This is a genomic window from Thalassospira tepidiphila MCCC 1A03514 (assembly GCF_001662875.1).
Lineage (GTDB): Bacteria > Pseudomonadota > Alphaproteobacteria > Rhodospirillales > Thalassospiraceae > Thalassospira > Thalassospira tepidiphila.
In genome coordinates this window covers 1-115,343 of the sequence record NZ_JPVZ01000008.1, presented here as the reverse complement: position 1 = coordinate 115,343, position 115,343 = coordinate 1, and the positions used below count along the sequence as shown (strand labels likewise).

The 115,343-nt window shown below is 55.0% G+C and carries 106 protein-coding genes and 1 other RNA gene (1 of these 107 running past the window's edge); 57 read left to right on the top strand and 50 right to left on the bottom strand.

Annotated features, from left to right (window positions below; genetic code table 11):
* Positions 1-457: the 5' portion of a GntR family transcriptional regulator gene (locus tag TH4_RS16345; protein WP_083997147.1), read on the bottom strand. 254 nt of this gene lie to the left of the window's left edge; only the first 457 of its 711 coding nucleotides appear in the window; its start codon is at positions 455-457; the stop codon falls past the left edge of the window.
* A 227-nt stretch (positions 458-684) separates the two neighbouring features.
* Here TH4_RS16345 and araD point away from each other — a divergent pair, with 227 nt between their 5' ends.
* The 3 genes from araD to TH4_RS16330 all read left to right on the top strand — a co-directional run bounded on the left by araD (position 685) and on the right by TH4_RS16330 (position 4,733).
* Positions 685-2,418 carry an L-arabinonate dehydratase gene (gene araD / locus TH4_RS16340; protein ID WP_064781954.1) on the top strand — a complete coding sequence of 578 codons (1,734 nt, stop codon included), beginning with the start codon at positions 685-687 and terminating at the stop codon, positions 2,416-2,418.
* 11 nt (positions 2,419-2,429) lie between these two features.
* Entirely contained in the window at positions 2,430-3,149 is a 720-nt protein-coding gene (locus tag TH4_RS16335; protein WP_064781953.1) for a ribonuclease activity regulator RraA, read from the top strand.
* A gap of 69 nt (positions 3,150-3,218) precedes the next feature.
* Positions 3,219-4,733: an aldehyde dehydrogenase (NADP(+)) gene (locus TH4_RS16330; protein ID WP_063090389.1), complete on the top strand. Its 1,515-nt coding sequence runs from the start codon at positions 3,219-3,221 to the stop codon at positions 4,731-4,733.
* A 78-nt stretch (positions 4,734-4,811) separates the two neighbouring features.
* Here TH4_RS16330 and TH4_RS16325 read toward each other — a convergent pair whose 3' ends face one another.
* From TH4_RS16325 to xylF, 5 genes are all read right to left on the bottom strand, one after another.
* Positions 4,812-6,071 (bottom strand): ROK family transcriptional regulator, encoded by a 1,260-nt coding sequence (locus tag TH4_RS16325; protein WP_064781952.1) that lies wholly within the window; start codon positions 6,069-6,071, stop codon positions 4,812-4,814.
* A gap of 58 nt (positions 6,072-6,129) precedes the next feature.
* Positions 6,130-7,311: a fumarylacetoacetate hydrolase family protein gene (locus tag TH4_RS16320; protein ID WP_008892003.1), complete on the bottom strand. Its 1,182-nt coding sequence runs from the start codon at positions 7,309-7,311 to the stop codon at positions 6,130-6,132.
* 17 nt (positions 7,312-7,328) lie between these two features.
* Positions 7,329-8,156, bottom strand: a complete 828-nt coding sequence (locus TH4_RS16315) for an ATP-binding cassette domain-containing protein (RefSeq protein WP_008892004.1) — start codon at positions 8,154-8,156, stop codon at positions 7,329-7,331.
* Positions 8,157-8,167: 11 nt separating this feature from the next.
* Positions 8,168-9,433 (bottom strand): sugar ABC transporter permease, encoded by a 1,266-nt coding sequence (locus tag TH4_RS16310; RefSeq protein WP_083997146.1) that lies wholly within the window; start codon positions 9,431-9,433, stop codon positions 8,168-8,170.
* Between the two features lie 101 nt (positions 9,434-9,534).
* A complete protein-coding gene (gene xylF, locus TH4_RS16305) occupies positions 9,535-10,566 on the bottom strand; it encodes a D-xylose ABC transporter substrate-binding protein (protein ID WP_064781950.1) in 1,032 nt (343 codons plus the stop codon).
* 241 nt (positions 10,567-10,807) lie between these two features.
* Here xylF and TH4_RS16300 point away from each other — a divergent pair, with 241 nt between their 5' ends.
* A complete protein-coding gene (locus tag TH4_RS16300) occupies positions 10,808-11,569 on the top strand; it encodes an SDR family NAD(P)-dependent oxidoreductase (RefSeq protein ID WP_064781949.1) in 762 nt (253 codons plus the stop codon).
* 72 nt (positions 11,570-11,641) lie between these two features.
* The gene (locus tag TH4_RS16295; protein ID WP_064781948.1) at positions 11,642-13,804 is read left to right on the top strand and encodes a dihydroxy-acid dehydratase domain-containing protein; all 2,163 of its coding nucleotides are present in this window, start codon (positions 11,642-11,644) and stop codon (positions 13,802-13,804) included.
* Positions 13,805-13,888: 84 nt separating this feature from the next.
* On the opposite strand, the gene purU is transcribed toward TH4_RS16295, so the two are convergent.
* From purU to TH4_RS16265, 6 genes are all read right to left on the bottom strand, one after another.
* A complete protein-coding gene (purU, locus tag TH4_RS16290) occupies positions 13,889-14,773 on the bottom strand; it encodes a formyltetrahydrofolate deformylase (RefSeq protein ID WP_008892009.1) in 885 nt (294 codons plus the stop codon).
* A gap of 82 nt (positions 14,774-14,855) precedes the next feature.
* The gene (glnT, locus tag TH4_RS16285) at positions 14,856-16,160 is read right to left on the bottom strand and encodes a type III glutamate--ammonia ligase (protein ID WP_064781947.1); all 1,305 of its coding nucleotides are present in this window, start codon (positions 16,158-16,160) and stop codon (positions 14,856-14,858) included.
* Between the two features lie 87 nt (positions 16,161-16,247).
* Entirely contained in the window at positions 16,248-17,576 is a 1,329-nt protein-coding gene (locus TH4_RS16280) for an FMN-binding glutamate synthase family protein (RefSeq protein WP_064781946.1), read from the bottom strand.
* 66 nt (positions 17,577-17,642) lie between these two features.
* Positions 17,643-18,329: a GltB/FmdC/FwdC-like GXGXG domain-containing protein gene (locus tag TH4_RS16275; protein WP_063090378.1), complete on the bottom strand. Its 687-nt coding sequence runs from the start codon at positions 18,327-18,329 to the stop codon at positions 17,643-17,645.
* An 83-nt stretch (positions 18,330-18,412) separates the two neighbouring features.
* Positions 18,413-19,309: a class II glutamine amidotransferase gene (locus TH4_RS16270; RefSeq protein ID WP_064781945.1), complete on the bottom strand. Its 897-nt coding sequence runs from the start codon at positions 19,307-19,309 to the stop codon at positions 18,413-18,415.
* A gap of 118 nt (positions 19,310-19,427) precedes the next feature.
* Positions 19,428-20,132 (bottom strand): helix-turn-helix domain-containing protein, encoded by a 705-nt coding sequence (locus tag TH4_RS16265; RefSeq protein WP_174713875.1) that lies wholly within the window; start codon positions 20,130-20,132, stop codon positions 19,428-19,430.
* A 394-nt stretch (positions 20,133-20,526) separates the two neighbouring features.
* Here TH4_RS16265 and TH4_RS16260 point away from each other — a divergent pair, with 394 nt between their 5' ends.
* The 5 genes from TH4_RS16260 to TH4_RS16240 all read left to right on the top strand — a co-directional run bounded on the left by TH4_RS16260 (position 20,527) and on the right by TH4_RS16240 (position 25,807).
* Positions 20,527-21,660, top strand: coding sequence for an aminomethyl transferase family protein (locus TH4_RS16260; RefSeq protein WP_063090375.1), 1,134 nt, complete (start codon positions 20,527-20,529; stop codon positions 21,658-21,660).
* Between the two features lie 81 nt (positions 21,661-21,741).
* Positions 21,742-22,353, top strand: coding sequence for a dimethylamine monooxygenase subunit DmmA family protein (locus TH4_RS16255; RefSeq protein WP_064781944.1), 612 nt, complete (start codon positions 21,742-21,744; stop codon positions 22,351-22,353).
* Positions 22,350-23,315: a PDR/VanB family oxidoreductase gene (locus tag TH4_RS16250; protein WP_064781943.1), complete on the top strand. Its 966-nt coding sequence runs from the start codon at positions 22,350-22,352 to the stop codon at positions 23,313-23,315. The genes TH4_RS16255 and TH4_RS16250 overlap by 4 nt, the downstream gene beginning before the upstream one ends.
* Before the next feature lie 14 nt (positions 23,316-23,329).
* Positions 23,330-24,370 carry a heme-dependent oxidative N-demethylase family protein gene (locus TH4_RS16245; protein WP_064781942.1) on the top strand — a complete coding sequence of 347 codons (1,041 nt, stop codon included), beginning with the start codon at positions 23,330-23,332 and terminating at the stop codon, positions 24,368-24,370.
* Positions 24,371-24,445: 75 nt separating this feature from the next.
* On the top strand, positions 24,446-25,807 hold the full coding sequence (locus tag TH4_RS16240; protein WP_064781941.1) for an NAD(P)-binding domain-containing protein: 1,362 nt from the start codon (positions 24,446-24,448) through the stop codon (positions 25,805-25,807).
* A gap of 129 nt (positions 25,808-25,936) precedes the next feature.
* On the opposite strand, the gene TH4_RS16235 is transcribed toward TH4_RS16240, so the two are convergent.
* From TH4_RS16235 to TH4_RS16225, 4 genes are all read right to left on the bottom strand, one after another.
* A complete protein-coding gene (locus TH4_RS16235) occupies positions 25,937-28,321 on the bottom strand; it encodes a trimethylamine N-oxide demethylase (RefSeq protein WP_064781940.1) in 2,385 nt (794 codons plus the stop codon).
* A 179-nt stretch (positions 28,322-28,500) separates the two neighbouring features.
* The gene (locus tag TH4_RS20790) at positions 28,501-28,665 is read right to left on the bottom strand and encodes a hypothetical protein (RefSeq protein ID WP_167351229.1); all 165 of its coding nucleotides are present in this window, start codon (positions 28,663-28,665) and stop codon (positions 28,501-28,503) included.
* Between the two features lie 36 nt (positions 28,666-28,701).
* The gene (locus TH4_RS16230) at positions 28,702-30,048 is read right to left on the bottom strand and encodes an ammonium transporter (protein ID WP_064781939.1); all 1,347 of its coding nucleotides are present in this window, start codon (positions 30,046-30,048) and stop codon (positions 28,702-28,704) included.
* A 293-nt stretch (positions 30,049-30,341) separates the two neighbouring features.
* Positions 30,342-31,352 carry a GlxA family transcriptional regulator gene (locus tag TH4_RS16225; protein ID WP_209272166.1) on the bottom strand — a complete coding sequence of 337 codons (1,011 nt, stop codon included), beginning with the start codon at positions 31,350-31,352 and terminating at the stop codon, positions 30,342-30,344.
* A 138-nt stretch (positions 31,353-31,490) separates the two neighbouring features.
* On the opposite strand from TH4_RS16225, the gene TH4_RS16220 reads away from it, so the two are divergent.
* Genes TH4_RS16220 through TH4_RS16205 form a run of 4 tightly spaced genes read left to right on the top strand, consistent with a single transcriptional unit; the run spans position 31,491 to position 36,542 of the window.
* Entirely contained in the window at positions 31,491-32,744 is a 1,254-nt protein-coding gene (locus TH4_RS16220) for a sarcosine oxidase subunit beta family protein (protein ID WP_425337460.1), read from the top strand.
* A gap of 12 nt (positions 32,745-32,756) precedes the next feature.
* Positions 32,757-33,035 carry a sarcosine oxidase subunit delta gene (locus tag TH4_RS16215; protein ID WP_064781938.1) on the top strand — a complete coding sequence of 93 codons (279 nt, stop codon included), beginning with the start codon at positions 32,757-32,759 and terminating at the stop codon, positions 33,033-33,035.
* A complete protein-coding gene (locus TH4_RS16210; RefSeq protein ID WP_064781937.1) occupies positions 33,032-36,007 on the top strand; it encodes a sarcosine oxidase subunit alpha family protein in 2,976 nt (991 codons plus the stop codon). Before TH4_RS16215 ends, TH4_RS16210 begins: the two co-directional genes overlap by 4 nt.
* Positions 36,000-36,542, top strand: a complete 543-nt coding sequence (locus TH4_RS16205) for a sarcosine oxidase subunit gamma (protein ID WP_064781936.1) — start codon at positions 36,000-36,002, stop codon at positions 36,540-36,542. The genes TH4_RS16210 and TH4_RS16205 overlap by 8 nt, the downstream gene beginning before the upstream one ends.
* 5 nt (positions 36,543-36,547) lie before the next feature.
* Here the strand turns inward: TH4_RS16205 and argE are convergent, their stop codons facing one another.
* Both argE and TH4_RS16195 read right to left on the bottom strand, forming a co-directional pair.
* Positions 36,548-37,726, bottom strand: a complete 1,179-nt coding sequence (argE, locus tag TH4_RS16200) for an acetylornithine deacetylase (RefSeq protein WP_064781935.1) — start codon at positions 37,724-37,726, stop codon at positions 36,548-36,550.
* Positions 37,723-38,490 carry an NAD kinase gene (locus tag TH4_RS16195; protein WP_064781995.1) on the bottom strand — a complete coding sequence of 256 codons (768 nt, stop codon included), beginning with the start codon at positions 38,488-38,490 and terminating at the stop codon, positions 37,723-37,725. Before TH4_RS16195 ends, argE begins: the two co-directional genes overlap by 4 nt.
* 213 nt (positions 38,491-38,703) lie before the next feature.
* Here TH4_RS16195 and TH4_RS16190 point away from each other — a divergent pair, with 213 nt between their 5' ends.
* The 5 genes from TH4_RS16190 to TH4_RS16170 all read left to right on the top strand — a co-directional run bounded on the left by TH4_RS16190 (position 38,704) and on the right by TH4_RS16170 (position 44,892).
* Positions 38,704-39,438: a TetR/AcrR family transcriptional regulator gene (locus TH4_RS16190; protein ID WP_064781994.1), complete on the top strand. Its 735-nt coding sequence runs from the start codon at positions 38,704-38,706 to the stop codon at positions 39,436-39,438.
* A 171-nt stretch (positions 39,439-39,609) separates the two neighbouring features.
* Positions 39,610-40,533 (top strand): sulfurtransferase, encoded by a 924-nt coding sequence (locus tag TH4_RS16185; protein ID WP_064781934.1) that lies wholly within the window; start codon positions 39,610-39,612, stop codon positions 40,531-40,533.
* Between the two features lie 106 nt (positions 40,534-40,639).
* On the top strand, positions 40,640-41,851 hold the full coding sequence (locus TH4_RS16180; protein WP_064781933.1) for a YeeE/YedE family protein: 1,212 nt from the start codon (positions 40,640-40,642) through the stop codon (positions 41,849-41,851).
* Positions 41,852-42,786: 935 nt separating this feature from the next.
* Positions 42,787-44,604 carry a DEAD/DEAH box helicase gene (locus TH4_RS20995; RefSeq protein ID WP_064781932.1) on the top strand — a complete coding sequence of 606 codons (1,818 nt, stop codon included), beginning with the start codon at positions 42,787-42,789 and terminating at the stop codon, positions 44,602-44,604.
* A 78-nt stretch (positions 44,605-44,682) separates the two neighbouring features.
* Positions 44,683-44,892 (top strand): cold-shock protein, encoded by a 210-nt coding sequence (locus TH4_RS16170; RefSeq protein ID WP_008892034.1) that lies wholly within the window; start codon positions 44,683-44,685, stop codon positions 44,890-44,892.
* 86 nt (positions 44,893-44,978) lie between these two features.
* On the opposite strand, the gene TH4_RS16165 is transcribed toward TH4_RS16170, so the two are convergent.
* A complete protein-coding gene (locus tag TH4_RS16165) occupies positions 44,979-45,656 on the bottom strand; it encodes a FadR/GntR family transcriptional regulator (protein ID WP_064781931.1) in 678 nt (225 codons plus the stop codon).
* Between the two features lie 209 nt (positions 45,657-45,865).
* Between TH4_RS16165 and TH4_RS16160 the strand changes: the two genes are divergently transcribed.
* From TH4_RS16160 to TH4_RS16135, 6 genes are all read left to right on the top strand, one after another.
* A complete protein-coding gene (locus tag TH4_RS16160; protein WP_064781930.1) occupies positions 45,866-46,648 on the top strand; it encodes a transporter substrate-binding domain-containing protein in 783 nt (260 codons plus the stop codon).
* Positions 46,649-46,683: 35 nt separating this feature from the next.
* The gene (locus TH4_RS16155; protein ID WP_008892037.1) at positions 46,684-47,355 is read left to right on the top strand and encodes an amino acid ABC transporter permease; all 672 of its coding nucleotides are present in this window, start codon (positions 46,684-46,686) and stop codon (positions 47,353-47,355) included.
* Complete coding sequence (locus TH4_RS16150; protein ID WP_064781929.1) at positions 47,348-48,001, top strand: amino acid ABC transporter permease; 654 nt, start codon at positions 47,348-47,350, stop codon at positions 47,999-48,001. Before TH4_RS16155 ends, TH4_RS16150 begins: the two co-directional genes overlap by 8 nt.
* Positions 47,988-48,716 (top strand): amino acid ABC transporter ATP-binding protein, encoded by a 729-nt coding sequence (locus TH4_RS16145; RefSeq protein WP_064781928.1) that lies wholly within the window; start codon positions 47,988-47,990, stop codon positions 48,714-48,716. Before TH4_RS16150 ends, TH4_RS16145 begins: the two co-directional genes overlap by 14 nt.
* A 127-nt stretch (positions 48,717-48,843) precedes the next feature.
* Complete coding sequence (locus TH4_RS16140) at positions 48,844-50,100, top strand: MFS transporter (RefSeq protein WP_083997144.1); 1,257 nt, start codon at positions 48,844-48,846, stop codon at positions 50,098-50,100.
* A gap of 38 nt (positions 50,101-50,138) precedes the next feature.
* The gene (locus TH4_RS16135) at positions 50,139-50,612 is read left to right on the top strand and encodes a YaiI/YqxD family protein (protein WP_008892041.1); all 474 of its coding nucleotides are present in this window, start codon (positions 50,139-50,141) and stop codon (positions 50,610-50,612) included.
* Between the two features lie 138 nt (positions 50,613-50,750).
* Here TH4_RS16135 and TH4_RS16130 read toward each other — a convergent pair whose 3' ends face one another.
* The 6 genes from TH4_RS16130 to TH4_RS16105 all read right to left on the bottom strand — a co-directional run bounded on the left by TH4_RS16130 (position 50,751) and on the right by TH4_RS16105 (position 56,840).
* Positions 50,751-52,208: an aldehyde dehydrogenase gene (locus tag TH4_RS16130; protein WP_064781927.1), complete on the bottom strand. Its 1,458-nt coding sequence runs from the start codon at positions 52,206-52,208 to the stop codon at positions 50,751-50,753.
* 52 nt (positions 52,209-52,260) lie between these two features.
* Complete coding sequence (locus tag TH4_RS16125; protein WP_064781926.1) at positions 52,261-52,977, bottom strand: ABC transporter ATP-binding protein; 717 nt, start codon at positions 52,975-52,977, stop codon at positions 52,261-52,263.
* Positions 52,970-53,704: an ABC transporter ATP-binding protein gene (locus TH4_RS16120; protein ID WP_063090342.1), complete on the bottom strand. Its 735-nt coding sequence runs from the start codon at positions 53,702-53,704 to the stop codon at positions 52,970-52,972. Before TH4_RS16120 ends, TH4_RS16125 begins: the two co-directional genes overlap by 8 nt.
* Positions 53,701-54,675, bottom strand: coding sequence for a branched-chain amino acid ABC transporter permease (locus tag TH4_RS16115; RefSeq protein ID WP_064781925.1), 975 nt, complete (start codon positions 54,673-54,675; stop codon positions 53,701-53,703). The genes TH4_RS16120 and TH4_RS16115 overlap by 4 nt, the downstream gene beginning before the upstream one ends.
* Positions 54,672-55,544, bottom strand: a complete 873-nt coding sequence (locus TH4_RS16110) for a branched-chain amino acid ABC transporter permease (RefSeq protein WP_064781924.1) — start codon at positions 55,542-55,544, stop codon at positions 54,672-54,674. Before TH4_RS16110 ends, TH4_RS16115 begins: the two co-directional genes overlap by 4 nt.
* 78 nt (positions 55,545-55,622) lie before the next feature.
* Positions 55,623-56,840, bottom strand: a complete 1,218-nt coding sequence (locus tag TH4_RS16105) for an amino acid ABC transporter substrate-binding protein (RefSeq protein WP_083997143.1) — start codon at positions 56,838-56,840, stop codon at positions 55,623-55,625.
* 318 nt (positions 56,841-57,158) lie between these two features.
* Here TH4_RS16105 and TH4_RS16100 point away from each other — a divergent pair, with 318 nt between their 5' ends.
* Both TH4_RS16100 and TH4_RS16095 read left to right on the top strand, forming a co-directional pair.
* Positions 57,159-58,136: a helix-turn-helix domain-containing protein gene (locus TH4_RS16100; protein WP_064781923.1), complete on the top strand. Its 978-nt coding sequence runs from the start codon at positions 57,159-57,161 to the stop codon at positions 58,134-58,136.
* 137 nt (positions 58,137-58,273) lie between these two features.
* Positions 58,274-59,116 carry a DUF3750 domain-containing protein gene (locus TH4_RS16095; protein WP_245227954.1) on the top strand — a complete coding sequence of 281 codons (843 nt, stop codon included), beginning with the start codon at positions 58,274-58,276 and terminating at the stop codon, positions 59,114-59,116.
* Here the strand turns inward: TH4_RS16095 and TH4_RS16090 are convergent.
* Positions 59,113-59,637, bottom strand: coding sequence for a TspO/MBR family protein (locus TH4_RS16090; protein WP_209272167.1), 525 nt, complete (start codon positions 59,635-59,637; stop codon positions 59,113-59,115). The genes TH4_RS16095 and TH4_RS16090 overlap by 4 nt on opposite strands.
* A 21-nt stretch (positions 59,638-59,658) precedes the next feature.
* On the bottom strand, positions 59,659-60,825 hold the full coding sequence (locus TH4_RS16085; protein ID WP_167351228.1) for an alpha/beta hydrolase: 1,167 nt from the start codon (positions 60,823-60,825) through the stop codon (positions 59,659-59,661).
* A 333-nt stretch (positions 60,826-61,158) separates the two neighbouring features.
* On the opposite strand from TH4_RS16085, the gene TH4_RS16080 reads away from it, so the two are divergent.
* Positions 61,159-62,850 (top strand): methyl-accepting chemotaxis protein, encoded by a 1,692-nt coding sequence (locus TH4_RS16080; RefSeq protein ID WP_008892047.1) that lies wholly within the window; start codon positions 61,159-61,161, stop codon positions 62,848-62,850.
* A gap of 86 nt (positions 62,851-62,936) precedes the next feature.
* Here the strand turns inward: TH4_RS16080 and TH4_RS16075 are convergent, their stop codons facing one another.
* On the bottom strand, positions 62,937-63,638 hold the full coding sequence (locus TH4_RS16075) for a glutathione binding-like protein (protein WP_064781920.1): 702 nt from the start codon (positions 63,636-63,638) through the stop codon (positions 62,937-62,939).
* A gap of 154 nt (positions 63,639-63,792) precedes the next feature.
* Here TH4_RS16075 and TH4_RS16070 point away from each other — a divergent pair, with 154 nt between their 5' ends.
* Complete coding sequence (locus TH4_RS16070) at positions 63,793-64,485, top strand: glutathione S-transferase family protein (protein WP_064781919.1); 693 nt, start codon at positions 63,793-63,795, stop codon at positions 64,483-64,485.
* A 79-nt stretch (positions 64,486-64,564) separates the two neighbouring features.
* On the opposite strand, the gene TH4_RS16065 is transcribed toward TH4_RS16070, so the two are convergent.
* Positions 64,565-65,905 carry an MFS transporter gene (locus TH4_RS16065; protein ID WP_064781918.1) on the bottom strand — a complete coding sequence of 447 codons (1,341 nt, stop codon included), beginning with the start codon at positions 65,903-65,905 and terminating at the stop codon, positions 64,565-64,567.
* A 449-nt stretch (positions 65,906-66,354) separates the two neighbouring features.
* Between TH4_RS16065 and cyoA the strand changes: the two genes are divergently transcribed.
* From cyoA to TH4_RS16040, 5 genes are all read left to right on the top strand, one after another.
* Positions 66,355-67,485, top strand: coding sequence for a ubiquinol oxidase subunit II (cyoA, locus tag TH4_RS16060; RefSeq protein ID WP_165374901.1), 1,131 nt, complete (start codon positions 66,355-66,357; stop codon positions 67,483-67,485).
* Between the two features lie 89 nt (positions 67,486-67,574).
* Positions 67,575-69,584: a cytochrome o ubiquinol oxidase subunit I gene (gene cyoB, locus TH4_RS16055; RefSeq protein ID WP_008892052.1), complete on the top strand. Its 2,010-nt coding sequence runs from the start codon at positions 67,575-67,577 to the stop codon at positions 69,582-69,584.
* A gap of 10 nt (positions 69,585-69,594) precedes the next feature.
* Positions 69,595-70,215 (top strand): cytochrome o ubiquinol oxidase subunit III, encoded by a 621-nt coding sequence (gene cyoC, locus TH4_RS16050; RefSeq protein ID WP_008892053.1) that lies wholly within the window; start codon positions 69,595-69,597, stop codon positions 70,213-70,215.
* Positions 70,212-70,592: a cytochrome o ubiquinol oxidase subunit IV gene (locus TH4_RS16045; RefSeq protein WP_008892054.1), complete on the top strand. Its 381-nt coding sequence runs from the start codon at positions 70,212-70,214 to the stop codon at positions 70,590-70,592. Before cyoC ends, TH4_RS16045 begins: the two co-directional genes overlap by 4 nt.
* A gap of 146 nt (positions 70,593-70,738) precedes the next feature.
* Entirely contained in the window at positions 70,739-71,461 is a 723-nt protein-coding gene (locus TH4_RS16040; RefSeq protein ID WP_083997151.1) for an SURF1 family protein, read from the top strand.
* An 8-nt stretch (positions 71,462-71,469) separates the two neighbouring features.
* Here TH4_RS16040 and TH4_RS16035 read toward each other — a convergent pair whose 3' ends face one another.
* A complete protein-coding gene (locus TH4_RS16035) occupies positions 71,470-72,723 on the bottom strand; it encodes a DUF2235 domain-containing protein (RefSeq protein WP_064781916.1) in 1,254 nt (417 codons plus the stop codon).
* A gap of 267 nt (positions 72,724-72,990) precedes the next feature.
* Between TH4_RS16035 and TH4_RS16030 the strand changes: the two genes are divergently transcribed.
* Positions 72,991-73,629: a glutathione S-transferase family protein gene (locus TH4_RS16030; protein ID WP_064781915.1), complete on the top strand. Its 639-nt coding sequence runs from the start codon at positions 72,991-72,993 to the stop codon at positions 73,627-73,629.
* A gap of 92 nt (positions 73,630-73,721) precedes the next feature.
* Here TH4_RS16030 and TH4_RS16025 read toward each other — a convergent pair whose 3' ends face one another.
* The 4 genes from TH4_RS16025 to TH4_RS16010 all read right to left on the bottom strand — a co-directional run bounded on the left by TH4_RS16025 (position 73,722) and on the right by TH4_RS16010 (position 76,424).
* Positions 73,722-74,279, bottom strand: a complete 558-nt coding sequence (locus tag TH4_RS16025; RefSeq protein ID WP_064781990.1) for a peroxiredoxin-like family protein — start codon at positions 74,277-74,279, stop codon at positions 73,722-73,724.
* A gap of 127 nt (positions 74,280-74,406) precedes the next feature.
* The gene (locus TH4_RS16020; RefSeq protein WP_064781914.1) at positions 74,407-74,988 is read right to left on the bottom strand and encodes a TetR/AcrR family transcriptional regulator; all 582 of its coding nucleotides are present in this window, start codon (positions 74,986-74,988) and stop codon (positions 74,407-74,409) included.
* 117 nt (positions 74,989-75,105) lie between these two features.
* Positions 75,106-75,630 (bottom strand): dihydrofolate reductase, encoded by a 525-nt coding sequence (locus TH4_RS16015; RefSeq protein ID WP_064781913.1) that lies wholly within the window; start codon positions 75,628-75,630, stop codon positions 75,106-75,108.
* Positions 75,630-76,424 (bottom strand): thymidylate synthase, encoded by a 795-nt coding sequence (locus tag TH4_RS16010; RefSeq protein WP_064781912.1) that lies wholly within the window; start codon positions 76,422-76,424, stop codon positions 75,630-75,632. The genes TH4_RS16015 and TH4_RS16010 overlap by 1 nt, the downstream gene beginning before the upstream one ends.
* 209 nt (positions 76,425-76,633) lie before the next feature.
* Between TH4_RS16010 and TH4_RS16005 the strand changes: the two genes are divergently transcribed.
* The 6 genes from TH4_RS16005 (at position 76,634) to TH4_RS15980 (ending at position 82,854) form a co-directional block, all read left to right on the top strand.
* Positions 76,634-77,194 carry a putative glycolipid-binding domain-containing protein gene (locus TH4_RS16005; RefSeq protein WP_245227952.1) on the top strand — a complete coding sequence of 187 codons (561 nt, stop codon included), beginning with the start codon at positions 76,634-76,636 and terminating at the stop codon, positions 77,192-77,194.
* A gap of 78 nt (positions 77,195-77,272) precedes the next feature.
* Positions 77,273-77,639: a transfer-messenger RNA gene (ssrA, locus tag TH4_RS16000) on the top strand.
* A 139-nt stretch (positions 77,640-77,778) separates the two neighbouring features.
* Positions 77,779-78,318 carry an SspB family protein gene (locus TH4_RS15995; protein ID WP_008892065.1) on the top strand — a complete coding sequence of 180 codons (540 nt, stop codon included), beginning with the start codon at positions 77,779-77,781 and terminating at the stop codon, positions 78,316-78,318.
* A 180-nt stretch (positions 78,319-78,498) separates the two neighbouring features.
* Positions 78,499-80,115: a fumarate hydratase gene (locus TH4_RS15990; protein WP_064781911.1), complete on the top strand. Its 1,617-nt coding sequence runs from the start codon at positions 78,499-78,501 to the stop codon at positions 80,113-80,115.
* A 152-nt stretch (positions 80,116-80,267) separates the two neighbouring features.
* On the top strand, positions 80,268-81,188 hold the full coding sequence (locus TH4_RS15985; RefSeq protein WP_064781910.1) for a DMT family transporter: 921 nt from the start codon (positions 80,268-80,270) through the stop codon (positions 81,186-81,188).
* A 232-nt stretch (positions 81,189-81,420) separates the two neighbouring features.
* Positions 81,421-82,854, top strand: a complete 1,434-nt coding sequence (locus TH4_RS15980) for a methyl-accepting chemotaxis protein (protein WP_064781909.1) — start codon at positions 81,421-81,423, stop codon at positions 82,852-82,854.
* A gap of 18 nt (positions 82,855-82,872) precedes the next feature.
* On the opposite strand, the gene TH4_RS15975 is transcribed toward TH4_RS15980, so the two are convergent.
* Positions 82,873-83,988: an AbrB family transcriptional regulator gene (locus TH4_RS15975; RefSeq protein WP_245227949.1), complete on the bottom strand. Its 1,116-nt coding sequence runs from the start codon at positions 83,986-83,988 to the stop codon at positions 82,873-82,875.
* 231 nt (positions 83,989-84,219) lie between these two features.
* Here TH4_RS15975 and TH4_RS15970 point away from each other — a divergent pair, with 231 nt between their 5' ends.
* On the top strand, positions 84,220-84,852 hold the full coding sequence (locus TH4_RS15970) for an alpha/beta fold hydrolase (RefSeq protein WP_245227948.1): 633 nt from the start codon (positions 84,220-84,222) through the stop codon (positions 84,850-84,852).
* Between the two features lie 67 nt (positions 84,853-84,919).
* On the opposite strand, the gene TH4_RS15965 is transcribed toward TH4_RS15970, so the two are convergent.
* A complete protein-coding gene (locus tag TH4_RS15965) occupies positions 84,920-85,357 on the bottom strand; it encodes a VOC family protein (protein ID WP_064781986.1) in 438 nt (145 codons plus the stop codon).
* A 124-nt stretch (positions 85,358-85,481) separates the two neighbouring features.
* Between TH4_RS15965 and TH4_RS15960 the strand changes: the two genes are divergently transcribed.
* From TH4_RS15960 to TH4_RS15945, 4 genes are all read left to right on the top strand, one after another.
* Positions 85,482-86,186 carry a helix-turn-helix transcriptional regulator gene (locus TH4_RS15960; protein WP_008892071.1) on the top strand — a complete coding sequence of 235 codons (705 nt, stop codon included), beginning with the start codon at positions 85,482-85,484 and terminating at the stop codon, positions 86,184-86,186.
* Positions 86,170-86,526 carry a TfoX/Sxy family protein gene (locus tag TH4_RS15955; RefSeq protein ID WP_064781908.1) on the top strand — a complete coding sequence of 119 codons (357 nt, stop codon included), beginning with the start codon at positions 86,170-86,172 and terminating at the stop codon, positions 86,524-86,526. The genes TH4_RS15960 and TH4_RS15955 overlap by 17 nt, the downstream gene beginning before the upstream one ends.
* Before the next feature lie 140 nt (positions 86,527-86,666).
* Positions 86,667-88,619: a putative bifunctional diguanylate cyclase/phosphodiesterase gene (locus tag TH4_RS15950; protein ID WP_064781907.1), complete on the top strand. Its 1,953-nt coding sequence runs from the start codon at positions 86,667-86,669 to the stop codon at positions 88,617-88,619.
* A 164-nt stretch (positions 88,620-88,783) separates the two neighbouring features.
* The gene (locus TH4_RS15945) at positions 88,784-89,395 is read left to right on the top strand and encodes a hypothetical protein (RefSeq protein ID WP_064781906.1); all 612 of its coding nucleotides are present in this window, start codon (positions 88,784-88,786) and stop codon (positions 89,393-89,395) included.
* Positions 89,396-89,407: 12 nt separating this feature from the next.
* On the opposite strand, the gene TH4_RS15940 is transcribed toward TH4_RS15945, so the two are convergent.
* Both TH4_RS15940 and TH4_RS15935 read right to left on the bottom strand, forming a co-directional pair.
* Complete coding sequence (locus TH4_RS15940; RefSeq protein ID WP_064781905.1) at positions 89,408-91,468, bottom strand: SpoIIE family protein phosphatase; 2,061 nt, start codon at positions 91,466-91,468, stop codon at positions 89,408-89,410.
* A gap of 3 nt (positions 91,469-91,471) precedes the next feature.
* A complete protein-coding gene (locus TH4_RS15935; RefSeq protein ID WP_064781985.1) occupies positions 91,472-91,777 on the bottom strand; it encodes an STAS domain-containing protein in 306 nt (101 codons plus the stop codon).
* Between the two features lie 182 nt (positions 91,778-91,959).
* Between TH4_RS15935 and TH4_RS15930 the strand changes: the two genes are divergently transcribed.
* A complete protein-coding gene (locus TH4_RS15930) occupies positions 91,960-93,570 on the top strand; it encodes a sigma-54-dependent transcriptional regulator (RefSeq protein ID WP_064781904.1) in 1,611 nt (536 codons plus the stop codon).
* 6 nt (positions 93,571-93,576) lie between these two features.
* On the opposite strand, the gene cobD is transcribed toward TH4_RS15930, so the two are convergent.
* Positions 93,577-94,677 (bottom strand): threonine-phosphate decarboxylase CobD, encoded by a 1,101-nt coding sequence (gene cobD / locus TH4_RS15925; RefSeq protein ID WP_064781984.1) that lies wholly within the window; start codon positions 94,675-94,677, stop codon positions 93,577-93,579.
* A 117-nt stretch (positions 94,678-94,794) separates the two neighbouring features.
* Between cobD and TH4_RS15920 the strand changes: the two genes are divergently transcribed.
* From TH4_RS15920 to TH4_RS15900, 5 genes are all read left to right on the top strand, one after another.
* Complete coding sequence (locus tag TH4_RS15920) at positions 94,795-95,688, top strand: phytanoyl-CoA dioxygenase family protein (protein ID WP_157097776.1); 894 nt, start codon at positions 94,795-94,797, stop codon at positions 95,686-95,688.
* A gap of 87 nt (positions 95,689-95,775) precedes the next feature.
* Entirely contained in the window at positions 95,776-96,117 is a 342-nt protein-coding gene (locus TH4_RS15915) for an Hpt domain-containing protein (RefSeq protein ID WP_064781902.1), read from the top strand.
* A 236-nt stretch (positions 96,118-96,353) separates the two neighbouring features.
* On the top strand, positions 96,354-96,554 hold the full coding sequence (locus TH4_RS15910; RefSeq protein WP_064781983.1) for a hypothetical protein: 201 nt from the start codon (positions 96,354-96,356) through the stop codon (positions 96,552-96,554).
* A 314-nt stretch (positions 96,555-96,868) separates the two neighbouring features.
* Positions 96,869-97,948, top strand: a complete 1,080-nt coding sequence (locus tag TH4_RS15905) for an ABC transporter substrate-binding protein (RefSeq protein WP_245227945.1) — start codon at positions 96,869-96,871, stop codon at positions 97,946-97,948.
* Between the two features lie 47 nt (positions 97,949-97,995).
* The gene (locus tag TH4_RS15900; RefSeq protein WP_064781900.1) at positions 97,996-99,462 is read left to right on the top strand and encodes a GGDEF domain-containing protein; all 1,467 of its coding nucleotides are present in this window, start codon (positions 97,996-97,998) and stop codon (positions 99,460-99,462) included.
* Positions 99,463-99,518: 56 nt separating this feature from the next.
* On the opposite strand, the gene rodA is transcribed toward TH4_RS15900, so the two are convergent.
* The 7 genes from rodA to TH4_RS15865 form a co-directional block, all read right to left on the bottom strand.
* A complete protein-coding gene (rodA, locus tag TH4_RS15895; RefSeq protein WP_063090283.1) occupies positions 99,519-100,682 on the bottom strand; it encodes a rod shape-determining protein RodA in 1,164 nt (387 codons plus the stop codon).
* A 3-nt stretch (positions 100,683-100,685) separates the two neighbouring features.
* Positions 100,686-102,602 carry a penicillin-binding protein 2 gene (gene mrdA / locus TH4_RS15890; protein ID WP_064781899.1) on the bottom strand — a complete coding sequence of 639 codons (1,917 nt, stop codon included), beginning with the start codon at positions 102,600-102,602 and terminating at the stop codon, positions 100,686-100,688.
* A gap of 165 nt (positions 102,603-102,767) precedes the next feature.
* Positions 102,768-103,283 carry a rod shape-determining protein MreD gene (gene mreD / locus TH4_RS15885; RefSeq protein ID WP_008892086.1) on the bottom strand — a complete coding sequence of 172 codons (516 nt, stop codon included), beginning with the start codon at positions 103,281-103,283 and terminating at the stop codon, positions 102,768-102,770.
* Positions 103,280-104,275: a rod shape-determining protein MreC gene (mreC, locus tag TH4_RS15880; protein WP_064781898.1), complete on the bottom strand. Its 996-nt coding sequence runs from the start codon at positions 104,273-104,275 to the stop codon at positions 103,280-103,282. The genes mreD and mreC overlap by 4 nt, the downstream gene beginning before the upstream one ends.
* Positions 104,276-104,401: 126 nt before the next feature.
* Positions 104,402-105,442 carry a rod shape-determining protein gene (locus TH4_RS15875; RefSeq protein WP_008892088.1) on the bottom strand — a complete coding sequence of 347 codons (1,041 nt, stop codon included), beginning with the start codon at positions 105,440-105,442 and terminating at the stop codon, positions 104,402-104,404.
* Between the two features lie 182 nt (positions 105,443-105,624).
* Positions 105,625-106,560 (bottom strand): dienelactone hydrolase family protein, encoded by a 936-nt coding sequence (locus TH4_RS15870; RefSeq protein WP_245227944.1) that lies wholly within the window; start codon positions 106,558-106,560, stop codon positions 105,625-105,627.
* Between the two features lie 104 nt (positions 106,561-106,664).
* Positions 106,665-108,215 (bottom strand): 2-isopropylmalate synthase, encoded by a 1,551-nt coding sequence (locus TH4_RS15865; RefSeq protein ID WP_008892090.1) that lies wholly within the window; start codon positions 108,213-108,215, stop codon positions 106,665-106,667.
* Positions 108,216-108,845: 630 nt separating this feature from the next.
* Between TH4_RS15865 and TH4_RS15855 the strand changes: the two genes are divergently transcribed.
* Together TH4_RS15855 and TH4_RS15850 are read left to right on the top strand one after the other, a co-directional pair.
* A complete protein-coding gene (locus TH4_RS15855) occupies positions 108,846-109,469 on the top strand; it encodes a LysE family translocator (RefSeq protein WP_064781895.1) in 624 nt (207 codons plus the stop codon).
* A 130-nt stretch (positions 109,470-109,599) separates the two neighbouring features.
* On the top strand, positions 109,600-109,932 hold the full coding sequence (locus tag TH4_RS15850) for a hypothetical protein (protein ID WP_008892093.1): 333 nt from the start codon (positions 109,600-109,602) through the stop codon (positions 109,930-109,932).
* Between the two features lie 101 nt (positions 109,933-110,033).
* On the opposite strand, the gene TH4_RS15845 is transcribed toward TH4_RS15850, so the two are convergent.
* The 3 genes from TH4_RS15845 to TH4_RS20700 all read right to left on the bottom strand — a co-directional run bounded on the left by TH4_RS15845 (position 110,034) and on the right by TH4_RS20700 (position 112,634).
* On the bottom strand, positions 110,034-111,068 hold the full coding sequence (locus tag TH4_RS15845) for a hypothetical protein (protein ID WP_064781894.1): 1,035 nt from the start codon (positions 111,066-111,068) through the stop codon (positions 110,034-110,036).
* A gap of 217 nt (positions 111,069-111,285) precedes the next feature.
* Entirely contained in the window at positions 111,286-112,311 is a 1,026-nt protein-coding gene (locus TH4_RS15840; RefSeq protein WP_064781893.1) for a GGDEF domain-containing protein, read from the bottom strand.
* 182 nt (positions 112,312-112,493) lie between these two features.
* Positions 112,494-112,634, bottom strand: coding sequence for a hypothetical protein (locus TH4_RS20700; protein ID WP_157097775.1), 141 nt, complete (start codon positions 112,632-112,634; stop codon positions 112,494-112,496).
* A 222-nt stretch (positions 112,635-112,856) separates the two neighbouring features.
* Here TH4_RS20700 and TH4_RS15835 point away from each other — a divergent pair, with 222 nt between their 5' ends.
* From TH4_RS15835 to TH4_RS15825, 3 genes are all read left to right on the top strand, one after another.
* Positions 112,857-113,582 carry a hypothetical protein gene (locus TH4_RS15835; protein ID WP_157097774.1) on the top strand — a complete coding sequence of 242 codons (726 nt, stop codon included), beginning with the start codon at positions 112,857-112,859 and terminating at the stop codon, positions 113,580-113,582.
* Between the two features lie 200 nt (positions 113,583-113,782).
* On the top strand, positions 113,783-113,989 hold the full coding sequence (locus TH4_RS15830) for a cold-shock protein (RefSeq protein ID WP_008892097.1): 207 nt from the start codon (positions 113,783-113,785) through the stop codon (positions 113,987-113,989).
* Between the two features lie 141 nt (positions 113,990-114,130).
* On the top strand, positions 114,131-114,802 hold the full coding sequence (locus TH4_RS15825; protein ID WP_064781891.1) for a 5-formyltetrahydrofolate cyclo-ligase: 672 nt from the start codon (positions 114,131-114,133) through the stop codon (positions 114,800-114,802).
* Between the two features lie 23 nt (positions 114,803-114,825).
* Here the strand turns inward: TH4_RS15825 and TH4_RS15820 are convergent, their stop codons facing one another.
* A complete protein-coding gene (locus TH4_RS15820; RefSeq protein WP_064781890.1) occupies positions 114,826-115,191 on the bottom strand; it encodes a GFA family protein in 366 nt (121 codons plus the stop codon).
* Between the last annotated feature and the right edge of the window lie 152 nt (positions 115,192-115,343).

Genomic DNA, 115,343 nt, shown 5'->3' with positions numbered 1-115,343 from the left:
CGTAATGGAAATCGCGATCAAGCTTGCCAAAGGTATCAAGATCGTTTGCGGCACTGACCGCATTTTGCTGAGCAAGGATGGAGTGCGCTTTGACAGTCAGGGCAGGGTCTTTGGCATTGGCGAGACGGCGGGTGACCTCCAGCTCGACCGAAAGACGCAGGAACTGGGTTTCCAGCGCTTGCTCGACATCGATGCGCGAGACCTCTGTCTTGGATTGCGGGAAGGTGTCAACAAGACCTTCTTCTTCAAGCTTGAGCAACGCATCACGGACCGGTGTCTGGCTGACCCCGTATTCTTCGGCGATTTCGGCCCGCGACAGGTATTGGCCCGGGGCAAGTTCCAGATCGATGATGCGTTTGCGCAAAGAATCATGGAGCTGCGTACTTGCCGAGCCACGTTTGAGTTTGGGCAGGCGCTTTTTGGCGATCGGTGCGTCTTTCAAAAGGTTTTCGACCATGATGTTCCCGCAATTCATTTCTGGTCACACAATTTGTATACAGGCGTCTTGCTCGACATGCACTAATATATTACTATATCAAATAGTCAAAAGTGAATATCTTTCTGTGCCTGTCAGCGGCGGCGGAAATCCTCAGGCCATGGCGTTTACGTCCAAGACCGGAGATCGCCTTTCTGAGTGCCACCCGTTGCAAGCATGGTCGCGTTTTACATTCCGAGGATAAGATAATGAGTAAGAAACAGCCTCAGGACCTGAGATCGGCACGATGGTTCGCCCCCGACGATCTGCGGACATTTGGCCATCGATCACGGATGATGCAGCTTGGCTATTCCGAAGACGATTTTCACGACAAGCCAATCATCGGTGTCCTGAATACCTGGTCGGAGCTCAATACCTGTCATTCGCATTTCCGCGAACGAGTTGTTGATGTGAAACGCGGTGTTGCACAGGCGGGTGGTTTTGCCGTCGAACTGCCGTCGCTTTCCGTTGATGAAAGCTTCACCAAGCCGACTTCGATGCTTTATCGCAACCTGCTTGCCATGGAGACCGAGGAAATGATTCGGTCCCACCCGCTTGATGGTGTGGTTTTGATGGGCGGCTGTGATAAGACCACGCCGGGTCTGGTGATGGGTGCGATTTCGGCCGGTGTGCCGATGATCTATCTGCCTGCCGGGCCGATGTTGCGCGGTAACTATGCGGGCAAAATCCTTGGGTCGGGCTCTGATGCTTGGAAATACTGGGATGAACGGCGCGCGGGTAATATCAGTGACGAAGAATGGCTGGGTATTCAGGGCGGGATTGCCCGATCTGCCGGGACCTGCATGACCATGGGAACCGCATCGACCATGACGGCGATTGCCGACTCAATGGGTCTGACCTTGCCGGGTGCATCATCGATCCCGGCGGTTGATAGCGGTCATCAGCGCATGTCGGCTGATTGTGGACGCCGCATTGTTGAGATGGTCTGGGAAGACCTGACACCCGATCAGATCATCACCGACGCATCCTGCCGAAATGCGGCCATCGTTGCCATGGCAACCGGTTGTTCCACCAACGCCGTGGTTCATCTGATCGCAATGGCCAAACGTGCCGGTGTGGGGCTTAAGCTTGAAGACCTTGATGAACTTGGCCGCACCACACCGCTGATCGCCAATGTCCGGCCATCGGGCAAGGATTACCTGATGGAGGACTTCTTCTATGCCGGGGGCCTGCGCGCCCTGATGAAGCAGATGGAAGATCGTCTGGATACCAGTTGTATGACGGTGACTGGCAAGACCCTTGGTGAAAACCTTGAAGGCGCGGTGGTCTATAATGATGATGTCATCCGCCCGCTTGATAATCCGGTCTATAAGGAAGGCTCCCTTGCCGTGCTTAAGGGCAATCTGTGCCCGAACGGTGCGGTGATCAAGCCGGCTGCATGCGATCCGAAATACCATGTCCATGAAGGCCCGGCGCTTGTGTTTGACAGCTATCCGGAAATGAAAAAGGCCGTTGATGACGAGAACCTCGATATCACGCCGGATCATGTGATGGTTTTGCGCAATGCCGGTCCGCAAGGCGGTCCCGGTTTCCCGGAATGGGGCATGTTGCCGATCCCCAAGGCGCTGATCAAGCAGGGCCATCGTGACATGCTGCGGATTTCCGATGCCCGCATGTCGGGCACGTCTTACGGCGCGTGTGTTCTGCATGTCAGCCCGGAAAGCTATATCGGTGGGCCACTCGCACTTCTGAAAAATGGCGATACGGTCCGCCTTGATCTTCCAAATCGCTCGCTTGATATGCTCGTCCCCGACGAAGAGCTTGAAGCGCGGCGCAAGGCCCTGACACCGCCCGAACCGCGGTTTGAACGTGGGTATGGCTATATGTTCTCGCGCCATGTGACTCAGGCCGATCAGGGCTGCGATTTTGACTTCCTTGAAACCGATTTCGGCAAAACTGCCGGCGAACCTGACATTTTCTAAGGACACCGACCATGACGGAATATGTATTGTCTGATGCCACGCGCGAAAAGCTGATGCGCACCTCGACGGCGTCTGTTGCCACCCAGCTTTACAAGCGGGGCCTGCGCAACCAGTTCATTCAGGGTGTCCGACCGGTGGCACCGAAAAAGAAGAACATGGTCGGGCAGGCCTTTACGCTGCGCTATATCCCCGCACGCGAAGACCGCAACCCGATCGAGGTGTTCCGCAACGAAGACCATCCGCAACGTGTTGCTATTGAAACCTGCCCGCCGGGCCATGTTCTGGTGATGGATGGTCGCAAGGATGCGTCAGCGGCATCGGCCGGGTCGATCCTTGTTACCCGTCTGGCTGTGCGCGGTGGTGCCGGGATCGTGTCAGACGCCGGTTTCCGCGATGCCGAGGGGATCGGTGAACTTGACATGCCCGCCTATTGTGCCGGTCCGTCAGCCCCGACCAACCTGACCAAGCACGAAGCACTTGATATCAATGTTCCGATCGCGTGTGGCGATGTTGCCGTCTTCCCGGGTGATGTTCTTGTTGGCGATACGGACGGGGTCATGGTGATCCCCGCACATCTGGCAGACGAGATCGCCGATGCCTGCGCAGGCATGGAAAGTTACGAGGCCTTTGTGATCGAACAAGTGGCCAACGGGGCGTCAATTATCGGACTTTATCCCTGCACCAAAGAAGAGAATCACAAAAAGTATGAGGAATGGCTGGCAAGTCAGTAAAATCGCGGTTACGTTGACCTTCATGTAATCAATTTACCCCTATCCACGCATTCCAGAGGATCGATTGAAATGTCTTATACCCTGACAGGAAAACATCTGATTGCCGGTGAATGGGTCGCTGGCGAGACGACCTTCCAGTCCGAGCCGGCCCACGGCCCGGCCAACACCTTCCCGGTCGGCACACCCGCACTGGTTGATCAGGCTGCAAAGGCCGCCGAAGAAGCCTTTTGGACTTACGGTTATTCAACCCGCGAAGAGCGCGCGAAATTCATCAACACCATTGCGGATGAAATCGACGCACGTGGCGATGAAATCACCGAAATCGGCACCCAGGAAACCGGCCTGCCCGAAGCACGCCTTCAGGGTGAGCGCGGCCGTACCGTCGGTCAGCTTCGCCTGTTTGCCAGCCACATCCTTGACGGCGAATATCTGGATCGTCGTTATGACGAAGCTCTTCCGGATCGTGCGCCGTTGCCGCGCCCTGACCTGCGTTTGATGCAGCGTCCGATTGGCCCGGTTGCTGTGTTTGGTGCGTCCAACTTCCCGCTGGCCTTCTCGGTCGCGGGTGGTGATACCGCATCGGCACTGGCTGCGGGTTGCCCGGTCGTGGTCAAGGGCCACTCTGCCCATCCGGGAACCGGTGAAATCGTTGCCCAGGCGATTGATGCTGCGATCAAGAAATGTGGTGTTCACCCGGGCGTATTCAGCCTGATCCAGGGCGGTAAACGTGACGTTGGCCAAAGCCTGGTGCAGCATCCGCTGATCAAGGCGGTTGGCTTTACCGGATCGCTTGGCGGTGGCCGTGCGCTTTATGATCTGTGTGCTGCCCGTCCGGAACCGATCCCGTTCTTTGGCGAACTTGGTTCGGTCAACCCGATGTTCCTGCTGCCGGCTGCTGTTAAGGCACGCGGTGCGGAAATCGGTAAAGGTTGGGCAGGGTCGCTGACCATGGGTGCCGGCCAGTTCTGCACCAATCCGGGTATTGCCGTTGTGATCGAAGGTCCGGATGCGGATGCATTCGTTGCCGCGGCCAAGGAAGGCCTTTCGGGTGTTGGTCCGCAAACCATGCTGACCGACGGTATGGCAGAAACCTATCGCGCCGGTGCAAAGCGTGTGGCGGGGACTTCGGGTGTCAAAGAAGTTCTGACCACGTCTTGTGATCTGCGCAATGCAACGCCGTATCTGTTTGAGACCACCGGTGAAAACTGGCTTGCCAACCATGAGCTTGGCGAAGAAGTCTTTGGTCCGCTCGGCCTTGTCGTACGCGTCAAGGACGTTGCCGAAATGCGCAAGATTGCCAAATCGCTTGAAGGTCAGTTGACCTGCACTCTGCATCTTGATGCAGCCGACGCGGCAGATGCCCGTTCGCTTCTGCCGATCCTTGAACACAAGGCTGGCCGCGTTCTGGCCAACGGTTTCCCGACCGGTGTGGAAGTATCCGACACCATGGTTCATGGCGGACCATACCCGGCATCGACCAACTTCGGGGCAACCTCTGTCGGAACCATGGCCATCCGTCGCTTCCTGCGGCCGGTTTGCTATCAGAACATCCCGACCGATGTTCTGCCCAAAGACATCGCCTAAGCGATATCTCTTCGCGATAGCTTTGCTGAAAAGAAAAAGCCGCCCATTTGGGCGGCTTTTTTGTTAGTTCCGGATCTGTTAGACCCGGGCCGTTGCGGTGGCCTGAAACATGTTTTCATCATGCCTGAGCAGGCTTTGACCAATCGCCCCTTGAAGGGCCAGATCCTTGTCCCACGGAAGGTAGGTGATGGTAGGGTTTCGGCTGAGTTCCGGTACCTGTGCCTCGTCCAGACCGCGCCTGAGTTCCGGTTCCATCATGTCGAATGCCCGGGCACCCGATCCTGTAATGAAAATCTGCTTGGGCCCCAGCAGGGCAATCAGGTTGGCGATGCCATATCCCAATACCTTGCCAGCATGGCGGAAAAGTTCGGCAAGACCGGTGTCGCCGCGGCGGGCCCGGGCCACGAGATCCATCATCTGTTCTTCGCTGGGGTGCAGGTTGTTGGTATCGGGCAGGTCAATCACGCCGCGTGCATCACGCAGGATGGCATAGTCCCCGATATAGGCTTCAAGACACCCACGCCGGCCGCAATTGCACAATGGCCCGTCAGGTTGGTATTTGGTATGGCCGAATTCCGCAGCAGTGCCAAAGTCACCGTTATAGACCTTGCCATTCAGAACCAGTCCCATGCCGATGCCATAGCCCAGCATGATCACGGCAAAGTCGCCGTCATTATGCAGGTTGTTGTTTTGCGAGATCGCCGTTGCGATGCAGTTTGCATCGTTCGACATCTGAACAGCGCTGCCATATCGCTCGCTGAGTGATTTGACCAAGGGAATATGGCGATGACGGAGCGCTGGCGACCAGATGATCTCGCCGCTGTTGCTATCAGTCACCCCTTGAATGGCGATGCTGATGCCCGCGGGCGGATGGACGCAGAAATCGCGGTTCTTTTCAAGAAACCGGTCAATCAACGCAATCAGGGTTCTGGTGAGTTCTTCTGCGCCAAGGTCGCGGGTATTGATGCAGTGTTCGATGCTGCGTTCAATCTCGCCCTTGAAATTGCCCAGCGCAATTTCGATCAGATTGATGGTGATTTTGACCCCGATGACGCAGGCCGCATTAGGCACCAGATCCAGCAAGACCTTGGGACGACCACGGGTGGTTCCGTTCCCATTGCTGTTGCCGTTTGCGGTGCCGTTATTGTTACTGCCTTCGCTTTCCTTTACCAAACCCTGCGCCATCAAGTCGGCGGTTAGCGACGTGACAGTCGCAGGGCTTAGTCCAGTTGCCGTACCGATATCAATGCGCGCAGCAGGGCCATGCATGCGCAGATAGCGCAAGATCGCCGTCTGGGAGGGCTGGCGCGGTGTTTCGCTTTCTGTACGGCGCATCATGTGGTTGATCAGTATCCTTGTTAACATGCCCGTTCGGGCAATTTATATGTGCGAGCGGTCAGAGCAACCCGCGACGCGCAAGGTTGTTCATCAACGCGCTGATCCCGAACGTCCAGGGTTTAATGGCATCCGAACGGTCAACCTGATTGACCAGTTTGCCAAGGCTTGGTGTCGAGATGCTGACAAGGTCGCCCATTTCATGGGTAAAGCCCTTGCCCGCACCACCCCGGTCATCGGTCGGCGCAAACATCGTTCCCAGAAACAGCATGATGCCATCCGGATATTGGTGATGTTTGCCGATCGCCTGTGAAACAAGGCTTTCGGGTGTGCGGCTGATCTGGCTCATGGAGCTGACCGCATCCAGGTGATATCCCTCGGGTCCATCAACGGCCATGGCGATATCTGCCGATTTGACAGTTTCCAGCGTGAACTTGCCGTCAAACAGCCGGATGAACGGGCCAATCGCACAGGATGCGTTATTATCCTTTGCCTTGCCGAGTAGCAGGGCAGAGCGCCCTTCGACGTCACGCAGGTTGACGTCATTACCAAGTGTGGCACCGACGATCTTGCCCTTTGATGTCACGGTCAGAACCACTTCAGGTTCCGGGTTGTTCCAGGTTGAAATCGGGTGCAGGCCGACATGCGCGCCATGCCCGACAGCCGACATGACCGGTGCCTTGGTAAAGATCTCCGCATCCGGACCAATGCCGACTTCAAGATATTGCGACCAGGCGCCTTTTTCGAGCAGCACGGTTTTGATGTCGGCGGCCTTTTGCGAACCCGGTTCGATCTGTGAGAGGTCATCACCGATAATGCCGGTGATCTCGGTGCGGATCTGATCGGCTTTGCTTGAATCGCCGCGTGCTTGTTCCTCGATCACGCGTTCAAGAAGGCTTGCGACAAAGGTCACGCCGCTTGCCTTGATCGCCTGCAGATCATTGGGGGACAGAAGATGCGGGGTGTTTTCATCGGCCCCCGGACGGGACTGGTCCAGAATATCACTGAGGGTAGCGACAGTCGGGAAGCTTGCCGGGTTTGAAAGCTTTGCCAGAACATCATCAAGTTCAAGGATTTCGCTGACGGTTGGTGCGACACTGCTGATATCACGCAGCGTTTCACCATCAAGAAGCACCGGTGTTGGTCCGGAGACGCGCGGGTCCCAGATGCGCCCGATCAGGACGGCATTACTTGCGTCATCGGGCAGGATGTCTTGGGCGTTGATGGGGAAGCCTGTGGTCATCTCGGTGTCTCGCTTGTTTATCTGTGGGTGGTGCCATTCGCGGCACCCGTTGCATTGGTTGCGCCGGGGCCCGCCAGATGCAGAAGGTGCTCGGGCATTTTGCCCAGAATGATCATCCCAAGTACGTCGTCATGTGTGACATCTTCGGTTCTAACGCTGCCAACCAGTTTTCCGTTCTTCATGACATGCAACCGGTCAGAAAGGTCAAACACATCATGAAGATCGTGGCTAATCAACAAAATACCCAAACCGTCACGCTTTAATTGGTCAATCAGTTCGCCGACCATCTTTGTTTCATGAACCCCAAGGGCCGCACAGGGCTCATCCATGATCAGCACGCGTGCTTCAAACAACAACGCACGTGCAATCGCAACCGACTGGCGCTGCCCGCCCGAAAGGGCAGACACGGGGGATGTGAACTTTTTGAAGTTCGGGTTCAGGCGATGAAGGACCTCGCGCGCCTTGTGTTCCATGGCGGCATCATCCAGAAATCCGAACTTGTCAGTGATTTCACGTCCCAGAAACAGGTTCTGGGCGGCATCCAGATTGTCGGCAAGTGCCAGGTTCTGATAGATCGTTTCGATGTTGTTGTCGCGTGCGTCGCGCGCATTCTCGATCTTGGCTTCCTTGCCATCGACAATGATCTGGCCGCTATCGGCCTGATAGGCACCGGAAAGAATTTTGATCAGCGTTGATTTGCCCGCACCGTTATGGCCCAGAACGCCAACCACTTCGCCGGGATAAAGATCAATGGATACGCCATCAACAGCCTTCACCCCGCCAAAGCTGATATGGATATCTTGCATTTCGACCAGCGGATCTTTGGTCATGTTTGGATCAGTCATCACGGGTCTCCTTACGCGGTCGGGTCGCTGTAACGGCGATGGAAATACTTGTCGCTAAAGACGGCGACGACAAGAACCAGGCCGATGACGATGCTTTGCAATGAGGTATCCACGCCCAAAAGCGCCATGCCGCTTTGCAGGCTTTGCATCACCAGCGCACCGATCAGCGCGCCATAGATCGTCCCAAGCCCACCGGCAAGCGACGTGCCGCCAATGACCACGGCTGCAATCACGCGAAGTTCGTCAAGCGTGCCCAGATCGTTGCCCGCTGATTGCAGGCGGGCCGATGAAATCGCCGCACTGATTGCACAAAGCACGCCCATCAAGGCAAAGACCGCCACTGTCATGCGTTTGACGTTGATCCCGGCCAGTTCGGCCGCCTGCGGGTTGCCACCAATGGCAAAGACATAGCGCCCGAAACGGGTGCGTTTAACCGCAATGGTCAGGATGATCGCGACAAGCGCAACAATCAGAAGCGGGATCGGAATGCCATGCGAAATTTCAAGGTTTTCTGGCGTGACCGGAATGCCCTTGTTTTCCAAAAGGCGTTCTGCCGCGCGCGTTGGCAGGTGATAGGCATTCAGTGTCGCGACAACAACCAGGACCAAGCCAGCCTTGATAATCGTGTTGGTGTATTCGGCCCAGATTGGTTTGACCGGAAATTCAAAGGACAGGCGACGGCGGCGTTCCATGATCGCGGCGTAAATGATCGCAAGAATGGCGATCAAGGCGACGATCCAGCTCCAGGTTGCGCCAATCGTTCCTTCGATGCCGCCGCCCAGCAGAATGTAATTCTGATCAAGCGGTGCAACCGTGCGCCCTTGTGTGACCCACCAAGCGGATCCGCGCCAGACCAAAAGCCCGCCAAGTGTCACGATGAATGCCGGGACGCCAAGATAACCGACGGCAACACCTTGAATGGAACCGATCAGGCCGCCGACAACAATGCCAACCAGCAGTGTCAGAACCCAGGTCAGGGGATGGTTGTAATCAAGAAACTGTGGCAGGACATCGGTCTGAACGACCCCCATGATCATGGCCAGAACACCCAGGACCGCCCCGACCGAAAGGTCGATATGGCGGGTGACAATGATCAGGACCATGCCGCACGCCATCACCGCCACAGAGGCAGTCTGAACCGACAGGTTAAAGATGTTTCGGGGCGTGATAAAGCGACCGCCCGAGGCAATGTCAAAACCCACCCAGATAATCAGTAGGACAACGGCGAGGCCAACCAGACGACGGTCGACTTCCATTTTCGAAAGTAGTCGTGACATGAAAAAGCTCGTAAAGCAGCGGGGCCGAACTGCGATATCTGCGCGATATGTGGAATGCAGTCGGCCCCGGGTTTATGCAAGGTCGGAGGAAACAGGCTGGCCTAGTTACAGGCCGCAACCTTGCTGTTGGTTACGCCCTGGCAAACCACGTCTTTCGATACCCAGCCAGCATCAATCACCAGATCAAGTTTGTTCTGGGTGATCGCAACCGGATCAAGGAAGTAAGACTTCATGGTCACACCATTCGGGCTCTGCCAATCTTCGGTACCGTCAACCTCGTCAAGCTTGGTGCCCTTGGCAAGTTCAACGGCGATCTCAGCCGCGCGCTTGCCAAGAAGACGGGCATCTTTCCAGACCGAAACCGTCTGGGTGCCAAGTGCAACACGGTTCAGTGCGGCGTGATCGCCGTCCTGACCCGATACAGGAATGCCCTGCATGCCCTGTGCAGACAGTGCGGCAACAACACCACCGGCGGTGCCGTCGTTGGATGCGACAACGGCATCAACCTTGTTGTCCGCAGCCGTCAGGAACTGTTCCATGTTTCGCTGCGCAATCGCTGGCTGCCAGCTGTCGGTATAGGCTTCGCCAACAACTTTGATGTCGCCCGCGTCAATTGCCTTCTGCAGGATTTCAAGCTGTCCTTCGTGCAGAATGTTGGCGTTCGGGTCGGTCGGTGCGCCTTTGATGAAGACGTAGTTGCCCTTCGGTTGTTCGGCAAAAACGGCCTCGGCCTGAAGGCGGCCGACTTCCTTGTTGTTGAACGTAATGTAATAGGCGTTCGAGTCTTCGATCAGGCGGTCATAGCCGACGACCGGAATGCCTTCGTTCAGGGCCTTCTCGACAGCCGGGCCGATTGATGCTGAGTCCTGTGCCAGGACGATCAGGGCATCGGCACCACGTGCGATCAGGCTTTCGATATCGGAAAGCTGTTTGGACGGATTGCTTTGGGCATCTGCGCTGATGTATTCAGCACCCGCAGCATCCAGAGCGGCTTTGATGGCGGCTTCATCGGTTTTCCAGCGTTCTTCCTGGAAGTTCGACCAGCTGACACCAACAGTCAGATCAGCAGCAAAGGCATTTGCAGACAGCAGAACGGTTCCGGCCAACATGGCCGTTGATAGGAGTTTTTTCATCGGTTTCTTCCCTGAATAAATGTGTCTTCTGGTGACATTTATTTTTGTTATCGAAAAAATGTTGACGTGAAGAAGGCGTCCTGTCAAATATTTTTTAGTGAATAAATTAAATTCATCGCTTTTCACGCATTTTTATATCGCAGTTTGCGATTAAGGGTTGAATTGATGGTGTTTATAGTGTGGTGCGCTGCAGCAATTAATTTGTTCACCTAAAATAATATGAAAAGAGACAGGGAACGTTATGACAGCGAGTTATCACGACATTGACGGTAAATCCGTGCTTGTAACCGGCGGTGCATCCGGGATTGGCGCTTCGATCGTGCGCGCATTCTGTGCGCAGGGGGCGCGGGTCGGGTTCTTCGATATCGATGATGCCGCCGCGCAAAAACTGATCGCCTCCATCAAGGAAGACCACGGCGTAACCCCGGTCTACAAATCGCTTGATTTGCGCAACCAATCATCCATTTCCGATGCGGTTCGCGACATGTCGGTTGCGATTGGCCCGATTGACGTTCTGGTGAACAATGCGGCGCGCGATGATCGGCATTCGCCCGAAGATATCAGTCCTGACAAGTGGCGTGATGGCCTGGATGTGAACCTGAACCATCATTTCTTTTGTGCCCAGGCAGTCGCACCGGGCATGAAGGAAAAACGGTGCGGAAGTATTATCAATTTCAGTTCTGTGAGTTATATGATGGGCCTGCCGGATCTGGTAACGTACGAGACCGCAAAGGCCGGTATTATCGGACTGACGCGCGCGCTTGCCCGGGACTGGGGTGAATATGGCATTCGCGTTAATGCGGTGACGCCGGGCTGCATCATGACACAGCGCCAGCTTGATCTTTGGATTTCTCCCGAGGATGAAGAACGCATTCAGGAGCAGCAATGCGTCAAACGCCGGCTGGTGGGGGATGATGTTGCACAGATGGTTCTTTTCCTGGCATCTGATGTTTCGTCGGCCTGTTCATCACAGAACTTTATCGTGGATGGCGGCATCGTCTGATCGTGTGGTTCGACGGGTGCCAAGACCGCTGCGCACACCGAGACCACTGCTCGAACTTGGAAAAAACAGTATATGTCGCCTGCAAATCTCTCTGATCAGCCAATCATCATCGATGAAAAAGCCAACCCGTATCGCGACTGCATTCAGGGTCTCGCCAACCAGCCGATCACAGTCGTCCGGTTGTTGCGCGATGCGGTGAACGAAAACCCGGTTGTTGCCAGTGGACGCAATTTTGCCGTTCCTGAAATCAAGGAAGTGGTCGGGCGTCTGGTGGAAAACCGCCCGCGCATCGCAATCATTGCTGGTGCGCCGGATCATCCGGCCCATCTTCTGGATCGTCCGCAGGCGCTGATGGCGGCACTGCGCATCTGGGAAATGGGCGGGGTTCCGTTCCTGTTCCATGTACCGGTAATTTGCGATGGCACGGCGCAAAACAATATCGGGCAAAGCTATTCACTGGCATCGCGCAACCATACGGCAGCGGCGGTCAATATCACCTTTGAAGGCCACAGCTATCATGCGGCCTATGTGATTGCCGGCTGTGACAAATCCCCTGCCGCTGTGGTCGCCGGTCTGGCAGCGGCCGATCATGCACGCGCCTGGCGCGGCGATCAGGCGCCGGTCTGGGCGGTGTTTGCGCCGTCGCATGTTCTTAAAGGCGGTGAAATTCCCGAAGGCACGCGTCGTTTGCTCGATAAAATCGCCGCTGACTCTGATGCCGCCGGGCATGATGACCTTGGTGCTGATATCCGCGAAAACATGCGCTATATCCTGCAATGCACCTCGGACGAGGCATTTGCAGGGTTGCTCGAACGTGCCCGGCTTCTGGGGATTATCGACGGGTTGCTTGAACGCCGGGTTCTGGACGAACTGGCAACGGCGACCTGTGATTCCAAAGGTGGCATTTGTGCCTTTAACGGCACGGGCAATTCATCGCGCACCATGTTGGCGGCCTTCGGCCTGACCCCGCCAGAACTGGAATTGCTGACCGATGTCCCGCCGTTCGAAGCCGTGGCAGCCGGGATCGATGCCCTGTTTGGCGTTTTCAACAAGCCGGAATATGCGATTGGCAATCTGCTGAAGGCCAACTTCGCCAATTTCGTGCGTGTTCATAATGCCACGGGATCGAGCAGCAACATGCTTTTGCATCTGCCATTCATGATGCGCTATGCCGGTTTTGACATCTCGATCGATGATTATCAGGATGTGCGCACCAAAACCCCGGTGCCGGAAATTTTCGCCCACAGCCTGACGGAAAACCGTGACACTTTTGTTTTGGCCCAGCAAATGGCCGAAGGCAAAAACCGCGGTATGGAAAGCATTTATCGCATTCTGGCCGACCTTGGCGTGGCGATGGATCTTGATGCGCCGACCATCCTCGGAAAAACCTGGGCGGAACGGATCGCCAATCTGGAAAACCCGGTTGATCTGTCGCTGGGCGATGCATCGGTTATTCGTGCCAACCCGGTCAGGCAGCGTTCAGGTGTTGATGTCATCACCGGCAGTTTCTTTGAAAACTGCGCGGTTAAAACATCGGGCATGAGCGACCGGTTATTGTCGCACTTTGATGATCATGTCTTCATCGTGCGCTATTACGAAAATGAACATGTCTGTAATGCCGACTTTGCCTCGCCCGATTTGATCACACGACTGATTGAAACCGATGGCGTTGATGAAGAATTGATTGCCGCAGTCGTGCGTCGGAATGGCGGGAACCGCGTTGATATGAATGCGCCAAAGGACATGTTCGAACAGGGTCATCTGTCCTTTGCGTTTGTCATTGGCGGGCAGGGGCCGGAAGCCTATGGCATGCCGGAAATGTTTTCGCCGTCGCAGAATTTGCGCCATCACCGCATTCTCGAAGCATCATCCATGTTGATCACCGATGGACGTTATTCCGGGGTGACCAAGGGCGCCTGTATCGGTCATATGGTGCCGGAGGCCTTTACAGGTGGTGCAATCGGCTATCTTAAGGATGGCGATGTGCTGCGTCTTGATCTGACGGGACTAACGCTGGATTGGCTCGATCCCGAGGCATTCAAACGTGGGGAAGAGGTCGCATCCGATCCCCGCGACATTGCAGATCGCAAGCCGGTCTTTGATGCACGGTTAAAACGCATGGCCGATCGCCAGTGTGATATCGCCGCAAGCAACGTGCTTGACGGGATCGGCAATGCCGCACGCGGTATTGTGCCCCGTGCCGTCGATCGTCGCGCAACCAAATCTTGGCGCTAAGCCGCACGCTTTCGCGCGATCCAAAATGCAAAACGCCCCGTGCCGCAATGGCCGGGGCGTTTTTGATTGTCGCAGGTGCTGGGCTTAGCCCATGCGCTCCGATGCGTAGCTTCCCGGGCTTGGCGGGAAGACGATGGTGCGGTTGCCGTTGATGAACGAACGGTGGTGGATATGGGCATGCACGGCGCGGGCCAGCACCTGGCTTTCGACATCGCGGCCAATCGACACATAATCGGCCGAGTTCTGGGCGTGGGTAATGCGCGCAATGTCCTGTTCGATGATCGGACCTTCATCAAGGTCGGCGGTGACATAGTGCGCCGTTGCGCCAATCAGTTTGACCCCGCGCACATAGGCCTGTTGATACGGGTTGGCACCCTTGAAGCTTGGCAGGAAGGAATGGTGGATGTTGATGATCTTGCCACTCATCTTCTTGCACAGGCTGTCTGACAGGACCTGCATGTAGCGGGCCAGAACGATCAGTTCGACGTTATAGTCAGAAACAACATCGAGAAGCTTTTTCTCGGCTTCGGGCTTGTTTTCCTTGGTAACCGGGATGTGGTGGAAGGGAATGTCGTGATTAACGACAACCTTCTGATAATCAAGATGGTTTGACACCACGCCAACGATGTCAATCGGAAGCGCCCCGATTTTCCAACGATACAGCAGATCGTTCAGGCAATGACCAAACCGCGACACCATCAGAAGAACCTTCATCTTCTCGGAGCTGTCATGGATTTCGTACTTCATGCCAAGTTCTGCTGCCGGACCCTCAAAGCCTGCTATCAGGGTTTCCTGATCGACACCTTCTTCGCTGACGAAGGCAACCCGCATAAAGAACAAGCCGGTTTCTTGGTCGTCAAACTGGGAGCTATCGGTAATGTTGCAGCCGTTATCTGCCAAATAGGTCGAAATAGCAGCAACCACCCCGCGCTGAGAATCGCAGGAAACAGTCAGAACGTAGCTTTTCATCGCGTCTGGCTTTCTCGTTTGGAATAATCAAAAATTGCCCGGCCCCGTCCATCGGGGAATGAGATAAGGCCGGGCAGAAGCATTAAATATCAAGTGTGTTCTCACGTTCCCAGCGGGAAAAGTGAGAAACGTAAGAATTCCACTCGGTTTGTTTGAGTTTGAGATAGGCACTTGAAAATTCCTTGCCCATCGCAAGCTGGAGCTCTTCGTTAGAGCCCATTTCACGCAGGGCATCGAGCAGGTTCAGCGGCAGACGCGGTGCATCCTTGATCGAATGCCCTTCCTTGTACATGTCGATATCGTAATGCGGCCCCGGATCGGCATTGGTTGCCATGCCATCAAGACCGGCCGCAATGATCACGGCCTGAAGAAGATACGGGTTTGTCGCCCCATCGGGCAAACGCAGTTCAAAACGCCCCGGCCCCGGAACGCGGACCATGTGCGTGCGGTTGTTGCCCGTCCATGTCACGGTGTTCGGGGCCCAGGTCGCACCCGACATGGTGCGCGGCGCATTGATACGCTTATAGGAATTGACCGTCGGGTTGGTGATCACCGCCATGGCAGACGCATGCTTCATGATGCCGCCAAGGAAATGCTTGCCCTTGGCCGAGAGACCAAATGGCATGTCATTATCGGCAAAGGCGTTGGTGCCGTCATTATCCCAGACTGATACGTGGCAGTGGCAGCCATTGCCGGTCAGGCCCGGGAAAGGCTTTGGCATGAAGGTGGCGCGCAGGCCATGCTTTTCGGCGATTGATTTGACCATGAATTTGAAGAAGGAATGCTTGTCGGCAGTTTTAAGTGCGTCATCAAATTCCCAGTTCATTTCAAACTGGCCATTGGCGTCTTCATGGTCGTTCTGATACGCACCCCAGCCGAGTTCAAGCATGTAATCGCAAATCTCGGCAATAACGTCATAACGGCGCATGACGGCCTGTTGGTCGTAACAGGGTTTTTCCGCCGTATCGGCCGGATCGGAAATTTCCGAACCATCGGTGGTGACAAGGAAAAACTCCGCCTCGACCCCGGTTTTGACATTGAGGCCAAGTTCGGCCGCCTTGGCGATCTGGGCTTTCAAAACGTTGCGCGGGGCCTGTTCGACCGGTGTGCCTTCCATGATGCAATCGGCAGCAACCCAGGCGACTTCCGGTTTCCAGGGCAACTGGATGACAGAGCTAGGATCAGGAATGGCGAACATGTCGGGGTGCGCCGGGCTCAGGTCAAGCCAGGTGGCGAAACCTGCAAAGCCTGCACCTTCTTCCTGCATGTCGGCAATTGCCTGGGTCGGGACCAGTTTGGCGCGCTGACCGCCAAACAGGTCGGTAAAGCTGATCATGAAGTATTTGATGCCGCGTTCCCGGGCAAAGGCTGATAGATCCTTGGTCATCGAAGTCCCCTGACGAATTTTATCAATAACCATCGGTTCCCCGGGCACGCCTTGGGGGGCACCCGGTCCGGTGGTAGGTTAGCTGTTCTAGAATCCTCCCTGACCCGGAACCCAGTTGGTTCCGGCAAGCGGTACACCAGCCATGGCGGCCGCTTCGATGTTCAGTGCGCAGAGATCCTCGGGTTCGAGGTTGTGCACATGATTTTTGCCGCAGGCGCGCGCAATGGTTTGCGCTTCAAGGGTCATGACCTTCAGATAGTTGGCCAGTCGCCGTCCGGCGGCAATCGGGTCAACCCGCTTCATCAGGTCGGCATCCTGTGTCGTGATGCCTGCGGGATCACGACCTTCATGCCAATCGTCATAGGCACCTGCGGTGGTGCCAAGTTCGTTATATTCTGCTTCCCATTTAGGGTCGTTGTCACCGATGGCGACAAGGGCCGCGGTCCCTATGGAAACCGCATCCGCGCCAAGGGCAAGCGCCTTGGCAACGTCGGCACCGTTTCGGATGCCACCCGAAACGATCAGCTGTACTTTGCGGTGCATGCCCATGTCTTGCAATGCTTTCACCGCCGGGCGGATGCAGGCAAGGGTCGGCTGGCCGACATGTTCGATAAAGACTTCCTGCGTCGCGGCCGTACCGCCCTGCATGCCATCGAGCACGATGACATCGGCACCGGCCTTGACCGCAAGGGCAACGTCATAATAGGGGCGTGCGCCGCCAACCTTGATAAAGACCGGCTTTTCCCAGTCGGTGATTTCGCGGATTTCCTGAATTTTGATCTCAAGATCATCCGGGCCGGTCCAATCCGGATGACGGCAAGCGGACCGTTGATCAATCCCCATCGGCAGGTTGCGCATTTCGGCAACGCGGTCCGAGATCTTCTGGCCCAGCAGCATACCGCCGCCGCCCGGTTTTGCGCCCTGACCAATAACGATTTCAATTGCATCGGCGCGTTTCAGGTCGCGCGGGTTCATGCCGTAACGTGACGGCAGATACTGATAAACAAGCTGTGTGGAATGGCCGCGTTCTTCCTCGGTCATGCCGCCATCGCCGGTGGTGGTCGATGTGCCAGCAGCAGACGCGCCACGTCCAAGCGCCTCCTTGGCCGGGCCGGACAGGGAGCCAAAGCTCATACCGGCAATGGTGATCGGAATTTTAAGCTCGATCGGTTTCTTGGCAAAACGGGTGCCGAGTGTGACGGCGGTTTCGCATTTCTCGCGGTAGCCTTCGAGCGGATAGCGCGACATCGATGCACCAAGGAACAGCAAGTCATCGAAATGTGGGACCCGGCGTTTCGCACCACCACCGCGGATGTCATAGATGCCAGTCGCGGCTGCGCGACGGATTTCCGAAAGGGTGTAGTCATCAAAGGTTGCCGATTTACGCGGCGTCGTAACGGGATTTTTGTAGGTCATGATCTGATCCTGTCTTTGGGCTGACGCGCTCGGAGGTTTGATCCGCGTGGCGTTCAGCGTGCCGCATCAATAGGCGTCGAAATTATCGACACTGAAGTTGTAAAGCGTTCTGGCCGAGCCATATCGCGTGAATTCCTCGGGCTTCACATCCGTGATGCCTGCATCTGCAAGAAGCTTGGTCAGAAGGTCGATATGTTCCGCCCGCATTTCCTTTTTCTCGCAATCGGCACCGAGGCTTTTGACCGTGCCGCGCACGAAAAGGCGCGCTTCATAAAGCGAATCACCCAGCGCGTCACCGGCATCGCCCAGAACAACAAGGTTGCCTGATTGCGCCATGAAGGCCGACATGTGGCCGATATTGCCCTTAACGACGATATCGACACCTTTCATCGAAATGCCGCAGCGTGACGACGCATTGCCTTCGATCACCAGCAACCCGCCATGGGCGGTAGCGCCGGCATACTGGCTGGCATCGCCTTTGATCACGACTTTGCCCGACATCATGTTTTCGGCCACACCTGGACCGGCATTGCCATTGACCGTGACGGTGGCCTGTTCGTTCATGCCCGCACAGTAATAGCCGACGCTGCCATTAATCGTGACATTGACCGGTGCGTCGATGCCGACCGCCACGGCATGTGCGCCGCGCGGATTGGTGATTTCGAAATCCTCAGGCACACCACTTTTATCAAGCGCATGAAGCGCCTGATTGAGCGCGCGCAGTTCGGTGGTTGCAAGATCAAACACTGGCATGTGTGTTCCTTCCTCATAAGACTGCAGGGTGAGTGCAGTCGGGTCGGCGCGCACATGGCAGCAGCCGACAGGGTTCGTGTTAATCAGTGTTCCCAGAAATAGACGGTGGCCGGTTCCGGTTCCCAAACCTTGGCGTCTTCGATGCCCGGCAGGTTGACCAGTGCCCGGTATTCTGACCCGAACGCGACATAGGCATCGGTTTCCGCCATCACGGCCGGTTTGCAGGCAATCGGGTCGCGGACAACGCCAAAGCCCGATTTGGTGCCAACCACAAAGGTGAAGAAGCCATCAAGGTCATCAAGCGCACTTGTCAGGGCCTCGCCCAGGTTTTTGCCTTTGGCCATTTCGCCGGTCAGATAGGCGGCTGCGACCTCTGAGTCGTTTTGAGTTTCAAGACGAATGCCTTCGCGGGTCAGTTCGCGCCTAAGGTTGTTGTGGTTCGACAGCGAACCGTTATGCACAAGGCATTGGTCCGAACCGGTCGAAAACGGGTGCGCACCAAGGGTCGTCACCGCACTTTCGGTTGCCATGCGGGTATGGCCGATCCCGTGGGTCCCAGACATGTCGGAAATCTTGAAGCGTTCCAGCACGTCCTTGGGCAGGCCAACTTCCTTGTAAATTTCCATCGCCGTACCCGTCCCCATGACGCGGACATTCGGACGAAGGTCTTCAAGTGCGCTTCTGGTCGCATCGATCTGATCGCTTGAAACCGTAATCACCGCATGAGTGTTTTTGGGCAGGATGGATGCGTTTTTGATCCCGGCTTTGCGCAGGTCTTCGGTCAGGCCGGCAAAATCTGTTTCCGGCTCCGGAGACTGGATCGTGAGTTTGACCAGATCATTCTGATCTGCGCCATAAATTGCGATGCCCGCGCTATCGGGACCACGGTCGGTCATGGTCACCAGCATTTCAGACAACAACGCGCCGAGCTGTGGTTCCAGACTTTTATCTTTAAGGAATAAACCAACAATGCCGCACATGGCAGGACAGTCTCCATTCTGTTTCTGAAACGGAGACTACCTGTTCGCGAATGCGGAATCAACTATGAAGAATAAAAATTTCTTCTCAGTGAATTGATGTTTTCACCGGAGTGAATGCTTATCCCCGGGCGGGATAGCAGATGATTGATAGGTAACGTATTGGAAATGAAAGAAGTTCTTCCGGTCCGTGACGGGCATCAGCATCAAAGAACAGGCTGTCGCCTTCTTTCATGTAGTAAAGCTGATCGCCATGGCGGTAACGGACTTCACCCTCAAGCATATAGATGAATTCCATGCCTTCATGCTGGAAGGCGGGGAAGCTGCTCGACTCCTCGGTAAGCGTCAGCAAATAGGGTTCGACCACGACACCGCTGGTGTTGTTATCGATATGACCCAGCAGGTTATATTCATGGCCCGCGCGCGTGCCGCGGCGTTCAATCGCAACACCTTCGCCGGATTTCACGAACACCGCATTGCGTGGTTCTTCATAACGGCGGAAGAAATCGGTCACTGGCACACCCAGCGCACTTGCCAGTGCCTGAAGCGAGGTCAGCGATGGCGATGTCACGCCGTTTTCGATCTTGGAAAGCATCCCCATCGAAATCCCGGTTGCCGACGCCAGATCGGAAATCGTAATGCCCAGCTTCTTGCGGAGCGCTCGGACTTCATGGCCGATGGCAATTTCCAGATTGTTTTCCTTGGGTTCACGAAGCGCATGCGGGTCCTGGGTGAGGGCGGCGGGTTTGCTCTTGGTGTCCATGCCTGATCCTTGCTCGCTATTGGCGGTGGTCTGCGGTGCTTGTGTTGTTTTGCTATTTGCCATGCTGGCTTGTCCTCCGTCACCGGTTTTGTCCCGGTGCGGGTCCGCTCGTTTCTGGTTTCCTCGAACGGCCACTTGCTGCGGCCTGCTTTTTTATCGGTCGTATGTGCCCGGGCTTTTGCCCCTATTGGTCGGCCATACGCCATAGGCATGACTTACACTGGCAGGAAATATTTATCAACTCCAGGGAAAATAAATTTCCGCAAAGGCGGCATGAGGGGTGGGGATGGAAGTTGCTGCAATGCCGTAGAAAATAGCCTTTAAGGAATAAAAATTGAATAATATGAAAAATAATTATTGCGTTCGCGAACAAGATGCCGCCAAAATATGGAACAAAATAAGCCGATAATAGCGCGCTGATTGTGCGCAAAGGCGATCATATCAGGAGGCCATCACTATGACTGCAAGCTGGAGATTTTCAGCCCTTGCCGATCGGCATCGCGCGCTTGGTTCCAATCTCGAAGACTGGAGCGGGATGGGCACCGCCTGGACCTATGACAAGGATTGGGACGAGGAATATATCGCGATCCGCACCAAGGCCGGCATCATGGATGTTTCGGGCCTGAAAAAGGTTCACATCACCGGCGCGCATGCATCCCACGTGATCGACTATGCCACCACGCGCAATGTCGAAAAGATCTATCCCGGCAAATCGGTCTATGCCTGCATGCTGAATGATCAGGGCAAGTTCACCGACGATTGCGTGATTTACCGCATGGGGCCGAATTCATGGATGGTGGTGCACGGATCGGGCACCGGGCACGAAGAACTGACCAAGGCCGCCATGGGCCGTGATGTGTCGGTTCGTTTTGATGACAACCTTCATGATTTATCGCTGCAGGGGCCGCTTGCGGTCGATTATCTGGCGGAATATGTGCCGGGCATCCGCGATCTGCCGTATTTCCATCATACGCAGACCCAGTTGTTTGGCCTGCCTGTGATGATTTCGCGCACCGGCTATACCGGGGAGCGCGGCTATGAGATTTTCTGTCGTGGTCAGGATGCCGGAATGATTTGGGACCGCATTGTTGCCGAGGGCAAGGATATGGGCATTATCCCGACCCGCTTTACGACACTTGATATGCTGCGTGTTGAGAGCTACCTGCTGTTTTACCCTTACGATAACTCGCAGATGTACCCGTTTGAAAACGAAGGACCGGGCGATACCCTGTGGGAGCTTGGCCTTGATTTCACCGTCAGTCCGGGCAAGACCGGCTTCCGCGGTGCCGAGGAACATTACCGCCTCAAGGGCAAGGAACGCTTCAAGATCTTTGGCATCCTGTTTGATGGCAAGGAAGTCCCGGCCGAAGGGGCGGAAGTGTTCAAGGACGGGGCCAAGGTCGGTGTCGTGACCTGTGCGATGTATTCACCGCTTAAGGATCAGACGATGGCCATCGCCCGTCTGGCGGTTGATTGCGCCGAACAGGGTGTGAAGCTCGAAGTGACGGGTGAAAAAGGCATGCTCGGCGGAATGGCCCATACCATGCCATTTGACGACCCCAAAAAATTGAAAAGAACAGCCAAGGGTTAAGCAAACTGACCGGGGGCTGTCAGAGGCCCCCGGATCAACTGCCTGATCCATGAGGTTTCTGACAGAATGGGACCCGCTACCATGTCTGAGAGTCTTATCGAAGAAAGCATTCTTTCCCGTCCGACCTATGGCACGTTAAAAATCGTGCCGGGTCTGGCGCATTATTTTCTGGCCGATGCATCCGGTGCCGAATGCGTTATCCGGGTCGTGCAGGAACTGCCGCGCGACATGATGGAAAAGGTACATATCCTTTATGTGCCGACCCCGGGTGAAGCTGCGCTTATCACGTCGCTTTATGCGCTGGGCGCCAAGCGGTTCGAACATTTCCCGACCATCGAAGAAGCCGTCGCAAAACTCGGCGACTGGTTATCGGACGCCAAGATGGGCAGTCAGCTGTATCTTGCCGGTACCGAAGGTCTGGTCGGGCAGGGCGTTGCCAAGGGTGAGGAATGTGGTCTCGATCATACAGCCGTGCAATGTGAGCATCGCGGCAGTCTGGCGCGTCGCGTTCAGTGCGTTCACTGCAAAACCATGATCGAGGACGTCACCACCCAGCCGGTCAAATGTCCGTCCTGCGATTTGCTATTGCTCGTGCGTGATCACTATTCCCGTCGTCTGGCGGCATTCCAGGGTGTCTGCATCAATGCCGAAGACCCGTCTGAAGAAATCGAAATCAAGGAGGTGTTCAAATGAGTGCGTCCGATCATTTGATTCCGGTGGTTGTCAGCAACGTGGTCGAGGTCAACCCGATCATCAAACGGTTCGAATTCAAGCATGTGAATGGCGATGAACTGCCCGCCTTTTCGGGCGGGGCGCATATCGTTGTCGAGATGCTTGATGACGGCACGAAACGCAAAAATCCCTATTCGCTGATGAGTTCCCCGTTCGAGCGCGACCAATATGCGATTTCGGTGCGCCGTGACGATACCGGGCGCGGCGGATCGAAATTCATGCATGAACAGGTGCGACCTGGCATGCAGATGAAAATCTCTGCCCCGGTTAATCTGTTCGCGCTGGACCTGCGGGCGCGAAAGCACCTGATGATTGCGGGCGGCATTGGGATCACGCCGTTCATCGCACAGATGGCCCAGGCCGATAAGCTCGGCGTGCCGTTTGAACTGCACTATGCTGCGCGTTCAGTATCACAGGCGGCCTATATGGACAGCCTTGCCGACCGGTTCGGTGATCACGTGTCGTGCTATTGCGATGATCAGGGCGAAAGCGTTGATTTGGAAACGCTTTTATCCAATCAGCCCCTTGGCACGCATGTCTATGTCTGCGGCCCAAAGGGCATGATCGAACGGGTGGTCCAAACCGCAACCAGTCTTGGCTGGCCCGCAGCACACGTTCATTTCGAACACTTCCTGGCCCCGCCGGTTGGCGAACCCTTTGAAGTGCATTTGGCCAAGGCCGGGATTGATATCACCGTGGGTGCAGAACAAAGCCTGCTTGAAGCGGTCGAGGCATCCGGAACCCCGATCAATTGCATGTGTCGTGGTGGGGCGTGTGGTCAGTGTGAAACGGTGGTCGTCGCCTGCGACGGCGAGATCATGCACAACGACCACTGGCTTGATGAAGAACAGCGTGCGGCAAAGCAACGGATCATGCCGTGTGTTTCGCGGTTCCGTGGCAAACGCCTTGAACTTGATCTGTAAGGGGGATTTCAGTCATGACCATCCAGTTTAAGGACGAGAGCTTCCGCGGTGATTTCACCTACGCCAACAGTCCGTCAAACATTCCGCGTTTTCCGTTCCCGTTCCCGGAAGACGAATATATGTATTCTACCAATATCGAACCGCATCATGCGGCGCGTGCCGGCAGCCCGTTTGAAAATGCGTTTGATGTTGATGAACATTATGTCGCGGAAATGAAGGACCGCGCCCTTGTTCTGGCAGACGACCCCGGTCGGTGTCAGGCCCTGCCGCATATGGAAACCGCCGGGTGGGATTTCCTTGAACTCGTGATGGTGTCCAAAGCACGCGATTATCCTGATCTGTTCAAACTGACCATGGATGGGGATCGCTGGCACTGGATCAACAAACCGCTTCAGATCGACGATACCTTTACCTTTGGTGACAGTTCGACACTGCCCTGCCATCCGATGGAATATATCGGACGCCAGGTACAAGGCGATCACGCCATCCTTGATCAGCGCGATGGCAACCTTTGGATGGATGCCGGGATCATCACCGCACAGGCCGACTGGTCGCTTGATTTCGACATTGGCATGAATTTCTTTGAATGGCATGCGCCCGTGCCGCTGGCCCACGAACTTGGGGTGTTCCAGCGCGCTCTGAAATTCCTTTTGACCCTGCCGCAGGGGCAGCCATCCCGGCGCCTGAACTGGACGCTGACGGTCAATCCGCGTCTCGATACCAGCCCGGAAAATTATCCCAAATGGGGCCCGGACCGCATGACCGTGACACCGGAAAATATCGGTGAAAAGGTCCATCTGCGTGTGGAGCTTCAGACGTTTTGGCGCTTGCCGCGCTCCAACGCGATCCTGTTTCCGATCCGGACTTATTTGATGGCGATGAACGAAGTGGTGACCCAGCCGAAATGGGGGCGTCGCCTGCATCGTGTCATGCGCGATTTGCGGCCCGAACTTGTCGATTACAAGGGGCTGTCGCGTTACCACCCGATCCTGGTCGAGTGGCTTTCACAATTTGACGACGGGGCGCCGACGTCACCGGGGATCTTCCCCGATTAACCAAGAACGAACCGGCACAAGCCGGGCAGAGGAGACGCATAAACGGCACAACGCTTTTATTGGGGATTTAAGGCTATGACACTTCGTGTTGCAATTATTGGCGCCGGTCCGTCAGGCATGGCGCAGATGCGTGCATTTCAATCTGCTGCCGCCAAAGGGGCCGAAATCCCCGAGATTGTGTGTTTTGAACGTCAGGAAGACTGGGGTGGTTTGTGGAACTACACCTGGCGCACCGGTCTTGATGAATATGGCGAACCGATCCACGGGTCGATGTATCGCTATCTGTGGTCGAACGGGCCCAAGGAATGCCTGGAATTTGCCGATTACACGTTTGAGGAACATTTCGGCAAACCCATCGCTTCCTATCCGCCGCGCGCGGTGATCTGGGATTACATCAAGGGCCGCGTTGAAAAGGCCAATGTCCGCCCGTGGGTGCGTTTCAGAACCCCGGTCCGCAGTGTTGAGTTTGATGAAGAAAGCCAAACGTTTTTGGTGACCGCGCACGATCTGAAAAATGATGTGGTTTCAACCGAGGAATTTGATCATGTCATTGTTGCCAATGGTCATTTCTCGACCCCGAATGTGCCGGAATTCCCCGGATTTGACACCTTTGGCGGGCGTGTTTTGCATGCTCATGATTTCCGTGATGCACTGGAATTCAAGGGCAAGGATATCCTGATCATCGGCACGTCCTATTCGGCCGAGGATATCGGATCGCAATGCTATAAATATGGCTGCAAATCGGTCACGGTCAGCCACCGCACCAACCCGATAGGGTTTGATTGGCCAGATAACTGGGCAGAGGTCCCGCTTCTGACCAAGGTTGATGGCAATACCGCCTATTTCAAGGATGGCTCATCACGCGACGTCGATGCGATCATTTTGTGCACCGGCTATCAGCATCACTTCCCGTTCCTGACCGATGATCTGCGTCTTAAGACCGATAACCGCCTGTGGCCGCTTGGTCTTTATAAGGGTGTCGTCTGGGAAGAAAATCCGAAGATGATGTATCTCGGCATGCAGGACCAGTTCTATACCTTCAACATGTTTGACGCGCAGGCATGGTTTGCCCGTGACGTGATCATGGGCCGCATTCCGTTGCCATCCAAGGATGAGATGAAGGCCGACAGCAAAGCCTGGCGTGATCGCGAAGAAGGTCTTAAGGACGACCACGACATGATCTGGTTCCAGGGTGATTACACCGCCCATCTGATCGAAATGACGGACTATCCGATGTTCGATATCGAAGGGGTGAACAAGACCTTCGAGGAATGGGAACATGACAAGGCCGACGACATCATGGGCTATCGCAACAAGTCCTATCGCTCGCTGATGACGGGCAATATGTCACCGGCCCATCACACGCCGTGGCTGGACGAACTTGATGACAGCCTTGAAGCCTATTTGCAAGTCGGCAAGAAAACGGCTGCCGAATAGGCAGCCGAACTTTCAGGACTTTCAAAGAAGTGGGCGCAAGCCCGCCGTCTCCCTTAACCAAACTCGCAGTCACCCCCACAGTCGACATGGCTGCGGGGTTTCTTTTGCAAGGTTATAAGCCGCGGGGTTTCAGGACCGCGGCTTTTCCTTTTTGGGATCATAATGCGGGAAGGCGGTGATGATGGCGGGCAGGCGAACCATATGTCCGTCAAGCTTGCCAATCTCGACCTCGGTGCCGATATCGGCGTGCGCGATATCAACCCGGGCCAGTGCGATATTCTTGCCGAGAATAGGGGATCGCACCGCACTGGTGATCACACCGATCTGCGCACGTCCGATATGGACGCAATCGCCATGGCCGACGGTGACATTGCCATCAATCTCGATCCCGACCAGTTTGTGCGACGGATGTTCCTTGCGCCGGATCAGGGCATCACGGCCGATAAAGTCATCTTCCTTGGATTTCAGCGGTACGGTGAAGCCGATCCCGGCTTCGAACGGGTCGGTCTGATCGGAAAATTCATAATCAGCAAAGATCAATCCGGCCTCGATCCGCACCATATCAAGGGCTCCCAATCCCATCGGCGTCAGGCCGTATGGTTTGCCGGCTTCCCATATGGCGTCAAAGACGGTGATGGCATCCTTGGGGTGGCACCAGACTTCGTATCCAAGTTCGCCGGTATAGCCGGTGCGTGAGACGACAACAGGCGCGCCTTTGGCGTCACCGATCCGCCCGATGGTGAATTTGAACCAGTCGACTTCATCGATGGACGGCTGATGCGGTGGGGTCCAGATGACTTCGCGCAGGATATCGCGGCTTTTGGGGCCCTGAACGCCGATGTTGTGCATCTGATCGGTTGATGAACGGATCAGGACATGCAAACCAAGTTTTTCGGCCTGTTCGCGCAGCCAGACACCGCTGTAATCATCGCCGCAAATCCAGCGGAAATTATCCTGCCCCAGACGTAACAATGTGCCGTCATCAATCATCCCGCCATGCGGGTAACACATCGCGGAATAGACGACCTGCCCGATGCCAAGTTTTTTGACATTGCGCGTCAGGCAATATTGCATCAGCGCTTCGCTATCCGGGCCGGTGATTTCGAACTTGCGCAAGGCAGACAAATCAATGACCACGGCCTTTTCACGGCAGGCATAATATTCTTCGATCATGCCATGGCCGGTATATTCATGGGCCAGCCAGAAACCCTTATATTCGACGAAGTTGCGGGTCAGTTCGCTTGTGCGCGGGTGGAAGGCGGTTTCTTTGGTCATTTTTGCTTCGGCCTCTGCAGTCGGGCGCCAGGCAACGGCGTGGCTGAATTTTTCAGCACCATCGTAACTTCGGATATGGATGTCGGTCGGTTTCCAGGCATTGGCCGCGGACGTGTCATCCGGACAGGCTGACGAGACACAGACAAGGTCGGTCATCGCACGCAGCAACACATAATCGCCCGGACGCGACCAAGGCTGATCGGCATACATCACGCCGTGATCATCAATGCCGGTATTGAAAAAGAAATTGATCGCCATCCAGCCAGCCCGCGGATCAACGCCATGTTTGGCAAGGGCCGCGTTGAAATTGTCCGTGCAGTTCACATGACCGGGATAGCCGATGTCATCGTAATATTTCGCAGCACAGGCCATGGCAAAGGCATCATGACGCCCGCAGGTATCCTGAATGACCTCGACCAGTGGATCCATGTCCTGATCATAGTATTTTCCGTGCAGGCCCGGCATCGGATAGGCATGGCCCATCAATGTGCGTGTGGTGGTCACATCCAGCGGGTTCTGGATGCCGCGATCAAGTTTGCGCGCATCAAAACACTGAAAATCGGTGCATTGCCGCCCGTCGACATCGAGAATCTGGATGTAATCCCCAGCCTTGATTTCATAGGCCTCGGCGGTGGCGGAATGCACACGCAAATCCACAACCGGATCGGCCAGCGGGTCGGGCAGGGCGAAGCTGTAGGTATCAGAATGATGGGCGCGCTTGATCAGGGCCGTGATCGGTGTTGCGGTATTGTGCGCATCGATCCGCATCAGCGGTGCCGGGGTGGCGATGATGACAAACCCGTCAAGCTGTATGGTGAGTTCGACCGTATCGCCGGGTGGGCTGGCATTGCCAAAAAGCCGGTGGGCAAGACAGGTTTCAAGTTTAATATCGCGTTTGCGCAAGGTCTTGGCAAAGCGCGTCAGGCTGTCATCAAACGGATCAGACAGCAGATCTATCAGGCCTTTTGGTGCGCCATGTGCCAAAGGTTCAAAAATCTCGGGCCTTGGGGCGCCAGATGGTGTCAGGCCGATCAGCTCGACCGATTGCATGCCTTCGCAATTGCGCAGTGCGAGTTGATCGCCCTCGCGCACCGAAATCATGATCGCGCCCCGTCCGGGAATTTCATAGCGTTCTCGATTGCGCGCCATCGCAGTGCGTCCGGCATTGATGATGCGACTGGGGCGCGCAGCGCGGACAGCGTGCGGATAGGTTTCCGGCGTTCGGGCAAGGTCGATCATTGTGGCCTCGTGTGCGGTGAATGATCTGAAAGCGGCAGGCCTGAGGGGTATTTGGTGTTTTTACTTCATCGGGAAAAGGCAGAGAGGCCAGTTTTGACACTGGCCTCTCGCTGTGTCAGTTGAGCAAAGCAATAACCCAAGGGTTCAGGGCGTCATTGTACTGCTTTGCATCAAGCAGATTACATGTCTTTGTATGCTTTGTTCTCGTGAATGGCCATCGAGGCGATGGTCCAGATGCATACGCCAACACCAACAAGCGTAAGCGCCACGAGCAGAGCCGGTTTGTCAGCAAAGGTGAAGTAAGCTTCTGCACCTTCCCAACTGGTAATCGGAGCTGTGTTCATGTTTCAGTTTCCTTGTATCGATGTGTCAGAACGATCTTACTCAGCCGGGGTCGGCGAAGTCGGATCGTTGGTGAACGCTGCCGGAACGGTGCTTTCCGGATATGCGCGGACCGGTACTTCTGCCTTGTCAAGGCCAGCCACTTCTGCCTGTTCAGACACACGCAGCAGACCAACAAGCTTCAGAACCAGGGACAGAACGTAGCCCGGCGCGAAGCCAAGGATCATGAAGACGACAGCACTTGAAAGCTGTCCGACAAACGAGATCTCCGGACCGGCAACGTTCTGATAGCCAGATGCAAAGATACCGGCCATGACAAGGCCCCAGACACCGCCAAAGCCGTGGACGGCAACCGCGCCAACCGCATCGTCGATCTTGAATTTCTCAACAAGGATGTCGTTGAGTTTCGGCATGACGCAACCGCCGCCAAAGCTGACGAGGAAGGCAAGACCCGGATAGTAAAGGTCAAGTGCCGGTGCAGAGGAAATCACACCGATCAGGGCACCAGACATCATCCAGAACGGATCACGGGTGACCAGATACGCACCGATCATGCCGCCTGCAACGCCCATAAGGGTGTTGAATGCGAATGCCGACAGGGTTGCCGGGGTGTTGTAAATGGTCATCCAGGTATCGCCGGTATAGATGATGCAGCCGCCAAGGAAGCCGAAGAAGCCCATAACAATGAGCATCAGGCCGATCAGCGACATTGGCATGTTGTGACCGTCGATGTTGTTGACGGTACCGTCGGCATTGAAGCGACCAATACGCGGGCCGAGGTTGATCAGAACACCAAGGGTGAAGAAGCCAGCGATGGTATGAACGGCACCCGCCGCACCAACGTCATGCAGGCCCCACTCGGTGGTAAGCCAGCCATCCGGATGCCAGCCCCAGGATGCGCCAAAGACCCAGACAACAGCGCCAAGGAACAGGGCAAGAATGGTAAAGCCGGAAATACGAATACGTTCGATCACCGAACCCGACATGATCGAGGCAGTGGTTGCCGCAAACAGCGTGAAGGCCGCATAGAAGATACCCGACGCGTTATCCGTCAGGTTCGGACCCATATTCGCGCTCCAGGGCAGGCCTGCCTCGGAACCTTCGGTAATGGTGAAGCCGGTCGGGAACGCAAGATAGATCCACCAGCCAATGTAATAGAAGGCCGGGATCAGGAATGCGAAAGCGATCAGGTTTTTCATACCGGATGCCAGTGCGTTCTTCGCACGCGATGCACCCATTTCATACGCAAGGAAGCCTGCGTGAATTGCAAGCATCAGTGCAGTACACCACCAATAGAATACTTCGGAATTGATGGTCGTTGCCATGCTGAGCGATGCTTCAAGGCTGTCCAGCCTCGCCATCAACTCTGGTACGGATTGTTCCATTTTAGTCTCTCCATCACAAAATGCCCCCCGATGGACATTCCTTTTATTAAAATTCAATTCCCTGTAGTGAACAAGCGCAAATGTGTTTTTTATTGTGCGGCGCAAAAGTTACAGGAAAATCAATGATCTAAAAAAATATAGAATCGATCAAGGAAAAATTTGAACAAAAAATAGACGTTAGAATTCAATGCATATCAAATATGCATATTGCCGGAGTCGTGCCGATTCCGTCTATTTCCCGGGGTGGGAAATGCATCTTTTGGTTGGGTTTTTTGATGTGTAGAGTGGTCGGGTCAGAGACCGCGCGCTTCGCTTGGCTTCACGCCATAAGCGTCTTTGTAGCTGCGTGAAAAATGGCTGCTGTTGGAAAAACCGGTGGCAAAGGCGATCTCGGAAATGGTCAGGGCACTTTGCGTCAAAAGCTTGCGGGCATGTTCAAGCCGGACCTGTCGATAGGTTTCAAGGAACGACTTGCCAAGATGCTGATCAAACAGGCGATCAAGTTGCCGGGTTGAAAGTCTGGCAAAGCGCGCCATTTCGTCGCGGGTTTTCGGATCTTCGATGGTGGTTTCCATCTTTTCCAGAACCCGAAGCAATCCGGAATGATGCACGTTATAGCGTTCGGCAAGCGATGCCCGCTGTGGTCCGCCCGATTGTCCGACTTGCGTATGCAGATACCAGTCCGACACCCGGGTTGCGAAATCTGCCCCAAGGTTTTCGGCGATCATGGCATGCATCATGTCAAGCGGTGCCACCCCGCCGCCACACGTGATGCGATCCCCGTCAATCACAAACCGTGCGCGTTGCGGTTCCAGATCGGGAAAGGCTTCGATCAGGGCAGGGGCATGTTCCCAGTGAATGGTGAATTGACGTTGCCCCAGAAGCCCGGCGGCGGCCAGAACATAAGCCCCGCTTGATATCCCGCCCATGCGCACACCCCAGCGCGCCAGTTTGCGCAAATTGCCAAGCATACCCGGTGCCTGCCATTGCGACGGATGTCCACCGGCACAGATGAACAGGGTGTGTAAACTTGTCGGGGCCTGCGACAGCGGGGTAGTCGGCACCATCGTGCCGGACGAGGATAAAACGTTTCCGCCCGCTGCCGAATAATTCAAAACCTTGTAGATCGGCTGACCCGCCAGAAGGTTGGCCGCACGCAGCGGCTCAATCGCCGAGGCATAAGACATCAACGCAAAATCGGGCAGCAACATGAAACCGATATTCTGGGTCGCCGGAACCGGTTTGGCATCAAGTTGCCCGGTACGCGGGGTGCGTGTGGTTCTGTTTTGGGGGGCTGAGCTCATGACGCCGGTATCCCGCGTTGGGCGACAATAATATCGCGATGTCGCATTTGTGTTATTGGATGTCTTTAATAGACAAGCTGTAATTTGCACCTCTGTCAAGATTGCTGGGTACCCGATGTGGGCAACAGCGAAAGATCGATGATGCGTTATTCAGCCCTGTCATTGCTTGGCAATGCGTTTTCCAAAAACAAGAACTGGAAGCCGGCCTGGCGCAATCCGGATCCGAAACCGAATTACGATGTCATCATCATCGGCGGTGGCGGGCATGGATTGGCAACCGCCTATTACCTGTCAAAGGTGTTTGGTGTGCGCAATGTTGCGGTGCTTGAAAAGGGCTATCTTGGATCGGGGAATATCGGGCGGAATACGACGATCATTCGATCCAACTACCTGCTTGAAGGCAACAACCCGTTCTACGAATTTTCGATGAAGCTGTGGGAAGGCCTTGAACAGGATTTCAATTTCAACGCCATGGTGTCACAGCGCGGCGTGATCAATCTGTTTCATTCCGATGCCCAGCGCGATGCCTACACGCGCAGGGGCAATGCCATGCGCCTGCACGGGGTGGATGCGGAACTTCTTAACCGCGATCAGCTGCGCGAAAAACTGCCATTTCTGGATTATGAAAATGCCCGCTTTCCGATCATGGGCGGGCTGATGCAGGCGCGCGGCGGCACGGTGCGCCATGATGCCGTTGCGTGGGGCTTTGCGCGCGGGGCCGATCAGAACGGCGTTGATATCATCCAGAATTGCGAAGTTACCGGCATTGACCGCGATGGCGATCAGATCACCGGGGTTCAAACCACACGCGGTGCGATCACGTGCAACAAGCTCGCCATGGCTGTGGCCGGCAGTTCAAGCCATGTCGCCAAAATGGTCGATATGCGCCTGCCGATTGAAAGTCACGCGCTTCAGGCCTTTGTGTCCGAAGGATTGAAACCGTTCATCGATACCGTGGTCACCTTTGGCGCGGGGCATTTTTATGTGTCGCAATCAGACAAGGGTGGGCTGGTGTTTGGCGGGGATATCGAAGGATATAACTCCTACGCCCAGCGTGGAAACCTTGCCTGTGTCGAGCATGTTGCCGAGGCCGGTATGGCGATGATCCCGGCACTTTCGCGGGTGCGTATCCTGCGCAGTTGGGGCGGGATCATGGATATGAGCATGGATGGATCGCCGATCATGGACCGCACCCATCTTGCCAACCTCTATTTCAATGGTGGCTGGTGCTATGGCGGGTTCAAGGCAACCCCGGCGTCGGGATATTGCTTTGCCCATTTGCTGGCAACCGATACGCCGCATGAAACCGCAACCGCGTTTCGTATGGACCGCTTTGCGCGCGGGTATCTTCTGGATGAAAAGGGCGTTGGCGCCCAGGCCAACCTGCATTGAGGAAATTTGGAAATGAGTAGTCTTGTCAAATGTCCTCATTGCGGTTTGCGCCCACGTGAGGAATTTACAATCCGCGGCGAAGTCGCCACCCCGCGCCCAAGTGCCGGTGCCGATGAAGCCACTTGGTTTGATCATGTTTACCTGCGCGATAACCCGCGCGGTGAACATCGCGAATACTGGCATCATTCCAGCGGGTGTCGCCGTTGGCTGGTCTTGACGCGCAATACCCTGACCCACGAAACGTCAGATGTCGTCGATGCAAGTACCTTGAAGACGGAGGGCGCGCAATGACCAGTTTCCGGATTGATGGCGGTACCCTGATTGACCGCCATGATGTGCGCCGCTTTACCTTTAATGGCGAGGTGCTGAGCGGTTTTGGTGGCGATACGGTTGCATCAAGCCTGTTGGCCAATGGCAAGCAACTGGTCGGGCGCAGTTTCAAATATCACCGGCCACGCGGTATCCTGACCGCCGGGGCGGCGGAGCCCAATGCGCTTCTGACCATCGGGCGTGACGGGCGGCGTGATCCCAATACCCGTGCAACCATGGCAGAACTGTTTGACGGGCTTGAGGCGCGGTCGCAGAACTGCTGGCCGAATGTCAATTTTGATATCGGGGCGGCCAATGGTTTGCTTGGGCCGCTTTTAGGTGCCGGGTTTTATTACAAGACCTTCATGTGGCCAGCCGCCTTTTGGGAGAAGGTCTATGAGCCGCTGATCCGGAAGGCGGCCGGTCTTGGCCGGGCAAGCTATGATCCCGATCCCGGCTATTACGAAAAATGCTGGGCGCATTGTGATCTTTTGGTGATCGGGGCGGGGCCAGCAGGATTGGCGGCGGCGCTTACAGCTGGTCGGGCCGGTGCGCGCGTGATCATTGCCGATGAAGGGGCGCAACTTGGCGGCGGTTTGATCGCCGAAGGCAGCTCGATTGGCAGTAAACCCGCCGATGCGGTGCTTGGCGATCTTGTTGGTGAATTGCATGCCCTGCCGAATGTCGAGATCAAAAAGCGGACCACGGTTTTTGCCGCCTATGATGATCAGGTGTTTGGCGCGGTTGAGAGGGTGCAGAAGCATCTGCCTGAGCATGAAATCAATCCCCATCGCGCCATGGAACGCCTGTGGCGGATTGTCGCGCGCCAAGTGGTGCTGGCGACCGGGGCGGAAGAACGCCCGATTGTCTTTGGTGGCAATGATCGCCCGGGTGTCATGATGGCCGGTGCCATGCGCACCTATTTGAATGCCTATGGCGTGGCACCGGGCAAACGGGTGGCGTTGTTTGCTAATAACAGTCAGGCCTATCAGACCGCGCTGGACCTTGAGGCACGTGGTATCGAGGTTGCCGCGATCATTGATCCGCGCACCTGCCCGAACATTGATTATGACGGTAAGGCGCGCCTGATTGCCGGTGCAATGGTGCGTGATACATCGGGTCGCAGGGCGATCAAGTCCATCACGGTGCGCCATGACGATGGCAGTGACGAAGTGATTGCGGTTGATGCCCTTGGCGTATCAGGCGGATACAGCCCGATTGTGCATCTGGCCTGTCATCGCGGCGGCAAACCTGTCTGGTCAGACGCGCATGTCGGTTTCATGCCGCCGGAAAATACCGATGGCATGACGTCCTGCGGCGCGGTTGCCGGAAAGACCGGTATTGCGGCCTGTTTCGCCGACGGTGGGACAGCCGCCGTTAAGGCACTTGCAGAACTGGGTGTGATGAGCGAGGCCGCATCACTTCCGGGTGTCGAGCAAGCCGAGGAAAAAGCCGACCCTATTCAGCCGATCTGGCGGGTGGCATCAAGCAAGGGCAAGGCCTTTGTCGATTATCAGAATGACGTCGCGGCATCTGACATCATGCTCGCCATGCGCGAAGGCTATGATCATGTCGAGCTTGCCAAACGCTATACCACAAACGGCATGGCAACCGATCAGGGCAAGACATCGAATGTAAACGCGATTGGCATTCTGGCCGAGAACAAGGGTGTTTCGCCCGGCGAAATCGGAACGACGACCTTCCGACCGTTTTACACGCCGGTATCATTCGGGGCGCTGGTCGGCGCATCCAAGGGAATGGATTTCCAGCCGGTGCGCAAATCACCGCTGCATGGCTGGGCCGCGCGCAATGGTGCAAAGTTCGTTGAAACCGGGCCTTGGTATCGGTCAAGCTGGTTCCCCAAGGACGGCGAGACCTTTTGGCGTGACAGCGTTGATCGTGAAGTCAATACCGTGCGAACCAAGGTCGGTATTTGTGATGTTTCGACCCTTGGCAAGATCGAGATTTTTGGCGCTGATGCGGCAGAGTACCTGAACCGGGTTTATTGCAATGCCTTCCTGAAGCTGCCGGTTGGCAAGGCGCGCTATGGCATCATGCTGCGCGAGGATGGCTTTGTGTATGATGACGGCACGACAAGCTGTCTTGGCGAAAACCATTACTTCATGACGACGACGACGGCCCTTGCTGCCGGGGTGCTGACCCATCTGGAATTCTGTGCACAGGTGCTGTGGCCGGAATTGGATGTCCGTATGGCATCTGCAACCGATCAGTGGGCGCAGATGGCGATTGCCGGGCCCAAGTCCCGTGATGTTCTGTCCAAAATCATTGATGACGATATTTCGAACGAGGCCTTCCCGTTTTTGGCGGCGCGTGAAGTCTCGATGTTTGGCGGGCGGCTTAAGGGGCGGTTGTTCCGAATTTCGTTCTCGGGCGAGCTCGCCTATGAAATCGCGGTGCCAGCCGGATACGGTGAAAGTGTTGCCGATGCGATCATGGCTGTCGGCGAAGAATTCGGCATTGCGCCATACGGGACCGAGGCCCTTGGCGTGATGCGGATTGAAAAGGGCCATGTCACCCACGCAGAAATCAACGGCACTGTCACACCAGCCGATCTGGGCATGGGCAAGATGGTGTCAGTCAACAAGGATGATTTCATCGGTCGTGTGATGAACCTCCGCGAAGGGCTGGTAGATCCATCGCGCCCGTCGCTGGTCGGGATCATGCCGAAATCACCGTCTGACAAGTTCGCCACCGGATCGCATATCCTTAATCCCGGTGATGATGTCAGTCTTGCCAATGATCAGGGTTATGTGACGTCGATGTGTCATTCACCAACATTGGGTCATGCAATCGGCTTGGCGCTGGTGAAAAACGGCCCGAGCCGCGTTGGTGAGGAAGTGGTCATCTGGAATGGTTTGGCCGGAACAACTGTCACCGGCATCCTGTGCAATCCTGCCTTTGTCGATCCGGAAAATGAGAAACTCCATGCGTGATTATCCATTAGAAAACCGTAGCGCATTTTCGCCTGACGTCGCAGTGGGCACGGGTGCCGCAATCAATCTCGCCCCGGTGCCGGGTGGCTTTGTGATCCATGTGCTGGGCGACGCCAAAAGCGATGAAGCGGCCCTCAAACAGGTGCTTGCAAAGATCGCCCCGGAACTTGGTGCGGATGTACGCAAATCCGCGCCAAATCAGTGGTTCTGGGTGGGGGATGCGGCTGTTTATTCTGACCGGCTGACAGAACTTCAGGCGGGGCTGGTCAATCAATTTGCACTGGCCGATCAGACGCACGGCCGGGTGCGCATGAGGTTGTCCGGGGCTTCATCACGAACAGTTCTCGCCAAGGGCACGATGGTCGATCTGTCAGCCGATCTGTTCGCCATCGGTCAGTCGGCCATGACCCAGATTGGGCACATCGGGGCGATGATCACCCGCATCGAAGATGACAGTTTCGAGCTGATTGTTCTGCGCAGCTTTGCAGCTAGCCTCTGGGACGAATTGCATCATATGGCGGCCGAGTTCCGCTAAGCCGGTTACTTGACCAAAACCGCCAGAAGCTTATCAAGGAACACTTCGCAACGGCCCAACTGATCAAGCTCGATGAATTCGTCGGGCTTGTGGGCCTGTTCGATACTGCCCGGGCCACAGACCACGGTCGGGATATCGCCAAGGGCCGAAAATGCGCCGGCTTCGGTACCGAAGCTGACCTTGCCGGTGGTGTTGGCACCCGTGAGCGCCATGACAAGTTTGGTTACTTCCTCGTCATCGCCGGTGGCAAGGCCCGGCATATCGGAAATCACTTCAACCTCGATACCGACATCATCATAGATCTCGCGCATTTCGGGTTCGAGGGTATTTTCGATGTAATCGTAAATCTTGGCCTTAAGGGCCTCGCGGTCATCATTGGGCAGATTGCGGAATTCAAAATCGACAAAGCAGTTCTGCGGAATGATGTTGAGCTGCGTACCACCCTTGATCACGCCGGTATGGAAGGTGGTGTGGCTTGGCTCAAACTCGTCATCATGCGGGCCGTTTTCGCGGCATTCGCGGCCAAGCTTACGCAGGAACACCACCAGTTCGGCGGCAAATTCAACCGCATTGACCCCTTCGCGCGGCAACGACGAATGCCCCGAACGGCCAGTGAAATGCGCGCGCGCGGAAAACTTGCCCTTGTGCTGGGTAATGACCTTCATCTCGGTCGGTTCGCCAACGATGCACATGGCCGGTTTGTGTGGCAGATTGTTGATCGCTTCAACCAGGCTGGGCACACCCAGACAACCGACTTCCTCGTCATAGGTGAAAGCCAGGTGGATCGGCACCCGAAGGTTGGCGTTCTTAAAGGTTTCCGCCTTGGCCAGAAGGCAGGCCAGAAAACCCTTCATGTCGCACGATCCGCGGCCATAAAGCTTCTCGTCGCGGATATCAATCTCGTAGGGATCGGATGCCCAGTTCTGGCCCTCTGTCGGGACCACGTCGCTATGGCCGGACAGGATCACACCGCCCGCAACGTCCGGGCCGATGGTGGCATAAAGATTGGCCTTGGTATCCGTCGGGTCGCGCACAACCAGCGTGTCATAGCCCAAACCGTCAAGGAATGCCTTTACCTCGTCAATCAGTGCCAGATTGGGCGTCATGCTGACGGATTGGTGACGGATCAGTTTGCGGCACCATTCGATGGTATTTTCTGACGGGGCAAGTGCGGCGGTGGTCATTCGACGAATTGTTCCTTGAGGATACGTTCTTCAAGATTGTGTTCCGGATCAAACAGCAACTTGATTTTCATGCTGCGGTCTTCGCGGATTTTCACGCTGGAGACATCGCGAACCTCGGTATAGTCGGCAACGGCGGATACCGGGCGCTTTTCAGGGTTCTCGATCTGGAATTCGACTTCGGCGGCGTGCGGCAAAAGCGCGCCACGCCAGCGACGCGGGCGAAACGGACTGATCGGTGTGAGCGCGAGCAACCCGCTTCCCATCGGCAGGATCGGACCATGTGCCGACAGGTTATAGGCCGTGCTTCCGGCCGGCGTGCAAACAAGCGCACCATCACATACCAGTTCGGCCAGACGTTCGACGCCATCAACCTTGATACGCAGTTTGGCGGCCTGACGGGTTTCACGCAGAAGCGACACTTCGTTGATTGCCAGCGCACACAGGCTTTCGCCCGAAACGGTGTGGGCTTCCATCTGAAGCGGGTGCAGCTCGACCGTCTGGGCCTCTGCGATGCGGTCGGTCAAATTCATTTCGCGGAATTCATTCATCAGAAATCCGACCGTGCCCCGGTTCATGCCATAGATCGGCACCTTGCGGCCCATATAGCGGTGCAGGGTTTCGAGCATGAACCCGTCGCCGCCAAGGGCTACGATCACGTCGGCCTTGTCGGGCGCAATGTGGCCGTATCTGTGTTTTAGCCGGTACATCGCATCCTGTGCGATTTTGGTTTCGGCTGCAACGAAGGCGATGGAATCAAGCTGCATCTTCGATCCAAAGGATGTTTGGGGCTCGCCCGAAAGGGCATGGCCGAACAATAGAGTACGCTTTGCACTGAATTGCAAGGGGCTGCGTGATGTTCGTCCCCATGCAGATGTTTTGACTAAACACCAGTATGATTGACGGCACGAAAAAAACAGTGGAACCTGAAAGTTACGGGTTCCAATCCCCGGTTCAAATCAAAAAAACAGAACGGCGCGATGTCAAAAGAACCATTCAGCTTCTCTGCCGCCCTTGCCCGCATTTCACGTCCTGATGAAGGTCATGACGATGATGTGCTGGAAGTCGGCGAAAGCATGGAACTTGATGGTGCGTCCGAAACAGCACTCGTCCCCAAACGGATCCGCAACCCGGATGCCACCCGTCAGAAGCTTCTGGACGCGGCGTTTGGCGAAATCCGCCGGGCCGGGTTCGGCGGGGCGTCAATCAGCAATATTCTTGAACAAAGCGGCTGTACGAAAGGTGCGCTTTATCACCACTTTTCCGGCAAGGCCAAGCTGATCAACGCCGTGATCGAGGAATGCCTGCCGGGCTATGTTGACGAGGTCTGGCTGAATGATCTCGAAGGGGCAGAGGATATATTGCCCGTGTTGATGGGGCAGGTGGATCGCTTGGGCAGTGAAAATGCACCGGCAATGCTGGCCGGCGGATGCCCCTTGGCGCGTCTGGCATCCGGTGCCGGGGAACTTGATGAAAGCCTGCGCAAGCGTATTGACGGTGTTTACCGGTATTGGCGGCGCGGGCTTGCGTCCCGCATTGGCAAGGCGCAGTTCGACAAAACCGTCCGTACCGATATCGAACCCTCCGCCGTGGCGGAATTCATCATTGCCGCCCTGCACGGGTTCCTGACCCGGCCGCCCGCCTTGCGCAATCTGGAAACCCAGGATTCATTTGCGCGCGAATTTGCCCGCTATCTCAATAATCTCCGGCCTTGACTAAACTTAATCGCTAAAGCCCTTCGTTCTGAATTGCGCGGCACGTGCATTCTTGTGTTGTCAGTCATTAATACAAAATATAAATGTAATACATATTGTATTGACATTTATTTGTGATGAATTAGGTATATTGCACAAAATCATGATGAATTGATCATTGGAGACAGCCCCATGCGTTCCCTTATCCTTTCTGCCGTTGCGGCGGTCACTTTTGCCTTTGCGGGCAGTGCTGCGCAGGCGGAACGTCTTACCGAAAAGCCGCTGGTTGATGCCAACTGGGTTGCGGACAATCTTGATAACCCGTCGATGGTTGTTGTTGATATCCGCTCGCTTACCAAGGACGGCAACCCTTATGAAGCTGGCCACATTCCGGGTGCCGTTTTTGCGCCCTATGGCAAGTTTGGCTGGCGGGCCAAGGTCAATGATGTGGTTGGCATGCTGCCGCCGGTTGATGTGATTTCCAAACGCATCGGTGCACTTGGTATCGACAATGACAAACAGGTTGTTGTCGTTCCGGCTGGCCAGAACAGCTCGGACTTCGGTTCTGCCACCCGCGTTTACTGGACCTTCAAGGTGCTTGGTCATGACGCGGTTACCATCCTTGATGGTGGTCAGCGCGCTTGGCTGGCGGCTGGCAAGGAAGTCTCGGCCGATCCGGTCGTGCCAAAGGCCGTTGCCTTTAACGCCAATTTCCGTCCTGAGCTTGTTGCGACCGCCGATGATGTCGCCAAGGCGCGCGCAGAGGGTGTTGCACTTGTCGATGCCCGTCCGGTTTCGCAGTTCAAGGGCGAAGCAAAAAGCGGTGTTGTCGCCCGTCCGGGTGCCGTACCGGGTGCGAAAAACATTCCGCAGTCAAAGTTTTATAACGATCAGGATGGCGCCTTTGTTGCCGCTGACGTGATCGAAAACCTTGTGGCAGATGCGGGTGTTTCCAAGGACAGCAAGGAAATCACCTATTGCAACACCGGTCACTGGGCATCGGTCGCATGGTTTGGCCTTTCCGAAGTGATGGGCAACAAGAACACGGCGATGTATGATGGCTCCATGACCGAATGGGCGGCGGATCCGAACCGTGAAATGGTGATCCCGGAATAACCGGATCGCCATACGGCTTCCACCAAGCCGCGCACATTCTGGACGGAACCGGGCAGCCGGTTCCGTTTTCATTTAGATATCTGATTTCAGGTTATTGAGCCTCACCATGTCTGAAACGACCCTAAAAGCAAATCCGGCAACACCGGGTTTCACCTTTGACAAAGGACCGGCTGCCATCACCGCCGTCCTGTTTGTCCTTGTCGGTATCGCAATTTCACAGGCGGTCGATCTTAAACAGGCTGTTCTGTATGGCCTTGGCGGATTGCTTGGCATTGCGCTTTATCATGCGTCCTTTGGGTTCACCGGCGGGTGGCGGCGGTTTTCCGTTGAAAAGCGCGGCCGTGCCCTGCGCGCACAGCTTTTGATGATCGGGGTTGCGGCGGCGGCCTTTATCCCGTTGCTGTCGCTTGGCAATCCGTTTGGCGGATCGGTCGTTGGGGCGGTTGCACCCGTCGGCATGTCTGTCCTGATCGGGGCGTTTCTGTTTGGGCTTGGCATGCAGCTTGGCGGGGGCTGTGGTTCTGGCACGTTGTTCACCGTTGGTGGCGGCAGTGCTCGCATGCTGGTCACGCTTGTCTTCTTTATTATTGGTGCGGTGATTGGCACGGCCCATTTGCCGATGTGGCTTGAGCTGCCCTCCTTGCCGCCGATGAGCCTTGGTCGTGAATATGGCATTGGTGGCGGGCTTGCCGTGACGTTTGGTGGTCTGGCGCTGGTGGCGTTGCTGACCGTGTTCGTTGAAAAGCGTGCCCATGGCGGGTTGGAAGTCGTTTCAACCGCACCGCGCGAAGGTCTGGCGCGTTTCATCCATGGCCCCTGGCCGATGATCTGGACCGGCTTGCTTTTGGCCGGGCTTAATGTTGCGACGCTTCTGATTGCAGGCCATCCATGGTCGATCACTTTTGGCTTTGGCCTTTGGGGCGCAAAGATCGCGCAGGTCATTGGTGTTCCGGTTGAAACCTGGGAATTCTGGAACTGGGCTGGCCCGGCGCGTGCGCTTGGCAATTCGGTCCTGCAGGATAATACGTCGGTCATGAATTTCGGCATCGTGATCGGGGCAGCATTTGCCGCAGCCCTTGCTGGCAAGTTCGCGCCCAAGGTTTCCGTTCCGGTTGCCTCCCTTATCGCGGCTGCTATTGGCGGGCTTTTGATGGGCTATGGTGCGCGTCTGGCGTTTGGCTGCAATATCGGCGCGTTCTTTAGCGGGATCGCCTCGGGCAGTGTGCATGGCTGGCTTTGGTTCGTGCTGGCCTTTGCCGGCAGCTGGATCGGCATTGCGTTGCGTCCTGTCTTTGGAATGGATGGTTTCCGGAAATGAGCGAGAAAAACACACTCCTGTTTGGTGCGGTCTTCCTTGCGGCAACCGGTGCTGTTGCGCTTGATCACTACAGCCACACCGCAAACATCCCAGCCGTTGCCAATCCGGCCCCGGCCAAACTTCCGGCAGCGGGCAATAACCCGTGCGCTGCCAATCCTTGTGCCGCAAACCCCTGCGGGGCCAACCCGTGTGCCGCGAACCCATGTGCGGCAAACCTGTGTTCAGCCAACCCATGTGCTGCTGGCTACAACCCGTGCGGTGCGAATCCATGTGGTGCGGGCTATAATCCTTGTGCGGCAAGCCCGTGTGGTGCCAATCCGTGCGCAGCCTACGACCCGTGTGCGGCAGGAAACCCTTGCAGCCCTTCCAGTCCGTGCGGCGGTTTTAACCCCTGTGGTGTGCGATCGGTTAACCCCTGCGCCGCATTCAATCCGTGCGCTGCTTCCAACCCATGTGCGGCAGGAAATCCGTGTGCCGCTTATAACCCGTGTGGTGCGTCGCCCTGTGCCGCGTCTCCGTGCGCGCCAGGGGCAAGTAACCCATGTGCTGCCAGCAATCCGTGTGCAGCCTATAATCCGTGCGGGGCAGGGAACCCGTGTGCGGCATATTGATGCCGCCAAAGGCAGCATGTATTTGAATTTACAACGGCATGGCAGCGCAATTCTGCTGTGCCGTTGTGCGTAAAACGCGGGGCTGTCAAAAATAAGCTGTTTGACAAGGGGATAAAACTCTGCGCATGGTGTGGCTGTTATTTGATCGCTCCAGAAGCGTAGAGGGGAATTAACGCCCCTACTGTCGAGTGGTTAACCCAAGAACGCATTGAAGTATCCAGCTACGCGGGTGCTTCCAGAACTGCAAGGCGCAGACCTGATTACTAATTTTCACCGGGCGAAGTCCCAGCTGTCTGCAGCCTCCAATTTACGAGTTACCCTTATTTGACCCAGTTTTCCGAACTCGGCCTCGCCGAGCCGGTCCTTCGCGCGCTTGCCCAAGAAGGCTACGACGCGCCGACCCCGATCCAGGCACAATCCATTCCCTCTCTTCTAGACGGTAAGGACCTACTTGGTATCGCACAGACCGGTACCGGCAAGACGGCAGCGTTCGCATTGCCGATCCTTGACCGCCTTTCCAAATCCCAAACCCGCACGCCCAAAGGGGCATGCCGTGTACTTGTTCTTGCGCCGACGCGTGAACTTGCCGCCCAGATTGGCGAAAGTTTCCGTGCCTATGGCCGCTTTCTCAATGTTCGCACGGCTGTCGTTGTTGGTGGTGTTGCCCCGGGTCCGCAGATCAAGGCAATAACCCCCGGTGTCGAGGTTCTTGTCGCAACACCTGGTCGTTTGCTTGACCATGTCGACAGCGGCAAGCTCAGCCTCAAACATGTTGAAGTGGTGGTGCTTGATGAAGCCGACCACATGCTTGATCTTGGCTTCTTGCCGCCGATCAAGCGCATCATCAAGATGTTGCCGCGTGATCGCCAGAACCTGTTTTTCTCTGCCACCATGCCGACCCAGATTGGTCAGCTGGCAGGGGACATGCTGTCTGACCCTGTCAAGGTGTCGGTAACCCCGGTTGCCACCACCCAGGAACGTGTCGAACAGTCGGTCTATTTGATCGAACGCACGCGCAAGCGTCAGCTGCTGGCAGAGCTTCTTGATAATCCGGCTTTCAAGCGCACGCTGGTCTTTACCCGGACCAAGCGCGGTGCCGACCGTGTCGCGCGCCATCTTGAAGCCAATAAAATCAGCGCAGCTGCCATTCATGGCAACAAAAGCCAGAACCAGCGTGAACGTGCTCTGAACGCCTTTAAGGATGGTCAGATCAACGTGCTTGTCGCAACCGATATCGCCGCGCGCGGTATCGACGTCGATAGCGTGACCCACGTTGTGAACTTCGAGCTCCCGAACGTGCCCGAAAGCTATGTTCACCGTATCGGCCGTACGGCCCGCGGTGGTGCCAGCGGATCGGCAATTGCGTTTTGTGATGAAGAAGAACGTGGGCTGCTGCGCGATATCGAAAAAACCACCCGCCAAAGCATCCCGGTGATTGATCGCCGTGATGCAAAGGCCGCAGCCGAGCAGGAAGCACTTTCCGACGAAGCGCGTGAAAGCAACCGTGGCCGCCGCACTAGTGGTGGCAATGGTGGCGGTCAGTCGCGTGGAAATGGCGGACGTGGTGCATCAGGCGGCAATGGTCGCGGTGGTCGCCCGGCCAATGGCCGGAATGCCCGCAATGATCGTTCAGATCGCAGTGATGCGCGCACTTCTGCGCCGCGTCGTGATCGTGACGATGCCCGCAAACAAACGACCCAAAGCCGCGATGGAGCAGACAATGCTTCAAGAGCAACGGCTGACAAGGCCCCTTCGAACCCGGCACTGGAAAAATCCAAAAGCCGTTACAAGGGTGGTCTGAAGTCAAAACCTGCCAATGGTCGTGGCGGAAACCCTGAAAATGGCCCCCGTCAGAATGATGGTGGCAAGCGCCCGACGAAACGCGTTGATTCCAATGGAAATCGTCGCGACGGGGCGAAAGCTGACAATTCAATTTCTTCCGGTTTGTCCTTTATGGGCAGTGCCGAGGAACGCCGCGCGACTGGTAACGGGAGCAATAGTGCCCGAAATACCGGACCGCAAGGCAAGCGCGGCGGTGTAAACCGCAATCGCAATCATCGTGGCGCACAGTCCGGCGGGCAGCCGGGTGGTGCGGGCCGCGAAAACACTTCTGGAAAACAGCCGAGGCGTGAACGCGCCTGATTGTTTTTCAAACCCCTATAGGCGCACCCACGCGGGGTGTGTCGAAACGCCAATCAATACTCGATAGGAGATCTAAAGATGGCAACTGGTACCGTTAAATGGTTCAACGCAACTAAAGGTTTTGGTTTCATTCAGCCGGACGAAGGCGGAAATGACGTATTCCTGCACATCAGCGCCGTTGAACGCGCTGGCATGGGCCACCCGCAGGAAGGCGACAAAATCAACTACGAACTGCGCACCGACTCACGTTCGGGCCGCGTTTCGGCAGATGATCTGACCGCTGCCTAATTCGGCTTGTCCTTCCTTGTGAAGGGCACCGTATTAACGAAACCCCCATCCGGAAAACCGGGTGGGGGTTTTGTTTTGCGTGCATGTCAGGGGCGCAAGAAGGCGATCTTGGCGCGGGTGGCGGCACTCAGGACATGGAAATGCATGGCATCGCGCGCGCCCGATGGATTGTGTTCACGCACATAGCGCAAGACCTGTTCATGTTCGGCAAGCGGGGCGGCAATCGCCTTGGCGTTGGCAAAGGGCAGCATCTGGTTCTCGTGAATGATCTGGGCTGCGGGATGCATGGCCTTGGCAAACATCGGATTGCCTGACGCCAAAAGAAGAACTTCATGAAATTCCGTATCGGCGGTGGCGGCGGCAATCAGGTCATCTGTCTCTAGCGCGTTTCGCATATCGGTGATGCTGGTTTCAAGCGCATCGAGGTGATCCTTGTTGCGCATCTGGGCCGCGAGGCCGGCAACATAGGGCTCGATCGCAAGCCGGAACTGATAAACCTGGCCGGCCTGGCGATTTCGGTCCTGACCAATCGGCGGCAAGTTCTGGCGATCGGTGATGTACACGCCTTTTCCGGCGTGGATGTGGATCAGTCCAAGCGCTTCGAGTGTGGCAAGAGCTTCGCGCAGGCTGGTGCGGCTGATGCCCAGTTCGCTTGCCAGATTGCGCTGGGCGGGCAGCGAGTCACCTGCCTTTAGGCCCTTGTTTTCTATCAGGTTCCGAATGTCCCGGGCTGCGCGTTCCGGGGTGGTTTCACTGCGTGTCATATATTGTCCCACATCTGGTCAGACCAGTTGAATGGTTTTTGATATTCAAAAAATGCTGATTTTTAAAGGATTATGATCAATCTCATGCTGAATTTACGCTGAAGAAAAAATTATTCATAGACAAAAGATCAAAAGATGTGCAGCGTCACAATCAGGCTAAAAATAACGCACATGATTTCAGAAACGATTAGACAGACGGGTAGAGGCTCATGAAACAATTCTTCAAAACTGCGATTACTGCGGTGGCAATGCTTGCCGCTCCGCTTGGGGCAGCGTCTGCCAGCGCGCTCGACAGCATCTCCGAGGCCGGTGTTCTCAAGGTTGCCGTGCCACAGGACTTTCCGCCATTCGGTTCGGTGGGGACCGATATGCAGCCAAAGGGCTATGACATTGATATGGCGGCCCTGATTGCCGAAGAGCTTGGTGTAAAGCTTGAACTGGTACCGGTGACCTCAAGCAACCGCATCCCATATCTCAACACCGGCAAGGTCGATCTGGTGATTTCCAGCCTTGGCAAGAACCCGGACCGTGAAAAGGTGATCGATTTTAGCGATCCCTATGCACCGTTCTATAACGGCGTCTTTGGCCCGGCTGATTTTTCGGTTGAAAAGGCAGCCGACCTTGCGGGTATGTCGGTTGGCGTGACCCGTGGTGCGATCGAAGATCTTGAACTGACCAAGATCGCGCCGTCTGACGTTGATATCAAACGCTACGAAGACAATAACGGCACGATTTCGGCCTTCCTGTCAGGTCAGGTTGATCTGATCGCGACCGGTAACGTGACGGCAGCTGCCATCATTGAACGCGACCCGCCGCGCAAGCCGGAACCGAAATTCCTGATCAAAAATTCCCCCTGCTATGTCGGCCTGAACAAGGATGAGCCGGAACTCATGGCCAAGGTCAATGAGATCATTGCCGCTTCAATTGCCGATGGTCGTTTGAATGCGATTGCTGAAAAGTGGCTTGGTATTCCGCTTCCGGAAAAACTCTAAGCTTTTTGGCTGACTGACAGGATCATTATAGATCAATGGCATATAAATTCGATTTCGGCGCCATCGTGCCGCATTGGCAGCTGCTGTTTGACGGGGTCATTCTGACCACGGAGTTAACAGTCATCGGTGCTGTGGTTGGCGTCGGGCTCGGGATCATGGGGGCGTGGGCGCGTGCGTCGCGCGCCCCGGTGATCAGCCAGATTGTCGGCGTGTATGTAGAACTGATCCGCAACACGCCGTTTCTGGTGCAACTCTTCTTTATCTTCTTCGGGCTTCCCGCACTTGGCGTGAAGCTGACGGAATTTCAGGCTGCTGTTTTGGCGATGATCGTCAATCTCGGTGCCTATTCCACGGAAATCATCCGGGCCGGCATTCTGGCTATCCCGCAAGGCCAGATCGAAGCAGCCCAAAGTCTTGCAATGAACCGGGTGCAAATTTTCCGTTATGTCGTGATTTTACCCGCACTCAAGAAAATCTGGCCGGCCCTTTCCAGTCAGATTGTAATTGTCATGCTGGGATCATCGGTCTGTTCGCAGATCGCGGCCGAGGAACTGACATTCGGCGCGAACTATATTCAGGCGCTTAATTTCCGGGCGTTTGAAGTCTATTTCGTGGTGACGGGTTTGTATCTTGTGATGTCGATCCTGCTTCGGATGGGCTTGAAGGTTCTCGGTAACTTCCTGTTTGAACGGCGGCGTCATGTCTGAATTTTCCCTGTGGGATATTGCTTATAACCTGTTGCTTGCCGCGCGCTGGACAGTGTTGCTGTCGCTTACGGCCTTTGTGCTTGGCGGGCTGGTTGGCTTGTTGCTTTTGATGGTGCGCACGGCTGGCAATCCGTGGGTGATCCGACTGGTGCGCGGCTATGTCGAACTGTTTCAGGGCACGCCGCTTTTGATGCAGTTATTCATTGTCTTTTTCGGCTTGCCACTGATCGGACTGGATGTGTCGCCATGGGTGGCGGCAACCCTTGGCCTGACATTGTTCACCAGTGCGTTTCTGACCGAAATCTGGCGCGGATGTGTTGAATCGATTGGCAAGGGTCAATGGGAAGCATCGGCAAGCCTTGGCATGAATTTTACCCAACAGATGCGCTATATCGTTTTGCCGCAGGCGCTTCGCATTGCCGTCCCACCAACGGTGGGCTTTTCGGTTCAGGTGGTCAAGGGAACAGCCGTGGCATCAATCATCGGCTTTGTTGAACTGACCAAGGCCGGCACCATGATCACCAATGCCACCTATGAACCGTTTACGGTCTATGGCTGTGTGGCGGTGATGTATTTCCTGATTTGTTATCCGCTATCGCTTTTTGCCCGCCACCTCGAAGGAAAGTTCCGCCATGTCGCTCGTTGAATTGCATGCCATCCATAAAAGCTTTGGCGAGCTCGAAGTTCTCAAGGGCATTGATCTTTCAATCGACGAGGGGCAGGTCATTGCCCTGATTGGTAAAAGCGGATCGGGCAAAAGCACGCTGTTGCGCACAATCAACGGGCTTGAGGTCATTGATGATGGTGTGATCATCGTTGATGGCAAAAAGATCAGCGACCGTGATGCGGATCTGCTTGGCCTTCGACTTCAGGTCGGCATGGTGTTTCAACAGTTCAACCTGTTCCCGCATTACACGGCCCTTGAAAACGTCATGCTGTCCCCGCAGGTCGTCAAAAAGCAATCCAAGGCCGAGGCCAAACAAATCGCTGAGGAAATGCTGGCCAAGGTCGGCTTGGCGGACAAGATGATGCATTACCCCGATCAATTGTCGGGCGGGCAGCAACAGCGTGTGGCGATCGCCCGTGCACTGGCGATGAAGCCAAAGGTTCTTTTGTGTGACGAAGTGACATCGGCACTTGATCCGGAACTGGTCAACGAGGTACTGGCAGTTGTCCGCCAACTTGCCGAAGAGGGCATGACGCTTGTCATGGTCACACACGAAATGCGTTTTGCGCGTGAAGTTTGCGACAAGCTGGTCTTTATGCATCAGGGCCGCATTCATGAAACCGGCGATCCGGAAGAAGTCTTTTCCAATCCAAAAACGCCAGAACTTTCAAGTTTCGTTGGCGGTCTTGCCTGATCCATTTCGCGTCGTTCATGATGCTTTTGTGACATCTGATGCGTAAGGCGCAGAAATGTTTAACGATTTCAGGTTGAAGCGCTAGAACGGTTCCCATGATGCCATGACAGGTTAGGGGACGGTTTCGATGCAGGGTGATGGGGCAGGTAACGGCGTAAGCGATGTTGGGGCTGGCCAAAAGGCCGGGCTGTCGCCAATCATGGCGGTTCTGGATCGCTATCCGTTTCTTGTGCTTGGCTTGCTGCTTGTTGGGGCTTTTGCCTCGTCGAGTGCGGCACCCTTGGCCGGGCTTTATGTTGTCGAAGGATTGGGTCAAGCCCCCTGGAAGCTTAGCCTGGTGGCGATTGTTCAGGTGTGCGTCACCCTGATTGTGAACCGCACATTTGGGCGTGCGATTGATCGGGCGGTGCCCGTCAAGTTCCTGCTGGTGACCAGTATTCTGTGCTTTGGCATTGGCATGACCCTGCTGGGTCTGTTTCAGATTTACTGGGTTTATCTTGGCATTGCATCGATCCTGCTTGGTATCGGATCCGGTGCGCTTTCGGTGATGTATTCATTCGGGCGTCTGTTTGCCGAACAGACCGGGCGCGATGTCGTCAAGTTCAACGGCTTCCTTCGCATGCAGACATCGCTTGGCTGGATGGTCGGGCCGGCGGCGTCCTTGTCATTTTATGGCGTCTATGGTTTTGCCCCGACCTATTACGCAATTGCCGGACTTGCCGCGATCTGGTGTGTGACCTGTTTGGTGATTGTGCCGGGCGCATTTAAAACCCATCATCCCAACAGCCTGAAGACCGGGCAGAAAGTCCCGTTCAACTTTGGCCTGTTGTCGGCCTGTGTGCCGGTGTTTTTCATCGGGGCGGCCAATGTGGTGTTTGTTTCGGCAATGCCGCTTTATTTCTCGACCGAGTTGGGGCTGGTCGCGTCCTCGGCGGGTTTTGCCCTGACGGTGAAATGCTTTGTCGAAGTGGTGGTGATCTATTTCTGCGCAACGCTGATAAAACGGGTTGGCGAACGTAAAGGCATGCTGATCGCGGCCCTATTGGGGGCGGTGTTCTTTGGCCTGATTTATCACGCCACAACGCTTGTTGATGTGCTGGCACTCGCTACCCTTGATGGTATCTATTACGGTATCTTTGCCGGGATCAGCATGACATTCGTTCAAAACTTCGCCACCGATCAGCCCGGTGTTGCGACCAGTTACTATGTCAGCACGCTGTTTGTCGGGGGGCTGATCGGCAATCTTTTGACCGGGGTGGTTGCCAGTGCCTTTGATTTCCAAACAACCGTTTTGATGGCATGCAGCTTTGCCTTTGTCGGGGCGGTGGTTTTGGCCGTGATGCGCGATGCAAAGCATTCTGCGACGGTCAGGCAGGGTTCATGATGGCTTGACTTTGATCGCGTCCCGGCGATTATCGCGCCATGAACGAAAATACTGAAAATACCCGTCCACGTTTGTTTGTTGATGCCGACGCCTGCCCGGTTAAGGCCGAATGCGAACGTGTGGCCGAACGCCACCGGATCGAAATGATCATGGTATCAAACGGCGGCATTCGCCCGTCACGCAATCCCTTGATCAAGATCGTGATTGTGCCGCCGGAACCCGATGCCGCCGATGACTGGATTGCGGAAAATGCGCGTGCACGTGATGTGATCATCACCAATGACATTCCGCTGGCATCGCGCGGGATTGAAATCGGTGCCAGGGTCCTGAAAGCCAACGGTCAGGAATTTACCGAGGCCAATATTGGCAATGCGCTGGCCGGGCGTGAAATCGCCGCCCACATGCGTGAAGTCACCGGCGAACAGGGGCGCAATGCCGCCTTTACCCAGAAAGACCGATCGAAGTTTTCAAGCGCGTTGGAAGTTCTGGTGCAGGCCGTTCTGCGCGGCTGATCAGATCACTTCATTTCCCAAAAAGACGCAGGCCGCCAGATGAAAATCTGACGGCCTGCACACAGGTCCTGATTTGGTGAGGAAACAGTTCTCACGAAATCAGGCTTCCCCCCTGCGTATCTTTATGAACAGCAAGGCTTAGAACGGGTAGTGGCGCTTGCCGCTCTGGATCGTGATCCAGCGCATTTCGGTGAATTCATCAATCGATGCCTGGGATCCGAAACGGCCATAACCCGATGATTTCACACCACCAAATGGCATCTGTGCTTCGTCCTGAACGGTCGGACTGTTGATGTGGCAGATGCCGCTTTCAATGCGTTTGGCAACTTCCATCGCACGCGGAATGTTGGTCGAGAAGACCGCAGAAGACAGGCCATATTCGCTGTCATTGGCGATGCGAACGGCCTCGTCCTCGTCGCCTGCACGAATAACGACACAGATCGGGCCAAAGCTTTCCTCGGAATAGATCTTCATTGCCGGGGTAACATGATCAAGCAGGGTGGCATCCATCAGAACGCCGTCCTTGGCCTTGCCCGAACCGGCAACCAGTTTCGCACCCTTGGAAACGGCGTCTTCGATCAGTTCTTCGATGCGATTGACCGCCTCGATGCTGACAACACCGCCAAGGATGTTTTCGGCCTTGGCCGGATCGCCTGCGGTCAGCGTTTTGGCCTTGGCGGCCAGTTTGGCAACAAAGTCATCGGCAACCGCATTGTCAACGATCAGGCGTTCGGTCGACATGCAAATCTGGCCCTGGTTCATATAGGCGCCAAAGGCCGCGCCATTGACCGCCTCGTCAAGGTCGGCGTCATCCAAAACGAGGAACGGTGCCTTGCCACCCAGTTCAAGCAGAACCGGTTTCAGGTGTTCAGCCGCAAGCTTGGCGATGATGCGCCCGACACGGGTAGAGCCGGTAAAGTTGATGCGGCGCACGGCCGGATGGGCAATCAGGGTTTCAACGATTTCCGGGGCATCTTCCGGGGCATTGGTCACAACGTTGACGACACCTTCAGGCGCACCGGCCTCGACCAGGCAATCACCGATCAGGCGATGCAGGGCCGGGCAGAGTTCGGACGCCTTGAGGATGACGGTATTGCCGCACGCCAGCGGCATGGCAATGGCGCGTGTGCCAAGGATCACCGGGGCGTTCCAGGGCGCAATGCCCAGGACCACGCCAACCGGCTGACGAATGCCCATGGCCATGAGGCCCGGCGTGTCAGACGGAATGACATCGCCCTGAATTTGCGTCGTCATGCCACCGGCCTCGCGCAGCATATTGGCAGCAAGATGGGCGTTAAATCCACCCCACATGCGCGTGCTGCCGGTTTCATCAAGAACCAGCTGACCAAACTGATCACCTTTGGCCTCCATGATGTCAGCGGCCTTAAGCAGGATCTTGCGCCGTGCGCCCGGACCCATTTTTGACCATTCCGGGAAGGCCGCGGCGGCGGCATCGGCGGCCTTGCGGGCATCGGCGGCATTAGCGGCCGCAGCCACGGTTGCAACTTCGCCAGTGACCGGGTTCTTGCGTTCAAAAGTGCGGTTGTTGGACGCATTGACGTCCTGATTATTGATCAACAATTTGGTGTCGTTCATGACGTTTCTCCTGACTTTCTTGTGGTTTGCTGTGCGTTGGCGAAAGACTGCATCACGCGGCCCCAAGGCCAAGAAATGCCTTCTGCACAGCTGGGTCGGATTGCAGGGCCTTGGCAGTATTCTGCCCGGTAACGGCCCCGTTTTCGATCAGATAACCTCGATCTGATATGGCGAGGGACTGGTGGGCATTCTGTTCGACCAGAAGCACACCAACGCCTGTTTTGCGAATGGCCGCAAGGGCCTTGAATAATTCCCCGGTCATGATTGGTGATAAACCAAGGGACGGCTCATCAAGCAAAAGAATATCGGGATTGGACATAAGCGCGCGGCCGATGGCCACCATCTGCTGTTCGCCACCACTCATGGTACGAGCCGCTTGATCAAGCCTTTCCGCGAGTTTGGGGAACAGATCAATCACGCGTTCAAGGTTCTGTTTTTCAGCTGCCCTTGCGCGTTTGGCAAAGGCACCAAGTGCCAGGTTCTCACGAACCGTCAGTTCGCCGAAAATGCCGCGCCCTTCCGGGACAAGTGCAAGTCCGGCTTCGACAATCTTGTGGGCCGAAAGTTCGGTCAGCTCACTGCCAGATAGGGTGATACGCGTGTTATCGTGGGCCGGCACCAGACCGGCACAGGCCTTAAGCAAGCTGCTTTTACCTGCGCCATTGGCGCCCAGCATGACAACGATTTCGCCACGGTCGACAGTAAGGTCGACTTCGCGAAGGGCGGCGTGCTTGCCATAGGACACAGACAGTTTTTTGATATCAAGCATGGCTGTCTCCCAGATAGGCGCGGACGACTTCGGGATCGGAAAGAACTTCGTCGGGGGTGCCATCAGCAATCTTGGCCCCGGCATTCATGACCACACAACGATCACACAGACTTCTGATCGCATCCATGACATGTTCGACCATGATGATCGTAAGCCCTTCGTTCTTGAGCTTGCGAACAAGGGCGATACCATCCTGCAATTCGGACGGGTTCAATCCGGCCAGCCATTCGTCAAGCAACAGAAGTTTCGGTTGCAGGGCAAGTGCCCGTCCCAGTTCAAGGCGTTTCTGATCGATATAGGTCAGATCGCCTGCGGGCGTGTGGGCCTGTTTGGCAAGCCCGATCCGTTCAAGCAATTCAAGTGCAGCGGCATGCGCGGCATCACCCCAGAGCGGCTTGGTCCGGTAGGCAAGACCGGCTTCGATATTTTCCACGCAATCAAGATCGGGCAAAACACGCACCAGCTGGAAGGTGCGGGCAATGCCGGAATGGCTGATTTTGTGGGCAGGAAGATTGGTGATATCCTTACCACTGATGACAATCTTGCCTTCATTCGCCTGAAGGGCACCTGAAATCAGGTTCATCACCGTGGTCTTGCCCGATCCATTGGGGCCAAGCAAGCCAAGGATTTCTCCTTCATGGACATCGAACTGCATCTGATTGACGGCAATCAGGCCGCCAAAGGCCTTCTGCAGACCTGAAATCGACAAAAGGATTTCATTGGTCATGCTGCGTTCCCCCCGGGTTTGGCGTTTTGTTCGGTTGCAAGTACGCGCTTTTTGGGGGCGCTGTATTTTTCATACAAACCGACAACCCCGCTCGGCAGAAGATAGACAATTACCAAGAACACGCAGCCAAGCAGGATGCTGAAATGGTTCGGGAAGTTCGCGGTCAGGATTTCAAACAGAAGGGTCAATGGGACAACGCCAAGCAGAGGGCCCAGCAGGCGACGTGGCCCGCCAAGCAGTGCCATGATGACAACCTGGAATGACAGCATCGGGTTAAAGGCAATGACCGGATCAATATAGGTCCAGCGCGGTGCCATGATGGCTCCGGTCAGGGTCATGAACAGGGCAGACAGAACAAACAGCGCGACTTTCACACGCGTGACATCAATGCCGCAATGCTTGGCAACGGTTTCGTCCTCGCCAATAATGCGCAGCGCAAAGCCAAGGCGCGAACGGCCCAAAATGAAGCCGGTCAGCAGAAGAACCGCAAACAGGGCGAGTAATTGCCAGTAAATGTCGTTCTGGGTGATATCAAGAAACACATAGCGGCCCATTTCGCGGGTGACATTGACCTCGTACCAACTGACGACCTGGCGCACCAGTTCGGTCAGGCCAAAGGTAAAGATCACGAAATACACACCTGCCAGACGCAGGGTGGAAAAGCCAACCAGAAGGGCGATGACTGTGCCGGCAAGCCCGGCGCAAACCAGCACCAGCGGGAAGGGCAGAACTTCACCCAGAACTGCCACCGTATAGGCACCAATGCCAAAGAACACCACGGTCGCAAGTGAGATATATCGTGTCGGTCCAGAGAACATCGACCATGCGGTTGCCAGAACCGCAAAGCTCACGATGCTGATAGCAAGCGACATGTAATAACTGTCAACCAGCGAGGGCAGGAAGGCAAGGGCAGCAAAGATCACTGCACCGATACCAACGGGCTTGATGAAATCAGGTTTGAGGATGCTCATGACGCGGCCCTCCCGAACAGGCCGGATGGCTTGATCAGCAGTACCAGCAGGAAGATCACATAGGTCACGGCAATGGTCAGGCCCGGATCGATATAGGTCGCGACCAGGCTTTCCGCGACACCAAGGATGAGGCCCGCAATCAGCGCGCCCAACATATTGCCAACCCCGCCCATGATCACAACGATCAATGCCTTCATGGTAAAGACAACACCCATCGAGGTGGAGAAAGTCAGAAACATACTGACCAGAACACCACCAACAGCGGCCATAGCACCACCAAGGGTGAAAGCAAAGCAGGATGCAAAATTGACATCAATTGCCACCAGGCGCGCCGAGGTCGGATCAACGGCGACCGCACGAAGGGCCGTGCCCATCCGGGTGCGGGTCAGGATCAGATAGAAACCAAGTCCGATGACAACTGCGAAACCAAGTGCGACAAGCCGGTTTGCCGCAATCGTTGCCCCAAAGATGTCAACGGCGTTGTTGAGGAAATCATAGCTGTAATAGTTGCCACCAAACCAGACCAGCAGCACGCCCTGAACGATAAACAGCAGGCCAAAGGTAGCCAGGATGCTGTCGACTTCAAGCATGCCGCGGTTCTTTGCGCGCGCGACCAGCGGGGTCAGCAGGATGCGATAAATCACCCAGTTCAGGGCAAAGCTTGCCGGAATGATGATCAACAGACCAGCAATCGGATTGACACCAAGCGAGGTCATGAAAACAAAGGCAATAAATGACGCGACAATCACCAACTCGCCATAGGCGAGGTTCATGATGCGCGAAACGCCATATTGCAGGGTCAGCCCCATGGCAACAAGGGCGTACATCCCGCCAAGAGTAATTCCGGAAAAAATTGCGTAGCTAAACATTAATTCCATCCAAAAGGGGCGTCGGGATTCCCGTGAGTTCTGTTGGCTTAGGAACCCCGACGTCCTTATGTGGCGCGCTTACTGCGCGGCTTTCCACTCAGGTTTCGGGAAGACAAGTTCTGCAGCGCCCTCCATGCTGGTCGGTGCGAGGCCGACAAACTTGCCATCTTGCCACTGACCAACCTGCCAGAACGTCTGATCGCCCGGCTTGTAGGTGCCAAGAATGGTGTCAAAACCGCCTTTTGCCAGTTCGGCATTGATCGCTACGCGGTCGGTCGTGCCGGCACGCTCGATGGCCTGCTGCAGGGACTGCAATGTTGCCCAGTTCACGATCGATGCCCAACGATCCGGCTCACGCTCGGCGAATGCGATGTGGCGTTTGATGTAATCGGCAATTTTGGGATCGTCCTCGCTTGCACCGCCAAGGCTGACGACACCTTCGGCATTATCGCCAAAACGGTTTTTGTAAAGCGGGAAGGCCGTACCGACACCGGCATAGAATACCTTGGGATTAAAGCCCAGAACGCGAGACTGTTCGGTCAAGCCAAGCGTGCCGGGCGGGTAAGAGAAGGCAACAAAGGTGTCCGCGCCAAGCGATTTGATATCATTGACGATGGTTGCCAGGTCCTGGGAACCCAGCGGATAAGTCTTGTCATAGACGAGATCGAAATCACGATCTTCAAGGGCCTCGCGACCAGCCTTGGAAAGCTCGATGCCAAATCCGTCAGCAACGGCGATCATGGCAACCTTGTCGTTGATTTTGCCTTCGTCCTTAAGTCCCTTAAGGAATTCAGCCAGTCCAACCGCATATTGTTCACCAGTACCCAGCAGCCAGTAGGAGTTTTTCCAGCGCTGCGACAGTTGGGGTGCCTTGTCGGTAACGGCCGTGCCCGCAAGGTGGGCGTAACCCGCGCGGTCAAGGATTGGTGCTACTGCAAGGTTGATACCCGTGCCCCAGGGGGAGAGGATGAAATCAACCTTGTCCTGGTTGATCAGGCGTTCAATCGCGCGTACCGCTTCTTCCGAGCTGGATCGGTCATCATATTCGACAACTTCAATCGGAAGCTGCTTGTCGCCGACTTTAAGGCCACCGGCATCATTGATTTCCTTAACCCACATTTCGTAGTTCGGAATGGTGCTGGTGGCCGCGCCCGGTGCACCCGGACCGGTTTTCGAAATGGCATAGCCAATACGATATGTTTCCTGGGCATTGGCCCCAAACAGCGTCGCGGTACTCATGACGGCGGTTGTGGCTGCTGCAATGGTCGCGAAGCGCAGTTTCGCTGAAATTTGCATGCTTTTCCTCCTGATCTCTTTTGCAGAGACGGTTTTCCCGTTTGCGCGTAGTTTCAGGAGTTTAGGCAAAGAGTTAGTGTTACTTACTTCACAGTGTGAAGTAAATCTCCGGCGTAACCTCCCGCCTATTAGTTCGCATATGCAAAATAATAGGAACGCATTCTTTGTATGTATTGTTGCTTGTGACGGTTTCTTTGACCGTGTTTCTAGTAAGCGATGGAACGTTTCTAATGTAAAGATGCTGAAATTGACAATTTAGGACGAAAAATTGTACATTTTTACATATAACCATTTGGAATAGATGTGTGACAAAAAGGCATGACCGATCAAACTCCCCGTCAGATTCCGGTCTCAAGCGCCGTTGAACTTACCGATAACCCGTTCGAAGACCTGCTTCCCGTAACCACTCATGCGGTTATGGACCGTTTTGATCATCCATTATCGACACAGACCTGGGTCATGAATGATCAGGCACGTCGGGACCGTTGCCATGCCATATTGTTGCTTGGTGGTCGTGCCGAGGTTGGTTTGCGCAAAGGAACGATAACCTGCAAGGCCCCAGCTCTCGTTTGGTTGCCGTTGGGCGAAACGCAGCGCTTTGGCGTGAGTGCAGGCAGCAATGGCTATTTGCTGTCGGTTGCGGATGATCTGGTGGCGCGTCATTGCGGTGATGGCAGCGGGATCGCCGGTGGTAATTCTGCTGGCGGTGGCTTGCCTTTGCGCTTTGCTGCGGACACCGTCCATAATGTTACTCTGCAAGAGGGCCTTGGAAATCTGGTGTTGCTTGAGCGCAGCTTTGAAGCCATCCGGTCTGAGCTGATGGGCAATGCACTTGGTGCCAGTCTTGTGGTTGGCGCGCATTTACAGATTATTCTGACCATGGTTCTGCGTCTGGCAGAAGGTGTCACGGCGCAACGTAACCAGCACGGTCCGGGCTCAATCACCTTTCAGCGATTTTTGCAGGTGCTGGAGCTGCATTTTCGCGAACACTGGAATGTTACTGATTATGCCAAGGCCCTTGGCGTCAGTGAACGCAGATTGGGGTCTGCGGTGTTGCGCGCAACCGGCAAGCCGCCCTTAACGATTATCCATGAACGTGTCCTGCGCGAGGCCTGCATGCGTCTGGAACAATCCCCACTTGGTGTGGCGCAGATCGCATATGGTTTGGGTTTTCGCGATCCGGCTTATTTCAGCCGGTTCTTCAAACGTTATATGGGGGAGGCGCCCGGTGGCTATCGTCGGTTGCGGCGCGCGCATGAGCGTGTGCGAGATGACACTTTTGCTGCCTGGCCATAGGCCCGGTTTCGCCACTTCAGGCGGAATGCAGATGTATTCCCCTCAAGATAGAAGGTTGCGTTGCCTTTTTTTGATCCTACTTGTCTGCTTTAACCGTAATAACAAAGTCATGACCTGTTAGTTTGATTGGATCGACGTTGCGTAAAGGCAAAACCCTGTTTCTTGGTCTTTTGGCCGTTCTTGTCCTGCCATTTGGCATCAGCCTGGCAGAAGACCCGCCGGGTGAAAAAGCCAAGGAACGCTATACGTGGCGCAATGCGCCGCGCCATTCTTCGGGTGTGGCGCCTGATGCGGTCGCTAACCGGGATCAGGCGATTGTCATGGTGATGGCGGCCGAAACATTTGGCTGGCGGGCCTATTTCGCAGTTCATCCATGGATCATCTATAAGCGTGCCGGTGAAACCCGATATACCCGCTATGACGTGGTGGGATGGGGCAGTGGCAATGTCGTTCGCCAGAATTACGCGATCCCGGATGGTCTTTGGTATGGCTCAAAGCCGGAACTTCTCGCGGCTCATCGGGGCGAGGCGGCCGAAAAGCTGATCCCCGAGATCGAACAGGCGATCAAATCCTATCCGTTCCCGCGCGAATATCGCAGTTATCCGGGCCCGAACAGCAACACCTTCATCGCCCATATCGGCCGTGAAGTGCCGGGGCTTAACCTTGATATGCCAGCCAACGCAATCGGCAAGGATTATCGCCCGATCACCAATCCGGTTGGGCTGTCATCCAGCGGACAGGGCGTGCAGGCGAACCTGCTGGGCGTTCTTGGTATGTCGCTTGGTCTGGAAGAGGGGATCGAGCTTAACCTGCTGGGTCTGAACTTCGGGATTGATTTCAACCGCCCGGCACTGCGTTTGCCATCCATCGGTCGCTTGGGCATGGATAGTGTTGCGCAGACAACTGAGGCTGCGGAGCCCAAGAGTGATCGTGCGGCCAAGGAAACGGCAATTGATGTCGTCGCAGAACCAAGCAGTTAATTAAGCTGCCAGATCGCGGCATTAAGCAGGGTGGCAAATGCCACCCAAAGCGCGTAGGGCACCAATAGCATCCCGGCCAGACGGTCAATCTTCCAGAACGCAACCATGTTGGCGATGATCAGGCCAAGCAGGATGACGATATCGATCAGGCCCAATAGGGGCGACTGCGCGCCAAAGAATAAAAACGACCATGCAAGGTTAAGCGTCAACTGACCTGCATAAAGGCCAAAGGCGCCTTTGGCATTGGCAATACCCACCTTAAGCCAGGCGCGCCAGCCGCTAAAGGCGATCATGAAATAAATGACGGTCCATACCGGCCCGAAAACCCAGTTGGGCGGACGGAAGAACGGCTTGTTCAGTGCCGCGTACCAGTCATTGACGCTGGTGGCTGTCACCGCGCCGCCAAATGCCGATATGATCAGACACAACACCATAAACGCAATCAGGGCAAAGACACGGGTGCGATGGTTGGGGTGATGAATGCGCCCTGCACTCATCGTTTCCTGTTCGCTGTTGGTCATGGTGTTGACGGGTCCTTTGGCCTAGTTGGTGACTTCGCCGATTGCGTCGATCAAGGCATCGAAATAGGGGTTCCATGTCAGGCGGGCATGATACTTGCCCGGTTCCGTATAACCCCATGCACTGCGCCAGAGCAGTGCGCGATCCGCTGGTCGTTCAATGTCTTCCTGACCGTTTTCGATGAAGACAAAGCTTCCCTTTGCACCGTAATACGGATTGTCGGGCGAGAACAGGGCGCTCAGATGAGAGAAACTGCTGATCTGTTGATCCGGCAGATTGCTGTTGAGGTTCTCAATCCGGCTGTCGTTGCTTGGGGCGTTGACTTCATCATACCAGACCAGGCGTGAAGCCGGGTTGGTGAAATGCGTCTCAAAGCGACGAAGCATTGCTCTTGGATCGAGCACACTGTCATCCGCGCTCATGGTAACAAGGGCGGGGCGATCAAACGGCTTTGCGTCAAGCGCGTCATCAACGTCGGTGACGCTGCGATAATAAAGTGCCGATGCCTTGGTCGACAGGGATTGATAGTTGATCACGTTGTCTTCCGGATCAGCATCGACCCAATCCCACAGATACTGGACCAGTGGTGTCAGGAATAACAGATCACTGCCCGGCTCGATGCCCGGAGAAAACAACAACAACCCGTCAATGTCCGGGTTTCGAGCAGCGTAACTGGTGACAAGATTACCGCCGGTTGAAAAGCCACCCAGCCAGACTTCATCCACCTCGCGTTCCAGAAGCGCAACCTGATGGGCGACCGATCCCGTCCAGTCATCATAATCGGGCAGGCTGAGATCCCCCGGGCGGGTGCCGTGGCCGGGCAGCAACATCGACCGCGCAAGCCAGCCATTCTTGGCCATTGCCACTGCAATGTCGTGGAAGTACCACGGACTTGATCCCAGACCGTGAACAAACAAAACCCCACGGCTGGGCTTATTTGCGTCCATTGGTTCAGGCCGAACTTCAAACGGAATGTTGCGCGCAATTTCCATTTCATGGTCATCGGTCAGAAAAACCCGATGGGAGGCGATCCAGTCACGCGTTTCAGATACGTAATCGTCGAAATTATCCTGCATGTAGGGCGGGATATCGGGTGACTGATCATAAAGCGCGTTTTCTGGCGGGAATGCACAGGCCGCAAGCAGGCTTGCCGGGATCAGGGCCAACAGGATTGTGCGAAGTGGGCGCATGAGATGTCCTTTGGCCATGATGCTGAGAAATTATGTAAATCACTGAAATGGCTACGTCAAACGGCGCACTGCAGATCACTTGTTTGGCGCGTCTTATCGTGCGTTGGTGTGCCCGGATAGCGATAGGAAGATTATCGGATGCCAAGCTGAAATGGCAAGTAACTGTGATGGCCGTCACAGCAAAGAGATAATGCATAATATATGCGATTCAATTGGTATGATGATTTGTGACATGGTCACGGGCTGCCGACTTCAGTGTTTGTGAAGTGGTTCTAAAACAAGAAAACCTTGCCGCTACCTTGGCAAGGAATATCCAAGGGGAAGGGGAATGCCATGTTGTCACTGAGTTCGGTGAAAATCGGCACACGTATGCTGATTATTGTCGCGGGCGCGGTTCTTGCGGTGTTGCTGGTCGGGGCGTTCGGTCTGACCGAATTGCGCCAAAACATGCTTGAGGACCGCAAGACAAAAACGAAAAACCTTGTTGAATCCACAATCAATTTGATTGGTCATTATCATGCGCTGGAACAGTCCGGCGAAATGACCACCGAAGAGGCGCAAAATGCCGCCAAAGGCGCTGTTGCAGCCCTTCGGTATGATGAGAAGAACTATTTCTTTGTGTTTGATCACACGCCGGTTCTTCTGATCCATGACATCAAGAAGGATCTTGTTGGCAAGAACTTGACCGACAATGTCGATGGATCGGGCAAATTCCTTTATCGCGAGTTCGTGCGCGTCGCCGAAGAGAAGGGCGAGGGTTTTGTCGATTATACCTACAAGGTGCCGAATTCGGATGATCTTCGTCCGAAGCTTTCATTCGTCAAGGATTTCAAGCCATGGGGCTGGATCGTCGCCACCGGTATTTACATTGATGATGTAAACGCTGTTTTCATGCAAATCATGCTGGTGATGGGTGGTGTTGCCTTGGCGATCCTGGTTGCGGTTGTCGGCGTCTCGCTGATGATCAGCCGTGGCATTACCCGACCACTTTTCGATATTTCGGAAAACATGCTGCGTCTGTCGCAGGGTGATCACAATATCGAAGTCAATTACACCCACCAGAAAAGCGAGATCGGCGATCTGGCGCGGGCGATGGATATCTTCAAATCGAAAACCATCGAAATGGAAGAAATGCGCACCCAGCGTGAAGAGCAGGAACGCATCGCCGAAGAAGACAAACGTGCGGCCCTTCGCAAAATGGCCGACAGTTTCGAAGCCAGCGTCGGGCAGGTTGTCGCCCAGGTGATCGAGGCATCGGGCAATATGCAAAGCTCTGCCAATGCGATGACTGATACCTCCAAACAGGTCGGCGAACGTTCAACGGTTGTTTCGGCAGCATCGCAGGAAATGTCGACCAACGTCGAAACGGTTGCCTCGGCGGCTGAGGAACTGAGCACGTCCATTGCCGAAATCAGCAATCAGGTCGCACAATCCGCAACCATTGCCAAAGGTGCCGTTCAAACCTCGGAAGAAACGCATCAGAAGATCGAATTGCTGGCAGAGGCGGCAAACCAGATTGGTGAAGTTGTTTCGCTGATCACCGACATTGCCGAACAGACGAACCTTCTGGCCCTGAACGCAACGATCGAGGCCGCGCGTGCCGGTGATGCCGGCAAGGGCTTTGCTGTGGTTGCTAACGAGGTCAAGAACCTCGCAAACCAGACGGCAAAGGCAACCGAAGATATCCGCTCCCAGGTCAGCGACATTCAGGTCGCCACATCCAATGCAGTGAATGCGATTGCCGAAATCGCCGAAACCATCCGAAGCCTCGACGGGGCGACGACGACAATCGCATCCGCCGTTGAAGAGCAGGGGGCCGCAACCCAGGAAATCGCGCGCAACGTTGAACAGGCCTCACACGGCAGCCGCGATGTATCTGAAAATATCTCGGGCGTGTCGACGGCGGCAAATGACGCCGAAAAGCTTTCGGGCGAGGTACTTGGCCTTGCAGAAGGCCTTGGACGGCAGGCAGCTGTTCTGAACGAAGCAGTTGAGTCGTTCCTGGCCGAAGTGCGCAACGCCTAAGCCTGAGACGATCACGCAAAACAGAACCGCCAGTCCTGTAACAGGGCTGGCGGTTTTTTCATGATCTTGTGAATTGGTCCATATGGTCAGGATTTCTGGGTGCTTTTTGCCGTCTGACCAAACAGGATCTTTTTGTCTTCTTCGCTCATTTCGCCAGCGCGCAGACCTTCGCCCGCCTTATAGGCGGCAATCGTTGCCGGACGGGATTGTATGGCTTCGAACCAGCGTTTCAGGTTCGGGAATTCATTCAGGTCCTGCTGCTGCTTTTCGTGGCTGACGATCCATGGATAGCAGGCCATATCCGCAATCGTGTAGTCATCACCGGCAATGAATTTGCGGCCTTCAAGACGCTTGTTCAGAACCCCATAAAGACGGTTGGTCTCGTTGACATAACGGGTGATCGCGTACGGGATCTTTTCCGGCGCGTAGGTGCCGAAATGATGGTTCTGACCGGCCATCGGGCCAAGGCCGCCCATCTGCCAGAACAGCCATTCCATCACGGTCTTGCGTTCGCGCACATCGGTCGGGATGAACTTTCCGGTTTTCTCGGCCAGATATTGCAAGATGGCGCCGGATTCAAACACCGTGATGGCGTCGCCGCCATCGGCCGGATCGTGATCAATGATCGCCGGCATACGGTTGTTGGGCGAAAAGGCCAGGAATTCCGGTTTGAACTGATCGCCGGTACCGATATTGACCGGCACGATCTTGTAGTCCAGTCCGGCTTCTTCAAGAAACAGTGTGATTTTATGGCCGTTCGGGGTTGGCCAGTAATACAGATCAATCATGGGCCAAAGGCTCCTTTAAACTATTCGTGATGGCGAATTCGATAATCGAAGCTTGCCAATCAGGTTGTTATCGGTCAATTTAAAACGATCATTCCAAAATGCAAGAGCCGGTCACGCCATTGTGTAACGGCGATACCTGGCAAGGAGACGTGTCATGATCCGCTTCTATTACCACCCCACACCCAACCCGCAGAAAATCTCGATGATGCTTGAGGCGTGCGGTTTGCCGTATGAGGTCCTGCCGGTCGATACCCGTAAAGGTCAGCAGCATGACCCGGCCTTCCGCGCGATCAACCCGAATGGCAAGGTCCCGGCGATTGTTGATACCGACGGGCCGGGGGGCAAGGAAGTACGCGTGTTTGATTCAAACGCGATCCTGCTGTATCTCGCCGAAAAGTCAGGCAAGTTCCTGGGCAAGCCCGAAGATCGCGGTGAATTCCTGTCGTGGCTGATGTTCATTGCCACCGGTCTGGGTCCGTTTTCAGGCCAGGCGGTGCATTTCCAGCATGTCGCACCTGAGGGCAGTGACTATGGCGTGAACCGTTATCGCAACGAGATCGCCCGCCACTATCAGGTGTTGGAAGACCATATGGAAGGTCGCCAATTCATCGTCGGCGATGAAATGACGATTGTTGATATCTCGGCCTGGGGCTGGATCGACAAGGCCCCGTTCGTGCACAAGAACCCGGATGTCTGGGACAAGTATCCCAACATCAAACGCTGGTTTGATGCGATCAATCGCCTGCCGGCAGCCGTCAGTGCGCGCGAGGTTGGCAAGGACCACACCTTTAAGACGGAAATGGACGAAGACGCAAAACGCGCCATGTTCCCGTCGAACTACGCATAAAACCCCTTCGCGGTCTGCAAACGAAAACACCCCGGCCAATCTGGCCGGGGTGTTTGCTTTGACGTGTATGTCTTTACAATCAGTCGGTGGTTTTTGCCCCGAACTGCTTGTTGAATTGCAGGACCAGCAGGGTCACAACCGCGCCCGAAAGCAGGTAGGCACCAACACCGGCCAGACCGAACTTGTCGCACAGGTAAAGCGCGATCAGCGGTGCGAAACCAGCCCCCAGCAACCATGCAAGGTCGGATGTCAGGGCTGATCCGGTATAGCGGTATTCACGCTTGAAGTTCGATGCCAGCGTACCGGCCGCCTGACCAAAGCACAGGCCCAGAACCGCAAAGCCACCCAGAACAATCATGCCTTCATTGATGATGTTATAGGTGTAAAGCAGCGGTGTCAGGATCGCACCCAGAAGGATGATACCCGCACTGTAACCAAGCAGGCGACGACGGCCGAGCTGATCGGCAATGAAGCCCGATGCAATGATGCCAAAGGCACACAACACTGCGCCAACACCCTGGGTCAGAAGGAACTGCCCCGGATTGCCATTGGCATAAAGATAAACCCAGGTCAGCGCAAAGACCGTTACCAGATGGAACAGCGCGTAGCTGACCATCGGGACCAGCGCACCCAGCACAACGGTACGGCCGTTATGTTTGAGCGTGTCGATGACACGGGCTGCCTCAAGCTCGTTCTTGTCAAGCAGATGGCCGAATTCGGACGTTGCCACCAGACGCAGGCGGGCAAACAGCGCAACAACGTTGATTGCAAAGGCCACGAAGAACGCATAGCGCCAGCCGAAGGCCAGGAAGTCGTCGGGGTGAAGTGTCAGCAGCAAATAAGCAAACAGCGAAGATGCCAGCATGAAGCCAAGCGGCGCGCCCAGCTGCGGGATCATCGCGTACCAGCCCTTGCGGTTATCGGGTGCGTTAAGTGCCAGAAGCGACGCCAGACCATCCCATGCGCCACCCCATGCAAGACCCTGCAGGAAGCGGAAGGCACACAGAAGGTAAATCGCAAGGATCCCGGCCGAAGCCGTACTTGGCAGGAATGCCATCGCAGCGGTTGAACCGCCAAGCAGGAACATGGCAATCGTCAGTTTGACGCCGCGACCATGCTGACGGTCAACGGTCATAAAGACAAGCGACCCGACAGGGCGTGCGATAAAGGCCAGAGAGAATATGGCAAAGGAATACATGGTGCCCATCAGTGCGGTTTCACCGGGAAACAGCAATTGCGGGAAGACCAGTACCGATGCGATGCAATAAACGAAGAAGTCGAAGAATTCAGATGTCCGGCCGATGATCACGCCAAGCGCGATTTGTCCCGGATCGTTGGTGGCGTCGGCATTGTGATGCCGCGCATCGCGTTCCAAACCCGAAGAGGTGGCGGTCGCGTAGTGTTCTGTTGTTTGGGTCACGCCGTTCTCCCTTATTCACTGGTCGGGCCTTTTGGCCCTAACTGCTTTTGATTGGATCACAAATCCGGCTCGAAGGACGATACGACTTTGGATCGAGTCTAAGTATAGACATGTGAATTGCAAACGTCAGTGTCAATTATTGTGATGCACCGCACAACGCGCGGTTTACATCCGAATGATAATTGTCATTACGACCCTGCTATGCGCCGCGGGTAGCTTGACATTGCTGCAACGCAGCTATAGCAATTCCCGCGAATTTCCGATTTGGCATTTTTTTGAAAAAAAATTGCTTTCTTTGTGCCCTTTCCGTGGATGTCTGGAATTATAATTCCTATATGCGTTTGCGGCAGGGTACGACGCGTGGCGATCTTTGGTGGGTCGCTATGCGGCTCGCAGGCATATGGTTGTCTGTGAGAACATCTTCCAGTGACTGAGGAAGTATGAAGCGCATGCTTTCAAAACTTGTACGTGGCGTCGCATTGACCTCAATGTTCTCGCTTCTGGCCGGTTGCAACCTTGTTGTGATCGATCCGTCGGGCGATATTGCCTCTCAGCAGGCCGACCTTATTATCGTATCAACCATCCTGATGCTGCTGATCATTGTTCCGGTCATGGCATTGACGGTCTTCTTTGCCTGGAAATACCGGCAGGGAAACAAGGATGCGGAATACGATCCCGAATGGCATCATTCCACCAAATTGGAAGTTGTCATCTGGTCTGCCCCGCTGGTGATCATTATTGCCCTTGGCGCGATTACGTGGGTTACGACCCATACGCTTGATCCGTATCGTCCGCTCGACCGTATTGATGCTGAACGTCCACTGCCAAAAGATCATGAGCCGATGGTGATTGAAGTCGTTTCTCTCGATTGGAAATGGCTGTTCCTGTATCCGGAACAGGGCATTGCGACTGTCAACGAACTCGCAGCTCCGGTCGATACGCCAATCCAGTTCAAAATCACCTCTTCGGGAATCATGAACTCGTTCTTCATTCCGGCTCTTGCGGGCCAGATTTATTCGATGGCGGGGATGGAAACAAAACTCCATGCCGTAATCAATGAAGAAGGTGTTTTTGACGGGTTCTCGGGGAACTACAGCGGTGAGGGGTTCTCTCATATGCGCTTTAAGTTCCACGGGCTGAGCCAAGACGGGTTTGATGCCTGGGTCGATAATGTGAAGGCCGATGAAAACCTTTTGGGGCGTTCGCAATATCTTGAGCTTGAAAAACCCAGCATCAAGGAACCGGTTCGGTACTTCAGCTCGGTAGATCCGGAACTTTACAACGCGATCCTCAACATGTGCGTTGACCAGTCGAAAATGTGCATGAACGAGATGATGCATATTGACGAAAATGGTGGCGGCGGTCTGGCCGGTATCAATAACGTCATGTCCTTGACCTATGACGTGCCGCAGATGCGTGGCAGTCAGCCATTGCCCGAAAGCAAGTCCTACGTTGCGACGCTTTGCACTGCACCGGAAGGTGGCTTGGCTGGTGAACTTGCGAACCTGCCGTTGTTTGACAATGAACAGGTCTCGCGTGCCATGAGTGTTGCGCCGTCAGGTGTTTCAACAGGGTTCTGAAGCAGTGCCGGTTGGTAAAAGCCAACCGGCCCTTCGCAGTTTTGGCATCGGCTACGATGCCTGTCTGCATTTGAAAGAAGAGTAATCCGATGTTCTCTAATCCGGACCTTTTACATTTTATATTTGGCCGGCTGTCACTTGATTCACTTCCGTTCCATGAACCGATCCTTGTGGTGACGTTTGCGGCGGTGGTTCTGGGCGGTATCGCTGTTGTCGGCGGTATCACCTATTTCCGCCTCTGGGGATATCTCTGGAACGAGTGGATCACGTCGATTGACCACAAAAAAATCGGCATTATGTACATCATATTGGCGCTTGTCATGCTTTTGCGTGGTTTCTCCGATGCGCTTATGATGCGTGCCCAGCAGGCGATGGCTTTTGGCGGCTCGGAAGGTTTCCTTCCCCCTGATCATTACGATCAGATATTCACCGCCCACGGCGTAATCATGATCTTCTTCGTGGCCATGCCGCTGGTGACGGGGCTTATGAACTTTGTCGTGCCGCTACAAATCGGCGCGCGTGACGTTGCGTTCCCGTTCCTGAATAATTTCAGCTTCTGGATGACCACCTGTGGTGCCGCGCTGATCATGGTGTCGCTGTTTGTCGGTGAGTTCGCGAAAACCGGCTGGCTGGCCTATCCGCCGCTGTCTGACATTGTCTACAGTCCGGGGGTCGGGGTCGATTATTATATCTGGGCCTTGCAGATTGCCGGTGTCGGGACGTTGCTGTCGGGGGTCAATCTGGTTGTGACCATCGTCAAAATGCGCGCACCGGGCATGTCCATGATGAAAATGCCGGTCTTTACCTGGACCGCGCTTTGCACCAACGTTCTGATCGTGGCTGCGTTCCCGGTTCTGACCGCTGTTCTGGTTCTGCTTGGTCTTGACCGCTATGCGGACACCAACTTCTTCACCAACGATCTTGGCGGTAACGCCATGATGTATATCAACCTGATCTGGATTTGGGGGCACCCGGAGGTGTACATCCTGATCCTGCCAGCGTTTGGTGTGTTTTCCGAAGTTGTGTCGACCTTCTGCCGCAAGCGTCTGTTTGGTTATAGCTCGATGGTTTATGCCACCGTGGTTATTACCATCCTGTCCTATATCGTGTGGCTGCACCACTTCTTCACCATGGGGTCCGGGGCAAGTGTGAATGCCTTCTTTGGCATTACCACCATGATCATCTCGATCCCGACCGGTGCGAAAGTCTTCAACTGGATGTTCACGATGTATAAGGGCCGCATCAGTTTTGATGTTCCGATGCTGTGGACCATCGGCTTTATGCTGACCTTTGTGATCGGGGGCATGACGGGTGTTATGCTTGCGGTTCCGCCGGCTGACTTTGTGTTGCATAACAGCCTGTTCCTGATTGCGCATTTCCATAACGTGATTATCGGTGGTGTGGTGTTCGGGATGTTTGCCGGTATCGTTTACTGGTTCCCCAAGGCATTTGGCTTCAAGCTTGATCCGTTCTGGGGCAAAATGTCCTTCTGGCTCTGGCTTGTCGGGTTCTATTTCGCCTTCATGCCGCTTTATGTTCTTGGTCTGATGGGGATTACCCGCCGCATGAGCCAATTTGACGATCCGTCGCTTCAGATCTGGTTCGTGATTGCCGCCTTTGGTGCGCTTCTGATTGCCGGTGGTATCGGTTCGTTCATTCTGTCGATCGTTGTTGCGGTGATCAAACGTGACAAGCTTCGTGATGAAACCGGTGACCCATGGGGGGATGGTCGTACGCTGGAATGGTCGACTTCGTCGCCGCCCCCAGCCTACAACTTTGCCTTTACCCCGGTTGTCCATGATCTTGATGCATGGGCCGACATGAAGAAACGTGGTTATGTCCGTCCGACGGAAGGCTTCCTGGATATCCATATGCCGAAAAATACCGGCGCTGGCTTTATCCTTGCTGCGATCTCGCTCGTTCTTGGCTTTGCACTTGTCTGGCACATCTGGTGGCTTGTTGCGGCAAGCTTCATCGTGCTGATCGTCGGTGCAATTGCCCATACCTTCAACTATGACCGCGATTATCACATCCCGGCATCTGAAGTCGTGGAAACCGAAGACGAACGTACTGCCCTTCTGGCAAAACAGCAGGCGTAAGGGAATGACAATGGCGAATAACACTGCCGCACAGACCGAAATGCCGGTCTTTTACCTGAAAGAAGAGCATCACCCGGAAACCGGGACGATGCTTGGCTTCTGGATCTATCTGATGAGCGATTGCCTCATCTTTGGGATTCTGTTTGCAACCTATGCCGTTATTGGCCAGAACTATGCCGCAGGTCCTTCGCCTGCTGATCTGTTTGATCTCGAACTGGTAGCGATCAACACGTCGATGTTGCTGTTTTCCTCGATCACCTATGGCTTTGCCATGCTGGCGATGGAAAAGGGCAGCATCAAGGGAACGCAGATTTGGCTGGCGATTACCGGCCTGTTTGGCGTCGCGTTCGTGGGGCTGGAAATCTATGAGTTCCATCACCTCTGGAGCCTGGGGGCGACCCCGATGCGCAGTGGTTTCCTCTCGGCGTTCTACACGCTGGTGGCGACCCACGGTTTGCATGTGACCTTTGGCATCATCTGGCTTGTGACCCTGATGGTTCAGGTCGCCCAGCGTGGCCTGATCGTTGAGAACAAGCGCCGTCTGATGTGCCTGTCGATGTTCTGGCACTTCCTTGACGTGATCTGGATCGGTGTCTTCTCCGTTGTTTACCTGCTGGGAGTTCTGGGATGAGCGCACATTCACACGCACATGATGACCATCATGATGGCGGGGCGTCGCATGGCACCTATAAAAGCTATGTGATCGGGTTCGTTCTGTCGGTCATTCTGACCGCGATCCCGTTCTGGCTTGTCATGGACGGTGTTCTGGACAGCAAGGTTGCAACCGCCCTTTGGGTGATGGGACTTGGTGTGATTCAGATCATTGTTCACATGGTCTATTTCCTGCACATGAACACCAAATCCGAAGGTGGCTGGAACTTCCTGGCGCTGATCTTCACCATCGTGATCGTGGCGATTGCCATCGCCGGGTCGCTGTGGGTAATGTATCACCTTAACACCAACATGATGCCGCAGATGGATCACGACATGATCCCGAGCTTCGGCTAGGGACTGCTTGATATGTGAAGGGGGCGCGATACCTTTAGGGGGATCGCGCCCTTTTTGTTTCACCCGATTGCCTATTGAAAGAACCCGGCATGTCCGACGACCATGTTTCCGCTCAAGCAACTGATAACCCGAAAAAGGGCCCCTCGATGACAACCCGAATTGTTGTCCTGATGCTGGCCGCCATATTGTTTTCGGGGTTCTGTGCCCTTGGCTACTGGCAGGTTGAACGTCGGGCCTGGAAGCTTGATCTGATCGAACGGGTCGATGCGCGCGTGCATGGCGATGCGGTTGCCGCACCCGCGCGTGATGACTGGGAAAATGTAACCCGCGCACGCGATGAATATCGCAAGGTCAGTGTGACGGGGGTCTATCGCAACGATCTTGAAACGCAGGTCTATACTGCGACCGATTACGGGGCGGGATATTGGGTTCTGACACCGCTGATGCGGGATGACGGCACGATTGTCATGATCAACCGCGGCTTTGTTCCAACCGAAAAGCGTGCCCCGGACACACGGCCCGAGGGCATGGTCGAGGGCGAGGTTACTGTCACCGGCCTGCTTCGCATCAACGAACCGGTCGGCACCTTCATCCGTGATAACGTGCCGTCCGAGGAACGCTGGTATTCGCGCGATGTAAAAGCGATGGCGACCAAGCGGGGGCTGGATGCCACCAATGTCGCGCCATATTTCATTGACGGTGACGGGGCAGAAAACCCGGCGAAACTGCCGCTTGGTGGGCTGACCAAAATTAGCTTCCCCAACAACCACCTGACATACGCGCTGACATGGTTTGGCTTGGCATTGCTGACACTTGTCGCGGCGTGGATTGTACTACGCCCGCGCAGGAGATCAGATAGCGACGATTGATCCGCTAATTATTCCAGGGTCGACTCGTCAGGCCATGGAATGTCCTTACGCATGGTCGCGCCGCTCCAGTTGATGATGTTGGGCGTGTGTTTGCCAGCATAATGGGCCTTAAGCACCGCATTCAGGTTCGATGGGCGATAAAGGATACGTTCGATTGATCCTTCGTCTGAGTTATCGTGGAGAACACCGGTCGAGATGTTCCAGCGTTCCAACGCACTCACATGAATGGCCTCATTAATCGTCTCAAGACCTTTGGGAATGATGTTGCGGCGATCAAGTTTCGGGCATTTTAGACGCAATTTATCAAGATAGCCTTTTCCTTCTGGCGCGATCTGATTGATCAGCCGCTGGTAGGGATAGAAGTGTGATGAAAAGTACATCTTGGTCCGGCTTTCGTAACCACGTCCATCAACGGCTGGTGAAATCTGTGATTTGAGCGCCGCATTATCAAGCTTGAGACCGGTATGCTTGGCTACCCGCTTTGCCATCCAGTCAAGTGGGATATCTGAAAGTCCGCAATCATCGTAAGACCCGCCAACATTGCTGTGTACGCCGGGGAACCAGACCTGCTCGACAATTTGTTTATCCGGCAATTTGGTGCCCTTTTCCTTGACCCACAGCGTTGGCGAAAAGGCACTGCGTTTCTCGTCAATCGCCATTGCATGCAGGGCAACCCGAACGTGCCCGCCAAGCTCTACGTCATGAAAATGATACTTGGCGGGGATCAGGCGGCGTCCAAGGTCGCCCGGAATGCCAAGCGACCCGACCGTGTCCCAAACGCCGACGCATTCAATTGGCACATCCGGTTGGGTTTCGATATCAAGGGTCGAAATCTTGGTGCGTTTTGCCTCTGGCGATAAATCGGAGCTGGCAATTTTCGCGATATCCGTCTGGAGCGGATGGCCGAGATAGGGTGGTTTCAAAAGACCACAGAGCCCGATCAATCCTGCCAGACTGCGCGCGGTAAAGGCGCCACGCGAAAACCCAAAGATAAAGATCTCGTCACCCGGTTGATAGTTGTTGCCAAGAAAGCGATAGCCATCAACGACGTTTTCCAACAAGCCGTTGCCAAATGCACCACCGCGAATTTTATCGATCACATCGCCGGTCCCGACCCCGCGATCATAAAATACGATCTGCGAAATATCCTTGTCGCTGCTCGGCACCGCACGCAGAAGTTTGACGATGTTGGTTGGTTCGGGCGTGTTGGCAGGTTCCTGCCAGGTGCCGTCGAAAAATACAATCAGTCTGCGTTTGGCCATGTGAAGTCCCCTGTGTGATGTGATGCCGTGCGATCTTCTTCGGATCGTTTCGGGTGTCACTATACAACTCAGGGGTGATTTTATTAAGGGATATTAAATATAATAAAATGCTGCTGATGTGATGTGGTGGTCAGTTCGATGACCGACATCCTACTGACATACAGCTGTCAGGAACCTGTCTGTCATGTGGTTTACATTGTTGGGAAACAAGGGGAAATTGCCGCCGGATTTCAAGCATAAACACGCGCAAACGCAGGAGCCTTAAGAATGCCATCACAGCGGAACTTGACCTTTTATCACGCCGTACCGTCACGCAGCGGTACCGTACATTGGATGTTGCAGGAACTGGGCATTCCGTTTGATGTCAAACTTGTCGACATCCGGGGTGGGGAAGGGCAAACACCGGAATTCCTGGCCCTCAATCCGCTTGGCAAGGTGCCAACCATCACACATGGCGACACGGTGGTAACCGAGGCTGCCGCCATTTGCTGCTATCTGGCCGATCTGTATCCAGAGGCCGGCCTTGCCCCGGCATTGGATGATCCGAAACGCGGTGAATATCTGCGCTGGTTGTTCTTTTCCCCGTCTACCATCGAACCGGCCATGATCGACCGCGTGCGCCAGTACACGGCAGAAGACAGCAGCCAGAATTCCTATCGCGACTGGGAAACACTGGTGCCCATTCTGGTCGATTTTGTTGGCAAGGCCGACCCGTGGCTGATGGGGAAGAGCTTCACCACCGTTGATGTGGTGTTTGGTTCGACCATTCGGTTTGGCTGCATGTTTGGCATTCTGCCGAAATATCCGGAATTCGAGACCTACATCGCCCGGATTGATGCCCGCCCGGCCTATCAGCGTGCACAGGAACTGGATGCACCGCATTTTGCCGCTGCAATGGCGGGTTAATCGTCCTGATCCAATTGTATGAAGAATAAAAGGGCCGGTTCCTGCGCTTTGGAACCGGCCCTTTGGCATTTTATCGGCTTTTGGGCGTGGGCTTAGGGATTTGTATGATCAATCACTTCGCCGCGTGCCGGATAGTTTTTGGCAATCACGAAATCAAGCGCGCCAAGGATCTGATCGAATGCCGGACGGGCAAACGGCATGGTCTGAACAGTCCCGAAATAAAGCGTGCCATCCGGACGCACCAGAAACAGTCCAGGTTCCGAGAAAACAGCCGGTTCTTCATAACCACTCGACGTCACACCGTTGGAGGTCGAGATATAAAGACCCCATTCGCGCGCGTTATCAAAATCAAGGCCATAGCCAAGATCAACGTTCTCAAGCTCCCACTTCGCCTTGGCTTCTGTCGCGCGATCTTCGCCATCGGACGAGACGACAACGACGTTCACGCCGCGCTTGGTAAAGTCTGCCAGCTTGGTATCGAGGTCCTTGAGGTACTTGCCACAGATCGGGCAATGCAGGCCGCGATAGAATACGACCATGGTGAAGTTTTCCGGGCTTTGGTCGGCAAGCGACCATGTGCCGCCACCGACAAGCGGGACGGAAAGTGACGGCACCTTCTGGCGCGGCATCAGCGGGGTAATTGCAGACATTTCGTTCCTCATGACTTGGGTCAGGTTTACTTGAAGGTGATTATGGAACGATCATTCTATAAATCAACAACAAAGAACTGCCATCACTCAACCGTGAAGTCTGTCATGAGGAGAAAATACGAAAATACTAGTCCAGAGCGGCCAGAATGGTTTCGCAATAGTCGGTCAAGGTTTCCTGATCCGCACCACGGCGCGACATCAGTTGAACCCCCTGAAACGAGCCAGCCAAAAAGCGCGCAAGGGCGCGGACATTCTTGCCTTTGGCAATTTTGCCCAGACCAATTGCGCGGTTCAGTGCGGCGGCAAAGGTATCCTCGGCCCGGCGGAATGCCTGATGGGCGATGGCGGCGGTTTCCGGATCGTGCGGGGCAAGCTCCATGCCCGAATTGACCATCAGGCAGCCTTTGTGCCGTCCTTCTGCGGTGCCGGTTTTGGCCGCGTCACGGAATGTCTTTTCAATTGCGGCGCGGCCATCTTCGATGTTGCGCAGATCGGCAAAGCGTTCAGTGCTGATTTTCTGGCTGTAATGATCAAGGACGCGCAGAAACAGTGCCTTCTTGTCGCCAAAGCTTGCATACATGCTCGCCCGGTTCAGGCCGGTTTCATTGACCAGATCCTGAATAGAGGTCGCTTCAAACCCCTTGCTCCAGAAGATGTTCATGGCGTTATCAAGAACGCTTTCTTCATCAAACGCACGTGGCCGTGGCATTGGCAGTTCCTTCGATCAGATCCGTACTTTGGAACGAATGTTCTGTAATTGCTTTGAAGATGGGCCGACTGCGCCGCAAAATCAATAAGAGCTTGTGATTTGCTGGTAAACTTGGGGTTACGACGCGATCCGATCCAGGGTTACAAAGCTGTAATCCGGCCCGTCAGGGTTATCGATCTTCTGACGTGCGGTTTCGCGCCATTGATCGGCGGGCAGCGGATCAAGGAAGGTGTCGCCTTCGATCTCGGCATGGACTTCTGTCAGCTCATAGCGTGTCGTAAACGGCAGGGCGAGGTGATAGATCTGCGCACCGCCGCCAATGATCACTTCATTGACGCCATCCCGCACGACGATTTCGTCCGCCAATTCAATGGCTTCTTCGATAGTGTGACAAACCCTCACATTTTCGTGGTCAAAGGACCAGTCAGTGTCGCGTGTGACAACAATCGATGTGCGTTTGGGAAGGGGACGGCCGATCGCCTCGAACGTCACGCGCCCGATGATCATTGGTTTGCCAAGGGTGAGTGCCTTGAACCGTTTGAGGTCTTCGGGGAGTTCCCATGGCATCCAGCCATCCTTGCCAATCGCGCCATTGGCGGCCGCTGCAACCACGGCAACCCGTTCAATCTTCGGACCCGCCATCAGACAGCAACCTTGCCGGCAATGTGCGGATGCGGGTCATAGCCGGTCAGTTCGAAATCATCATACTTGAAATCAAAGATCGATTTGACCGCCGGGTTGATCTTCATGGTCGGAAGCGGGCGGGTATCACGCGACAGCTGTTCTTCGACCTGATCAAGGTGATTGGTGTAAAGATGCGCATCGCCAAGGGTATGGACAAAATCACCCACGTCCAAATCACAGACCTGCGCGATCATCATGGTCAGCAGCGCATAGGACGCAATGTTGAACGGCACACCCAGGAAGATATCCGCACTGCGCTGATACAGCTGACAGGACAATTTGCCATCAGCCACATAGAACTGGAACAGGCAGTGACACGGCGGCAGTGCCATGTTGGGCACGTCCGCAACGTTCCAAGCCGACACAATCAGGCGGCGGGAATCGGGATTGTTTTTGATCTGGTCAATCAGGCCGGTGATCTGGTCGATGGTTTCGCCATCGGCCCCGCGCCATGAACGCCACTGGCCACCATAAACCGGGCCAAGGTCGCCATTTTCATCAGCCCATTCGTTCCAGATCCGAACGCCATTATCCTGCAGGTATTTGACGTTGGTGTCGCCATCAAGGAACCACAGCAATTCATGAATGATCGATTTCAGATGCAACTTTTTGGTGGTGACCAGCGGGAAACCCTTTGAAAGGTCAAAGCGCATCTGGTGACCAAAGATCGAAACCGTGCCTGTACCCGTCCGGTCTTCCTTGCGCGTGCCGGTGTCACGCACCAGACGCATCAGATCAAGATATTGCTGCATGCTCAGTCCTGCATTTTAAGAATCACTTTTGTCGCAGCATAGTCAGGTCGATGGTCACGGGCAAGCGACGCCATCCGATCTTTGCCGGGCCACTCGTTGAACTGTTTCTGCTGACAGGAGGTGTCAGGAGTGGTCAGGTAAACTTGGGAACAGTGGATATACTCAACTATCTGAATTTTGGGCGCGTTTGGCGCATGGGAGTGTTGATTTTGCAAAAAACTGTTCAGTGGGTTGATTGGGATGGAAACGGTCTTGAGCACTGTGTCTGTCAGTCTGATCCGGACGGGATAGAGCTTGAAGGAGTCGTGGTCGGGACGCGACATGGTCACTATGGCGGGTCTTACCTTGTGGTGACGGATGCCGCGTTTGCCACCCGTGAAGTGAAGGTAAGTTATGTCGGCGGGGCGCAGATGCATGTGACCTCGGACGGCAAGGGAAACTGGTTTGACTGCATTGCAAAGCGGGAATTGCCGTCTTTGGCGGGGTGCTTCGATGTCGATATCGGCATAACGCCCGCGACAAACATGCTTCCGATCAAACGATTAAAACTGGCCGAGGGTGAAGCGCGGGAAATTTCGGCGGCCTATGTCCCGCTTCCAAGCCAGATAGAGGGGGATTTCCTGCCACGTAGCGCGCCACAGCGTTACACCTGTCTGATCCCGGATCTGCGATACCGTTATGAGGGGCTGTTTCGCAATTTCTCAGCAGAGCTTGAGATCGATGATATGGGGCTTGTGATTGATTATCCAGATACCTTCCGTCGGGTGTGATGTCGCCTAAAGCCGGTAATCGAACTTTGCCGGACCCTGAAATGTTCCCGCAAAAATCAAAAAAAGATTTCCCGATTCCCCTTGTGAAAAGGGGGACGTTTGCCCTATATAGGGGCTGTCGGGGCAACCCGACTACGGCGCTAAACTGCGTGACAGAATAGGCTTTACGGACCCGGGGGCGGTACCCGGCGGCTCCACCAAATTTATCGGTTGTCCGACTCAGACAATCTTCGTGGGGCCGAAATAGGATCGACGTGAGCAGTAAAAGTCAATGTGGGCGCTCGGCATGGTACCACCGCATCGGGCCAATGTTTGTAAATGCAAACGACAACAATGCTCCGGTTGCTGTTGCCGCCTAAGCGGTACTAGCACCAAAGCGAAATTCCGATTGCCGGGAGCGGTAATTTGGTGGGGGACGGGGCACCTAGCAACAGAACGCCCCACTCTTGTATTTCTTTCCCGCTTCGTTATGAATAGAGTGATTATCAAACACGCCAAGATGTAATTGGCGTGCAGAGATGCTATATGACAATGACGGGACGCGCTGGACATTGCCGGTGGTTCCGCCAGATACAGGATTACTGATGCAAGAACCGGAAGAATTCCGCTACGATCTTATGGTCGACCAGGCGCTGCGCGGTGTGGTGAAAGATATCCTCGCGCGTGTGGCCGAAGAGGGCCTTTTCGGAGAGCATCACTATTACATCACGTTCCAGACCAACCATCCCGGTGTGGCCCTGCCTGAAAGTCAGCGCAAGGCACATCCAGACAACATCACGGTTGTGTTGCAACACCGGTTCTGGGATCTGAAATCCGAAGATGATCACTTCTCGGTCGGAATGAGCTTTGATGGCATGCCGACCACGGTTGTAGTGCCCTATGACGCGATGCTGGCCTTTGTCGATCCGTCTGCGAACTTCATGCTGACATTCAGCGTCGAAGAAGAAATGGATGACGCAGATTTCGACTATGACGAAGATGATGATCTTGATGCCGATCTGATTGAGGGCGAAGACGGTGCGCCGACGCTTGTTACCGAGCCATCCAAATCGCGCAAAAAACCCAAGCCGGATGCAAATGAAACCGGCGAGGTCATCGCACTTGATGCGTTTCGCAAGAAATAGAAGATTTACAGGGCGGGCTTGATCCGCCCTTTTTCTTTGCCTGATCCCCGTTGATGTTTCCCGCGTCCGGGGCAGGGCGTATTACGCTAATGTATCGTGGCAATTTGATCCATTTGGCGCTAAAACCAGCCACACAAAGAACAAACCCACCTTGTTTTTGAGAGAGACGAGAACCTTCCGATGAGTGATTTTGTCTATAAACCCATGTTTGAGCAGGGGAAGGACACCACCCCTTACCGCAAGATCGGGGACGAGGGTGTTTCGACCGTTGACGTCAATGGCGAGACCTATTTGAAAGTCGAGCCCGAGGCGATCGAGAAACTGACCCTTCAGGCGTTCTTTGATTGCTCGCACCTTTTGCGTCCGGGGCATCTCGAACAGTTGCGCAAAATCCTTGATGACGAAGAAGCCACCCCGAATGACAAATTCGTGGCGATGGATCTTTTGAAAAACGCCTCCATCGCATCGGGCGGCGTTTTGCCGATGTGTCAGGATACCGGTACGGCCATCGTCATGGGTAAACGCGGTGGCAAGGTCATCACCGATGGTTCCGATGAAGAAGCCCTGTCGAAGGGCATCTGGCAGGCCTATCAGAAACACAATCTGCGCTTCTCCCAAGTATCGCCGAAAAATATGTTCGAGGAAAAGAATACCGGCTCGAACCTTCCGGCACAGATTGATCTCTATGCGACCAAGGGCGATGAATACAAATTCATGTTCATGGCCAAGGGTGGCGGGTCTGCCAACAAGACCTTCCTGTTCCAGCAGACCAAGGCACTGCTGAACCCGGAAAGCCTGCGCAAGTTTCTCGATGAAAAAATCCGTACGCTCGGCACCTCTGCCTGCCCGCCATACCACCTGGCGGTTGTCATTGGTGGTACGTCTGCCGAGGCGTGTCTGAAGACCGTGAAAATGGCATCGGCGCGTTATTACGATAACCTTCCGACCGAAGGTGGCGATCATGGTCAGGCCTATCGCGATCTGGAATGGGAGCAGAAGATCCTTGAGATGACCCGAGAAATGGGCATCGGCGCGCAGTTTGGCGGCAAGTATTTCTGCCACGATGTGCGCGTGATCCGTCTGCCGCGTCATGGTGCAAGCTGCCCGGTTGGTCTGGGCGTGTCGTGCTCTGCCGACCGTCAGATCCTGGGTAAAATCACCAAGGACGGTATCTTTATCGAAGATCTCGAACATGATCCGGCGAAATACCTGCCCCACGTCACCGACGAGCATCTTGATGACGAAGTGGTCAAGGTCGAACTGAACCGTCCGATGGATGAAATCCGCAAGCAGCTGTCGCAATATCCGGTCAAAACCCGTCTGTCGCTGACCGGGACCGTGATTGTGGCCCGTGACATCGCGCATGCCAAAATCAAGGAACGTCTTGATGCCGGCGAAGAGATGCCGGAATACCTTAAAAACCATCCGGTTTATTATGCGGGCCCTGCCAAAACGCCGGAAGGCATGCCGTCTGGTTCATTCGGCCCGACCACGGCCGGGCGTATGGATGCCTATGTTGAACAGTTCCAGGCCGCTGGCGGCTCGTTCGTGATGCTGGCCAAGGGTAACCGTTCAAAGGCGGTCAAGGATGCCTGTGCCAAATATGGCGGGTTCTATCTTGGCTCCATCGGTGGTCCGGCCGCCCGTCTGGCGCAGGATTGCATCAAGAAGGTCGATGTTCACGAATATCCGGAACTTGGCATGGAAGCCGTCTGGAAGATCGAAGTCGAAGACTTCCCGGCCTTCATCGTCATTGATGACAAGGGCAACGATTTCTTTGCCGAATTCGGCATCTGATCAGAAATCAGTTCTCTGAATATGCAAACGGCGCGGGGGAAACCTTGCGCCGTTTTTGCTTTGCATAGCTGACCTCAGGTCAAAGGGGTTGCTGCGGTGCGCAAGAAATGCTCTGATTTGGGCAAAATTAACCCCTTACTGGATAACCTGTTATGTCTGAAACTTCCGCGCTCTATGCCACCGGTGCGACGGAAAGCCGACTGGTTGGTGTGACCGCCGCACTTGCGACGGTTTGCATCTGGGCCGGTTGGCTGATTGCCACCCGCTATGCCATGACTTCAAGCTTTACTGCTGTTGATATTGGCCTGATGCGTTTTGTTGTGCCTTTTGTCCTGCTTGCCCCGATCTGGATAAGAAAAGGCATCTGGCCAAAGGGCCTTTCCATGACCAACGGGCTTTTGATGATCGTTGGTTCCGGCGCGTTTTATACCCTGATGGTTGCAAGCGCCCTTGAGTTTGTCCCGGCAAGCCATGTTGGAATTCTTTTGCCTGGTGTCATGGCCGTCTGGGCGGTTCTGATTGCCATGCTTCTGTTTGGTGAACGTCCGGGCAAGGTCCGCATCGTTGGCTATGCCGCCGTGGTGATTGGCGTGGCCTCCCTGGTGGCGCTCAAACCGGCCGGTGTGATCAGTGATGACATGCTGATGGGCTATGGCCTTGTGTCGGCCGGGGCCTTTATGTGGGCGTGCTACACCCATGCCATGCGTCAAAGCGGCCTTGGCGCGCTCGAAGCCGCATCGTTTGTCGGTTTCTGGTCGTTTGTAGTGATGGCGATTATCGCGCTGTTTACCGGCACCACGATTGGCGATGCCCCGATGGGGGATATCATGATGTTGCTCACAGCGCAGGGTCTTCTGGCCGGATGTGTTGCCGTAATTACCTATGGCCTTGCCGTGCGCCATATCGGAACGACCGGTGCATCTGCCTTTGGCGCGATGACCCCGGCCCTGACCGCACTTGGCGGTGTGATCCTGTTGGGAGAACCGGGCAACCTGGCACTGGTTCTGGCAGTGGTTCTGGTGATCCTTGGCGTGATGACGGCGTCTGGTGTGTTTCGTCGCGTACGAATTTAGGCCCGGGAACTGATTGTTTTTCAATCAGGGCATTTTCACCATCTGATGAACATCAATTAAGTGTGCTGCACGTGCGAAATATTCTTTTCGCGTGTGCAGCTTTAGGTTATTGTAATGCACGTGATGGCAACGGCGCCACTCACCCAATGATTTATCGGCAGGCAACGAGGCTTGCGCAACTTTGTCAGCGTCTTTTGGTGACGCTCGACGGTTATGCCTCGGAGTTATTCAAATGCTTGCTGGTTTTATTCGCTCTATTTCCCCTGAAAACGATCCTGAATTTAACGGACCCAATCGCAAAACCAGCATGACTGACATCCTGCGGCTGTTGCGGACGGTCAGTGCTGTCGCCGATGAGGCCGCAGACAAGGAAACGGCAGTTACCCAAATCCTTTCGGCAGTCTGCAATTATTGCCAGTGGCCGGTTGGGCATGCGTATCTGCGTGTGGATGACAAACTTTCGTCTGCAGGTATCTGGTCAATCAGTTCTTCAATTTCCGCAGGTGACATTGCCGAATTTCGCACCCAGTCCGAACAGACTGTGTTTGCGATCGGGCAGGGCCTTATTGGCGCTGTCGCGGCAACCGGTTCGCCTGTGTGTATCGCTGATGTCACCATGAAAGACGGCTTTTTGCGTGCTGCGGCGGCGTCCAGAAACGGGTTGCGTGGCTGTTTTGCCCTGCCAGTCAAGCTGGAGGGACAGACAGAGGCGGTCATTGAATTCTTTAGCCCGGGCGTCGCACAGCTTGATGATGAAATGCTTGAGCTTCTTGGGTTTGTTGGCGGGCAGGTTGCGCGTGTGCTGGAACGTGAACGCGTCATTCGGTCGCGTGAGGCCCTGGCCTCAAGCTTTGAGTCGCAAGTTCAGGGAACTGTTGGCATGGTGGCGGCTGCTGTCAGTCAAATGCGTGGTGCGCTTGATGTATTGGCCGAAAGCACAGATCAAACCCGAAAATGCAGTAGCGGCATTGATGATGCGACCGGGCGGGCCATTTCACGGATTGAAGACGTCGCAGACCAGATGGAAAGCCTTAAGGATGCGTTGGCCGTCGTTGGTACGGATGCGTCCGAAACCGTCAAGATTACCCACGATATGGGCAGTCAGGCCCGCGAAATGCGCGCCGGATTTGCCGTGCTGCAAGATCGTGCTGCTGATGCAGAGAAGATGCTGGCTTCCATTTCTGCCATCGCAGCGCAGACCAAGATGCTGGGCTTGAACGCATCGATTGAGGCGGCGCGCGTCGGTGAGGCAGGCAAGGGGTTTGCGATTGTCGCCAAGGAGGTCAAGGCGCTTGCAGGCCAGTCTGCCAGTGCGACCGAGGATATCGCCCGCTGGATGAGTGAAATACTCAATGCGATTTCTAAAGCGGGTAACGATATCGAACAGATTGCCTTGGCGATGGATAATCTTCAGAACCGGGCAGAGGCGACAGCGACACAAGCCGATCAGCAAACAGAAACCTGCGTTTCGGTTGCATCATGTGTCGATGCCGCGGTCGCAGACTCCCGTTTGGTTGGTGATGGTGTCTCGGAAATAACCGCAGCGATCAAACACAGTGAGCACGTATCAAGTGAGCTTGGGAACGCTGCCCATGATCTTGAAAAACAGGGTGCAGAGTTAAGCGCCCGCGTCGAAGGGTTTGTTGGCAAGATACGTATCGTCTAATGACCTGGGTTGATCCGTTCATCCGATTTTCGACGTGATGGGGGTGCGCCGGGCGACCAGCCGTGCCAGGGACGGCCCAAAGGCCAGCACCATGAAAAAGCGTGTTGCCTGGAGCACGAGGATGAAGGACAGGTCGACATTCGTGCTGGCCGCGATAATGGCAACAGAATCAAGACCGCCCGGGCTGGTGGCGAGATAGGCGGTCAGTGGATCAATATCCATGAAATACACCAAAAGCCCCGAAATCCCGGCACAGAATCCGATCAGAACAAAGATCGATAACAGGATTTTGGGAAGTGCGTGTGCTGCGTGGCGCAGGACCGGCGGGGTGAATTTCAAACCGATCACCCAGCCGATCATGGCGTAGGTCAGGCCCAAAAACCATTCCGGCAGGACGACATCGAAAAAACCGCTGACATGCAGGATCATGGTGACAATGATCGGCACCAGAAGCGGACCGGATGGCAGACGTACTTTTTGTCCGACAAAGCAGCAGGCAACCACCAGACAGAGTGTCAGGGCAAAACCGACCGGGTCAAATGCCGGGAACCAGTCATGGGGCCCCATGGCCGCCAGCGTTTCCGGATCAACCCAGAAATTGGCGACACTGGACGCGACACCGACAACGATCACCACGCGCACATATTGCATGAAGGCCACCAGCCTTGCATCCGCGCCAAAGGCGTCTGCCATGATTACCATGGCCGATGCCGCACCGGGCGTTGATCCCCAGATCCCTGCGGTTCCGGGCAGGACCTGTTTGACGCACAGGATCCAGCCCAAGAAGCTACTGGCAAGCAAAGTGATGCCAGTAACGCCAAGGATCATCGGCCAGTCCGTGGCAAAGGATGTCAAAATCCCGATGGTCATCGAACCACCGATCATCACGCCCAACACCGATTGTGCACCGAGATAAAGTTGCTTGGGGGCGGCGATGGTTGCGCTGTTGGTGCCCATCAGAATGCCGATGATCATCGGACCCACCAGAAGTGAGGCCGGCACTTGCCAATGATGGAGCAGAACCGAAAACACGACGGAGGTCGAAATCAGCAATAACCACTGAACCGGTTTCGGCAGACGGCCAAGCCGTTCCTTGGGGGGATTTATGATCGGTGACGTTGGTTCGGATGACACGATGCGGCCTTTGTCATGGATGGAAGGCATCTGATCGCGGGTGGCGCGATGTGATGGCGTGCTGGCGCCTGTGGGGCGGCGTCAAGGTGGGGATCACAATTATAGCCAGCTTGTGCGATGGATGCGAGTATTTGCGTGATCCCGCCGAATGAAGGCCATGTCTGACTTGGAGAATATCGCCATGTTCTGTATGACGATAAGCAATATGCGGCAGTCTGTGGGGAACCTGTTTTGAGTACCGATCCAATCCATTTTCAGTTTGATGGCGATGAAAATGCAGTCCGAACGATTGTTCTTGCCCATGGGGCAGGGGCAGCTATGGATAGCCCGTTCATGAAAGAAATGGCGGGCGAACTGGCTAAGTCGGGCCTACGCGTTGCACGCTTTGAGTTCCCCTATATGGCCAAACGCCGGACTGATGGCAAAAAGCGCGGGCCGGATCGGGCACCGGTTTTGATCGAGTATTACAGTGAAGTTGTTCGCGAACTCGGCGGGCCAGAGAAGTTGATCATCGGTGGAAAATCCATGGGCGGACGGATCGCCAGCATGGTGGCAGATGATCTTGGTGTCGCTGGTCTTGTCTGCCTTGGCTATCCGTTCCATCCACCGGGCAAACCTGAAAACCTGCGTACAGAACATCTTAAAACCCTGAAAACGCCGAGCCTGATTTGTCATGGCACGCGCGATCCGTTTGGCAGTCCGGATGAAATTTCGGGTTACGGGCTTTCGGACCGTATTGCGCTTCACTGGGTTGAAGACGGCGAACATGACTTCAAGCCGCGCAAAAGTTCCGGACGTACCCAAAGCCAGAACATCGCCGATGCCGCGACGGCGATATCCCGGTTTGCAAAGATGCTCGGTTAAAAGAAACGGCCCGCCATATTGGCAGGCCGTTGGCAGAAAGTTTGCGGGGCGTGGTGCGCGAGGGAGGTCAGGCAAGTACGCCTTCGCCGGCTTCCTTGAACTGCTGGGCATATTCCGGGGAAAGTTCGGCGGTGGCACTTGCGATGTCGATGCGCACGCCATTGGGATCAAGAAGGGCAAAATGGCGCTGGCCCCATGGCTCATCGCGGACATCAAGGGCGAATTCAAACCCGGCTTCGCGCAATTCATCTGCCGCATCGCGGGCTTCTTCGACTTCCAGCGTAAGAACCGTTCCTTCACCGACGGTGGCCGCCTGGAACATGGGCGGCTGGGTTTCGTGACCTTGTTTCATCAGGCCAAGTTGAACGGATGGTGCGGATGGCCAGACAAGCTGGCAGTACCAGTCACCATCAAAGACCGGTGTGAAGCCAAGCTTTTTGTAAAAGGCGCGGCTTTGGGTGAATTTTTCGGTGATGATGATCTGATAGGCGTTAGTGACTTTCATCGTCATGCTCCTGACGTTGGGGGTTAATCCTGTCCCGATTTGTCAATGGTTGCACATCCCTCCTGACAGGAGCCTGTCAGGAGCGGTATGATAATTTTTGGGGCAGGATGACAAAGGAGTGATCATGAGACGGGCTGACCGATTATTTCGCCTTGTTCAAATCTTGCGCCGACGCAAACTGTGCCGCGCATGTGACCTGGCCGAAGAACTTGAAGTTTCCGAACGCACCATCTACCGCGACATTCGCGACCTTGCCGCATCGGGCGTTCCGGTCGAGGGGGAGGCGGGCGTCGGCTATATCCTGCGTGATGGGTATGACCTGCCGCCGCTTATGTTCGATGCTGACGAGATCGAGGCACTTGTTGTCGCGGCCCGCATGGTTCAAAGCTGGACCGATCCGCAAATGGCACGTGCCGCCGGTGATGCCCTTACCAAGATCGAGGCCGTGTTGCCCGAAAAAATCCGTGGTCTGGTTGGTGGTGTACCGATTGCGATTGCCGAAATCGCGCAGGAACCGATTGCCATTTCGATGCCGGACCTTAGGCGCGCCATCCGCGAACGGTTTCTGATTGATATCGATTACACCGATGCGAAGGGCGACAATACCCGTCGTCGGGTCTGGCCACTTGGCATGTTGTTTTTTGGCAGTACATGGCTCCTGGCCAGTTGGTGTGAGTTGCGCGAGGCCTTTCGCGTTTTTCGGGCCGACCGGATTGCGCATATGGAGATATCGACATCGCGCTTTCGCCCGGTTCCGGGGCGGTCATTGCGTGATTATCTGATTTCCGAAGGTGTTGAAGGCGAGATCCTTAATGGCATCGGTCGATAGCGAGTTCGTTCTGCTGGTGTCAGAACTTTTGGCACCTTTGGGGCATATCAGGCCCAGACGGATGTTTGGCGCCGTCGGGCTTTATTGTGACGGCGCCTTCTTTGCGATTATTTCCGATGACGTCCTGTATCTCAAAGGAGACGCCCAGACCAAGGACAGGTTTGACGCGATGGGGATGCAGCCATTTGCCGTGCCGTCGGGAAGGCCGGTGACCCTGTCTTATTTTGAAGTGCCCGGTGAATGGCTTGATAACGAAGAACAACTTCTTGAATTTGCCACCTTGGCGCTTGGCGCTGCGCGCCGTTCACAGGCGCACAAGGGTCGAACTGCCAAGACGTAGCCAGACCTTAGCCAAAACAAACAGATCCCGGGATATTCCGGGCATGTGTATTTAGACGCCGCTTGCAATCAGTGATGTTCGGTCGCACTTTTCCTGTATAGTATTTTTTCGGGATAAAGAACGCGTTAGGTCTGGGACAAGTGGCAGCCGGTAGTTTCTGGCAAGGTTTTGCCGACACGTTAAAAATTCGGACAGACAAGCCGGAACTGTTGCGCGCGCAGGTTGGTGCCCTTTCGCGTCAGATACCTGTCCTTTATATGCTGCTGCTGGCCAACGCGGTGGCTCTTGCCTATACCCATTACGGAACAGCACCGGACTGGATGACAGTCCATGCGGTGATTGTCCTGGGTGTCATTTGTATTTTTCGTGCAGTTGCCTGGAACCGGGCCCGCGTTGATATTGATGACGTCGATGTCTGTATCAAACATCTGAAGCGCATCAGGGTGCTGGCGGTGGTGATATCCGTCCTGTTCACCCTTTGGGCGATCACGATGTTTGATTATGGCGACGCCTATCAGCGCGGCCACGTTGCCTATTTCATATCGATCACCGTTGTTGGCTGTATTTTCTGTCTGGTGAATTTCCCGCCTGCGGCATTGCTGGTTGTTGCGATTGTGCTGGGCACCTTCGTGTTCTTCTTCGGGACCAGCGGCAACGAAGTCTATGTCGCGATCGCGGTAAATATGGCGCTTGTGTCGTTGATGATCATTCAGATCATTCGAAGCTTCTATGCCAATTTTTCTGGCCTTATCCAGACCCAGAACGACCTTGAAGCACAGCACCAGACGATGATCGAACTGTCGCGCCAGAACGAGGCATTGGCGCTGATTGATCCGTTGACCGGTTTATCCAACCGCCGGGCCTTTTTTTCCGTGCTGGAAGATACGGTGAATGCCACCGCCGAGAATGAAACATTCGCGGTGGCGATGATTGATCTGGACGGTTTCAAACCGGTCAATGACGTGCACGGGCATCCGTCGGGCGATGAGCTGTTGCAGCAGGCGGGCAGGCGGCTTCGCAAAGTGCTTGGTCAGAAGACGCTTCTGGCGCGCTTGGGCGGGGATGAGTTCGGATTACTGCTTAAGGGCTATGACGATGCACTCGAACTTATTGCGCTAGGCAAGGAGCTTTGTAACGCGCTCAATCGTCCGTTTGTCCTAAATGGTGTGACCGTGCAGGTTTCGGCATCACTGGGGTTTGCGACCTATCCGACAGTGGCGCGCAGCCCGAACGGCCTGTTCGAGCGGGCTGACTTTGCGCTTTATCATGCGAAAAAGAATGCGCGCGGCGAGGCGGTTTTGTTTGCCGCCCACCACGAAACACTGATCCGCCATGACTCCCAGATCGAACAGGCGCTGCGCAAGGCGGATTTATCGACCGAGCTCAGCCTGCATTATCAGCCGGTATTTGATATTCGATCCGGGCAGGTAAGCTCGCTTGAGGCGCTTGCCCGTTGGGAAAGTGCCCAGATGGGGGCGGTTTCGCCAGGCACGTTCTTTCCGGTGGCAGAAAAGACCGGCCAGGTCGGTTTTCTGACAAGGGTCCTGTTCGAAAAGCTGATGGTCGATATGCAGGACTGGCCGGAAAACCTGCCTGTATCGTTTAACCTTTCGGCGCGCGATATTGTTCTGTCCGACACTGTCGAGTGGCTGATCGACGAGATCAAAAAGCATCGCATCGACCCGGGAAGATTGACCTTTGAGGTCACTGAAACGGCGTTCTTGCGTGATTTTGAGGCCGCCCGGACCAGCATCCGGTATTTGCGCGATCATGGGGCGCGCATTGCGCTTGATGATTTCGGCATCGGTTATTCCAGCCTGCGCTATGTCCACGAACTTGAATTTGATGTGCTCAAGGTTGATCGCAGCTTTGTCGCCCCGCTGTCGCATAACGAACGCAGCCGCCGTATCGTCAAGACTGTGATTGATATGTGCCAAAACCTTGGCATTGATTGCGTGCTGGAAGGGATCGAAAACGACAGCCAGCGCGATGTGATCATCACGTTGGGTGGCCGGCTGATGCAGGGGTATTTCTTTGCCCGCCCGGTTCGCGAAGTCAAACTTGATGCGTTGGCCGAAGGTGTTGGCAAGTGACGTGGGGCCAAGTGCCGAAAACCCCGGCCCCTGGATGCGATAAGCTGCGACTCGGTTAATCTTCCTGCAACCAGATGGCGCTACTCTGTCAAAAGCGGGAGCGGTATTTTGTGAAATGGCACAACCACCGGTCCCGATTTTTGGCGGGAACGAGGCCGTTGACCATGTCGTCGCAGACAGAGATTTTGCAAACATCCGCAATGGCAATTACGGGCGATATCGATCTCGCCCCGGAAATCCGCACCCGTCTGCGCGGTCTGATCGACAGCCTTCCCGATCAGCCCGCCCGTCTTCGTGTGCTGGGCCATGTTCTGCTTGATCTTGGTCTTTGTGATCTTGCACTGAATGCGTTTGGCCGGGCGTTGCTGATTGATGATCTTGATGGGGCGACGCATCTGGGCCTTACAAGGGTCTATATCCAGACCGGCCGCCGTGATCTTGGGCTTGAACATCTTGAAATCGCCATCAGCCTGCGCCCCGATGCGCGGGAGTTGCGCGTACTTGCGGCTGATTTGCTGGGATGCCGGGACAAGATGCGCGCACTTGATCAACTTGGTGCTGTTCTTGCCGCTGAACCCGATCATGCCGGTGCGCGCAAAGGGCTTGCCAACCTGATACGCACCGTGGTCGCAAGCCGTATGTATGTCGTTTCGCATGATGACCGCGAGACCCGAGCGCAACCCACATTTGACCATACACAGGTCATTTGGGGTGATGTCGAGCCGTTTGGCGACCTGATCCGATCCACCATCGGTCGTGGGTGCCGCGCTTCCTGATCCGGCAAGTTTCTAGCCAGCAGACGGGATATTGGCTGCTTGCAGGGAAACGATCGTGAAATCATCATCAAGCTTTGCCGGTGCACGGTCCATGAACTGATCGGCAATCTGTGCGGCAAGGTCAATGTCACGACCGCCTTCCAGAACGGTGTCTTGCAACATCTTGAGCAAGCCTGCCTCACAGAGAAACTGACCATTGTCCAAGGTTGTTTCGATTAGTGCGTCGCTGTAAAGCAGCAGGAAACTGTCCTTGTCGAACGGCACTTCGCGGGTTTCATAGCGGGCGTCCCTGATAACGCCAAGTGGGACCCCGGAACCATCAAGATAGCGTGCCTCGCCGGTCGCAGTGTTGCCCAGAACAGGTGACGTGCAGGCAGCACTGGCATAGGCGAACGTGTTGTTCTGTCGATCAACGATGCCATACAGCATTGTCGCATATTGCCCGACTGGCAAAAGCCCCTTGAGATGACGATTAAGCCGCTGCAAATACACATCCGGCGTCTGATCGTCGACTTGTTCGGACCATATCAGGGAATGCAGGCGGAAGGTGTTGAGTGCGGCACCAAGCCCGTGACCTGCGAAATCAACGATATAAACGCCAAGTCGGTGGGCATCAATTGGCACCAGCCCCCACATGTCGCCGCCGAGCTCGGACGACATCTGGAATGTCGCACTGATCCGCATGCCGTAATCCATGCCGACCCCACGATAGTGTTCCGGTGTCGGGTTCAGGTTTTCCTGCATGTTGCGCGCAAGTTCCAGTTCCGACTGGGTGCGTGCCTGATAGGCCTGAAGTTGCTGCACCAGCAGCCGGTTTTCGAGATGGATCTTGGTGCGTGCGATCAGTTCTGCCTTGTTGAGGGGTTTGAGAATAAGGTCCGTTGCCCCGTCATCGAAAATGCGCGTGCGCCCTTCGTTCTCCTCAAGGGCGGTTTGGGCGATGATCGGGGTTTTCGCAAAGGCAGGATCAGCACGGACGGCCTTGCACACGGCATAACCATCCAGTTTCGGCATGATGATATCAAGAATGATCAGATCGGGATTATGCGCCTTGATCTGGGCAATCGCATCTTCGCCATCCTTGGCAAAAACCAGATTGGTAAACCCGTCAGCCCGAAGGTAGGACGCAATGATTTCACGCGACAAAAGGGTGTCGTCGGCAATCAGGATGGTTGCGTTCTGCGCAATGCGCAGTGCATCGGGCGACGTCGTCAGGCGTGTTTCAAGATCATTGAGGAATGCCGTGTCGCCTAACGCCGTCGTGCTTTGACTGTCATCAAAAGTCAGTTCGATCGTGCGGCCATCCCGCAGGAAATTCACAGAGTGGCAGAGGCTTCTGATCAGGGGGAGGCCGCGGCCAAAGGTCGTGTCCTTACGCGAAATCGGGGCGGTTGCGTTTGCATCAGGCGGTGAAAATCCGTTGCCCTGATCATTGATGGTAATCACGACTTGGCCATTTTTGCGCCGACGCGCTGTCAGGATAATCGCACGGGCACCATGGTGGCCGGATGCGAGGCGGCGTTCGGTTTCTTCGCCGAGCTCCTTGAAGCGATCCATCGACAGATGGCCGCCGGTTGCAAGTTCGAGATTGCCATGTATGAGCGAGTTGGCGAATGCTTCCTGCACGGCCATTTCAACCGAGGACGCGACGCCATCACCAATCAGACCGCGATGGCGAAGGCTGGTCACAAATTTGCGCGCCACCGGCAAATGATAGGCGCTGCGTGTTGAAAGACAGACCAGCAGGTCATGTTTTGGCAGTGATTTCTTACCGACCAGCAGTGCCAAGTCGCCAAGGTCGAGTTCCGGGAAACATTCAACAAAGGTGTCGCAATTTAGACGAATCAGGCTGCCAAGCCAGTCGCGACCGACCTGTGAAGGCAAAATACAAAATGAAAAACGCCGTTGGCTGGAAAAATCCTCGGGCGATTGCCCTGATATGTATTTGGCCGAAACAGCTTCTGTCGCGTCCCACAGGTTTATCCCCGCGACAAGCTTTGACAGGTCGTCTTGCGCGACGGAGTGCGGCACGGCAACCAAGTACTTTGCACGTGAATCTCGGCCAACAGGCATTGATTAGTTTTCCAGCTGGAACAAGGTATCGAAGCGGGCAACTTCAAGCATGCGCTTGACCTGTCCCTGTGCGCCACGCAGGATAACGTTTGTGTTGGATTTTTCGCCCTCGTCGCGTGCAAGCAGCAACATGCCAAGACCGGCAGAGTCAATGAAATCGACACCGGAAATGTCCAGAACAAGCGTGGACGAGCCATGTCCGCGAACTTCTTCGATCAGTTTGCGGAAGCTCGAATGATCGCCGAATGTGAAGCGACCGGTCACTTCGACTGTGGTTGTTCCATTGGCGAATTCTGTCTTGTAATTCAAGTCTGGACTCTCCTTGAAGCGTTTGGCCAGTGGCGGAAACCCGGCCAAGACTATGCTTTTCTTAACGTTAATCTGATTGTGTATGGTTTGGGTAGTGACTGCAATACATGTTAGTAGTTGTGAGATGAGCAACACTATCGGTATGCTGACCTACATTGGTATATCGGGATACGAACAAGAAAATGCCAGAGCAGGCACGCATTGTAATTGTGGAAGATACGCTGTCGCTGGCGCGCGTGTATCAGGATTACTTGCGTGCCGACGGTCATGTTGTTGATCACGTCGTCAGTGGCACAAACGCCATAGAACGTTTGCGTCATGATCCACCGGATGTACTTGTTCTTGATCTTATTTTGCCCGATATGGACGGGCGCGAGGTTCTTCGCGCTGCCGCGCAAATCGCACCGGATTGCAAAATTGTTGTTATCACGGCCCACGGATCGATCAATGTCGCGGTCGAGGCGATGCGCGAAGGGGCGTGGGATTTCCTGTTAAAACCCTTCACCGCAGACAAGTTGCGCGACACCGTGACCAAGGCGATCAAAGGTGCACCCGCCCTTCAGACTGCACCGGATATTGATCTGGAAAGTCCCGATGCCGACGAGATGTATTTCGACATCATCGGTGGGTCGGAAAACATGCGTGATATCTATCGCATTATCGAAAATGCTGCCCCCAGCCGTGCGACTGTCTTTATCACCGGTGAGTCCGGTACGGGTAAGGAACTCGCCGCCGAGGCAATCCATCGTCGTTCGGAACGGGCAAAGGATCCGTTCATTCCGCTGAACTGTGGTGCCATTCCCAAAGATCTTATGGAAAGCGAGATTTTCGGTCACGTCAAAGGGGCGTTTACCGGTGCTGTTTCCGACCGCGAAGGGGCAGCACATCGTGCGGATGGCGGCACGCTGTTTCTGGATGAAATTTGCGAAATGGACCTGGACCTGCAGACCAAGCTTCTGCGGTTTATCCAGACCGGGTCATTCCAGAAAGTCGGCGGCAGTTCGATAGAAAAAGTTGACGTGCGCTTTGTCTGTGCGACCAACCGCGATCCACTTGAAGAAGTGCGTTCCGGTCGGTTCCGCGAAGACCTTTATTACCGTTTGCACGTTATTCCGCTGCATATGCCGCCCCTGCGTGATCGCGATAACGATATCCTGCAAATTGCCAATTTCTACCTGCAACGCTTCACGCGCGAGGAAGGCCGCGATTTCGAACGGTTCAGTCCCGAAGTTTCCGCCCTGTTTGCACGGTATTCCTGGCCGGGCAATATTCGCCAGTTGCAAAATATCATCCGTAACATTGTTGTGCTCAATAACGGGACCGAGGTGGCGCTTTCAATGGTGCCAAGGCCGGTCAATAGCGGCACTGACGGTGACCAGTTCGGGTCAGGGACGATTGAAGCCCCGCCACCCCATCCGGTCGTTTCAAACGAGCCGGGCGGTCCCGGACGTCATTGGGCCGGTGATCCGGAGGCACTGGCCTTTCTTGCCGGTGCCCGGCAAATGCGCAAGGTTGTCGAAAACCATAATTCCGGGCGCAGCAACCAACTGCTTGGTGCTGGTGCTGCGGGCAACTTCGGTGGCGAAGACCAAGCCGAATTTTCGCCCTCAGCATCCGGGTCCGGAAGGCTGGGGTTTGGCGAGATAAAGCCGCTTTGGCAGGTTGAAAAACAGGCAATCGAAGAGGCGATCGAGCGTTGTGGCGGGTCCATCCCGCGTGCAGCCGATGCCCTGGGTGTCAGCCCGTCAACAATCTATCGTAAAAAGCAGTCCTGGGAAGAAAGTGGCCTTTAGGTCATTTTACCGGTTTGCGCTGTGCCAATCTGCCATCGCGCCTTCAAGGCGTTTCCAGTCTGCATCAGCTCCGGGCAGGCCAAACCGAACCTTGTTTGCATCATGATCAAATAGCCGGACCAGAATGCCCCGGTGTCCAAGGTGATCTGCCAAGGCAACGCAATCCGCGCCGTCGTAGTAGCGGAAAAGATCGGTGCCGCCTGATAGAGCCAGTCTGCTGTTCTTGGTGATGAGATCATCAAGCCGCGCTGCATCTGCCGTCAGACGTGTTCGGCTTTGCTGCTGCCAGTGCGTATCGGAAAAAGCTTGCGCACCAACGACCATCGTCGGGCCGGGAATGGCCCATGGCCCAATGCGACTTTCAAGATCTGTTGCAAGGTTGCGATCCATGGCGGCACAGCCAAGTCGCGCCCCGGCAAGGCCGAAAAACTTGCCAAATGAACGCAACACAATGGTGTTTTGCAATTGATCAATGCGCGAACAAACCGATTGGTCCGGTTGGCAATCCATAAAGGCCTCATCGACCACAAGCCAGCAACTGCGTGCATCTGCAAGTTTGCCCAGCTTGAAGATATCGTCAGGGGCAAACATGGCTCCGTCAGGGTTGTTGGGATTGACAAGGATAACGACTGATCCCGGCCCGGCAGTGCTCAGAATATCCGTGGCCTTGGCAATCCTGTCAGCCGGATCGGTTTGGTGGCTTTGGCAGTGGTACCCGGCACGTCGCCAGCACCGTTCATGTTCACCGTATGTCGGGCCCATGACATGGACGATTCTAGTCGTCCGATCTGCCATGCGGTCTTTCAGCCAGAACGGGATCATCTGGATCAGCGCCTGTGTGCCCGGGGCGCAAACAAGATGATCCGTCGTCGGCAGGTTGTAATACTGCTTGGCTGCCGCTTTCAGTCCATCAAGCTCCGAGGTGAGAGGCAGGCGTTGCCAGTGCGCGTTTTCAATATCGGGAACCGGGTAGGCTATCGGGTTGATACCCGTCGATAAATCCAACCAGTCGCTTGTTGGGATGCCATATCGGCTTGCCGCACGATCAACTGCGCCACCGTGATTGATCGGCGGTTGTTGCTTTGGCGTGATATGGCTGTTTGTCATGATGGGGCCAAGCCTGATCGAAAGTGAACTGTCTGTGGTTTGGATTAAGTTTCCGCGCTTGCCATCGCGGAGAGTGCTGCGTATCGTCCGGCCATCCTCAATACCGGACATTTTCCCATGATCACAGCCCAAAATGCCACCAACATTCAGGTATGGCAGAAGCTTAACCCGCAACTATCAATTTCCAACGGTGTAAGTCCGGGCACCGATGTCGCAGAAATGGGCGCCGGTAAAGGTGGTTTTGACGGGGGCGCGCTTTCTGAACGGTTTTGGGACGAGGGATATTTCCTGATCCACGATGTTTTGCCGGCAGGAGAGCTTGAAAAGCTTCGTCGCGGGATTGAAGTGCTTGTTGCCAATGGCCTGTCACCCGCGCTGATATATCTTTACGATGAAGCGTGGGATGTGTTTCGTCGGTTACGCCCGCTTCTGACCCATTTTCTGGGCGATCGGATTGCGCTTTTGCCGCACTTCTGGGCGTGGCATGTCGATCCCGATGCTGATGGAAGCGGCTGGCCACCGCATCGCGATTATCAGGGTGAAAGTACGATTGGCGATGAGATGCTGATCAGCCTTTCTCTTTGGGTGCCGCTGAGCAATGCCACGCCTGAGAATGGCTGTATGCATGTTTTGCCCCGCAATTTTGAGAAAGGTTACCCGGCACCGGTTTCAGAACCGGGGGAGGTCCGCCTTCAAGATATTCGCGCCCTTCCGGCCAAGCCTGGTGCGGTAATGGGCTGGCGACAGGATCTTTATCATTGGGGGGGAAGGGCAAGCTCGTATGCCAGCGAACCCAGGATCAGCCTGTCACTTGAATTTCAGAATGCCGCCTTTGATCCGCTTGCCGATCAATTGTTGGGACTTGATCATCCGCCGGTGTTTCTGGAACGTCTGGTCTTGATTGCCAAGCAGTTTGAAAAATACCGTCATATGCAATCAATGGATGCCGAAACCCTTAAATGGGCAAATGACGTTGTGGACGCCTGTGCTACGATTAACCATATGCAGTAAAAGCCGGAATGCCCCCGACATTGGTACGGGTTGAGTGGTGTTGTGCCAGACGTGATACTGCCATGGGCTGCACAGAGAGGTTTGTCGATGGAATTGATTGATAACGCCCGTTTTGAAGAGTTGTGCCAGGTCCTTGGCAAGGATCAGGTATTGCTGCTGGTGAATTTGCTCCCGGCGTCCTACGACGAAGAGCGCGCCCGACTGATTGAAGCCGCAACGACAAAGGACCCTGATGGTATCAAGCGGTCCGGACACGCCATTAAGGGGATGGCCAGAAACATGGCGGCGCCCGAACTTGCAGAAGCTGCATTGGCGTTTGAACGTTTCGAGGGTGATTTCGATCCCGCGCTTGATGACAAGATCCAGGAACTCGACGAGATAACAGAGCAGACAGTGGACGCCATGCGTGCGCTTCTTGCCATGCCATAGCTGTTATCTGTTGCGCAGTGGTGTGAGTGACCCAAAAGGCAGATCAATTGGATCTGCCTTTTTCATTATTTTTGCAAGATTACTCAGTTTGTTACGCCGTTTGGCGAGGAAAAATGCGTTCCGGGGAATAGAAAATCAGTCAATTCCCCCTACATGAAATCTAGAACGGATTTTCATCCACCAGCACTGTACAAAGTGCCAAGACTGCTTGTGACCGTCCCAACATGGAGGCAACAGTGGCGAGCTTTAATAAAATTTCTGGGCAAACAGATCAGGAAACTTCTGCACAGCGACTTCACGGTGCGCCAAGTTACGACAAGTGGCGTCGAGATGATCTCTATCATTTGGCCGCGCAGAAAGGCATACAGGACCGGGCCAACATGTCGAACAAGGAATTGGTCGAAGCGTTGAAGCGTACGCAATCAACCGGCGGCTGATATCGCGTTTATTTTACCTCGATTTTGCAAAGAACCGGTTCCCATCCTGACATCAAGTATGTATACCATCGTATATTATAACTAACCGGCCGGGGTGGAGGGCGCTTGTTGCTTCCGCCACCGTTTGTAACTGTGGCTTGGCGTAAGCATGCACGCGTTGCCGGTTTGAAGCGATGTATTATAAATCGAGGTATGCCTAAGTGGGTGGTTTAGTCCGACGCTGTAGCCCGCAGCAAAATGAGCAAGAACAGAAAATTGGTTTGAAGTCGTGCGCGTTGGTTGTGCTTTTCGTGATTATGCTTTGGTGCCTGCCTATGGCGGCCACACAAGCGACGGAGCACGACGCCACTGACGTTCCAACACGCGTCGCCTTTATCAATCCGGGGTATGGGGATCGCGGTTTCTGGAAAGATGTGCGCGACACCATGCAGGCGGCTTCAGATCAGTTTGGCTATGAGCTGATCGTTTTCGATAGCAACCGCGACAGCAAGATGATGATCGAAAGTGCGCAGAAGGTTTTTGCCCTTGAGCCCGCGCCTGATTACATCATTGCCGTTAACGAACATCAGCAGGGAACGCGCATCGTTCTGGAAGCAGAAGAACGGGGCATCCCGGTCATCATGTTGCTCAATGACCTAACGAAAGAGCAGAAGAACGCATATGGCTATCCGGGCAGGGATTTTGATCACTGGATATTCTCCCTGACGCCGGATAACGAGCGTGCTGGATACGACATCGCCAAATCCCTGATCGATAGTGCACGTCTTCAAACCGAAAATCGGCAACCAGCGCCGCTATGCCTGTTATCCATCGCCGGGGACAGCAAGACACCAGCCTCGCTTCAGCGACTGCAGGGGCTTGATCATGCGCTTAGTCGTTTTCCGCTTCTTCGCGAACAGCGTCGTCTGGTGGCAAACTGGTCATACGATGAGGCATACCGTCAGACAGAAAACTGGCTTAGACGGGGCGGGTGCGTCGATGCGGTCTGGGCTGCCAATGATGATATTGCGCTGGGTGCGGTTGCCGCTCTGGAGAAAGCAGGGCGGAAACCCGGGAAAGATGTCTTTGTCGGCGGGTTGAACTGGTCACCTGCGGGCTTGCGCAACGTCGCAGACGGCAAGATGACCATGACCCACGGGGGACACTTCTTTGCTGGCGCATGGGTCATGGTATTGCTGCACGATTACATTCATGGCGTTGAATTTCTTTCCCATCATCCCGAAATCTCTTTCAGGATGGAGGCGATCACACGCGAAAACATATCTCACTTTGTCGATGTCCTGGGCAGCAGGGATTGGAACAGCTTGGATTTTAAGGATTTTAGTATTGCCAATTCCCCATTCGGCACAGAGTATAACTTTGTGTTACATCCCGGCGATGGCATGCGTGAATAGCATAAGCCATCATCCGGTAAATATTTAGAAAGACAAGGTCGAGACGCTTGGCACGAGAACCAGACGAAAAGCATTTTGATGATCTTGCCGGGATGCGATTGGGCAGCACAATTGCGGCTCGTCAGTTAAAGTACTCTCTTTTCCTGGCAGTTGCTCTTGGCCTCATCATCGTCGCCATTCGCGGATATCAGGATTATCTCTGGCTCGAAGGTGTCTATCAGCAGAGCAACCAGCGTATCTTTTCCTCCAGTGCGCCTGTCGCGACTGAAGTCATGATCAAGCGCGACCGCGAATTGGCCAATATTATGGTGCGCGGGATGCTCAACAATCGGTCCATTGCACGCGTTATTCTTACCAACGCCGATGACGGTATCTTTTTTGAGTTAAAACGACCCGCCGGTGAAATACCGGTCTCGCGCTGGGCCGAGACGATGTTTGGCGGACTGCAAACCATTACAGTTCCGGTGCGCGACCCCGAACGCAAACCTGTCGCCACCATTGGCGAGATGGTGATTGAGCTTAATCCACAGGTTTATGTGGACGCCTACATGACGCGTCTTTCGTGGTCGTTCCTCGCGACCATGGTTCTGGCAGCTGTGATGGCCCTTGGTTTTGCGGCAATGAGCTATTTTGTCTTCTCAAGGCCCGTGATCCGGCTTGGAAACTATATCGTTAATGCGGACCCGACAGACGATAGTCGCCCGCTTCAGATGCCGCCGGAGCATCGTCATGACGACGAAGTTCAGTTGCTTGGTTCGGTGACGGTCGGGCTTTTCGGAATGATCCGCAAGCAAATCGGGGAATTGCGCAGAGCGCGCGACGAACTGCAGAATGCGAACATCACCTTGGAAGAGCGTGTCGCGCAGCGTACAGAAGAACTCAATTCCGCGATGCAAAAGCTTGAAGTGCTTGCGTCAACGGATCCATTGACCGGGTTGCCTAACCGTCGTGCCTTTCTCGGCAGATTGGAAGACGCTGTTGCCGTCTGGCGGCGCAGGGATACGCCTGTATCCTTCATTCTTCTTGATATCGACCGTTTCAAGGCGTTGAACGATACCTATGGCCATCAGGCCGGTGACGCGGTTCTGGTTGCCTTGGCAGAAACACTTAGAACAACACTGCGCTCCATTGATATTCCGGCGCGCATGGGCGGTGAAGAGTTTGCTGTGTTGCTGCCGGGGGAAGAATTGCAGGGCGCGATGATCCTAGCTGAACGTTTACGCAAGGGCCTGGAGCAGAACAGTGTCGAGTATGGCGGCAGCAAACTTTCCTTTACCTCAAGCTTTGGGGTGTCGGGCTTGCCGTCTGCAAAGGGTTTGGCTGAGTTTGATCAGGGCGTTGCCGCGCAATTTGATGTTCTGAGGAACTCGGAAAACACCGATATTCCTGGGATATTGTACTCACTGGCGGATCACGCACTTTATGATGCCAAGGCAACCGGGCGTAATCGATGCAAGCAGGCTGACTTTAGCACGCTTTCGGAATTCAAAGATCAGCTGCCGTCTGACATTTGATTGATCGGATAGTTCCGGTGCGACGCCGGATGCATGTGCATCAGGAATGCGTGTCTTTAATTCCGGCCGTCGTCATTACCCTGTCGGGAAATCCGGATGTCGCGGTGGATTGATACACTCATCAAAAGGCCGAAGCTGACCAGAATGGTCATCATCACTGTTCCGCCATAAGACACAAGCGGCAACGGTACGCCAACCACCGGGATCAGCCCCATCACCATGGCGATGTTGATAAAGACGTAAAGGAAGAAGGTCGAGGTCACACCGATGGCGACAAGGCGCCCAAACTGGTTCTGACAGCGCAGTGCGATGACATAGCCGTAGGTGATCACCAGCGCATAAAGGCCTAGCAACGCCATGCCGCCGACCAAGCCGAATTCTTCGCCCAGCATGGTGAAGATAAAGTCGGTCTGTTTTTCCGGCAGGAAGTTCAGATGGCTCTGGGAGCCCAACATGAACCCTTTGCCAAACAGCCCGCCAGACCCAAGCGCGATCTTTGATTGCGTAATGTGATAGCCCGCACCCAGCGGATCATTTTCCGGGTTCAGGAAGGTCAGAACGCGGTTCTTCTGATATTCACGCAAGAACTGCCAGCCAATCGGAATGGCCGCAAGTGCCGTGCCGAGAACAAGCGCGAACTTCCAGATGCGGACCCCAGCCAGCCAGAAAATCACACCACCCCCGGCAATCAGCAGCAACGTGGTGCCAAGGTCAGGCTGGCGCAAGACAAGGGCAGAGGGCGCAAGAACCATCAAAATCGGCGGGATCAAAAGCGGGATACGACCGACATCTTCGGTCGTCAAACCATGGAAATACCGTGCAAGTGCAAGAACCAAAGAGATTTTCATCAGCTCGGACGGCTGCAACTGGAAGAAACCCAGATTGATCCAGCGCTGCGCGCCCATGCCGATATCGCCCTTGATTTCGACCGCTACCAGTAAAATCAGCGCGACAAAATACGAGAAATAGGCAAGCTTCAGCCAGACGCGTATATCGGTTACCGCGATGATGATCATCAGTGCCGCACCCACGGCAAAACGCATCATTTGGCGTTCGGCCCAGGGTTGCAGTGACCCGTTGGCCGCGGAATAGAGCATGGCAAAGCCGATGCCAGATAGGGCTGCGATCAAAAGAACAAGCGTCCAGTTCAGCAACAACAACCGGCGGCCAATCGGCACATAATCCGGATCTTCACCAATGCGAAATCTGCTTCCTGCCATGGCTTAACCCTCGTCCTGATCGGTGTGGGCCGGATTGCGCCGGAGATTTGCACTATTAGGCTGGTCGGCGGCCGAGATGCCCTGACGCGCAGATTGCAGTTCCTGCGCTTTTAGCAGCAGGTCACGGACAATCGGGCCCGCAACACTTGAACCACCACCGCCATGTTCAACCACCACTGAACAGGCATAACGTGGGTTATCGACCGGCGCAAAGGCAACAAACAGGGCGTGGTCACGGTATTTCCACGGCAAGTCATTGTTATCGAGCACCCCGGTTGTCTGGCGTTCGCGCATGGTGATGCGGCGAACCTGACTGGTACCACTTTTGCCAGCCATTTCCATGCCCTTGATGGCGATCCGTGCGCCATGGCCTGTGCCACGCAATTCGTTGGTCACGCCGTTCATTGCATCACGAATTCGGGCCAGGTTGGCACGACTGACCTGAAGTTCCGGAAATTCTTCGGCCTGGCGGCTGGTAACGCCTTCGGGGGTGACGTTGTCACGCGTCAGGTGTGGGCGCACCGCCTTGCCGGAGGCCAGACGCGCAGTCATCGTGCAAAGTTGCAACGGCGTTGCCAGAACATAGCCCTGCCCGATAGAGGCGATAAGTGTTTCACCGCCCTGCCAGCGTTTGCCAAGCTGGATTTCCTTCCAGTCCTTGGTCGGGATCAAGCCGCTACGTTCGTTGGGAAGGTCAATGCCGGTATCTTCGCCGAGGCCCAGCTTGTTTGCCATGGCCGCAATGCGGTCGATCCCGATTTTCTGGGAGATTTCGTAGTAATAGACGTCACAGGAATGCTTGATTGAGTCATGCATGTTCATCCAGCCATGACCACCACGTTTCCAGCAGTGGAAACGTGCATTCCCAAGATCAAGATGCCCGTTACAGAAGAATTTCTGGTTGGGCGAAATAATGCCTGCTTCCAGTCCGGCAAGTGCGACGCACATCTTGAAGGTCGAACCGGGCGCATAGGTGCCGTTCACAGCCTTGTTGGAAAGCGGTGCATACGGGTTGTTGACCAGACTGTTCCAAAGCTTGTGCGAAATGCCATTGGTAAAGGCGTTCGGGTCATAGGCCGGATGTGACGACAGGGCGAGCACTTCACCGTTATGGATGTCCATGACCACGGCGGCGGCACTTTCCTGATCCGACAGCCGCTGATTGGTGTAGCGCTGCAATTCAAGATCAAGCGTCATCACTACGGTGTTGCCACTGTCACCTTCTTCGCGTTCAAGTTCGCGAATAACGCGGCCGAGGGCATTGACTTCGACCTGGCTGGTGCCGGCCGTGCCACGCAGTGCCAGGTCATAAACTTTTTCAACGCCACTTTTGCCAATGGTAAAGCCCGGCAGTTCCAAAAGCGGATCGCCTGTCAGCTCTTTCTCAGACACGGCGGCAACATAACCCAGTGTATGCGCAAGGTGCGGTCCTTCGGGATAGTCGCGTGATCGTCCGGCATCAATGATCAGTCCGGGAAGGTCGGGGGCATTGACACCGACGCGTGCGACTTCATCCCATGTAAGGTTGTCGCGCACCGTGACCGGAACAAAGGAACGCCGACGGGCAGCATCGCGTTCAACGCGCTCGATGGTGTCGGGGCCAAGCTCGATGATCTGATCCAGGATTTCAAGCGTGCGGCGGACATCGGGTGTCTGTTCGCGCACGATCATGATGTGATAGTTCTGCCGGTTTACGGCAAGTGGTGCACCGAAACGGTCGGTCACCAGTCCACGCGGCGGCGGCAGCAGGCGGTGGGAAATGCGGTTTTCATCGGCCAGCGTCTGATAGCGGTCGCTTTCAAGGACCTGCAGGTAGTACATCCGCGCGGCAAGACCAGTCAGCAATACACCCTTGCCCGCACCCAGCATCAGGGCGCGTCGGGTAAACAGTCTGAACCGGTCTGAGTCACGATGCCACATGGGCGTTGGATACCTGTATTTCGTCAGTAGCCGTAAGGCCGAGTGTTCAATTTCTGGCCCGTTTTATCCCGGTTGTTCGGGGATTAAAACAGCCTTTCCCCATCATAGCTAGTAGCCGTTGCCAAAACATCAATATTGCGCAGTTCGTCATTCGCGCATGGCAGACTAGACATAACGCAAAAGGGTATTTTGTGCGCGCGCCAGAACCCAGGCAACAATCGGGAACAAGGCAGCCGTCAACACATAGCTGATCATGGTGGCCTTGAAGGGCAACAATGCACCGATCAGGGCCGAACTCAGCAACCATTGAACGAGAAGTGCCGGAATGGCCACCAATGCAAAGCCCCACCACATCACGCTGAACGGCTTGTTATGGAAAAAGCGCCCCTGACTTGCAGATCCGGTTTGCACCAGCACGAGTACAAGCGAACTGACGCCAAGCGGCAAGCCCATCAACAGATCCTGCAACAGCCCCAGCAGGAAGGCCGTGACAGCCGTCAAAAGGTCAGGGCGGTTAACCGACCAGTAGAATACGGCCATCAATGCCAGTGCCGGTGAGGCGGTTGATAACAACGGCACGCTGAGCGGCAGAAGATTAATCAGCAACAGAGCGAAAACACTGAAGGCAGGAAAAAGGCCGCGGGCAATAATGTCCAGTCGATGCCAGACGCCGGGTTTCACTGGGCTTCCCCTGCCGCGTTGGTGGAGGGGGATGTGCCTTCGTTGCCGGTCGGGCCTGCCGGAACAATGCCGACGCCATCAGGAAGGTCCGGCGATACTTCTGTAATGTTCGCATCGTTGGACGGTTGGCTTTGGCGAATGCGGTCCTCGCTCAGGATGCCCTGAAGGCCGTAATCAGCAACACGCAGATATTCCAGTTGATGGCGGCGGAACATCGGCGCAACGCGAACGGCATTTTCGGAAACCGATGATACAACCCCGATCGGAATGCCCGGTGGGAACGCACCACCATGGCCCGATGTCAAAATGCGGTCACCCGGTGCAACGGCCGCATCCGCGGTTAGGAAGGTCAGAAGCGGACGGTTGGTGTTGTCACCGGAAAGAAATGCACGGTCGCGCGAATTTTCCACAACAACCGGCACACGCGAGTTGATATCGGTGATCAGAAGAACACGGGACGCCTGATACCCCGCCTCGGCAACGCGACCAATCAGGCCTTCGTCCGAAATCACGGCTTGCCCCTTGGCAACGCCATCGCGTGATCCGGCGGAAATCATGACGCTGTGGGCATAGGCACCGCCCATATCCGCAATCACGCGTGAGGTCACCAGATGCAGGGCCGGCGGCGAGGTGTAGCCTGCCAGATCACGAAGACGGGCATTTTCATGTGACAGATTGCGTGCGGCTTGCTGCCAGGCCAGCAATTGCTGGTTTTCGCGGCGCAGGCGCTCGTTTTCTTCGTAAAGATGGGCAAGGTTGTAAATCTTGTCGGTCAGTTCGTTGATGCTGGCCGCAGGGCGGGAAATGACGTTCATCACCGGCGACACCAGATCAGCCGACGCGGCGCGGATCCGCTCGATCAGAACAGTATCGGCCTTGCCCAGAAGCATCAGGCCAAAGGCCGATAAAATCAGCAGTATGAAAGCGAAGCGGTGAAGGGCCGTGCGTAACGGCGAAAAGATACGCTGCTGCGGACCACCATGCTGTGCCAATGTATTCCCCGCGAATTCCCAAAAGGTTGTTCTTCATCCCGTGCGGGATATTCAACCATAACGAAATCACCGAGTCGCGTCCAGTAAGGATACGACCCGGTGATGATATTCAAGGCCGCTTTTTTATCAGTATGCTGTGTGCAGGACGTTACGCAGCATCTTTTTCTCTTCCAGCGCGCGACCGGTACCCAGTGCAACGCAGGAAAGCGGATCATCTGCAATCGAAACCGGAAGACCGGTTGCATGACGCAGAACGTAATCAAGGTTGCCAAGCATCGCGCCGCCACCGGTCAGGACAATACCCTTGTCCACGATGTCAGCAGCAAGTTCCGGCGGGGTCTGTTCGAGGGCAACTTTCACCGCCTCGATGATTGCCGAAACAGGCTCTGCAAGGCTTTCTGCGATCTGACGTTCAGAAATCAGCAGTTCCTTCGGAACGCCGTTCATCAGGTCACGACCGCGGATTTCTACAGTTGCGCCATCACCGTCATCCGGTGCACAGGCAGAACCGATTTCCTTCTTGATGCGTTCGGCGGTGCTTTCGCCGACCAGAAGGTTATGAGTGCGACGGATGTAAGCAATGATCGCTTCATCCATTTTGTCACCACCGACACGTACCGAACGCGCATAGACGATACCGCCCAGCGAGAGAACGGCAACCTCGGTGGTACCACCGCCGATATCGACAACCATGGAGCCGGTCGGTTCCGTCACCGGAAGGCCGGCACCAATGGCAGCGGCCATCGGCTCGTCAATCAGCCAGACCTTACGCGCGCCAGCACTTTCGGCACTTTCCTGAATGGCGCGGCGCTCAACTGCGGTCGAACCTGACGGTACGCAGATGATGACTTCCGGGCTGGCAAAGTTGCGACGGTTATGGACCTTGCGGATAAAGTGCTTGATCATTTCCTCGGCGATGTGGAATTCCGCAATAACGCCGTCACGCAACGGGCGGATCGCCTGAATATACCCCGGGGTACGACCGAGCATCTGTTTGGCTTCTTCACCAACTGCAAGGACCTGTTTCTTGCCTTTTTCGTCGGTAATGGCCACCACGGATGGTTCGTTCAGAACGATGCCTCGTCCCTTAACGTAAACCAGTGTGTTCGCGGTGCCCAGATCCACCGCCATGTCGGAGGATAAAACCCCAAGAAGCTTGGAAAACATTCCTGCCCTATGCCCCGGTTAAAAGTAAAATCTCAAAAGCGAATGTACCGGCTTTGATAGCGTAAGGAATAAGCCGATGCACGAATAATCTGCTCAGGGGATTGAGGAATAATTAAGGCGCGTAATTTTCCTGAAATAAGGCATCAAAAACATGATCAGTAATATGGTCTTGGCGGAGAAATTCAATTTCGTCCTATATTTTCCGAGATGCCCATTGCAGAAAGGAAATCTGTCACCAGTGAGACTACAAGCGGACTGTTTTCTATTTGCAACGTTTTGCGAGTCGTTTGTTTTTCAATCATTTCGCTGTTTTCAACGACTTCAAACCGAACGAGTTCGCGCCCGTTGTAAAGGTCGCGATCCATACGCCATTCACACCATGCCGGCGGGTTAAACGGATCATTTTTTACAGCCACAAGCAGGCTGGGCACAAAGTTGTCCATTTCCGACATACATTGCGGCCTTAGCCCGACAAGCGCCTTAAATCGGTGTTGGTAGTGTTTGGCATGGCCATCACGATAAATCGCCAGCTGAGCTGCGCCGGCACCATAACCATAACCGAAGACGGCAATGTTGTTTGGCGCAATGGATTTTACCCCGGCAAGGTAATGAAGCGCGCTGATGGCATCGAACGCCCAGTAGGACAGACCGTGTTTCGGCGTTTGAAGTTCCCCGCCACCACAGTAATCCTGCGTCGGATGGGCGTTAGGTGGTGAGATCAAAAGCACCGCATATCCGCTTTGTCGCAGGATCGTGATCCACGTTTCCGGAAAATGGTTGTCACAGTCGGGCAGGGCGACGACGGCAGGGTAAGGTGGCTTTGCGTTTCCATTGCCCGCAGCCGGTTCGAAATAAACTGCTGGAATACCCGCTTGCAGGCTTTCATCGACGTTCGGGATGGCTTTCCCGGCGGCAATCAAGCGCTGCCTCAAACCGCTTTTGGGGTAGGGCAGTGACGGTACAGTGACAGGCTGACCCGATTGCATTGTCGGCGTTTGTGCGAACGCGTTTGTGGAGGTTGTGACCGTGCCAACAGACAGGGCTACAGCAATCGTAACGATCAGAACATGTGGAAACGCACGCAGAGCTTTGCTTGGCCTAGCCATGGGCAACTCCATTCACGGGTGCCAAATTCTATCACACCGTTGGCCATGCCACCATTCACACATAAGAAAAGGGCGGCACAAGTGCCGCCCTTTGAATTTAAACCGGTAAGCTTTGCTTAGGATGCCATCGCATCCGGTGCGGTTTTCTTGCTTTTTTCGATCAGCTTGTTAACTGCCGTGACATAGGCAAGGCAGGATGCAACCACGGTATCGGTATCCGATGCGTTGCCGACAACCGTACGATCTTCGCCGTCGAGTTTGACTGTGACCGTTCCCTGGGCGTCGGTGCCCTCGGTCACGGCATGGACCTGATAGAGCTTCAGGCGCCAGTCATGCGGATAGATTTCCTTGATCGCGTTAAACGTCGCATCAATCGGGCCATCGCCGGTGGTCTTGGCTGTGCGGGTTTCACCGTCAACAGTCAGTTCCAGTTCCGCGGTCTGCGGACCTTTGGAGCCACAAGTAACGGTCAGGCCAACGAACTTGATATGTTCGTTGTCGCGCATGCCGTCATCGACCAGGGCGACGATGTCATCGTCATAGACTTCTTTTTTCTTGTCGGCCAAGTCCTTGAAGCGGGCAAATGCGTCTTCGATGGCGTTATCACCCAAATCGGTAAAGCCCAGTTCCTTAAGCTTTTCCTTGAAGGCATGACGACCGGAATGCTTGCCCATGACCAGGCTTGATTTGTTCAAACCAATCGATTCCGGCTTCATGATTTCATAGGTTTCGGAATTCTTCAGGAAGCCGTCCTGATGGATACCGCTTTCATGGGCAAAGGCGTTCGCGCCGACGATTGCCTTGTTCGGCTGTACGACAAAGCCGGAAACAGCGGAAACCAGACGCGATGCGTTCATGATCTTGGTGGTATCAATGCCAGTGGTGAACGGGAAGGCATCGTTACGGGTGTTGATCGCCATAACGATTTCTTCGAGTGCGGCGTTACCGGCACGTTCGCCCAGACCGTTGATCGTGCATTCGATCTGACGCGCCCCGGCATTCACCGCCGAGATCGAGTTGGCAACCGCCATACCCAAATCGTTGTGGCAGTGAACCGACAGGATCGCCTTGTCGATGTTCGGCACGCGGTTAAACAGCATAGTCATCAGTTCGGCATATTCAGTCGGCGTGGTGTAGCCAACCGTATCGGGGATGTTGATGGTGGTGGCACCGGCATCAATGGCCGCTTCGACGCAACGGCACAGGAAGTCATGTTCGGTACGCGAACCGTCTTCTGCCGACCATTCAACATCGTCGGTGAATTTGCGCGCCAGTGTCACACTTTCAATCACCTTTTCAAGAACGCGTTCCGGTTCCATCTGCAATTTGTATTTCATATGCAGGGGGCTGGTGGAGATGAAGGTGTGGATACGCTTATTCTCAGCCGGTTCCAATGCCTCTGCTGCGCGTTCGATGTCGCCTTTGGCGGCACGTGCCAGCGAACAGATGGTCGGTCCTTTGACCTGCTTGGCGATTTCATGGACGGACTGGAAGTCGCCGTTCGATGCGATGGCAAAGCCTGCTTCGATGACATCAACCTTCAGTTCCGCCAGTGCGTGCGCCACGCGCAGCTTTTCATCAAGCGTCATCGATGCACCCGGGGACTGTTCCCCATCACGCAGGGTGGTGTCGAAAATGATGACGCGATTGTCGTTTGCACTAGCCATTGTCTTGTTTCCTGATCATTCGGGTCTGTGCCCGGTATGTAAATTCTGTCTGGAAGGAGTGCGGGCCGTCTGGCGCGACTTTTTCCCCTGAGCTGCGGCTAATGGATCGACATGTTTTGCGTGTGATCCGGACCGGCATGGTTCGCTCAGGGGCGAGTAAGTCGTAGCGCGCCTAGCTCTGCTAGACCAAGGAGACCGGAAAGTAGGTTGAGGGCAGACAGCACGAAAGCGTGCGAAGCGGAGGCTTCGGCACGGTCGGCATATGCATCAATGTTGCAAATGTCTGCGGTCATCGGTCTTCATCAATTGGCTTAGGATGCCAGCTGTTGCTGGCGACGCCCCCAATTTCGTCGGCGAACCCCTTCAGGTCAAGTAATTTTTGTACCTTTTGGTCTGTTTTTTGAGTGGAATTTAGCGGGGCCGGGTTTGGCTCGTGCGTTTCTGCTACGATATTTGGGCCATCGTGCTGTTTTGGCAGCGTGCTACACGGCAACCGAAATGTCATTTCGGCCATACCAAAAAGATACTGGTCGGAATTTAACTAATCAGGTAGTGATTTTGTCCCTTATGACGTCACGCCCCCAATGGTGACGGTCAGGGCGGAGCGCCATCCAAGCCACAGGAACCATTATGCTGAGTTTGTCGTTGATCGGGGCCTTCATCCCTACGGCCTTCTTTGTCTCTATTACGCCGGGTATGTGCATGACACTTGCGCTGACCCTTGGCATGACAATTGGTCTGAAACGCACACTCTGGATGATGGTGGGTGAACTGATTGGTGTGGGCATTGTTGTGGTTGCCTCGGCACTGGGCGTGGCGGCGATCATGCTGCAGTATCCGGCTGTATTCGCGGTGTTTAAGTATATCGGCGGGGCCTATCTGGCGTGGCTTGGCATTCAGTTGTGGCGTTCGCGCGGGCGCATGGCGATTTCCGGCGAAGTCGAAGGTGCCAAGACAGCAACAGCAGCCGGGCTGGCAGCACAGGGCTTTGTGACCGCGATTGCCAACCCCAAGGGCTGGGCCTTTATGATTTCCCTGCTGCCGCCATTTATCAGTTTGCAGCATCCCATCGCGCCACAGCTTTCGGTGCTGGTTGCAATCATTCTGGTGACCGAGCTGATCTGCATGACGATGTATGCCACCGGTGGACGGTCATTGCGACGCTTCCTTGAAAAAAGCGGTAACGTGCGCATCCTTAACCGTGTCGCCGGAACATTGATGATCGGCGTTGGCATCTGGTTGGCAAGCAGCTGATCTGGTGGCCGTTCGCGGCGTTTGGTTGTGCTTTGGGCATTATTTCAACACGTTGCCTGAATTTGATGTTTGTTTTGTTGTTTCGTCATAACAATATGTAATCAAACAACTGTTTTGAGGATTTCCGACCATGCGCGAGATACGCTGTATCGTTTTCGAGGACGGCGAACTGATCAAGGCAATTCTGGCCCATGGTCGACGCACCGGCAAGGCGCTGCCGCCCGGTCAGATCAGCAGCTTTGAGGTGGAACGAAAGCCGGAAGTCATCGCACGTATGACGGTTACTTCTGATGAAGGCCAGAAGCTGATTGTCCCAACCGCAGGCGCAGAACTTGCGGCTGCGATGATTGCCTATTGCATTGATCGCAAGGTCCCGGTGCCGGCAAATGCATCCAAGTCGATTGCGGTTTTGGATGACCATGTGGCGCTTAAAATCACCATGACCGGTGAGAAGGCCCGCTAAGGCAGGTCGACAAGGCAGCTTAGCAACACAAAAGGCGCGCTTGAACAGCGCGCCTTGCTTGAACAGCGCGCCTTTTTCTATTCCCAGCAGGGCGGGCAAGTCTACCACTGCATCATCTTGCCTTTGAGCTTGCCCATGCGTTCGTCTTCGTTCTTGAAGTTGTGTTGCTCGGAAACGCCGTCTTGCACCTTGGTCATAAGCAGCCATTGCTTGACCTTCATGAAGCGTGGGGCCAGGAACTGGTAAGTCTGTTTGACCAGATTGACAGCCTTGGGACCGCGTTCAAGTTCAAGTTCTTCCCACTGTTCGATCAATGGTTCCCAAGCGCGCAGGCGTTTATAAAGGTCATCACGCTGGCTGCGGATATATTGGCGCTGCGACGTGAAGTTACGCAGAACTGACATGATTTCGCCGGTATTGGCATCAAGTTCGTCAAACGTGTTTTCGAACTTCTTCTTGGCGTCATCAAGCAGGCGAATAGCCTGTGTGACGGTTTCGAGAACACCTTTTTCATGTGCATAGATGCGGCGAAGGTCTTGCAACTTGCGATCCACCATCAGGATCTTGCGATACTTCACGCGGAGCGTCTCGATATAGGACAGCTCATCAGCGACCTGATGCACAAGATTGACGACTTCTTCGCGGTTTTCTTTGCCAAAACCAAGCTTTTCGGCAACTTCGTCAAAAGCCTGGTTGATCTTCTTTTTGGTGTTCGGATCTTCGGCAATCTGCATGAGTTGATCCGGGTCGGTGATGAGTTCTTCGCTCCCCGACATCCAGGTTACCAACTGCATGGTAATACGGTTGTAGGCAATCGCCTTGTGATCTTCGTCAACAGCCCATGATGCTTCACCGGTCAGAACTTCAAGCGGCAGGTTGTCGCCTGGGCGCAGGACGTTAACAAAGTTAAGCGACTTGTCGATCAGGCTAATTAGATCGCCATCCTTGGATTCCGGATCAATATCGAATTCGCGGCAAATCGCCTTAAGTGGCAAAGACACAACCGAGCCTTCTGCCATTTTCAGGACAAAAAGAGCTTCGTCTGAGATATCAGACTTCTGAAAGTGGCATTCTTCGAACGTTTTGAAAATCTTGTGTTCTAGCTCGATTTTACGTTCGCTGTTCGGTGTCTTCATCTGCTTCTCCGCCCTGCAAGGCCACTGCACACCATAGGTATGTTGTACATGACAGACCCGATTGTTAGACCATCGTTTCTGTTCTTTTCGGCCTATTAGGACACGTGTGTTGGCTCGGTGTCATGGTTGATTTTTTTGATCTTTTTTATCTAGGCTCTCTGTTCTCAGAGATGTCTTCACTCATGCCCTGTTTTGTCGTGGTCCGCCAGAGCGCTTTTTACTGCGTGACGCAGGTGTTCCTGCCATCCTGCTTCGCCATATAAAGCGCTTTGTCCGCACGGTCCACAAACTCCATTATATTCTCTCCAAGATTATAGGCCGTCAAGCCAATTGAAACGGTTAACTTGCCGAAATCCTTGCCGGTTTTTTTGTTTATAATATGTTGGTTTGACACGTTTTGTCGCAACTTGTTGGCAAGCTTTGCCGCGTTCTCCGGCTCGGTATCGGGCAGGATGATCGCAAACTCTTCGCCACCATAACGGGCAACGGTGTCTGCACCCTTTGTCGAACTGACCAGCACACGCGCCACAGCCTTCAGGACGCCGTCACCGGCACGGTGCCCGAAATTATCGTTGAATTCCTTGAAGTGGTCGATATCGATCATCAAAAGCGATAATGGTGCGCCGGACTCCATTGTCGTCGTCACCGCATCGCGAAGCGACGTGTCAAAATTCTTGCGGTTGGCAATTCCGGTCAAGGTGTCGGTCAGGGCATCCCGGCGGACTAGCTCAAGCTCGGTACGGACCCTGAGCACTTCCTTGTGATATTCCTCAAGGCTGCCGTTAAAGGAGCTGTATGTATCGCGCGCCTTGCTGGATCTTTCCGACAAGCCACGGCTGACAGTCCGGGCGTCCTCCAATGTGATGTCCGAGGCCAGCAACTGCTGTGATGCGACCTCGATATCGCCACAGAAAGTATCCGTCTCCCGCATGACCGACGTTACCGCCATTTCGACACGTTCGACAGCAGACTGCAGCCCCTCGACCCCTTGTTTCAGATGCTGTTGCATCGCGTGGGTGCCGAGATACTTGTGGTAAATTCGGAAAACTGTCTCTTCATCAAGATCCTGCGTGTTGCGGATCAAGACCTTGATCAACTGACTGAGTTCGGGCACCTCGTCTGTCAGGTAGCTGTAGAAAACATGGTAAACCTGTGGCGTCGGCTGCAAGTTGAGCTCGTTGACGAGCGCCATAACGTTATGCGCAATGTCGCGTGGGTTTGCGATCTTGGTTGTCGCTGTCACTTCCTGTTATCCGATCCGAATATCATATCCATTCAGTCAAGCGTGTCCCAACTTAAACCCTGCATCGCTACTAACCGATGCTCTAGGGTGCCCGTGCACATTTAGGTGCAAGATATACTTTTTATATTAGGCTTGCTCTATCATCGTCTAAAGCAAGGGGCTTTGTCACGCACTTCTACCCCTCAGACAATGACAAATTCAGACATCCCGAATGAATGGCTGTCGATATAGTCAGGTGACAACGGCGTCTTGCGCTTGACGCCTGTAAAGTCGGTACTGGCATATACGACGCCGGATCGTGGAATGATCACTCTGCCTGCCATGAAAATCTGCTGATTTTGTCCATTTTCAGGCTGTCCTGCCTTCTGCCCCAATTTGGTGCAAGAACTTCATTTCATCCTTACTGACGGTGTGCGGGGCAGTCTTTCTATTATCACTATCTGGTATTCAGATCGGGCGACCTTATATGGCTATTAGTCGAATGTTGCCTGGGAACGGCTTGCGCGTGACGGCATCTGTAATAACCACGAGGGCAGGGCGTTTAATTGATCCTTGTTACCAGCCGAATAGCGATGCGAGCAGCCCTGTTTGTCGGGCTTTTTATCGTCTGCGATCTTGGTGTTTCTGGTGCGCACGCAGCTGATACGGTGCGCGTTGCCAGCAATATCGTGTTTGACACCAAATGGAGCCAATACGCTCTACCCGGTCAGCGGCGGTTCATTACCCTGCTTGGCGCGCAACAGCGTCCGGTTGCCTTTGATGTTTTTCCTTATAACCGTTTTCGCGATGCGCTTGATGCGGGGCTGACCGACTGTATTCTTGCATCCCACCCGGCACGTTTTGAAGACACCATTGCCTCAAAAAGCAAGGTTCGCTTCGAACTTCGCGTGTTCCAGCGTATCGGTGCCGATATCCGCACCCTGCCGCAGGTCGATATCGGAATCCTTGCCAATCTGCCAAGGCCGAGTCTGTCGATCCGTGGCGAGATCGTCTGGCACGATCTCGGAAGTCTCGAGCAGGCTGTCGAGCTGCTTGCGGCCGGGCGACTGACCGGGATCATCGGTGACAGCACCAATATCCGCATGTTTGGCCGAACCGATATCATCGAGGCCGAGCTGCCCCCGGTGATCACCGTCGACATCTCGCTGATCTGCCGCGATACAGAACCCTTACGGGAATTCGTTTCGGCATTTGATTCATCTATGGGTGTGTCCGGTTCCGGGCAGGTGCCGCATGGTGACCTGCGTCACATGGTCGATTACGCGTGGTAGCGAAAAAAGAACTTCATGCATGAATCCATTGCACTAAGCCGAAAATTGGGTAATTATTGAAACGATGCAGTGCATCTTTCAAGTGTGTGGTCGCTCTCTGGTTGATGGTGGTTGCGCTTTTGGTCGGTGTAATGCAGGGACTGTTTTCATGCATTCCTGACTTTGGGGATGCGCATACTAAACTAAGGACGACTACGGATATGGCTACCGGAACGGTTAAGTGGTTCAATGCGACCAAGGGTTATGGCTTCATCACCCCGGACGAGGGCGGCAAAGATGCATTCGTGCACATCACCGCTGTTCAGCGTGCTGGTCTGCAGGGACTTGATGAAGGGCAGAAAATTCAGTTTGAGCTGATTGAAGGTCGCAACGGCCGCATGTCGGCAGAAGAACTCGCCATTCTCTAAATTTCTATCTGGCTTGCAGCTTTCTTTGCTGACAACCGTTAACGCGCCGGCCTTCCGGCGCGTTATGCGTTTTTGGGGCCCGCTTGTTGGTGTCGCCTGAACGCGTGACTTTTATCAAACCAGCAAACTCTCCGGGCATTCATGATCCTTGATCTTCCTGCCGCACCTGTTGGCGGTGATGCAACCACACAGTCGGAATGGCGCCACGCCGTCAGGCGGGTTTTGCTTGGCTGGCGCGCCGGACTTGATGCGCAAACCCACCAAAAACTTTCCGATCAAATCCGTGCTCATTTCGCGACCTTCCTAAAGGATCGGCCCGCCGCAACGATCGGTTTTTATTGGCCGATCCAGAACGAAATTGATCTGCGTCCGGTGGTCACGGCCCACGTCAAATCAGGCGGTAAGGCAGCCCTTCCGGTGGTTCCAGGCAAGGATCAGGCGATGATCTTTCATGACTGGACGCCCGATACCGAAATGGTGCCGGGCTTTGCACGGATCCCCGAGCCGGCCAATAGCAAGGAAGTCGCTGTAAATGTGCTATTGGCCCCGTTGGTCGGGTTCGACCCGGCGGGGTATCGTCTGGGATATGGCGGCGGGTTTTTTGACCGGACACTGGCGACGCTTACGCGAAAACCGTTGGTGGTTGGTATCGGATTTGAAGCCACCCGGCTTGATGACATTCTTCCGCATCAATATGACGTGCCTGTCGATGTGCTGATCACCGAACACGGGACGCGCTATATTGACGGGCAGCCCACAGCTGATGCGGACAAGCCCGATCAAACATCACCGCCTTGCCATTTAAGTGACTAGGCAGCTTCTCCGCGATTGATGGTTCAGTCGCGATCGTAAAGGTGTTTGACAGGAAATTCAGGCAGCCACTTTTCACGCCGGATCGTCCAGAGCTCATAGGTCGGGATGAACTGATCCGGGGCATCCATCGCGCCCAGATGAAGCTCGATCTCGTCATCGCTGCATGAAAACACCGACGACCCGCAATCAGGACAGAAATGCCGCCCCTGATAACTTTGGGTCTTTCCAGTGATCTCGACCGCCGTTTCCGGAAAAATGGCCGAGGCATGAAACAACGCCCCGTGATGCTTGCGGCAATCCATACAGTGACACAGCCCGACCCGAAGCGGTTCATCTCCTGTCTCAAAGCGGATTTTACCGCACTGGCAGCCACCAGAAACCTTTTTCATGCAACGTCCCCGTCCAAAATAGATGCCATCAATGATCAGGCACTTTAAATCGAACGTGTTCGCGCTGCAATTGAGCGACATTGCGGTTGGTCGAAAAGTGTCGTGGGAAGGGTGGGCAAAGTGGCTGGGGAACCTGGATTCGAACCAGGACT

Excerpts from the sequence above, each read along its gene's own strand:
- araD (WP_064781954.1), top strand. The coding sequence starts at position 685 with ATGAGTAAGAAACAGCCTCAGGACCTGAGATCGGCACGATGGTTCGCC.
- TH4_RS16335 (WP_064781953.1), top strand. The coding sequence starts at position 2,430 with ATGACGGAATATGTATTGTCTGATGCCACGCGCGAAAAGCTGATGCGC.
- TH4_RS16330 (WP_063090389.1), top strand. The coding sequence starts at position 3,219 with ATGTCTTATACCCTGACAGGAAAACATCTGATTGCCGGTGAATGGGTC.
- TH4_RS16325 (WP_064781952.1), bottom strand. The coding sequence starts at position 6,071 with ATGATGCGCCGTACAGAAAGCGAAACACCGCGCCAGCCCTCCCAGACG.
- TH4_RS16320 (WP_008892003.1), bottom strand. The coding sequence starts at position 7,311 with ATGACCACAGGCTTCCCCATCAACGCCCAAGACATCCTGCCCGATGAC.
- TH4_RS16315 (WP_008892004.1), bottom strand. The coding sequence starts at position 8,156 with ATGACTGATCCAAACATGACCAAAGATCCGCTGGTCGAAATGCAAGAT.
- TH4_RS16310 (WP_083997146.1), bottom strand. The coding sequence starts at position 9,433 with ATGTCACGACTACTTTCGAAAATGGAAGTCGACCGTCGTCTGGTTGGC.
- xylF (WP_064781950.1), bottom strand. The coding sequence starts at position 10,566 with ATGAAAAAACTCCTATCAACGGCCATGTTGGCCGGAACCGTTCTGCTG.
- TH4_RS16300 (WP_064781949.1), top strand. The coding sequence starts at position 10,808 with ATGACAGCGAGTTATCACGACATTGACGGTAAATCCGTGCTTGTAACC.
- TH4_RS16295 (WP_064781948.1), top strand. The coding sequence starts at position 11,642 with ATGTCGCCTGCAAATCTCTCTGATCAGCCAATCATCATCGATGAAAAA.
- purU (WP_008892009.1), bottom strand. The coding sequence starts at position 14,773 with ATGAAAAGCTACGTTCTGACTGTTTCCTGCGATTCTCAGCGCGGGGTG.
- glnT (WP_064781947.1), bottom strand. The coding sequence starts at position 16,160 with ATGACCAAGGATCTATCAGCCTTTGCCCGGGAACGCGGCATCAAATAC.
- TH4_RS16280 (WP_064781946.1), bottom strand. The coding sequence starts at position 17,576 with ATGACCTACAAAAATCCCGTTACGACGCCGCGTAAATCGGCAACCTTT.
- TH4_RS16275 (WP_063090378.1), bottom strand. The coding sequence starts at position 18,329 with ATGCCAGTGTTTGATCTTGCAACCACCGAACTGCGCGCGCTCAATCAG.
- TH4_RS16270 (WP_064781945.1), bottom strand. The coding sequence starts at position 19,309 with ATGTGCGGCATTGTTGGTTTATTCCTTAAAGATAAAAGTCTGGAACCA.
- TH4_RS16265 (WP_174713875.1), bottom strand. The coding sequence starts at position 20,132 with ATGGCAAATAGCAAAACAACACAAGCACCGCAGACCACCGCCAATAGC.
- TH4_RS16260 (WP_063090375.1), top strand. The coding sequence starts at position 20,527 with ATGACTGCAAGCTGGAGATTTTCAGCCCTTGCCGATCGGCATCGCGCG.
- TH4_RS16255 (WP_064781944.1), top strand. The coding sequence starts at position 21,742 with ATGTCTGAGAGTCTTATCGAAGAAAGCATTCTTTCCCGTCCGACCTAT.
- TH4_RS16250 (WP_064781943.1), top strand. The coding sequence starts at position 22,350 with ATGAGTGCGTCCGATCATTTGATTCCGGTGGTTGTCAGCAACGTGGTC.
- TH4_RS16245 (WP_064781942.1), top strand. The coding sequence starts at position 23,330 with ATGACCATCCAGTTTAAGGACGAGAGCTTCCGCGGTGATTTCACCTAC.
- TH4_RS16240 (WP_064781941.1), top strand. The coding sequence starts at position 24,446 with ATGACACTTCGTGTTGCAATTATTGGCGCCGGTCCGTCAGGCATGGCG.
- TH4_RS16235 (WP_064781940.1), bottom strand. The coding sequence starts at position 28,321 with ATGATCGACCTTGCCCGAACGCCGGAAACCTATCCGCACGCTGTCCGC.
- TH4_RS20790 (WP_167351229.1), bottom strand. The coding sequence starts at position 28,665 with ATGAACACAGCTCCGATTACCAGTTGGGAAGGTGCAGAAGCTTACTTC.
- TH4_RS16230 (WP_064781939.1), bottom strand. The coding sequence starts at position 30,048 with ATGGAACAATCCGTACCAGAGTTGATGGCGAGGCTGGACAGCCTTGAA.
- TH4_RS16225 (WP_209272166.1), bottom strand. The coding sequence starts at position 31,352 with ATGAGCTCAGCCCCCCAAAACAGAACCACACGCACCCCGCGTACCGGG.
- TH4_RS16220 (WP_425337460.1), top strand. The coding sequence starts at position 31,491 with ATGATGCGTTATTCAGCCCTGTCATTGCTTGGCAATGCGTTTTCCAAA.
- TH4_RS16215 (WP_064781938.1), top strand. The coding sequence starts at position 32,757 with ATGAGTAGTCTTGTCAAATGTCCTCATTGCGGTTTGCGCCCACGTGAG.
- TH4_RS16210 (WP_064781937.1), top strand. The coding sequence starts at position 33,032 with ATGACCAGTTTCCGGATTGATGGCGGTACCCTGATTGACCGCCATGAT.
- TH4_RS16205 (WP_064781936.1), top strand. The coding sequence starts at position 36,000 with ATGCGTGATTATCCATTAGAAAACCGTAGCGCATTTTCGCCTGACGTC.
- argE (WP_064781935.1), bottom strand. The coding sequence starts at position 37,726 with ATGACCACCGCCGCACTTGCCCCGTCAGAAAATACCATCGAATGGTGC.
- TH4_RS16195 (WP_064781995.1), bottom strand. The coding sequence starts at position 38,490 with ATGCAGCTTGATTCCATCGCCTTCGTTGCAGCCGAAACCAAAATCGCA.
- TH4_RS16190 (WP_064781994.1), top strand. The coding sequence starts at position 38,704 with ATGTCAAAAGAACCATTCAGCTTCTCTGCCGCCCTTGCCCGCATTTCA.
- TH4_RS16185 (WP_064781934.1), top strand. The coding sequence starts at position 39,610 with ATGCGTTCCCTTATCCTTTCTGCCGTTGCGGCGGTCACTTTTGCCTTT.
- TH4_RS16180 (WP_064781933.1), top strand. The coding sequence starts at position 40,640 with ATGTCTGAAACGACCCTAAAAGCAAATCCGGCAACACCGGGTTTCACC.
- TH4_RS16170 (WP_008892034.1), top strand. The coding sequence starts at position 44,683 with ATGGCAACTGGTACCGTTAAATGGTTCAACGCAACTAAAGGTTTTGGT.
- TH4_RS16165 (WP_064781931.1), bottom strand. The coding sequence starts at position 45,656 with ATGACACGCAGTGAAACCACCCCGGAACGCGCAGCCCGGGACATTCGG.
- TH4_RS16160 (WP_064781930.1), top strand. The coding sequence starts at position 45,866 with ATGAAACAATTCTTCAAAACTGCGATTACTGCGGTGGCAATGCTTGCC.
- TH4_RS16155 (WP_008892037.1), top strand. The coding sequence starts at position 46,684 with ATGGCATATAAATTCGATTTCGGCGCCATCGTGCCGCATTGGCAGCTG.
- TH4_RS16150 (WP_064781929.1), top strand. The coding sequence starts at position 47,348 with ATGTCTGAATTTTCCCTGTGGGATATTGCTTATAACCTGTTGCTTGCC.
- TH4_RS16145 (WP_064781928.1), top strand. The coding sequence starts at position 47,988 with ATGTCGCTCGTTGAATTGCATGCCATCCATAAAAGCTTTGGCGAGCTC.
- TH4_RS16140 (WP_083997144.1), top strand. The coding sequence starts at position 48,844 with ATGCAGGGTGATGGGGCAGGTAACGGCGTAAGCGATGTTGGGGCTGGC.
- TH4_RS16135 (WP_008892041.1), top strand. The coding sequence starts at position 50,139 with ATGAACGAAAATACTGAAAATACCCGTCCACGTTTGTTTGTTGATGCC.
- TH4_RS16130 (WP_064781927.1), bottom strand. The coding sequence starts at position 52,208 with ATGAACGACACCAAATTGTTGATCAATAATCAGGACGTCAATGCGTCC.
- TH4_RS16125 (WP_064781926.1), bottom strand. The coding sequence starts at position 52,977 with ATGCTTGATATCAAAAAACTGTCTGTGTCCTATGGCAAGCACGCCGCC.
- TH4_RS16120 (WP_063090342.1), bottom strand. The coding sequence starts at position 53,704 with ATGACCAATGAAATCCTTTTGTCGATTTCAGGTCTGCAGAAGGCCTTT.
- TH4_RS16115 (WP_064781925.1), bottom strand. The coding sequence starts at position 54,675 with ATGAGCATCCTCAAACCTGATTTCATCAAGCCCGTTGGTATCGGTGCA.
- TH4_RS16110 (WP_064781924.1), bottom strand. The coding sequence starts at position 55,544 with ATGTTTAGCTACGCAATTTTTTCCGGAATTACTCTTGGCGGGATGTAC.
- TH4_RS16105 (WP_083997143.1), bottom strand. The coding sequence starts at position 56,840 with ATGCAAATTTCAGCGAAACTGCGCTTCGCGACCATTGCAGCAGCCACA.
- TH4_RS16100 (WP_064781923.1), top strand. The coding sequence starts at position 57,159 with ATGACCGATCAAACTCCCCGTCAGATTCCGGTCTCAAGCGCCGTTGAA.
- TH4_RS16090 (WP_209272167.1), bottom strand. The coding sequence starts at position 59,637 with ATGACCAACAGCGAACAGGAAACGATGAGTGCAGGGCGCATTCATCAC.
- TH4_RS16085 (WP_167351228.1), bottom strand. The coding sequence starts at position 60,825 with ATGCGCCCACTTCGCACAATCCTGTTGGCCCTGATCCCGGCAAGCCTG.
- TH4_RS16080 (WP_008892047.1), top strand. The coding sequence starts at position 61,159 with ATGTTGTCACTGAGTTCGGTGAAAATCGGCACACGTATGCTGATTATT.
- TH4_RS16075 (WP_064781920.1), bottom strand. The coding sequence starts at position 63,638 with ATGATTGATCTGTATTACTGGCCAACCCCGAACGGCCATAAAATCACA.
- TH4_RS16070 (WP_064781919.1), top strand. The coding sequence starts at position 63,793 with ATGATCCGCTTCTATTACCACCCCACACCCAACCCGCAGAAAATCTCG.
- cyoA (WP_165374901.1), top strand. The coding sequence starts at position 66,355 with ATGCTTTCAAAACTTGTACGTGGCGTCGCATTGACCTCAATGTTCTCG.
- cyoB (WP_008892052.1), top strand. The coding sequence starts at position 67,575 with ATGTTCTCTAATCCGGACCTTTTACATTTTATATTTGGCCGGCTGTCA.
- cyoC (WP_008892053.1), top strand. The coding sequence starts at position 69,595 with ATGGCGAATAACACTGCCGCACAGACCGAAATGCCGGTCTTTTACCTG.
- TH4_RS16045 (WP_008892054.1), top strand. The coding sequence starts at position 70,212 with ATGAGCGCACATTCACACGCACATGATGACCATCATGATGGCGGGGCG.
- TH4_RS16040 (WP_083997151.1), top strand. The coding sequence starts at position 70,739 with ATGACAACCCGAATTGTTGTCCTGATGCTGGCCGCCATATTGTTTTCG.
- TH4_RS16035 (WP_064781916.1), bottom strand. The coding sequence starts at position 72,723 with ATGGCCAAACGCAGACTGATTGTATTTTTCGACGGCACCTGGCAGGAA.
- TH4_RS16030 (WP_064781915.1), top strand. The coding sequence starts at position 72,991 with ATGCCATCACAGCGGAACTTGACCTTTTATCACGCCGTACCGTCACGC.
- TH4_RS16025 (WP_064781990.1), bottom strand. The coding sequence starts at position 74,279 with ATGTCTGCAATTACCCCGCTGATGCCGCGCCAGAAGGTGCCGTCACTT.
- TH4_RS16020 (WP_064781914.1), bottom strand. The coding sequence starts at position 74,988 with ATGCCACGGCCACGTGCGTTTGATGAAGAAAGCGTTCTTGATAACGCC.
- TH4_RS16015 (WP_064781913.1), bottom strand. The coding sequence starts at position 75,630 with ATGGCGGGTCCGAAGATTGAACGGGTTGCCGTGGTTGCAGCGGCCGCC.
- TH4_RS16010 (WP_064781912.1), bottom strand. The coding sequence starts at position 76,424 with ATGCAGCAATATCTTGATCTGATGCGTCTGGTGCGTGACACCGGCACG.
- TH4_RS15995 (WP_008892065.1), top strand. The coding sequence starts at position 77,779 with ATGCAAGAACCGGAAGAATTCCGCTACGATCTTATGGTCGACCAGGCG.
- TH4_RS15990 (WP_064781911.1), top strand. The coding sequence starts at position 78,499 with ATGAGTGATTTTGTCTATAAACCCATGTTTGAGCAGGGGAAGGACACC.
- TH4_RS15985 (WP_064781910.1), top strand. The coding sequence starts at position 80,268 with ATGTCTGAAACTTCCGCGCTCTATGCCACCGGTGCGACGGAAAGCCGA.
- TH4_RS15980 (WP_064781909.1), top strand. The coding sequence starts at position 81,421 with ATGCTTGCTGGTTTTATTCGCTCTATTTCCCCTGAAAACGATCCTGAA.
- TH4_RS15965 (WP_064781986.1), bottom strand. The coding sequence starts at position 85,357 with ATGAAAGTCACTAACGCCTATCAGATCATCATCACCGAAAAATTCACC.
- TH4_RS15960 (WP_008892071.1), top strand. The coding sequence starts at position 85,482 with ATGAGACGGGCTGACCGATTATTTCGCCTTGTTCAAATCTTGCGCCGA.
- TH4_RS15955 (WP_064781908.1), top strand. The coding sequence starts at position 86,170 with ATGGCATCGGTCGATAGCGAGTTCGTTCTGCTGGTGTCAGAACTTTTG.
- TH4_RS15945 (WP_064781906.1), top strand. The coding sequence starts at position 88,784 with ATGTCGTCGCAGACAGAGATTTTGCAAACATCCGCAATGGCAATTACG.
- TH4_RS15940 (WP_064781905.1), bottom strand. The coding sequence starts at position 91,468 with ATGCCTGTTGGCCGAGATTCACGTGCAAAGTACTTGGTTGCCGTGCCG.
- TH4_RS15930 (WP_064781904.1), top strand. The coding sequence starts at position 91,960 with ATGCCAGAGCAGGCACGCATTGTAATTGTGGAAGATACGCTGTCGCTG.
- cobD (WP_064781984.1), bottom strand. The coding sequence starts at position 94,677 with ATGACAAACAGCCATATCACGCCAAAGCAACAACCGCCGATCAATCAC.
- TH4_RS15920 (WP_157097776.1), top strand. The coding sequence starts at position 94,795 with ATGATCACAGCCCAAAATGCCACCAACATTCAGGTATGGCAGAAGCTT.
- TH4_RS15915 (WP_064781902.1), top strand. The coding sequence starts at position 95,776 with ATGGAATTGATTGATAACGCCCGTTTTGAAGAGTTGTGCCAGGTCCTT.
- TH4_RS15905 (WP_245227945.1), top strand. The coding sequence starts at position 96,869 with ATGGCGGCCACACAAGCGACGGAGCACGACGCCACTGACGTTCCAACA.
- rodA (WP_063090283.1), bottom strand. The coding sequence starts at position 100,682 with ATGGCAGGAAGCAGATTTCGCATTGGTGAAGATCCGGATTATGTGCCG.
- mrdA (WP_064781899.1), bottom strand. The coding sequence starts at position 102,602 with ATGTGGCATCGTGACTCAGACCGGTTCAGACTGTTTACCCGACGCGCC.
- TH4_RS15875 (WP_008892088.1), bottom strand. The coding sequence starts at position 105,442 with ATGTTTTCCAAGCTTCTTGGGGTTTTATCCTCCGACATGGCGGTGGAT.
- TH4_RS15870 (WP_245227944.1), bottom strand. The coding sequence starts at position 106,560 with ATGGAGTTGCCCATGGCTAGGCCAAGCAAAGCTCTGCGTGCGTTTCCA.
- TH4_RS15865 (WP_008892090.1), bottom strand. The coding sequence starts at position 108,215 with ATGGCTAGTGCAAACGACAATCGCGTCATCATTTTCGACACCACCCTG.
- TH4_RS15855 (WP_064781895.1), top strand. The coding sequence starts at position 108,846 with ATGCTGAGTTTGTCGTTGATCGGGGCCTTCATCCCTACGGCCTTCTTT.
- TH4_RS15850 (WP_008892093.1), top strand. The coding sequence starts at position 109,600 with ATGCGCGAGATACGCTGTATCGTTTTCGAGGACGGCGAACTGATCAAG.
- TH4_RS15845 (WP_064781894.1), bottom strand. The coding sequence starts at position 111,068 with ATGAAGACACCGAACAGCGAACGTAAAATCGAGCTAGAACACAAGATT.
- TH4_RS20700 (WP_157097775.1), bottom strand. The coding sequence starts at position 112,634 with ATGGCAGGCAGAGTGATCATTCCACGATCCGGCGTCGTATATGCCAGT.
- TH4_RS15830 (WP_008892097.1), top strand. The coding sequence starts at position 113,783 with ATGGCTACCGGAACGGTTAAGTGGTTCAATGCGACCAAGGGTTATGGC.
- TH4_RS15825 (WP_064781891.1), top strand. The coding sequence starts at position 114,131 with ATGATCCTTGATCTTCCTGCCGCACCTGTTGGCGGTGATGCAACCACA.
- TH4_RS15820 (WP_064781890.1), bottom strand. The coding sequence starts at position 115,191 with ATGAAAAAGGTTTCTGGTGGCTGCCAGTGCGGTAAAATCCGCTTTGAG.